General features: G+C 58.3%; 71 protein-coding genes and 3 pseudogenes (1 of these 74 running past the window's edge). 49 read left to right on the forward strand and 25 right to left on the reverse strand.

Translation table 11 applies throughout. The features are described 5' to 3' along the window. The 3 genes from J2Y56_RS15000 to J2Y56_RS15010 form a co-directional block, all read right to left on the reverse strand. Positions 1-149: the beginning of a hypothetical protein gene (locus J2Y56_RS15000; protein WP_310351005.1), read on the reverse strand. It extends 253 nt beyond the left edge of the window; only the first 149 of its 402 coding nucleotides appear in the window; it begins with the start codon at positions 147-149; its stop codon lies beyond the left edge, outside the window. 136 nt (positions 150-285) lie between these two features. Next, on the reverse strand, positions 286-978 hold the full coding sequence (locus tag J2Y56_RS15005; RefSeq protein ID WP_007944355.1) for an RES family NAD+ phosphorylase: 693 nt from the start codon (positions 976-978) through the stop codon (positions 286-288). Continuing rightward, positions 972-1376 (reverse strand): hypothetical protein, encoded by a 405-nt coding sequence (locus tag J2Y56_RS15010; protein WP_007944356.1) that lies wholly within the window; start codon positions 1374-1376, stop codon positions 972-974. The genes J2Y56_RS15005 and J2Y56_RS15010 overlap by 7 nt, the downstream gene beginning before the upstream one ends. Positions 1377-1683: 307 nt before the next feature. Between J2Y56_RS15010 and J2Y56_RS15015 the strand changes: the two genes are divergently transcribed. After that, positions 1684-2901, forward strand: coding sequence for a DUF3422 domain-containing protein (locus J2Y56_RS15015; protein WP_007944357.1), 1218 nt, complete (start codon positions 1684-1686; stop codon positions 2899-2901). A 119-nt stretch (positions 2902-3020) separates the two neighbouring features. Here J2Y56_RS15015 and J2Y56_RS15020 read toward each other — a convergent pair whose 3' ends face one another. The 4 genes from J2Y56_RS15020 to J2Y56_RS15035 all read right to left on the reverse strand — a co-directional run bounded on the left by J2Y56_RS15020 (position 3021) and on the right by J2Y56_RS15035 (position 8391). Further along, a complete protein-coding gene (locus J2Y56_RS15020) occupies positions 3021-5057 on the reverse strand; it encodes an LTA synthase family protein (protein WP_007944358.1) in 2037 nt (678 codons plus the stop codon). Positions 5058-5089: 32 nt separating this feature from the next. Beyond that, positions 5090-5704: a hypothetical protein gene (locus tag J2Y56_RS15025; protein WP_007944360.1), complete on the reverse strand. Its 615-nt coding sequence runs from the start codon at positions 5702-5704 to the stop codon at positions 5090-5092. After that, the gene (locus J2Y56_RS15030; RefSeq protein ID WP_007944361.1) at positions 5701-6999 is read right to left on the reverse strand and encodes an exo-alpha-sialidase; all 1299 of its coding nucleotides are present in this window, start codon (positions 6997-6999) and stop codon (positions 5701-5703) included. Before J2Y56_RS15030 ends, J2Y56_RS15025 begins: the two co-directional genes overlap by 4 nt. Positions 7000-7479: 480 nt before the next feature. Continuing rightward, positions 7480-8391, reverse strand: coding sequence for a LysR family transcriptional regulator (locus tag J2Y56_RS15035; protein WP_007944362.1), 912 nt, complete (start codon positions 8389-8391; stop codon positions 7480-7482). Between the two features lie 108 nt (positions 8392-8499). On the opposite strand from J2Y56_RS15035, the gene J2Y56_RS15040 reads away from it, so the two are divergent. Both J2Y56_RS15040 and J2Y56_RS15045 read left to right on the forward strand, forming a co-directional pair. After that, positions 8500-9339 carry a hypothetical protein gene (locus J2Y56_RS15040; protein ID WP_007944363.1) on the forward strand — a complete coding sequence of 280 codons (840 nt, stop codon included), beginning with the start codon at positions 8500-8502 and terminating at the stop codon, positions 9337-9339. Positions 9340-9493: 154 nt separating this feature from the next. Further along, on the forward strand, positions 9494-10462 hold the full coding sequence (locus J2Y56_RS15045; RefSeq protein ID WP_007944365.1) for an ABC transporter substrate-binding protein: 969 nt from the start codon (positions 9494-9496) through the stop codon (positions 10460-10462). A gap of 115 nt (positions 10463-10577) precedes the next feature. Here J2Y56_RS15045 and J2Y56_RS15050 read toward each other — a convergent pair whose 3' ends face one another. Beyond that, positions 10578-11936, reverse strand: a complete 1359-nt coding sequence (locus tag J2Y56_RS15050; RefSeq protein WP_310351015.1) for a DUF1329 domain-containing protein — start codon at positions 11934-11936, stop codon at positions 10578-10580. 41 nt (positions 11937-11977) lie between these two features. After that, positions 11978-13981, reverse strand: coding sequence for a DUF1302 domain-containing protein (locus J2Y56_RS15055; protein ID WP_310351018.1), 2004 nt, complete (start codon positions 13979-13981; stop codon positions 11978-11980). 402 nt (positions 13982-14383) lie between these two features. Between J2Y56_RS15055 and J2Y56_RS15060 the strand changes: the two genes are divergently transcribed. From J2Y56_RS15060 to J2Y56_RS15100, 9 genes are all read left to right on the forward strand, one after another. After that, on the forward strand, positions 14384-15160 hold the full coding sequence (locus J2Y56_RS15060) for a transporter substrate-binding domain-containing protein (protein ID WP_007948796.1): 777 nt from the start codon (positions 14384-14386) through the stop codon (positions 15158-15160). A 64-nt stretch (positions 15161-15224) separates the two neighbouring features. Next, the gene (locus J2Y56_RS15065; protein WP_007948797.1) at positions 15225-15902 is read left to right on the forward strand and encodes an amino acid ABC transporter permease; all 678 of its coding nucleotides are present in this window, start codon (positions 15225-15227) and stop codon (positions 15900-15902) included. After that, a complete protein-coding gene (locus J2Y56_RS15070) occupies positions 15899-16633 on the forward strand; it encodes an amino acid ABC transporter ATP-binding protein (RefSeq protein ID WP_007948798.1) in 735 nt (244 codons plus the stop codon). The genes J2Y56_RS15065 and J2Y56_RS15070 overlap by 4 nt, the downstream gene beginning before the upstream one ends. 21 nt (positions 16634-16654) lie before the next feature. Next, positions 16655-17890 carry a cysteine desulfurase-like protein gene (locus J2Y56_RS15075; protein ID WP_007948799.1) on the forward strand — a complete coding sequence of 412 codons (1236 nt, stop codon included), beginning with the start codon at positions 16655-16657 and terminating at the stop codon, positions 17888-17890. A gap of 37 nt (positions 17891-17927) precedes the next feature. Continuing rightward, complete coding sequence (locus J2Y56_RS15080; RefSeq protein WP_007948800.1) at positions 17928-18791, forward strand: MurR/RpiR family transcriptional regulator; 864 nt, start codon at positions 17928-17930, stop codon at positions 18789-18791. Between the two features lie 52 nt (positions 18792-18843). Further along, positions 18844-19740 (forward strand): allantoinase PuuE, encoded by an 897-nt coding sequence (locus J2Y56_RS15085; RefSeq protein WP_007948801.1) that lies wholly within the window; start codon positions 18844-18846, stop codon positions 19738-19740. A gap of 158 nt (positions 19741-19898) precedes the next feature. Further along, complete coding sequence (gene hydA / locus J2Y56_RS15090) at positions 19899-21335, forward strand: dihydropyrimidinase (RefSeq protein WP_310351026.1); 1437 nt, start codon at positions 19899-19901, stop codon at positions 21333-21335. Further along, positions 21332-22078, forward strand: coding sequence for a fumarylacetoacetate hydrolase family protein (locus J2Y56_RS15095; protein ID WP_310351029.1), 747 nt, complete (start codon positions 21332-21334; stop codon positions 22076-22078). Before hydA ends, J2Y56_RS15095 begins: the two co-directional genes overlap by 4 nt. A 169-nt stretch (positions 22079-22247) precedes the next feature. After that, positions 22248-22943, forward strand: coding sequence for a tRNA (adenine(22)-N(1))-methyltransferase TrmK (locus J2Y56_RS15100; protein ID WP_310351032.1), 696 nt, complete (start codon positions 22248-22250; stop codon positions 22941-22943). A 64-nt stretch (positions 22944-23007) separates the two neighbouring features. On the opposite strand, the gene J2Y56_RS15105 is transcribed toward J2Y56_RS15100, so the two are convergent. Then, on the reverse strand, positions 23008-23916 hold the full coding sequence (locus tag J2Y56_RS15105) for a hypothetical protein (protein ID WP_310336942.1): 909 nt from the start codon (positions 23914-23916) through the stop codon (positions 23008-23010). Positions 23917-24070: 154 nt separating this feature from the next. Between J2Y56_RS15105 and J2Y56_RS15110 the strand changes: the two genes are divergently transcribed. From J2Y56_RS15110 to J2Y56_RS15150, 9 genes are all read left to right on the forward strand, one after another. Continuing rightward, positions 24071-24811 carry an AzlC family ABC transporter permease gene (locus tag J2Y56_RS15110; RefSeq protein WP_007948807.1) on the forward strand — a complete coding sequence of 247 codons (741 nt, stop codon included), beginning with the start codon at positions 24071-24073 and terminating at the stop codon, positions 24809-24811. Then, complete coding sequence (locus J2Y56_RS15115) at positions 24808-25143, forward strand: AzlD domain-containing protein (protein WP_007948808.1); 336 nt, start codon at positions 24808-24810, stop codon at positions 25141-25143. Before J2Y56_RS15110 ends, J2Y56_RS15115 begins: the two co-directional genes overlap by 4 nt. A gap of 146 nt (positions 25144-25289) precedes the next feature. Next, on the forward strand, positions 25290-25661 hold the full coding sequence (locus J2Y56_RS15120; RefSeq protein ID WP_310336944.1) for a metalloregulator ArsR/SmtB family transcription factor: 372 nt from the start codon (positions 25290-25292) through the stop codon (positions 25659-25661). 63 nt (positions 25662-25724) lie between these two features. Continuing rightward, a complete protein-coding gene (gene arsH, locus J2Y56_RS15125) occupies positions 25725-26441 on the forward strand; it encodes an arsenical resistance protein ArsH (protein ID WP_007948810.1) in 717 nt (238 codons plus the stop codon). 48 nt (positions 26442-26489) lie between these two features. Next, positions 26490-27494 (forward strand): ArsJ-associated glyceraldehyde-3-phosphate dehydrogenase, encoded by a 1005-nt coding sequence (locus J2Y56_RS15130; protein ID WP_007948811.1) that lies wholly within the window; start codon positions 26490-26492, stop codon positions 27492-27494. A 9-nt stretch (positions 27495-27503) separates the two neighbouring features. Further along, positions 27504-28724: an organoarsenical effux MFS transporter ArsJ gene (gene arsJ / locus J2Y56_RS15135; RefSeq protein ID WP_310351036.1), complete on the forward strand. Its 1221-nt coding sequence runs from the start codon at positions 27504-27506 to the stop codon at positions 28722-28724. Between the two features lie 114 nt (positions 28725-28838). Continuing rightward, positions 28839-30197, forward strand: coding sequence for an MATE family efflux transporter (locus tag J2Y56_RS15140; protein ID WP_310351038.1), 1359 nt, complete (start codon positions 28839-28841; stop codon positions 30195-30197). Between the two features lie 93 nt (positions 30198-30290). Continuing rightward, positions 30291-30971 carry a phosphoribosyltransferase family protein gene (locus J2Y56_RS15145; RefSeq protein ID WP_310336952.1) on the forward strand — a complete coding sequence of 227 codons (681 nt, stop codon included), beginning with the start codon at positions 30291-30293 and terminating at the stop codon, positions 30969-30971. 554 nt (positions 30972-31525) lie between these two features. After that, positions 31526-32173, forward strand: a complete 648-nt coding sequence (locus tag J2Y56_RS15150) for a hypothetical protein (protein ID WP_150780721.1) — start codon at positions 31526-31528, stop codon at positions 32171-32173. Positions 32174-32284: 111 nt separating this feature from the next. Here the strand turns inward: J2Y56_RS15150 and J2Y56_RS15155 are convergent, their stop codons facing one another. Then, the gene (locus tag J2Y56_RS15155; protein ID WP_310351042.1) at positions 32285-33031 is read right to left on the reverse strand and encodes an SDR family oxidoreductase; all 747 of its coding nucleotides are present in this window, start codon (positions 33029-33031) and stop codon (positions 32285-32287) included. 209 nt (positions 33032-33240) lie between these two features. Between J2Y56_RS15155 and J2Y56_RS15160 the strand changes: the two genes are divergently transcribed. Together J2Y56_RS15160 and J2Y56_RS15165 are read left to right on the forward strand one after the other, a co-directional pair. Continuing rightward, a complete protein-coding gene (locus tag J2Y56_RS15160; protein ID WP_007948821.1) occupies positions 33241-33810 on the forward strand; it encodes a YceI family protein in 570 nt (189 codons plus the stop codon). Between the two features lie 71 nt (positions 33811-33881). Continuing rightward, complete coding sequence (locus J2Y56_RS15165) at positions 33882-35009, forward strand: diguanylate cyclase (RefSeq protein ID WP_310351047.1); 1128 nt, start codon at positions 33882-33884, stop codon at positions 35007-35009. A gap of 85 nt (positions 35010-35094) precedes the next feature. Here the strand turns inward: J2Y56_RS15165 and J2Y56_RS15170 are convergent, their stop codons facing one another. Together J2Y56_RS15170 and J2Y56_RS15175 are read right to left on the reverse strand one after the other, a co-directional pair. Then, positions 35095-36093, reverse strand: coding sequence for an acyltransferase (locus J2Y56_RS15170; protein ID WP_310336959.1), 999 nt, complete (start codon positions 36091-36093; stop codon positions 35095-35097). Between the two features lie 167 nt (positions 36094-36260). Then, positions 36261-39659, reverse strand: coding sequence for an Ig-like domain-containing protein (locus J2Y56_RS15175; protein ID WP_310351050.1), 3399 nt, complete (start codon positions 39657-39659; stop codon positions 36261-36263). A gap of 296 nt (positions 39660-39955) precedes the next feature. Here J2Y56_RS15175 and J2Y56_RS15180 point away from each other — a divergent pair, with 296 nt between their 5' ends. Next, positions 39956-40666 carry a GNAT family N-acetyltransferase gene (locus J2Y56_RS15180; protein WP_310351054.1) on the forward strand — a complete coding sequence of 237 codons (711 nt, stop codon included), beginning with the start codon at positions 39956-39958 and terminating at the stop codon, positions 40664-40666. 314 nt (positions 40667-40980) lie between these two features. Then, positions 40981-42627 (forward strand): malate dehydrogenase (quinone), encoded by a 1647-nt coding sequence (gene mqo / locus J2Y56_RS15185; protein WP_310351057.1) that lies wholly within the window; start codon positions 40981-40983, stop codon positions 42625-42627. 96 nt (positions 42628-42723) lie between these two features. Here the strand turns inward: mqo and J2Y56_RS15190 are convergent, their stop codons facing one another. Together J2Y56_RS15190 and J2Y56_RS15195 are read right to left on the reverse strand one after the other, a co-directional pair. Then, positions 42724-44583 (reverse strand): ABC transporter ATP-binding protein, encoded by a 1860-nt coding sequence (locus J2Y56_RS15190; protein WP_310351060.1) that lies wholly within the window; start codon positions 44581-44583, stop codon positions 42724-42726. 183 nt (positions 44584-44766) lie between these two features. Then, positions 44767-45162: a RidA family protein gene (locus J2Y56_RS15195; RefSeq protein ID WP_310351062.1), complete on the reverse strand. Its 396-nt coding sequence runs from the start codon at positions 45160-45162 to the stop codon at positions 44767-44769. Between the two features lie 140 nt (positions 45163-45302). Here J2Y56_RS15195 and J2Y56_RS15200 point away from each other — a divergent pair, with 140 nt between their 5' ends. Next, positions 45303-46223: a LysR family transcriptional regulator gene (locus tag J2Y56_RS15200; protein WP_310351065.1), complete on the forward strand. Its 921-nt coding sequence runs from the start codon at positions 45303-45305 to the stop codon at positions 46221-46223. A 324-nt stretch (positions 46224-46547) separates the two neighbouring features. On the opposite strand, the gene J2Y56_RS15205 is transcribed toward J2Y56_RS15200, so the two are convergent. Beyond that, positions 46548-51164: an autotransporter outer membrane beta-barrel domain-containing protein gene (locus J2Y56_RS15205; protein WP_310351068.1), complete on the reverse strand. Its 4617-nt coding sequence runs from the start codon at positions 51162-51164 to the stop codon at positions 46548-46550. 156 nt (positions 51165-51320) lie between these two features. Here J2Y56_RS15205 and J2Y56_RS15210 point away from each other — a divergent pair, with 156 nt between their 5' ends. Beyond that, positions 51321-53051, forward strand: a complete 1731-nt coding sequence (locus J2Y56_RS15210; protein ID WP_310351070.1) for a response regulator — start codon at positions 51321-51323, stop codon at positions 53049-53051. Between the two features lie 127 nt (positions 53052-53178). Here the strand turns inward: J2Y56_RS15210 and J2Y56_RS15215 are convergent, their stop codons facing one another. After that, positions 53179-54501 (reverse strand): DUF1329 domain-containing protein, encoded by a 1323-nt coding sequence (locus J2Y56_RS15215; RefSeq protein WP_310351073.1) that lies wholly within the window; start codon positions 54499-54501, stop codon positions 53179-53181. 446 nt (positions 54502-54947) lie between these two features. Here J2Y56_RS15215 and J2Y56_RS15220 point away from each other — a divergent pair, with 446 nt between their 5' ends. Beyond that, positions 54948-55646, forward strand: coding sequence for a response regulator transcription factor (locus tag J2Y56_RS15220; protein WP_310336976.1), 699 nt, complete (start codon positions 54948-54950; stop codon positions 55644-55646). Here the strand turns inward: J2Y56_RS15220 and J2Y56_RS15225 are convergent, their stop codons facing one another. Next, on the reverse strand, positions 55647-57134 hold the full coding sequence (locus J2Y56_RS15225; protein ID WP_310351076.1) for an ATP-binding protein: 1488 nt from the start codon (positions 57132-57134) through the stop codon (positions 55647-55649). A 30-nt stretch (positions 57135-57164) separates the two neighbouring features. Here J2Y56_RS15225 and J2Y56_RS15230 point away from each other — a divergent pair. From J2Y56_RS15230 to J2Y56_RS15265, 8 genes and pseudogenes are all read left to right on the forward strand, one after another. After that, positions 57165-57311: pseudogene (locus J2Y56_RS15230) on the forward strand (transposase); the annotation flags it as partial. A gap of 116 nt (positions 57312-57427) precedes the next feature. Next, entirely contained in the window at positions 57428-58072 is a 645-nt protein-coding gene (locus J2Y56_RS15235; RefSeq protein WP_310351079.1) for a tetratricopeptide repeat protein, read from the forward strand. A 206-nt stretch (positions 58073-58278) separates the two neighbouring features. After that, positions 58279-59190 (forward strand): TauD/TfdA family dioxygenase, encoded by a 912-nt coding sequence (locus tag J2Y56_RS15240; RefSeq protein WP_310336982.1) that lies wholly within the window; start codon positions 58279-58281, stop codon positions 59188-59190. A gap of 34 nt (positions 59191-59224) precedes the next feature. Beyond that, positions 59225-60334, forward strand: coding sequence for an ABC transporter substrate-binding protein (locus J2Y56_RS15245; RefSeq protein WP_310351082.1), 1110 nt, complete (start codon positions 59225-59227; stop codon positions 60332-60334). A 4-nt stretch (positions 60335-60338) separates the two neighbouring features. Next, positions 60339-61244 carry an ABC transporter permease gene (locus J2Y56_RS15250; RefSeq protein ID WP_310351084.1) on the forward strand — a complete coding sequence of 302 codons (906 nt, stop codon included), beginning with the start codon at positions 60339-60341 and terminating at the stop codon, positions 61242-61244. Then, positions 61241-62026 (forward strand): ABC transporter permease, encoded by a 786-nt coding sequence (locus J2Y56_RS15255; protein ID WP_310336985.1) that lies wholly within the window; start codon positions 61241-61243, stop codon positions 62024-62026. Before J2Y56_RS15250 ends, J2Y56_RS15255 begins: the two co-directional genes overlap by 4 nt. 25 nt (positions 62027-62051) lie before the next feature. After that, a complete protein-coding gene (locus J2Y56_RS15260; RefSeq protein WP_310351087.1) occupies positions 62052-62816 on the forward strand; it encodes an ABC transporter ATP-binding protein in 765 nt (254 codons plus the stop codon). Between the two features lie 58 nt (positions 62817-62874). Then, positions 62875-64257 (forward strand): LLM class flavin-dependent oxidoreductase, encoded by a 1383-nt coding sequence (locus tag J2Y56_RS15265; RefSeq protein WP_310351091.1) that lies wholly within the window; start codon positions 62875-62877, stop codon positions 64255-64257. An 85-nt stretch (positions 64258-64342) separates the two neighbouring features. On the opposite strand, the pseudogene J2Y56_RS15270 reads toward J2Y56_RS15265, so the two are convergent. Continuing rightward, a pseudogene (locus tag J2Y56_RS15270) lies at positions 64343-67738 on the reverse strand (Ig-like domain-containing protein). Between the two features lie 855 nt (positions 67739-68593). Between J2Y56_RS15270 and J2Y56_RS15275 the strand changes: the two are divergent. Then, a complete protein-coding gene (locus tag J2Y56_RS15275; protein ID WP_310336989.1) occupies positions 68594-70003 on the forward strand; it encodes an MFS transporter in 1410 nt (469 codons plus the stop codon). A 270-nt stretch (positions 70004-70273) separates the two neighbouring features. Here J2Y56_RS15275 and J2Y56_RS15280 read toward each other — a convergent pair whose 3' ends face one another. Continuing rightward, the gene (locus tag J2Y56_RS15280; RefSeq protein ID WP_310336990.1) at positions 70274-71293 is read right to left on the reverse strand and encodes an AbrB family transcriptional regulator; all 1020 of its coding nucleotides are present in this window, start codon (positions 71291-71293) and stop codon (positions 70274-70276) included. Between the two features lie 194 nt (positions 71294-71487). On the opposite strand from J2Y56_RS15280, the gene J2Y56_RS15285 reads away from it, so the two are divergent. Further along, positions 71488-72486: a bile acid:sodium symporter family protein gene (locus tag J2Y56_RS15285; protein WP_007948849.1), complete on the forward strand. Its 999-nt coding sequence runs from the start codon at positions 71488-71490 to the stop codon at positions 72484-72486. Between the two features lie 48 nt (positions 72487-72534). Next, positions 72535-72993, forward strand: coding sequence for a metallophosphoesterase family protein (locus J2Y56_RS15290; protein ID WP_310351096.1), 459 nt, complete (start codon positions 72535-72537; stop codon positions 72991-72993). 19 nt (positions 72994-73012) lie between these two features. On the opposite strand, the gene J2Y56_RS15295 is transcribed toward J2Y56_RS15290, so the two are convergent. Beyond that, entirely contained in the window at positions 73013-73972 is a 960-nt protein-coding gene (locus tag J2Y56_RS15295) for a LysR family transcriptional regulator (RefSeq protein ID WP_310351099.1), read from the reverse strand. Between J2Y56_RS15295 and J2Y56_RS15300 the strand changes: the two genes are divergently transcribed. Genes J2Y56_RS15300 through J2Y56_RS15320 form a run of 5 tightly spaced genes read left to right on the forward strand, consistent with a single transcriptional unit; the run spans position 73871 to position 78428 of the window. Then, positions 73871-75148 carry an asparaginase gene (locus J2Y56_RS15300; RefSeq protein ID WP_310351103.1) on the forward strand — a complete coding sequence of 426 codons (1278 nt, stop codon included), beginning with the start codon at positions 73871-73873 and terminating at the stop codon, positions 75146-75148. The two genes, J2Y56_RS15295 and J2Y56_RS15300, sit on opposite strands and share 102 nt — an antisense overlap. A 50-nt stretch (positions 75149-75198) precedes the next feature. After that, the gene (locus J2Y56_RS15305) at positions 75199-75963 is read left to right on the forward strand and encodes an amino acid ABC transporter ATP-binding protein (protein WP_007948854.1); all 765 of its coding nucleotides are present in this window, start codon (positions 75199-75201) and stop codon (positions 75961-75963) included. A 39-nt stretch (positions 75964-76002) separates the two neighbouring features. Further along, a complete protein-coding gene (locus J2Y56_RS15310) occupies positions 76003-76842 on the forward strand; it encodes a glutamate ABC transporter substrate-binding protein (RefSeq protein ID WP_007948855.1) in 840 nt (279 codons plus the stop codon). A 27-nt stretch (positions 76843-76869) separates the two neighbouring features. Next, positions 76870-77502 carry an amino acid ABC transporter permease gene (locus tag J2Y56_RS15315; protein WP_310351108.1) on the forward strand — a complete coding sequence of 211 codons (633 nt, stop codon included), beginning with the start codon at positions 76870-76872 and terminating at the stop codon, positions 77500-77502. Beyond that, positions 77499-78428 carry an amino acid ABC transporter permease gene (locus J2Y56_RS15320; RefSeq protein ID WP_310351110.1) on the forward strand — a complete coding sequence of 310 codons (930 nt, stop codon included), beginning with the start codon at positions 77499-77501 and terminating at the stop codon, positions 78426-78428. The genes J2Y56_RS15315 and J2Y56_RS15320 overlap by 4 nt, the downstream gene beginning before the upstream one ends. Positions 78429-78513: 85 nt before the next feature. Here the strand turns inward: J2Y56_RS15320 and katG are convergent, their stop codons facing one another. Continuing rightward, a complete protein-coding gene (gene katG, locus J2Y56_RS15325; protein WP_310337002.1) occupies positions 78514-80769 on the reverse strand; it encodes a catalase/peroxidase HPI in 2256 nt (751 codons plus the stop codon). A 563-nt stretch (positions 80770-81332) separates the two neighbouring features. Continuing rightward, the gene (locus J2Y56_RS15330; protein ID WP_310337004.1) at positions 81333-82193 is read right to left on the reverse strand and encodes a CAP domain-containing protein; all 861 of its coding nucleotides are present in this window, start codon (positions 82191-82193) and stop codon (positions 81333-81335) included. Between the two features lie 219 nt (positions 82194-82412). Here J2Y56_RS15330 and J2Y56_RS28480 point away from each other — a divergent pair. Next, positions 82413-83168, forward strand: a pseudogene (locus J2Y56_RS28480) (MCP four helix bundle domain-containing protein); the annotation flags it as partial. Between the two features lie 132 nt (positions 83169-83300). Further along, positions 83301-84026, forward strand: a complete 726-nt coding sequence (locus J2Y56_RS28485; RefSeq protein WP_405046861.1) for a methyl-accepting chemotaxis protein — start codon at positions 83301-83303, stop codon at positions 84024-84026. A gap of 64 nt (positions 84027-84090) precedes the next feature. On the opposite strand, the gene J2Y56_RS15340 is transcribed toward J2Y56_RS28485, so the two are convergent. Then, positions 84091-84531 carry a hypothetical protein gene (locus tag J2Y56_RS15340; RefSeq protein ID WP_310351114.1) on the reverse strand — a complete coding sequence of 147 codons (441 nt, stop codon included), beginning with the start codon at positions 84529-84531 and terminating at the stop codon, positions 84091-84093. Positions 84532-84642: 111 nt separating this feature from the next. Continuing rightward, the gene (gene ilvD / locus J2Y56_RS15345; RefSeq protein ID WP_310351117.1) at positions 84643-86325 is read right to left on the reverse strand and encodes a dihydroxy-acid dehydratase; all 1683 of its coding nucleotides are present in this window, start codon (positions 86323-86325) and stop codon (positions 84643-84645) included. 224 nt (positions 86326-86549) lie between these two features. Here ilvD and J2Y56_RS15350 point away from each other — a divergent pair, with 224 nt between their 5' ends. The 3 genes from J2Y56_RS15350 to J2Y56_RS15360 form a co-directional block, all read left to right on the forward strand. Beyond that, positions 86550-87887, forward strand: coding sequence for an aromatic acid/H+ symport family MFS transporter (locus tag J2Y56_RS15350; RefSeq protein ID WP_310337011.1), 1338 nt, complete (start codon positions 86550-86552; stop codon positions 87885-87887). A 25-nt stretch (positions 87888-87912) separates the two neighbouring features. Further along, positions 87913-89175, forward strand: a complete 1263-nt coding sequence (locus J2Y56_RS15355) for a gallate dioxygenase (protein WP_310351120.1) — start codon at positions 87913-87915, stop codon at positions 89173-89175. A gap of 122 nt (positions 89176-89297) precedes the next feature. Continuing rightward, positions 89298-89737, forward strand: a 440-nt coding sequence (locus J2Y56_RS15360) for an OprD family outer membrane porin (protein ID WP_310351122.1), incomplete at its 3' end; no start/stop codon positions are given.

Raw genomic sequence — 89737 nt, forward strand, 5'->3', positions numbered from 1 at the left:
ATCAGACGATCCGAACCCCCTTCAGCCACACGGCTTTCAATCAGACGATCCGAGCCGCCTTCCGCGACTACAGGTTGAGCAGAGGTAGCGGCAAAAGCGTTAACTGCAAAGACCGAGAAAGCGATGCTGAGGAGGGTTTGGCGTTTCATGATGGTGTGCTCCGGGGTGTTTATTGGTTGGTATGGAGCGGATGTTACGCCGAGGATTTTTTATGAGAACTTCATTGGGTTGATGGTGACTATCGATGTCGGCAATGGATGCATTCGATTGCGTTTCAGATTGCATTCAGGTTTCACTGATCTTGCTGACACTGGTGATCTGGCCATTCCAGATCATCTCGTAATGAGCCGTCTGAACAATCGATGCAACCGGTCGCGGCGTCATCAGTGCCCAGCAGTAGCTGCCCTGCACACGCACCGAGTGGTAGCGAATACCGGGGCATCCCGCTTCTTTGATCGATCTGCCCAATTGCCGGGAATGCGTGTAATCGTCAGGCGCGTAGACAGGATCAGTCATTGCAATGGGCGTAGCATCTTTCATCGCAGCGTCCGCAAACAAACAGGACAACCCACGGAAAACAAAGCGCTCATAGTTCAGGCTGCGGACATTGGACCAATACAGACTCTGGTGATGCCGCACTTCAGCCAGCGCCGTTTCCATGGAATCCGCCAGATACAACACGCCAAAGCTGCCATCGCTGAACCGCGAACCTGCCGGGTTAACGTGGGTAAAAGGTGCTATTGCGTAAGAGCAGCCAGGAATGCCGAACGGGATCTGATCCCGCGCAATCAACTCAAGACGACCCACTTCATTGTGAAGCCGTGGATTTGTCAGCGCCTGTATCTGATACAGCACCTCAAACTCACCCGCGTCCGCCACGTCATCAAACAGAGCAATCGGTGGAAATTTCGAATTAACCAGTCGGAAGGCCTGTAACTGCTCGCCGGCAAGCGCTGGCAGTTCGCTCACCCTCACCATTGCGCACCCCGCAACACATCAATGCGCCGAAAGGTTTCATACAGCGAAATCATGTCGCCCTGAGACATGATTTCGAGCGGTGAACGGCCATTGAAGAACTCGTTGTCGTTGGCCATCGACGCAAAACCGTAGACGTTTTCCGGGTTATCAAAGACCAGGCGCAGCGTGGCGTGGATGTTGAGCACAAAACTGATGCGCTGCATCTGGTCAGCGTCCAGTGCCACGGCCCAAGACGGATCAAGCTGCCGGGCACGTGTGTAGGTACTGCGGGAAATACGCAGGATGCGACAGGCCTGATCGCTGGACGCCGCCCATTTTTCGAGAATGCCGACCGCTGCACGCAAGCCCGTGACGCACTGGTTTTTGGTGAAAGTCTGTTCCTGGAGGGGGACTGCCATCTTCTAGACCTCAGTTGATCCATAGACTCAAAAATATACAACTTGAGTCTGTAGATCAATAGCGCATCGAGTATCCATTCGGATGCTCGAGACAGGGTGCCCTACGGACAGGCGCGCAGAACCATTTCCATGTTCGTCACCTGGTGGTGACTCTTAAGTTCGCCAATCAGTCCCACCAACAATAGCTATCGATAAAGTCCCGAAAAACCTGCGCCAAGCTGCCGAGCACACCTCTTTAGGGGCGGACCCTTGACTCGCGGGGCATCAATCGTAAGCGCCAAAAACAACTCCAACATGGCCACTCAACATGCACCCGTTACGACAAAGCCTGCACAACGAATTACACGCGCGCCCGTCACTGTATTTCGATGAGCCGGCCCATGTATTTCACCTGGCCTTCCTCGGCAGCGATCAGGCGTGCAATGCATTCCTGCAAAACTGCTGCCCTGGCGCCCTCGACCTGACGGCCGCCCAAGGCATCACGCAACTCGATGGCCATGCATTGAAATGGGAGCGCCATGCCGAGTTTTTCACCCTGACCCTGGTGGTCACTTCATCCAGCAATGATTTGTCCTGGACAACGCTGCCCGAGGTGCTGGCGCAAAAGGTCGAAGGGCATTTGCCGACGCTTATCAACTCGGTGCAGATCGTGGTGCGTGGTGAAGCCGATCTCGATCTCTCCCGTTACGGCTTCAAGGACCCGAGCGGTTCTTGCGTAGGGGGCGGCGATGCGGTGGTCTGGAGCGATTTTCGTATCAGCGAGGAGGGGAACAACCACCTGTTGTTCGTCAACCGGCGCCTGAATGCCTACCGTCAGGGGCGAATGATACGTCGCCTTCTGGAAATCGAGACCTACCGGATGATGGCCTCGTTATCTTTGACCATGGCCAAGTCCTTGAGCGCGCAGCTCGATGTATTTGACAAGACACTGGTCACACTCTCTGAACGTAACGCCCATGCCGACAGTAATAATGCGAAAGCGTTGCTCGCAGATATTTCCAGCCTTTCTGCCCAGGTGGTCAGCAGCACCGCGAAAACCCGCCATCGCTTCAGTGCCACTCAGGCCTATGCTCAACTGGTGTTTGAACGCTTGGGAGAGTTGCGCGAAAGTCACGTGGGCGATTGCCAACGCCTTGGTGTGTTTATCGAACGTCGCTTCAAACCCACCGTCAGGTATTGCTCTGCCACCGAACAGCGATTGGAGCACCTGGCCAAAAGCGTGGCTAACCTGGGCGACCTGTTACAGGCTCGGGTCCAGGTAGAAATGGAAGAACAGAACTCGGATATTCTCAAAAGCCTGAACGCCCGCGCCGATGCTCAGATCAAGATCCAGCGCGCAGTGGAAGGTCTGTCGATTATTGCAATCACCTACTACCTGATTAACCTGCTCAAACTGGGCTACTCGGGGTTGCACTTGCTAGGCGTTGCGGTGGCCCCGCGTGAAGCGATGCTCGCAATGACGCCGCTCGCGATCGGCATTCTAGCGTTGATTGTGCTTCGTATCCGGAAAGTCAAAGAGCATTGAGGCAACGGCCTTCAAGCTCACTTTTTTACCGAAAGCTGCCCGCTACAAAGGATAGGTTTCGGTGACTTGTAACAGGGGGGAGGCCCGCGTCTATTTGCACAATAGACGCGGGAAAGCCGTTACTTGCGCGCGTTCTGGTACAGCATCAACCGTGAGGTTTCATGCATGGCGCGGGTCAACTCTGACAGGCGTTTGAACTCTTCGGGGTGTTGCTCGGCGACGTTGTCAAGTGGTGTCGGCGAGGCCAGGTCATGGAGACTTGGCGAGCTGCCGTCGTGTTCCATCTGAACCATGTAGTGTTGAGTCACGCCGGCAATCAGCGGGAACGTGCCTTCGCGCAGTACCAATGGCACCACGCGTTCGCCTTCGGGTGCGGGCTGCTGGATATCACGGCCCATGCCACTGTTGCGGAACTCAAAGCCGGCCATACCCACTACGGTTGGCAGCAAGTCCACCAGGCCGACTGCTTCCTCGACAGTGCGCGTCCCGATCAAGCCTGGCGCGTGGATGATCATCGGCACCGCGTTGCTTTCCAGGCCCAGTTGTTCGTACGCCGGTGCCAGGAAAGGGATCTGGGCGATACGGGTGTTGTGGTCGCCATACATCACGAATATGGTGTTTTCGTACCAGCCGCCGGCCTTGGCAATTTCCATCAAGCGTCCGATGTTGAAGTCCAGCAAGCGTACGGCGTTGTACTGCTCGACACTGCGCGAGCCTGCGGCCTGGACTTCCTCCAGGGTAGGGTGCTTGACCTCGAATCCGTCATTGCTCTTTGGGATCGTGAAGGGGCGATGGTTACCGGCCGTTTGCACATAGGCGAAGAACGGTTTGTCCTTGGGCAGTGCTTGCAGGATCTGGTCGGTTTCCTTGAACAGGTCCAGATCCGAGATGCCCCAGACATCGACCACCGGGGATTTCCAGTCCCGCTCGTCGAGCAGGCGAACGCCGTCGATACTTTGCTTGATCAAGGCGTTCATGTTGGCCCAACCGGAGTTGCCGCCAATGGTGTAGATCTTCTCGTAGCCGGTGAAGGCATTGATCAGCGTGTTTTGATTGGTGATCAGTGGATTACGCGTCGCGGATTCCTGTCGAGTCACGTCAGGCACCCCAGTGATGCTGGCCCAGACAGTTTTTGCGGTTCCCGTTACTGGCACATAGAAGTGTTTGAAGAACCAGCTCTGCGTGGCCAGCCGATCGATATTGGGCGTTGGGTTGATCGGGTTGCCATAGGCCCCGACGGCGCTGGTGCCCAACGATTCAAGCATGATGAACATCACGTTCGGTGGTCGCGAGCCCGGTATCTTGTAGGGTTGCGGCGCCTGGTGGCGGACGAAGTTCAGGGTCTGCGGATCGGGTTGGTCGACGCCCAGATAGTTGGCCATGATCGCGTAATGTTGGCGCACCTGCGCTTCGTCATAGCGCAGATGGCCGACCTTGACGGTGTCGTAGAAGAAAATCACCGGGTTCAGGCCCAATGCGGCAACCTGGTTATTGCCCGAGAAAAATGCATCGCTCCAGCGCAGCGGCACCGGGTTTTCAAAGTTAAGATGTTCGACACGCCCCAAAATACCCAGCAGCACCAGCATGAACATCACCGCACTGCCCCATGTCGCGGAGAACCGGGAAATGACTTTGCGGGGACGGTCCAGCGTGACGCGCTCCAGGCGCACCAAGGCCAGTGTCACGAACGCGACGGTCGCCAGCCAAGCCAGTGAAATCCAGATAACCGGGTAGGTTTGCCAGACCATATCGCGGGATATTTGCGCGTCGTCGATGAAACGCAACACCGTGGCATTGATCCTCACGCCGAGGTACGCGTAATGGCCAAAATCGATGATGTAGACCAGCAGCAGAGCGCTGAGGATGGCAACCAGGTACAGGCGGGCGATGCCGCGAACAAGACGGCTGCTGATCAGGTTCCAGCGCGGGATCCAGGCCAGCAACGCCAACGGCAGCATGACCAGAATGGCCAGGCGCAAGTCGAAACGAAAACCGATGCCCAGGGTTGTCAGGACGGCATTTTCTTCACTCAGGGCTTTGGCGTCAAAACCGGAAAAGCCGAAAAAGAACACCACCCGCAGCAGTGCAAACAGCACAAACGCGATCGCTGTTGCGCCTAGCCAGTAATGCAAACGTCTCGATTTCAGCCAGCCCATCGATGTTTCCCTATTAAGAGTTTCGTTAAATTTCAAACGGAATGGTTTCGCAGTGGACCGCGCGGCCGGATGAGCCGGCGATACGCCCAGCGTGTCCCCAGCACCAACAGTGCCAGGCAGCAATACAGGCCCAGCAGCGGATCAATCAGGTAATCCCAATAGTTTTGGGACGGTTTGATCCCGGCGATGAAGGCCAGGGTCGCGCAGGTCAACATCACGACAGCCAGGTAATTGCGCAGGTAAAACGCGCCAAACGTAAGCATCGCGATAACAAACAGCAGGGGGCGCGGGCTGAAACCCCGCCGGTAAGGATCCAGCTCACTCAAGCCCAGGGTTGCCGGGTACAGCACCAGGGCCATCACGGCGAAGAGGAGCAATACGCAGATGTGACCACCGTGCTGTGCGGGCGGCAACACCTCCAATCGACGCAAACAGCCCCACCCCATGAACACTAATGAAGTGATCGCAAGGTCATCAATATGGCTGCGCAAGTAAGCGGCCAGCGATATCCCGCCCAGCGGTATGAAACTGGCGGCCAGCAATGCAACGAGCAGTGCGATGCGCCAGCCCCTGTTCAGGCCAAAAGACGGCAGCACCAGAAAGATGATCATCGCGAAGCTGAGATGGGCTTGCCAAAGACTAATCATTTGAGACGCTCGGACAGCCACGCATCGTTAAAGGTGACGTGTTTGATGAAGGTGTTGTTCCAGGAATAGACCAAGTGATACATCCCATCCGGACTGCGGATGAAGTAGGGGTATTCATATTCAAACTCACACCTGTCGTTTTTACAGACACGGTTGTCGAGGTTGGCGAGGAATTGCGCCTCCAGCGGTTGGCGCAACTTGCCACTGGATCCTCGGAACTCAATCCCGATGATTTCCTTGTAGGCGAGGGGTGAAAACGGGTCGCCCTCGGGATCCGGTGATTTGTCCAGATCGTGCACCAAACGCCAATCTTCCATTTTCGCATCGGTGAGATAAAGGCTCAGCTTGAAGCGCCCCTCCTGCAGATCATTGAGCGCTACCAGCATCCCGTGTTCGGGTGTCGCAACGGCCGCCAAAGAGGAATTGGGGTTTGAAGGATCGAGCGGATAAGGTTCGCTCCAGGTTTGCCCGGCATCCTCGGTGCGGCTCGCCAGGACTCGGTGATGGGTTTCGCCGGCGTAGCGCAACAACGCGATACCGCGCTGACCGTCCAGCGGAACGACTGCGGGTTGCAACGAATGATTGCCGTGGCTGATGCGGTATTTATCGATCACTTCGCCGTCTGCGCTCAAGTACAGGTACTCGGCAAACTTGCCCAGAAATTCGTGGTAGACCGGCAAACCGATGGAACCGTCGACATGAAACACCGGTGCCGACCGGACCAGGGTACTGATGTTCAGAAAGGGTGAAGTGATCAATTGGCGCGGTGCCGACCAATTCACACCAAAGTCATCTGAAACCATCACATTGACCGCGCTACCGGCCCAGCCGCCCATGGATACGGAGACGTAGAACAGCCACAGGCGGTTGTCCGGCGCCAGTGCAATGACCGGATTGCCCAGTTTGCGGATGTATTTTCGAGTACTTTGCTGGGTCGAATCGCGGGTCGCCATGACCTGTTCCTCCCCCCATTCACCGGTGCTGACGTTGAAACGGGCGGAGCGCACCTGCACATCGGCTGCGCCTTCGCGAGAGCCGGCGAACCAGACCGCCATCAGGCTACCGTCAGGCAAGGCAGTGATTGCTGAGGAATGCACGAAGTCCACCAACCCGGAGGAGGCGAAACGGCTGGTGTAAATGGGCTTGGCCGCTTCATCCTTCACAGCCGAAACCGGACTTATCAGGGCAAAGGAAGAATGCTTGGGGGCCGGGTGGGTGAGCCATGCGCCGGCAAAGAGGCAGCCAAGGGCAAGGTAAACACAGAGGGCAGGAAGGCTGGGAAACTTTTTGCGCATAATTAAGACTTTGGCATCTCATGGCCCGATAAAGCGCGCAAGCTAACACTCGCTAGTACAAAATCGGTTTTTATGAATTTTTATACTGTAACCGGTTATTTGTAGCATGTTGGCCCGACGGCCTACAAAGACTGATTGAGTCGCTGACACTCCCGTTCTATAGGGGTTTCGCTTCGGTCCGATACTCGTCAGCCAGCTTTGCCGCTGGTCGCAAAGATGGATTTGAACAGGGACGAACCAGAAAAGGAAGCTGAATAACCGGTTGAATTCACAATCGCTCCCGCCAGAGAGGCAGGGAGCGGCCTAAAGCAACCGTGGAGATACCGCCATTTGTTCAATCGAACAATGTCCTACCCCATTTGCAGGGTCATCACTTAACAGAGAGCACCGTTGTGACGGCGGGACCGCTTCTGGGCGAAACCAGACTGATGCGAAAGACTGTAATCGGCCCAAAGAAACTATTTGCGCGCTAGTTATTGATTAGCTGTGTTCAGGTTTTTCTGCACATTTGATCCAGATGTCAAGCTCTGTAATCATTTTGTTGACTTCGCTATCTTCCCTTTCCGATGGCCGAATAATTGCGTTCCAGGCGATGTCCAGCCCTTCGTTCAGGGCTGCCCACGCAAGCTCCCCACGCTCAAGGCTGGGGGTCACCAAATCGCGTTGCAATATGCTGATTCCGTATCCCGAGCGAACCAGTTCGACTATGGCTTCGATCAACTCCACCGTGATCATACGGCGCGGCAAGATGCTGGCGGGGGCGAAGAACCGATCATATTCCCAACCACTTGCGCGATCAGTTGAGTAGGTCACCAGGTTGTAGGTTTTGAAGTCTTCGGCATAAATGTTTTGCCTTCCTGCAAGGGGATGATCGGTTGCCATGATCGCAATCAAGTCGTCCCGGAAGAGTGGCAGTTTTGCTACACCACTCGGCACCATGCCGTCATCGATGATGGACACATCAAGCCGTCCTTGCATCAGGCTCGCGTAAACGTCATTACGGGGCACGGTCACCAGTGTGATTTCGATGTCTGGCCGGAGACTTGAGTAGTGCTTGATGAATTTTGGAATCCAGCGAAACGGGCCGTAGGAGGTGACACCCATGCGCACAAACGCCGTGACGCCACCGGCCATGGACCTGGCCTCAGACTCAGCTTCATTCAGTATCGCAATGATGTCTTTGGCCGCCCTTTCCAGGCGTACGCCGGCAGGGCTGAGTCTTAGTTTTCCGCCTGATCTTTCTGTCAGGCTTACACCCAGCCGTCGCTCGGCTTCGCGTAGGCGATGACTGACGGCTGAAGGTGTCAGCCATAAACGCTCGGCAACCGCTGTTACCGAATCGACTTCCGAGAGGGTTTGCAACATCACAAGGTGATCCAGCGTGAGTCTCATGGCGAGCGACCTGAAAATAATTCACAAAATTGCGTAAAATTATGAGCGTGACTTGATTTTGGTGCCGATGCAATCTGAATCCAGCAGATCCACCGGAGACCAATAAAAATGACAACCCTGCCTTTTACACCTGCGCTAACCCTGGGCGATATCATCGATCTAGAGCGCTACCCTATTACTGATCGCACCAACTTCGCTTATCTTGCATTGGTCACTCAAAGTCAGTCTTTGCTGGGGCAAGAGGGCGTTGCGATCTTCCCGGGTTTCGTTCGCAATCCATCGGTTGTCGCGATGGCTGATCAGACGCTTGCCTTGCACTCGCGCATGTTTCATTTTCGGGAAAACCACACGGTTTATTTCAAACCCCAAGATGAAAGCGTTGATCCAGAACATCCGCTACGACGGTTGATGAACACGGCAAAAGACACCGTTGCGTATGCAGATATTCCTGCCGACCATTTAATCAGGCAGATCTATGAGTCGGACGAAGTGCTTTCTTTCATCAAAGATGTTTTGGACCTGGACGCGCTCTATCGTCATGCCGATCCGTTAGCCGCCCTTAACTTGCAGGGCTTCACGGCGGGGCAGGAGTTGGGATGGCACTTTGATCGTTCCGACTTCAGCGTCACGCTGTCCCTTCAGGCGGCGAGCGCCGGGGGGGATTTTGAGTACGTGCGCATGCTGCGCAATGAAAACGACGATTGCTATGACGCGGTCAGACAATTCCTCGATGATCCGAACACACAGCAGATAGAAGTTCTGCCTCAAGTGCCCGGCACCCTGACATTGTTCCGTGGCCGCTATTCATTGCATCGGGTGACGCCGGTGGCAGGGGACCGGCTGAGGCTCAATGCAGTGTTCGCGTACGTGGACCAGCCCAACGTTGAATTCAGTGCCTATGCCCGCCAGTTGTTCTACGGGCGTACCTCGGTAGATCCATTGGTTTAAGTTTCGCCAAAAACAATAAAAGCAATTGATCCACTTCTTCGCTTCACATGTTTGCGCACGCACCTGTCCATGCTAATTCTGATGGGCTCGTTTGCTCCTGTGTCGCACACAACAGTTCGCTGCCCCCAATAATAATGATTCGGAGCGTCTGATTATGAAAAACAGGAAGAGTTTGCTGGCCTCGTTACTCACCCTTGGCTTGCTCGTCGGTAGTGCTTCAAGCCAGGCTTCAGGATGGTGTGAATCGGGCAAGCCGGTGAAATTTGCCGGTCTGAATTGGGAGAGCGGGATGCTCCTTACCGACATCATGATGATCGTGCTCAAGGAGGGCTATGGCTGTGCAACAGATCAGTTGGTGGGTAACACCATCATTCTTGAGACTGCTTTGGCCGGCAACGACATTCAAGTGTTTGGCGAAGAGTGGATGGAGCGTAGCGAAGTCTGGAAAAAAGCTGCGGCCGCCGGAAAGGTCGTCGGGGTCGGTGCTCCGATCATCGGTGCGACTCAGGGCTGGTATGTACCGCGTTATGTTGTTGAGGGGGACGCAAAGCGCAATAAGCCAGCACCCGCACCAGACCTCAAAACAGTCTCTGACCTGAGCAAATACCCGAAGATTTTTCGAGATTCGGAGGAACCGTCTAAAGGGCGCTTCTATAACTGCCCTGCTGGTTGGATTTGTGAGCAGGACAATACCGAGATGTTGAAAGAGTACGGTCTTGAAAACACCTTCACGAATTTCCGTCCGGGAACCGGTGCCGCATTGGATGCCGCGGTCCTGTCCAGCTATAAACGCGGTGAGCCAGTCCTGTTCTACTACTGGTCACCGACTCCGCTAATGGGGCAGATCGATGCGATAAGACTGGAAGAAAAGACCGGGGCCAACAAAAACGTCATTACCATGGTTGGACTCTCCACGCCTTTTCATGAACAGGCTCCCGAACTGGTCGCGGTGCTGGAGAAGGTCAATATTCCTATCGATGTGCTGAACCAGAACCTGGCGAGGATGACCAAGGAGCGCATTGAGTCACCGAAGTTGGCCAGGATCTTCCTTAAGGAGCACCCGGAAGTCTGGCGTGCCTGGGTCGATGAAGTCGCTGCAAAAAAGATCCAGGCATCACTCTGATCGGCCACTGAGGGCAAGGACGCCCGCTCTTTTTAACGCCCCTCTGAGCGGCGAACCCGCCCACTTTAAAGTGGGCGGACTTACCAAACGCCAATGCGATCGTGCCTTGGTTTGCTTAACGAATGCCGGCGCCCGCCAGGGACTCCGACGACCACTGCGCCTTGGAGAGCGGATCGATGTATTTGATGCCGCCGTACGGGCCCACTACACCGTTGATGTTGTAGGAACCGCCCACCAGGTCATAGATCATGAACGGGGTAGAGTCAGGAACCTGCTTGTCATAGCTTTGGCTGAGGAAGGCAAACGAACCACGGTAGAGCTGACCACGGGCGTCATATTGATCCGAGGCCAAAGCGGTCCAGCTGTCTTCGTCAAGGTAGAAGCGACGCTTCTGGTAGATGTGACGAGCGCCGGCCTTGAGGTTGCCCTCGACCACCCATACACGGTGTTTTTCCCAACGCACGAACTCTGGGGCCAGGTGGTTCGGAGTCGTGATCGACTTCGGATCCTGGACGTAGGTCAGCTTGTAGGTGTTGTACGGCACGATCATTTCCTGCTTGCCGACCAACTTCCAGTCGTAGCGATCCAGCGCACCGTTGAACACGAAGACGTCGTCGTAAGTGCCTGCACCCGAAGTGCCTGGGTTGGGCGTGTCGTAGGCCAGGTTCGGCGCCAGCTTGACCCGGCGCTGGCCCGGCAGGTACTGCCAGGCGCGACGTGGCTGTTGCAAGGGGTTGGCGGCGTCCTTGAGCATCATCGCTTCGCCGGCACGGCGTGAAGGACCGGTGTACGACAGCTTCATCTGGTAGTACACGTCGGCACTGCTGATCGGCTGCGCCAGGTTTTCGTAGATCGGGTAGGAAATGAACGCCTGTCCGGTGGTCGCCAGGCTTGGAACACCGGCGGAGTCAACGTTCCAGGAATCGTACTTGGAGCTGATGCTCACGCCCTGATAACGCAGCAGGAAGTTCCACATCGCTTCGTTACCCGACTGCGGGATCGGGAATGGTACGCCCGGCAGTACGTTGTCGATGGCCAGGCCACCTTCAAGGGACTTGGCGCCGGTGGCGTTTTTCACGCCGTTATCGAGGATCGCTTGAGGCAGCGAGACGGTACGGTGAGTCGGGTACACCTCGACCTTGAACGTCGGGAAACGCTTGGCCAGTTCCGCCGTGGTGGCACTGAGCAGGCCCTTGTACTGATCGACGTTTTTGCCGTCGATGACCAGCACCGGTTTTTCATTGGCAAACGGGTCCGGACGCATGCTGTCGCCGACCTTGAAACTGGCCGGTGCGGTGGTCAGGCCGCCGGCATAGGCGGGGATGGAGCCATCGGCATTACCGGCTTTTTCAGCGCCGACCAGGGTCAGGTTGGCGCCCAGTTTGGCGGCGTCTTGAGCCGATACTGCGGCGTGGGCCTGGGCGGCGACGATCATCGCCAGCGAGGCGGCCAACACGGTTTGTGCACATTTCACGTTATCGTTCTCCTGCTTACGTTGAGTAAGCGAGCGGTGAATCAGAAGGTTGTTTTCATCGTCAGGTAAACAGCGCCACGATCCTCGGTCGTTGCACCACCACCGGAGAAGGACGAGTAGCCACCGGCGTAACAGGCGTAGTTTTCGTTGCCACTAAAGGCGTTCGGCGTCGAGCCATCGCCACCGTTCGGGCCGGTGCTTACGCCACTGGTATTGCACTTGTCGGTTTGGCCGAAGGCGTCCACGTACTTCAGGTCGACAAAGTATTTGTTGTACACAATGGCACCGACGCCGATGGCGTAGTTGCCGGTGTCCTTGGCACCGCCACCGGACACCGGCGACACGCCGTCCAGGCCGACGTTGACGGACACTGGCGCGTTGAGGTCGACACCGGGGAATACCTGGTACCAGGTCGGGGTGAAGTTGACCGCCAGGCCCCAGTTGTCCCGGGTCGGCTGGTCGATGCCGCGATAGGTGCCTTTGCCTTTGTAGAGAGCTTCATTCTTGTCATCGAGGCTCAGCAGGTTGCTGTAGTACAGTTCGGCCAGCAGGGTGGCCGAATCGGACAGCGGTGTTTTCGGCAGGGTCAACAGACCGTTAAGGGTCCAGTGCAAGGTGTCGCCGGTGGCGCTCATGCTGTCGCCGCGGCTCGGGGTGTCGTAGATCACACCGGTGGAAGCGGTGCGCGCCGGCAACAGGCCGAGGCCCTGGCCCAGGCCCAGCGGGCTGGTGGTGCTGACGATGGCCGGGATACTGGCCAGCGGCATGTTGTGACGGATGTTCAGGTCCGAACCCACACTGATACCACCGACATCCTTGGACAGGCTCAGACCGGCAATCTTGATGTTGTCGGCATAGGCCAGTTGATAGGTGGCGGTGCTCAACGAGTTGAGCGTGTTGACCACTGCCGGCACTTGCCCGGCTGGGCGGGTGCCGTTCGGGTTGGCCGAGGAGATGCCTCTGGCATCCAGCCAGGCTTGCGGCAGGATTTCTGAGGTTTCGCGGTAGTAGACGCCAAGGGTCCCGTCCAGCCAGGCCGGCGACCACTTGGCCATCACGCCCCAGTCGCCGCTGTTGTGCGGTTCCAAGTCATTGCCCCGACGTACGTTGGTCAACGCGTCGCACGGTGCCAGGCCACACCCCAACGGGCTGCCCGGAACCACGGCATTGGTATTGCCCAACAGGAACGATTTGGCGCCAAAGCCCACCAGGTCGGAACCACCGTAGTAGGTGCCCGCTTCCGGCAGGCGAGCGGCGTCCCAATCCAGGAAGTACTGGGCACCCACGGTCACCTCGGGGTTGACGGTGAACGTCATCGACAACTGGTTGCGCGGAACGAACAGCTCCTTGGCTTCCGTGCCCGGCGATGCAGCCAGTTTGGCCAGGTCGAGGCCGGACTGGCCGTAGCTGATCGAGTGCACCGGGTTGAGAATGGTCTCGCCCCAGAACACGTTGTGCTGACCGGCCTTGGCGCTGAACAAAGACTCCTCGCCCACTTCGGTGCTGTAGAACACGAACGCATCGAGAATTTCGCCCGACGGACCGCTGTAATAACGCTGGGCATAGTTGCTCAGGTGCGGGCTGCCAAAACCGACGTTGTCGTTGGTGACGGGGGCCAGGCGTGGATCGTTGGCGACCAGGCCGGAGCGTGAGTCATTGCCGTTCACGAACGGGTTGGAGTTGGAGCCGGTGTTGTCATACGCCTTGTCGTACCAGCTGGCGGCACTGACGCGAAAGCCCATGGCGTTTTTGTAGACCACGTCCATTTCGGTCAGCAGGTCGACACGGTTGGTGATGTTGGTGCCGGACTTGCGGAAGTTGTAATCGCCATCGTTGTTGTTTGGCGTTCCCAACATGCGCTTGTCAGCACTTTCGGTGCGCACACCGTAGTTGTACTTGATGGTGTTATCGATACGCGCGGTCCAGTCCGGGTTGCCCGTATCCAGTTCAACCGCCTGGGCGGTCGGTATGGAAGCCGCCAGGATGGCCGAAGCCAGCAAGGTGTAACGCGAAACCGTGAAGCCTTGGTACTTATTGTTGTGCATTGCGTGTCTCCACCTGCTTGTAATTTTTACAAGCGTAGCGACACTCCCGCACTCTGCTCCCCGGACTTTCCTTGATGACACCCTTTGACGGGTTAAGGACGTTGATCGCTTTGATGGTCATGGTGTCGCTTCCTTGTTGTTGTAGAACCCGTGCGCGCGTTTGCAGGCGGCAAAAATGCACGCATCGGACAAACAACAAAAGGAATAAATAATTATCTAATTATACTCTTTGGATATATCAGTTGTTAAAGCCAAAGCCTCGCTGGTTAAACTGAGTTCGGATTCGGAGTAAAAAATTCACAGATAAGCGGTATTGAATTAAATACTTCACTGGTCTAGTCTCGATCCTGCGTTTTACGAAATCAGCTGTTAGCACCTAAAAAATAAACATCGGGAGCAAACATGAAAGCGAAATTGATGTTGGGATTGTTCATGACGGCCGCAGTTTCTCTGCCGGCCTGGGCCGCTGACTGGACCGTGGGTGCTAACGTCGGTAACGTGCCTTGGGAGTTTCAGGATTCCAAAGGTGAGTTCGTCGGCTTCGAAGTCGATGTTGTAAAAGAGGTAGCCAAACGCGCCGGAAAAAGCGTCGAGTTCGTCAACATTCCATTCAACGGCCTGTTCAGTGCCGTGCAATCCAAACGTGTCGACATCGCTATTTCATCCATCACCATCACCCCGAAACGTCTCGAGTCGGTAGCCTTTGCGCAGCCATACTTCGACAGCGACCAGTCCCTCACCGCACTGACCACGTCCAAGGTCAAGAGCCTGGCCGATATGAACGGCAAGGTTGTGGGCGTCGACACCGGCTCGACCGGTGATATGTGGATAGGCCAACACAAAGACGAGTACAAGTTCGCCGATGTTTCGCGTTACGAAGGGCTTTCTCCGGCCATGCTCGATCTGGGCTCGGGGCGAATCGATGGCTACCTCAGCGACATTCCGGCGGTGCTCTATTACATCAAGGACAAGCCGCAGTATTCCATCGTTGCGCGAATTCCCACCGGCGAACGCTATTCGCTGATGCACGCTAAAGGCTGGGACATGAGCGATCAGGTCAACAACATCATCAGCAAGATGAAAGAAGACGGCACGCTCGGAAAAATCCACAAACAGTGGTTCGGTACCGAAGCCAATAAAGATTCGAGCACCCTGCAGGTGACCGCTGTCCTCAAGTAAGCCTTGCCGATAATGCGTGAAAGTGGCGACACCAGTTCGCCACTTGTATTGACCGAGGTAACCCATGGATCTTTTACAGACTTTCTTTAACTGGAACGTGCTCGTCGAGTCGCTTCCGCTGATGATGCGCGGTCTGGGCGTGACCATTTTGCTGGGGGCGGTGAGTATTGCCCTGGGCCTGGTGGGCGGCCTTTTGCTGGCATTGCTGCGGTTGTACTCCTACGCACCGGTTCGAGCACTTGCGCGTATCTACATCGATATCATGCGCTCCATTCCGCTGCTGGTTTTGCTGGTGCTGATCTATTACGCGCTGCCTTTTGTCGGCATTCGGCTGTCATCTTTTGCGGCCGCCGCCAGCGCACTCTCGCTGGTCTCATGCGCCTACAGCGCGGAGATTTTTCGTTCGGGCATCGAAGCCATTCCCCGGGGGCAGTTCGAAGCATCGGCCTCTCAGGGCATGAGTTTTTTCAACACCATGCGCGACGTCATTTTGCCGCAGGCCATCCGCATCGTCATGCCGCCCATGACCAGCAATTGCATCAATGTCATGAAAGATACGGCGCTCGCCTCAGTGGTAGCGATGCCCGACTTGCTGAAGCAGGCCACCCAGGCGCAGGCACTGGCGGCCAATCCGACGCCGCTGGTAGGGGCCGCGTTGCTGTACCTGTTGCTGCTGTTGCCCTTGGTACAAATGGTCAGCTGGGTTGAACGTCGCAACGCCTCTGGAGGAAAAACCGCATGAGCACGTTGATCGACATTGAAAAACTCGACAAGTACTACGGCAACTTCAAGGCGTTGAGCGATATCAACCTGCAGGTTGAAGAAGGCGAAGTGGTGGTCATTCTTGGCCCGTCCGGCTCGGGAAAATCGACCTTGATCCGCTGCATCAATCTGCTTGAGAACTACCAGCAAGGGCATATCCGCGTGGCGGGTGAGCGGGTTGAAAGCGGTCCGCGACTGGCCGCCATCCGCAGTGAAGTGGGCATGGTGTTTCAGAGCTTCAATCTCTATCCGCACCTCACTGTGCTCGACAATGTATCGCTGGCGCCGATCCGTGTGCGCGGTCTGAGTCGGCGTGATGCCCATGCCAGAGCCAAGGAACTCCTGGTGAAGGTCGGCATGGGCGATCATGCGCACAAATACCCCAGCCAATTGTCCGGCGGCCAACAGCAACGTGTTGCCATTGCCCGCACCATGGCCATGGAGCCCCGCGCGATTCTGTTCGACGAACCGACTTCGGCACTGGACCCGGAAATGGTGGGCGAGGTCCTCGACGTCATGCAAAACCTCGCTCGTTCCGGCGTCACGATGGTCGTGGTCACTCACGAAATGGGTTTTGCCCGTCGGGTCGCCGACCGGGTGATCTTCATGGAAAGCGGACGCATTGTTGAGCAGAACACCCCGGAACCGTTTTTTACCGCACCGCAGGAACCCCGCACACAAGCGTTCCTGCAGGCCATCTTGCATCATTGATTCAGACTGGAGAAAAGTAGAGTGAATCCTCTCGATATTGATTACGTTCGCAAGCAATTTCCAGGTCTCGCCGGCGGTTATGCGTACATGGATAACGCCGGTGGCTCAATGGTGCTGAGCACCGTGGCCGAGCGGGTCAGCGATTACCTGCTCAACAGCAGCGTGCAACTGGGCGCTTCCTACCAGGCTTCTGTCGACGCCGGTGAGCGCGTGATGCAAGCGCGTCACGCGGTGATGCAATTGATCAACGCCGAGCATCCCGAAGAAGTGATCATGGGCGGCTCTACCACCCACTTGCTGCAAATTCTGTGTCGTGCCATCGCTCCGTCAATCGTTGCGGGCGATGAGATCATCGTCACCAATTGCGATCACGAAGCGAACATCGGCCCATGGGTCAGGCTTTGCGAAAGCCGTGGTGCGACCCTGCGTGTGTGGGAGGTCAACCCTGATAGTTGCGAGCTTGAACTGGATGACCTGCAGGTCCTGCTCAATCACAACACCCGTTATGTGGCCATGACCCACACCTCGAATATTCTCGGTTCGGTCAATCCAGTGGCCGAGGTTGCGCGGCGTGTCCATGCGGCAGGCGCCAAGCTGTGCGTGGACGCCGTCGCTTATGCGCCACACCGTCTGGTGGATGTGCAGGCCAGCGGCGCCGATTTCTACGTCTACAGCTTCTACAAAACCTTCGGTCCGCACTTCGCTGTGCTGTGGGGACGTCGGTATCTGTTGCTGGAGTTGCCGAGCCTCAACCATTTCTTTATCGGCCAGGACGTAGTGCCTTACAAATTGCAGCCCGGTAACGTCAACTATGAGTTGTCCTTCGGCTGCATCGGCATTTGCGATTACCTGCTCGACATCAGCACCCGGATTGGCGCCGAAGGCAGCGAGCGTAAACGCATGCAGGCGGCTTTCGATGCCTTCGAAGTGCAGGAAGATCTGCTCGCCGAGCGTTTGCTGGCGTTTTTACGTCAGCGCGAGGGTGTGCGAATCATCGGCAAGTCCCATACACGCCATCGGGTGCCTACGATCAGTTTCGTGGTCGAGGGCGTTCAGTCCGAAGCGGTAGTGCGCAGGGTCGATGAGCACCGGATCGGTATCCGTTTTGGTGATTTCTATGCGCGGCGACTGATCGAAGCCCTTGGGCTGGACCGGTTTGGCGGGGTAGTGCGGGTGTCGTTGGCGCATTACAACACGCTGGAAGAAGTCGACCGGCTCATCACTGCGCTGGATCAAGCCATCACGGCGTTACGTTGATCGACGCACACACTTTTAATTTTTACGAGCCTTCCCTATGGCCTTACCTGAAACCCTTGCAGAGCTGCGTGACAATATCGCCGCCCAGCACGAACAACTGACAGGTCGCCTGCGCGATGCGGCACGATTCCTGATCGACAACCCGCATGAGGTCGCACTCAGCACGGTGGCCGAACTGGGTAAGCGTTCAAACATCGCACCTTCGGCTTATATTCGGCTGGCACAGGCCCTTGGCTTTTCAGGTTTCAAGGATTTGCAGCGGTTGTTCCGCGCACCGCTGCAACAGGCTGCCGACACCCACTATAGCGAGCGAATCCGCCACTACGGCGGTGAAACCTTGCTGGAAGATCCAAGTGATGTCGGCGGGATTCTGCGGGAATTCAGCCAGGCCAATATCGTTTCTCTGGAGCACCTGGCGGAGGGCGGCGAACAGGCCAATATCGAAGCCGCTATCGCCCACTTGCAAGCCGCTCGCACCACCTTCGTCATCGGCATGCGCCGCGCGTTTCCGGTGGCTGCGTACCTCAGTTATGCGTTGAGCCGCGTTGGTCAGCGCACCGTGCACATCAGTGGCGCGGGCGGCACGTTGCCCGAACAGGTCAGTGCGATTGCCGATGATGATCTGTTGATCGCCGTCAGCTTTCCGCCGTACGCCCGTGACACCGTTGAGGCCTGTCGTCAGGCGAGGGAAGCGGGTGTGACGCTGGTTGCGATCACTGACAGCGTTCTCAGCCCTATCGGGCAGATGGCCGATACGGTCATTGAGGTCAACGACGCCGAGTTACTGGGCTTTCGTTCTCTCACGGCTTCGTTCTGCATTGCCCAAACCCTGGCCATGGGGCTGGCCTTTCGCGAGTGGGGTTCCCTGAGTCATGACCGGTTGAACGATATCGACTGTTAAACCCCAGTTTTTACCCTTGATCCAATAGCCAGAATTTCAGGAGTACATCCCGATGGTTTCACCTGCCCGCGATTTGATCGGTTACGGTAAAAAACGCCCCCAAGGCACTTGGCCCAATGGTGCGCGTCTGGCCATCAGCCTCGTCATTAACTACGAAGAAGGTTCCGAGCGCTCGCTGGCCATGGGCGACCCGGACCAGGAGTCGATGACCGAATGGGGCAGCTATTCAATACCCGACGGCACCCGCAATCTGGCGATGGAGTCGATGTATGAGTACGGTTCCCGCGTCGGGATCTGGCGAATTCTGGATATCCTCGACCAACAATCGGTTCGCGCGACGTTTCATGCCTGCGCAGTTGCGTTTGAGCAGAACCCCGATGTCGCCCATGCGGCGGTAGCCGGTGGTCATGAAATTTGCAGCCACGGCTATCGCTGGGAGGAAGTCTTTCGCCTGACCGAAGAGCAGGAGCGTGAACACATGCGCCTGGCGATCGAGTCATTCGAGCGCACCTGTGGCAAGCGTCCTGTTGGCTGGTATTGCCGGTATGGTGCCAGCGTCAACACACGTCGGCTGGTCGTGGAAGAGGGCGGCTTTCTCTACGATTCCGATGCCTACAACGACGATGTTCCCTACTTTGTCGAGGTCGAGGGTCAGCGTCACCTCGTGGTGCCTTACACCGCCGACGTGAACGATTTTCGCTACTGGAACTCGCCGGGTCTGTCCCAGGCATCGGACTTTTTCGAGTACATGAAAGAAAGCTTCGAGGTCCTTTATGAGGAGTCCGCTGAAGGCCCCCGCATGATGTCGATCGGGTTGCACCCACGCATGGTGGGCCGTCCCGGGCGGGTGAGGGCGATCAAGCAATTCATCGAATATGCCAGGCAACACGGTGGGGTCTGGTTCGCTACACGAGAAGAAATCGCGCGTGCCTGGCTTGAACGAGCTTGATTGAGTGGCACCCACGAGCAGGCGCTGGACGAGGTGCTGGTTAACCAAGCCGGTATTCGACACCGTTTCTACAGTGGTCTGGGACATGTTGAAAACCACGGGCGTAGGCACGCGCCGCCTGACCGGCTGGGGCCGGTTACTTCTGGAAGAGGCCTGATATGCAACCTTTTGATACGGTGATTCGCAACGCGCGCGTGGTAACCGCCGCGGACACGTTCACCAGCGATATCGGTATTCGTGATGGGCGCATCGTCTCCCTTGGCCTGGACCTGCCGCAAGGTCACCAGGAAATCGACGCGGCAGGCCGGCATGTCACCCCCGGTGGCATCGACAGCCACGTGCACCTCGACCAGCCGACTGGCGACGGCTCGGTGATGGCCGATGACTTCTTCAGCGGCACGGTCTCGGCGGCCTGCGGCGGCACCACCACCGTCATCCCGTTCGCCTGCCAGCAGAAGGGCGAAAGCCTGCGCTCTGCCGTCGATGACTACCACCGTCGGGCGGGTAACAAGCCGGTGATCGATTATGCCTTCCACCTGATCGTCACCGACCCCACCCCGCAGGTGCTGCGTGAAGAACTGCCGGCCTTGATTGCTGAAGGCTATACATCGTTCAAGATCTACATGACCTACGATGCGCTGAAGCTGGGCGACCGGGAGATTCTCGAGACGTTGTCGGTCGCGCGCCGTGAGGGCGCCATGGTGATGCTTCACGCCGAGAACAGCGATTGCATCGCCTGGCTTACCGAGCGACTACTGGCGGCCGGGCTGACTGCGCCGCGCTACCACAGCGCGTCGCGGCCGATGCTGGTGGAACGCGAAGCGACCCATCGTGCCATCGCCCTTGCCGAGCTGGTGGACGTGCCGATCCTGATCGTGCACGTGTCGGGTCGCGAGGCCGTGGAGCAGATTCGCTGGGCCCAGAGCCAGGGGTTGAAGGTGTACGCAGAAACCTGTCCGCAGTACCTGTTCCTGACCGCCGACTCGCTGGGGTGTGACGACAGCTTCGAAGGTGCCAAATGCATCTGCAGCCCGCCGCCGCGCGATGCCGCAAACCAGCAGGTGATCTGGGATGGGCTGGAGAACGGCTCATTCGAGATTTTCTCGTCAGACCACGCACCCTTTCGCTTCGATGGCCCGAATGGCAAGAAGGCCCACGGTGAAGAGGTGTCGTTCGACCAGATCGCCAACGGCATTCCCGGTGTCGAAACCCGCATGGCACTGCTCTGGTCCGAAGGCGTGCGCAGTGGGCGCCTTACCCCGCAAAGCTTTGTTGCGCTGACTTCCACTAATGCCGCCAAGATGTATGGGCTGTATCCGCGCAAGGGCAGCATCGCTATTGGTGCTGATGCCGACCTGGTGATCTGGAACGAAGGTGAGTCGGTGCAGCTGTGCAACGAAATGCTGCACCACAACGTCGATTACACGCCTTACGCCGGCATGACGCTGAGCGCCTGGCCGGCCATGACCCTGTCTCGCGGTGAGGTGGTCTGGGACGGCGAGCCGCGCGGTGAGGCTGGTCGCGGCCAGTTTCTGCCGTGCGAGCGCCCGGCGCCCGCGCAACGGCGCCGACGTAAGACTGAGTTGCCATTGTGAGTGCGGTCGCGCAGGTGGCCGCCATCCTGATTCGTGGTTGGCGTGAGGGGCGCCAACAACCGTTGCCAACCCTGGAACTGGCTAGCGAAGCCGAAGCCTATGCCGTGCAGCACCAGGTAGCGGATGCCCTCGGCTGGTTTGCCTCCGGGCCGCCAGCGGCCTGGAAACTGGGCGGCGCTCCGGGAGGGCTGATCAGCGCCGCCGGGGTACCGGCAATGGCGGTACACCCGTCGGGTTGGCAGGTTCCGCCGGGCGATGCCTTCGGTTTCGGGATCGAGGGAGAACTGATCGTGCGCCTGTCGCGCGACCTCGACCAGCACACTGATCTGGCCATGGCCTGTGCGGCGGTCGATGTGTGGATGCCAGGCATCGAACTGTGTGGCACGCGCTGGCTGCAGGGCGATCAGGCCGCGCCACTGCTTCGGCTGGCCGACCAGCAACTCAACCGCGCTCTGGTACTCGGTGCACCGCAAACGCTGGGGGAAATGCCGGATTGGTCAAGACAACAGGTGGCGTTGCGGGTGGCTGGGGAGCCTGAGTTCGTCGGCGTTGGCAGCCATCCATTCGGTGAGCCGCTGAGTTCGCTGCCGTGGCTGGCGCGTCACGCTGCAGCACTGGGCACCCCCTTGCGAGCCGATGACCTGGTGGCTTGTGGTAGCTGGACCGGAATCTACTGGGCGTCGGCGGGGGTTCAAGTGGAAGTTGAGTTTGCCGGGATAGGAAGGGTTTCCTTGTCGACTTGATGCGTTACGGTGGGGTCTGGTTCGCCACGCGTGAAGAAATCGCCAGTGCCTGGCTGGAGCGCAGTTAATGGCCGTGGTCGCAGGGATTTGAATTGCACGGCGTTGCCCGGCAGAATCGCCTCCCGATCTGGCTAAGGTGCCGGGCGTTTGTGGTGAAAAGGAATAGCAGTTGAACGAACAGACATTGTCCATGCGCCTGGAGCGCGTGGCAGCCCATGTGCCGGCAGGTGCGCGCCTGGCCGATATCGGTTCGGATCACGGCTACCTGCCGGTAGCGTTGATGCGCCGGGGTGTCATCGAAGCGGCGGTGGCCGGCGAAGTGGCATTGACGCCTTTTCGCTCGGCCGAGCGCACCGTGCGCGAGAACGACTTCGACCAGCAGATCACCGTGCGCCTGGCCAATGGCCTGGCGGCGATCGAGCCGGGAGACGGGATCACCGCGATTAGCATCTGTGGCATGGGCGGCGAGACGATTCGCGACATTCTCGACAACGGCAAGGCGCACCTGAGTGGCCAGGAGCGTCTGATCCTGCAGCCCAACGGAGGCGAGCAGCCGCTGCGCCAATGGCTAATGGACAATGGCTACCGCATCCTCTGCGAGGAATTGCTGCGGGAAAACTGTTTCGACTACGAAATCATCGTCGCCGAGCGCGACGGGCCGGTAATGTACACCGACGAGGAACTGTATTTCGGCCCGCTGCAGATGCAGGCCCGCAGCCCCGCGTTCCTGATCAAGTGGCAGCGCATATTGCGCGAGAAGCACAAGACCCTGAGTCACTTCGCCCGGGCGCGGCAGGCCGTGCCCGAGGAAAAGGTGCAGGACATCGCCCGGCAGGCCCGGTGGATCACCGAGTTGCTGGTTTGAAAAGGAGGCGCCAATTAGCCTGTCTCAAGCCGAGGCTAATAGAGTGTTGCACTTACATTCCTGACTAGCCCAATTTTGAAAAATCAATGTCCATTGAGCCGGCCCTGTCGCTATATTTTAGGTTAGGTATTGATTGCCCACTATTGAGGGCATCAAGATCACCATAGATGGGCGAGCTCTCGTGAATGTGCAGAATAGAATCCATATTGAAGTAAGGATTCCCCTCTGACAGCTCTTGAGTGTTGGTTCTCAGCGCATTGAACTCATACAGTTTGTCGATGTAGTTTTTTTGGGCTTTTTTCATTTCTTCCTGTGTTAATGGTGCTTTTGTCAGGTTTGTGTGCAGGTCAATGTTTTCGTATGTCGTTAATCTCAAATCCCTGAGATCGATCTCAAACTCCGTGAGTTTCGCTGCGAGTTCATCAATCGCTGATGTAGAGTGGGTGATGCATTCAAAGGCCTCGGCGATTTGTTGGGGTGGGATTAAAGCATTGCCTTTATAAATATAAGCTGGAACTTGTGGGCCCATGAGACTGTTGAAGTCGTCGTGGAGAGGCTGGGCCTTGAGCGATTGCAGGAGTAGGTCCATATTAAGGTAACTGTTTTGGTCTGTGCGTTGCTTGATGCTGGCTTCCAGTACGCCAAACTCTTTTAATAGATGATTATATTTTTGGTTGTCCTCTTTGGTTGCGTCTTTTCTTAACGGTCCTCTTTCTGTGTTAGAACGACCGTCGACGCTTTCGTAAGTAGCTTTTCTCAGTGTTTCGAGTGTGACTTTGGAGTCCTGGATTTTTACGGCGAGTTTGTCCAGTGCTGAAGTGGCCTGGCTGATTTTTTGAAAGGTAGTGGCGATGAGTATATGTGAACCGTGCGACATCGCTTTGGGATCAGGTTTGGTAGGCGCGGTGTTGGATTCTTTGGGCGTTACGCTCGCTTGAGGGATGTAGGCTGAACTGATTGGTCCGATGGGCATAATTACTGCTTCTAGAGAGTGGACGTTAAATATTCTCTAAGGTTTGGTATTGTTGAATATAAAATTCCGCTCAGGCCGCATTGCGGCAGGCGCAACGCCTCGGCGGCCCGGAATCAGAGCGGCCGGCGAGCACACAAAAAAAAGAGGAGTAGAAATGCCTTACCGAACAGGAAGGGAAGCGTTTATGCAAGGCGTCCGGGCGCTCCTTCCATTGAGTCCCGGTGTCGTTCCATTCGGCTTGCTGACGGGGGTCATGGCAATCAATTTGGGCCTGTCACCTGGCACCACCATGGGCATGACGCTGCTGTTCTATTCAGGATCCGCGCAAATGGTCGCACTGCAACTGCTCCATACGGGCGTTGTGCCGTTGGCGATTGTGGTCACGGCCCTGGTCATCAACTTGCGCTTCATCATGTACAGCGCGTCACTGGCCCCCCATCTGCATCATTTACCCCGGCGCTGGACATGGCCGCTGTCCTACATGCTTTCTGACCAGTCCTACGCACTGTCCAGTCTCAAGCTTTCCTCTGGGGAGCTGGGGCAGTTCGCACACCACTACTATGCTGGCACCGCTATTGCCATGTGGCTGACATGGCAACTGTCGGTATTGGCGGGCGTTTACCTGGGCGCAAGCATCCCCGATACCTGGTCCTTAAGCTTTGCCATACCGCTTTCTTTCCTGGCGCTTCTGGTTCCTGGCATACGTAGCGCGGCGAGTCTGGGCGCCGCCTCGGTCGGCGGGCTGCTTGCCGTGTTTGCGGTCGATATGCCCTATAACCTTGGGCTGGTAACCGCTTCCATCGGCGGTGTCATGGCGGCTCTACTGATCGAGCGTTTTCGCAAAAGCCCATTGCGCGAGGCGCAGCCCCATGACGTCGAGAGGGAGCCGCAATGAGTGATTTGGCTTTGTGGGGGCTGTTCCTGGCGGTCGGTGTGGGAACGTTCGCCATGCGACTTTCCTTTATCGAACTCTATGGTCGATTGCGAATTCCGGCGCTGCTGAGTCGAGCCTTGCTTTATGTTCCGGCGAGTGTGCTGGCAGCCCTTGTACTACCTGCCGTGGTGTACCCCAATGGGCAGAGTGAATTCGTGTTGAATAACCCTCAGATACCCGCTGCCATTATTGCTGCGTGGGTCGCTTGGCAGACTCGAAATACTGTCCTGACGCTGGCGGTCGGGATGGGAGTGCTGTGGCTTTTCAAGTTTTTGGTGGCCTCGATGGATTAATCTGGAGTCGGCTATTTACCTTATATGCGGAAAGCCATATATTCGTTTTCCCGTATATGGGCTGTGACTTCACTCTGACCAGCAAAGCCCGTGTCCTTGCGCAGGAGAGCGTTTCGATCAGTCAGATACAAACACTGAGAAACGAAATGACTGACCCTCTGACACCCACCACTGTTTTCAAATGCCTGGCTGACGACACTCGGGTGCGCACAATGCTGCTCATCACCCGTGAAGGAGAGCTGTGTGTTTGCGAGCTGACCTGCGCGTTGAATGAGAGTCAGCCAAAAGTCTCCAGACACCTCGCGCAGTTGCGCAGTTGCGGTTTGCTGTCTGACCGTCGGCAAGGCCAATGGGTTTATTACCGACTGCACCCAACTCTCCCTGATTGGGTCCATCAAGTGCTGACCACCGTGCTTGAACGCAACGCGCATTGGTTAAGCCCTGACACCAAACGCCTTGATGGAATGGGTGACCGTCCTCAACGGGCACGGGCCTGCTGTGAAAGCAAGATCGCCTGATAGCGCCTTCGACTACGAGATCGCTCGATGAACCCAAGAGCGCCATTGCGCAGGACAATGACTATGTTTGATGACCATATGCCCCAACTCGATGCCGGTCTGATTGACCTCCCGTCTGCAGACAAACTCGGTATCGAAAAGACCTCCACCCACAAGCCACGCATTTTGCTGTTGTACGGATCGACTCGTGAGCGGTCTTTCAGTCGTCTGCTGGTAGAGGAAGCCGCTCGATTGCTGGAGCACTTCGGCGCCGAGACGCGGATATTCAATCCATCCGGCTTGCCGCTTCCAGATGACGCACCAGATGATCACCCACGTGTGAAAAAGCTGCGCGACTTGGTGTTGTGGTCAGAGGGCCAGGTCTGGTGCTCTCCAGAGCGTCACGGAAATATGAGCGCAGTGTTCAAAGCGCAGATCGATTGGGTGCCACTGGCCATGGGCGCCGTACGCCCGACCCAGGGCAAAACCCTCGCCGTCATGCAGGTGTGCGGTGGCTCGCAGTCGTTCAACGTGGTTAATCAGCTGCGGGTGCTGGGACGTTGGATGCGTATGTTCACCATCCCCAACCAGTCCTCTGTGCCGAAGGCCTATATGGAATTCGACGATAACGGCCGGATGAAACCTTCTCCCTTCTACGACCGTGTCGTTGATGTGATGGAGGAGTTGGTGAAATTCACGCTGCTGCTTCGTGACCGTCAGGACTATCTGGTTGATCGTTATTCCGAGCGCAAAGAGTCGGCAGAAGAACTCATGAAACGTGTCAATCAGCGCTCCATCTGAGGACACCCGGTCGAACTCCCACTGACAGCAGATACAGAGCACAACAACATGACGATCAAAGTTGGCATCAATGGTTTTGGCCGAATCGGTCGCCTCGCTTTGCGAGCAGCCTGGCGCTGGCCGGAGTTTGAGTTCGTGCAGATCAACGATCCGGCAGGTGACGCGGCGACTCATGCGCACCTGCTGAACTTCGACTCGGTGCATGGCCGTTGGAATGACCAGGCCGATTGCGAAGGCGACAACATCGTCATCGACGGCAAACGCATCAAGGTAACGGCCAACAGGGCGATTGCCGATACCGATTGGTCGGGCTGTGATCTGGTGATTGAAGCCAGCGGCAAGATGAAAACCGTCGCCGTGCTTCAGGCTTACCTCGACCAAGGGGTGAAGCGCGTAGTGGTCAGCGCTCCCGTGAAGGAAGAGGGCGCGTTGAACATCGTCATGGGCGTCAATCATCAGCTGTTCAACGCGGCGCAACATCGCATCGTCACCGCCGCTTCGTGTACCACCAATTGCCTGGCGCCAGTGGTGAAAGTGATCCACGAAAAGCTGGGCATTCGCCACGGTTCGATTACCACCATCCACGACTTGACCAACACCCAAAGCATCCTCGATCAGCCGCACAAGGATCTGCGCCGTGCGCGTGCTTCGGGTATGAGCCTGATTCCAACCAGTACCGGCTCGGCGACGGCCATCGCTGAAATCTTCCCGGAACTGCGCGGACGCCTCAATGGTCATGCCGTGCGTGTACCGCTGGCCAATGCTTCGCTGACTGACTGTGTCTTTGAAGTCGAACGGGCCACCACTGCCGAAGAGGTCAATCAGTTCCTCAAGGACGCTTCCGAGAATGGACTCAAAGACATTCTCGGTTTTGAAGAGCGTCCATTGGTGTCCATCGACTACCGTACCGATCCGCGCTCATCGATCATTGATGCGCTGTCGACCATGGTGATCAACGGTACCCAGGTCAAACTCTATGCCTGGTACGACAACGAATGGGGCTATGCCAACCGCACCGTCGAACTGGCCAGAATGGTCGGTGGGGCGGTTTAAGGAGCGGTCATGAAAGCGTTGTCAGCCCTCGCGCCGCAAGTGCGGCAGTACTTGCTCGTCACGGGCAATTACTGGGCCTTCACCCTCACCGATGGCGCCTTGCGCATGTTGGTGGTGCTGCACTTTCACGCGTTAGGCTACAGCCCGCTTCAAATCGCGGCGTTGTTTCTGTTCTACGAACTCTTTGGCGTGATCACCAACCTGGTGGGAGGCTACCTCGGTGCCCGGCTGGGACTGAACCGGACCATGAACATCGGGCTGGGCCTCCAGGTCGCGGCGCTGTTGATGCTGACGGTTCCTGTCGCCTGGCTGACCATCCCATGGGTGATGGGCGCGCAGGCACTCTCGGGAATTGCCAAAGACCTGAACAAGATGAGCGCCAAAAGCTCGATCAAGCTGCTGGTTCCGGATGGGCAGCAGGGCAAGCTCTACACGTGGGTGGCGATCCTCACCGGCTCGAAGAATGCGCTCAAGGGTGTCGGTTTCTTTCTGGGCGGAGCCTTGCTGGCCTTGATCGGTTTCAAAGGTGCCTTGCTGGTCATGGCGGGTACCCTGGCGCTGATCTGGATCAGCAGCTTGATCCTGTTGAAGAAGGACTTGGGCAAGGCCAAAGCCAAGCCAAAATTTCGCGACATCCTGTCCAAAAGCCGGGCGATCAATATCCTCTCGGCAGCGCGCATGTTCCTGTTCGGTGCCCGTGATGTCTGGTTTGTGGTGGCCTTGCCAGTGTACCTGAGCAGCGTCTTCGGCTGGGACTTCTGGCAGGTTGGCGGCTTCCTGGCGGCCTGGGTGATTGGTTACGGCATTGTGCAATCCCTCGCGCCCAACATCACCGGAAAGACGCGTGGGCACGTACCGGATGGTCGTGCGGCGTTTTTATGGGCACTTGCATTGGCGGGGCTGCCGGCCGCCATCGCGCTCGGGTTGAACACCGGGCTGTCGCCACAGGCCGTGCTGTTGGGTGGGTTGATGATTTTTGGCGTGCTGTTCGCAGTGAATTCGTCATTGCACAGCTATCTGATCGTGTCCTACGCCAAGGAAGACGGCGTTTCGCTGGATGTGGGGTTTTATTACATGTCGAACGCCTTGGGGCGGTTGATGGGCACGGTGCTTTCCGGCTGGGTTTACCAGGTGTCCGGGCTGGGGGCGTGCCTATGGATATCGAGTGCGTTCGTGCTGCTTGCAGCGTTGATTTCAATGGCATTGCCCCGTCATGCGCTGAGTGAATAACTGCTAGCAGACATACCTTTCCATTCTCTCCAAATCCTCTGAACAAGAGCGGTCTGATAGCGCTGCCCTGGCGTAGAATCCCCAAACCGCGCCCCCATCCGAGACGGCCCCTCCATGCAAACCCCCGCACAATCCAGCCCTCTCTGGAAAACCTACCTCCTGTTCCTCGCCCCGATGGTCCTGTCGAACTTCCTTCAATCGATGTCAGGCACCGTCAACAGCATCTACATCGGCCAGATGCTCGGCACCCAAGCCCTGGCGGCCGTGTCAGGCATGTTCCCCATCGTCTTCTTCTTTATCGCCTTGGTCATCGGCCTCGGCGCGGGTGCCAGTGTGTTGATCGGTCAGGCCTGGGGCGCGCGTGAGCCTCATCTGGTCAAGGCCATTGCCGCGACCACCTTGCTGTTGGGCGCAATGATCGGGTTGTCCGCCGCGGTGCTGGGCAGTGTGTTCGCCAGGCCAGCCTTGCAGGGTTTGGGTACACCGGCCGATGTGCTGGACGACGCGGTGTCCTACGCCCACGTGATGATGTGGATCATGCCGTCGCTGCTGGTCTATGTGCTGTTTACGCAATTGCTGCGCGGGGTGAGCGACACGGTGTCGCCGCTGATTGCGTTGGTGGTGTCGACGTGTATCGGGTTGGCGCTGACGCCAGCGTTGATTCGTGGCTGGCTCGGCTTGCCGATAATGGGCATTCAGAGTGCGGCGTACGCGGGGTTGGCGGGTAATTTGTCGGCGATGGGGTGGCTGGCATGGCGGCTGATTCGCAAGGGGCATCCGTTGGCGCCAGACCGGGAGATGTTTGCGGCGATGAAGCTGGATCGGGTAATTCTCGGCAAGGTGTTGCGCATCGGCTTGCCGACCGGGTTGCAGATGGTGGTGTTGTCGGTGTCGGAACTGGTGATTCTGGCGCTGGTGAATCAGCACGGCTCGCAAGCGACGGCGGCGTATGGGGCGGTGACGCAGATCGTCAATTACGTGCAGTTTCCGGCGTTGTCGATTGCGATCACGGCGTCGATTCTCGGGGCCCAGGCGATTGGGGCAGGGCACATCGAGCGCATGGGGCCGATTTTGCGCACGGGGCTGCTGATCAACGTGTGCCTGACCGGCGGGTTGGTGCTGCTCGGTTACCTGTTGTCGCATTGGTTGCTGGGGCTGTTCCTGACCGATGACGCCACGCGAGCAATGGCCGAACACTTGTTGCACATCATGCTCTGGAGTCTGTTGGTGTTTGGCTTCCAGGCGATTGTCGGTGGCATCATGCGCGCCAGTGGCACCGTGTTGGTGCCGATGGCGGTGTCGATTTTTTGCGTGGTGCTGGTGCAGTTGCCGGTGGCGTATGTGCTGGACGGGCATTTTGGTTTGCAGGGCGTGTGGATGGCGTTTCCGGTGGCGTACCTGGGGATGCTGGCGTTGCAGACGGCGTATTACCGCTTCGTTTGGCGGCATCAGAAAATCCAGCGATTGGTGTAGCGGCGCCGCTTGATGTCGGCCACGGTCAGGCCGACAATTCTTCGGGACTGCGTGATGAAACCGACGGGCGTAATTGCCTGAGGAGGTTTTCAAATGAGTCCCCCCTCGAACATCGTTTTACAGGACCGGACAGCGGCCGGTCGGCGTCTGGTGGCGCCGTTGCTCGCGTACGCTCATCGCCCGGAAGTGATCGTTCTCGCCTTGCCCCGTGGCGGCGTGCCGGTGGCCTATGAAGTGGCCACGGCGCTGGACGTTCGCCTTGACCTGTTGCTGGTGCGCAAGCTCGGAGTGCCATCGCATGAGGAGTTCGCCATGGGCGCGATAGCCAGCGGCGGCGTGCAGATTCTCAATGAACAAGCACTGCGGGCACATCCGATTGATCCCGCCGCGTTCGATGCGGTGGTTGCGCGGGAGACGCGCGAGCTGTTGCGGCGCGAGCAGGTTTACCGGGGAGCGCGCGCGCCGGTGCAACTCAAGGATCAAGTGGTGATTCTGATCGACGATGGCCTGGCGACAGGCGCCTCGATGATGGCAGCTATACGTGCGGCGCGGGCGCATGCGCCGTCTCGCATCGTAGTCGCGGTGCCGGTAGGACCACCCGAAACAGTCGAGGCGTTGCGCAGTGAAGTGGATGAATTGATCTGCCCGATCATGCCTGAATGGTTGATGTCGATCGGGCATTGGTACATGGATTTTTCCCAGACCTCGGATGCGCAAGTCATCAGGCTGTTGCATCGGGCCTGGGCGAAAGAAGACTGCGCCGATCCACCCTGAGAGTTACCCATGTAAAAAGTATGACTGTTTTAGGTGTTGTGTCCAGAATGCGAGCCGCTCGCTATTACATACCCTTTGGTAGCGTCGGCAACTAGTGGATCCAATAACTTTATGATGAAGTCGATATAAATTCAGCAGGCCAGTGGTCATGGGCCTGTCAGGGAAGTTGATGACTTAGTGTCGGCGCGACAAGTCACAAATTCTAACTACCGTTTGTCGGTAGTGTGCTCGGAAAATGAACATTCGAGTATTCTAGGGCTCTCATTCATCAGCGGTCATTCATGACCTGCACCCCTTAGTCGTAGTAAAAGCCGCAGTAAAGAAGTGGAAAAGTGAACCTCATGTGCATCGAATGCTATGGGGATTTTTTTTACTGTATCCCGGGAGAAACACTTAAGCAGATTGTTGGTTCGCCTTGCGAGTCAATGAACTTAGCCGTGCCAGGTCTATGATTTGGCTTATCTTGAATCAGTAGATCGAACAGGTGTTTTGGAATAAGTTCATAACCTGTAGAGCATTGATCAGTACTGTCGAATAAAGGTGGAGAACGTACCGTGGCGATAAATACAATTATGAGCCTTATTGAAAATAAAGAATTCATGGAGTTTTTACGAATGGGCGTTGTTTATGTCCATTTGGTTGCCTGTTGTGTCGCCATTGGTTTGGTGTTGACCAGTGATATTGCGATGGTCAGAGATTTGTTTAAGCGAAAAACATTAACCGAGCATGATAATGCTCACATGGAAAGTCTTCAGAAGTCTGTGGTTGTTGCGTTGATAGGCTTGTGGGTAACCGGTACCGCGATCATCGGTATAGATTACCTGGAAAAAGGCATGAACTACTTCATGAATCCAAAACTTCAAGCCAAAGTCATTATTGTTGCGTTGCTGACTTATAACGGTGTCGTGTTGCATCGCCTGGTTTTGCCCGCTCTGCAAAAGGCAGGTTCATTGCTCAATCTCGAGTTCAGCGCCCGGATGCTGGCGCTGTTCTGCGGCTCGCTGTCGGCAGTGTCCTGGATGTATGCGGCCATGTTGGGCATCGGGCGACCGCTGGCCTGGAAGTATTCCCTGACTGAACTGTTGATGGCCTATCCGGTGCTGATTGCACTGGGGTTCCTGACGATGCTTGCATTGACTCAACGGGCGAAACAACCGAACTACGCCGTTGCATCTCCGCGGACTTTCGCGGGCGCTTGTTAAGTTAGTTAAACGAGTAAACCTTACAGGCCAGTTCAGAGCCTGACAGAAGCGACCTCCTTTGTGCAGGCAACTAATGCCTGTATCAAAGGAGGTCGTTTTTTTTGCAGTCGCCTAGTGAGTTTTGAGCCAGTCCTGAAACCGGGTCGCGCCGACGATGGGGTTGGCGCCCGGTGTCAGTGACTGATCATTTATCGGCGCACCAAAGTAAGGAACCGTGTCGTCCGCAATGGATTGGCGCGGGTCCTTGGTGTGTTTCAGGTAATCGCTGGCGAACTCAACGAGAGGGCGGTTATCAGGGCCAGCCACTTCAACGGTCTGATTGGCAGGCGCCTTCAGCGCGATAGCGGTCAGCGCCGCCGCGACATCGGCCGAGGCCACCGGTTGCAACGCGGCGGACGTCAGGTGAATGGTGTCACCTTCCTCACGCCCGGAGTGAGCAATGGCATGGATAAACTCAAAGAACTGCGTCGCCCGCACAATGGTGTAGGGAATGCCCGATTTTTTGATCAGCGTTTCCTGTGCCATTTTTGCCCGGAAATAACCGCTGTCGAGCATTCGTTCGGTGCCGACAACTGACAGGGCCACATGGTGTTTGACGCCGTCGAGCTTCTCCGCCGCGAACAGGTTGTGCCCGGCGGTTTCAAAAAAATGCAACGCCGCGTGGTCCTCGAAAGAGGGCGAGTTCGCCACGTCGACCACCACGTCGGCGCCCTTTAACGCCTCCGTCAGCCCTTCGCCGCTGATGACATTCACGCCGGTACTCGGTGACGCCGCGAAGGCTTCATGGCCTAGATCCTGCAGGTTTTTGCAGACTTTACTGCCGATTAGCCCGGTACCTCCGATGACGACGATCTTCATGTCCATTCTCCCGAAAGCGGCAAGTGCAACGGTAATTAAAGACCCGCGCAGGTGGCAGGACAGGGCGCTGGGCCGGGTTGGCCGACAGATGGTCGGAAGTCCGCGCAGCAGGTGGAAGAAACGTTGGTTCTTTGCTTTAGTCCTCCTATCGCTGACCTGCGTGTGCAGGCGTATCGGCTCATGACCGGACGCCTTGACCGGAGAATCCCATGACTGTTCGATTCCCGCGGCTCGCGGTACTGGCAGCTTTGTTCACCTTCGGCTTTTTGCCCTGTGCCCAAGCGGTTCAATACACGCAAGTCAATCAAGCCGCGAGCAAGATCTCATTCACGTACAACCAGTTCAGCTCGCGGGTGTATGGCACGTTTGAAAAGTTCGAGGCCTCGCTTGATTTCGATACGACGAACCCCGCAGCGGCCCATGCGTCGCTCACCATCCAGCTCGACAGCATTAATGCCGGCAGCAGTGACGCCAACGCTGAATTGCAAAAGCCGGCGTGGTTCGATTCGGCGGCTTATCCCGTGGCGACCTTTGAATCGACCGACGTGAAAGCCCTCGGTGACGACAAGTACACGATTGTCGGCAAGCTGACACTCAGAGGCGTCACCCGCGAAGTAGCGGTGCCGGTCCACCTCAAAGCGGAGAAAGCCGTCGGGATCTTCGATGGCCAGTTAACGCTCAAGCGAAGCGATTTCAAAGTCGGCGACGGTGAATATGCGGATGCCGTCGTTTCCGATGACATCAATATCCGGTTCAAGATGGTTGCGCCGCAGCAGTAATCCGTTTGTTCACCCGGGTGGCTGGGTGTCACAATCGTTTTTTGGCACAGCATCATGATCAGGAGGATCAAATGGGTCGCCCAGGATTTCGGCACGATCAGGAGGCGTTCATCACCGCGCAAGTGCGGGGTGACCGCTTGCGCCAGCTATTCCACCAATCCGTTTCTGCGGTGTTCGGCAGTTACTTTGCCGCGATCATGCTGTGTGGTCTGTGCTGGGAGCGTATAGATCACCGCCTCATGTTCGGCTGGATTGGCCTGCTGACCGCCTCGTCGTTACTGCGCGTCCTGATGTTCATTGCCTATTTCCGCTGCCCGGAAAGTGAGCGCACACCTGAACGGTGGGAGCAGACGTACTGGGTGACACTGATGTTGTCTGCCGGCATCTGGGGCGCAGGCGCTTTGGCGATCATGCCGGCAAACGACCTGCTGGCCCAGGCGCTGGTCCTGCTCTTCGCCGTCGGCATGTCCGTCAGCGCGGTGTCATGTTACTCGTCCTATCGGTACATGACGTTAGCGTCGATTGGCCTGGTGTTGTTGCCGTGTACGCTGTGGTTGTTGTTTCAGCCGACGGCCCTGCAATTGGGTATGGCGCTGGCCGTCCTGGTGTTTGCCTCGTTGGCCGTCAGCGCGACTCGCAAACTGTCCGAAGCCCTGGAAACGGCTTTTCGTCTGACTCGTGAAATGGAGCATGCGCACCGCATTTCCACGCACGCCGCACAAACCGATGAACTCACTGGATTGAAAAACCGCCGGGCTTTTTTCGAGCGCGCGCAGCAACTGTTCAATGACTGCCAATACAAGCGGTTGCCACTGTGCGTGGTGATGCTGGATATGGATCATTTCAAGCACATCAATGACACCTACGGCCATCAGGTCGGCGACCAGGTATTGCGTCAAATGGGTGTCGTCATCAGTGGCTGTTTTCGCGAAACAGATGTATTCGGCCGGTTGGGTGGCGAAGAGTTCGCCATCCTGCTGCCAGACACCTCCATAGAGGTTGCCGTTAATTTGGCCGAGCAACTGATCCAGGCTATCGGTGGTTTGATGTCCAGCCCTGTCCACCGCATATCGGCCAGTCTCGGTGTCGCCTCCATGGAGTTCCACGACAATGATCTGCAAAGTTTGATGAACAATGCGGACAAGGCGCTTTATCGGGCCAAGGCGCGCGGGCGAAACCAGGTGGCTGTTTCAGAGTAAGGGCGCAATGCGTCCGTCCTTGGCTGTGCATGCGCACTGCCTCTTCGAACGTCGCCGCGCCATCACTCGTCAGCGGGCGCACGCATCAGACGGCTGTTTCGCGGCCTTGCATTTGATCCACTCCATACCTCACGCCGGCCCGAAGCGCATGACGAAGTTTCAGGGCAGGCCGTTCGATGCAGTAGTACGAAACGCAGCTCAATCCGAACGAAAGAAAAAGAACCGCCGCAACGATAGGCGCGTCGTAGGCAACGGGCCAGAAAGCGCGCAGGAAGTAAATGACCACGAAGTGATTCAAAAACACGCCATAGCTGATGTTCCCGAGGAACTCGTCAATTTGATGAAACTTGAGTTTCGTCAACAGGTATACGATCGGGATGCCTAACGCTATACCCGCAGTCACCTCCGCATTAAACGGCCGCCGCTCAATCAGTCCCGCATTGATCGCCGCAAACATCAAGGCCGCCGCCACGGCGGTGGCGGTAGCGATCGCTAGTCCTTTCGCCTGCGGCTTGTACAGGTAACTGCCGCACAGGAACATGAACAGGACACCCGGCAACAGGCGGTAACCGTAGATGTCGGAGTTTATGAAACCAAAACAGGCGGCCATAAAAATGGCGACAGACAATGCAAACGCAACGCCCCGCACTTTGTAGATGATCAGGAACGGGATCACCAGGTAGAAACACATTTCAAGTCCCAGCGACCAGGCGGGGGGCAAGATTTGCGACCCGGCCGCCCCGAACATGTAAAAGCCAAGGGGCACCATGGGCAGGCTCGCGGCAATGTTCCTGAACGTTAGTTCGGCGGCTTGAGGTGTGCCGGGCAGCAGGAAATGGATCACGGCGCAGGAGACAAAGAAGTAGAAGAGGAACTGGGGGTAAAGCCGAAGGGCCCTGTCCATGTAGAACAGGCCGATTTTCCCCGGCGCTTTGTAGTTGCGTTCGATGAGCGAGGTCATCACGAAGCCGCTGATGATCAAAAAGGAAATCACCGCCATCACGCCGGGGTTTAGCCCCGCGAACGTCTTGCCCATATGGGAAATGGCGACCAAAACGGCCAACAGCAGACGATAAGCTCCCACTCAACCCTTCCTGGATCATTATATTTAGGGGGCGTAAATTACGTTGCTTTGCCGCCAGAGGACAGTTTTTTCGCTGTGTACGAACTTTCCTCATCCTCTTTGAACGCGATTGAAAACCGCCGCCACCCGGTCTGCCAGAGGCAGACCGGGTGACTATCGTTGCCGCTTTAACGCACGCTGATCGGCGCCGTTATCGTCTTGCCAAGCGCAGACTTGACAGTGATGGTAGGGTTTGGCGCCGGTCCGGCACCGGAGGTCGCCACCAGCACTCGCCACTTCGCACCCGTGCCGACCTGCGTGAGCGTAGCCTTGCCCAGATTAAGCGTCCCGGCTGTAGAGGTCACGGTCACCGTTATGCTATTTCCGGCAAAACGCGAGGTGGTCCCGGAAATATCCCAGGTGTAGCGATTGTCGGTACGAACGGTGACGAACGCGTTGGTGACTGCCAGCGTCTCGGTGGCTGCTGCAGCCGTGACCGACACGGACACCGTTGCAGGGTCAGACTTCGCATCCTGGGCATCACTGGCCCGATAGGTGAAGGTCGCGGTGAACGCCTCGGGGACGATCGCCGGTGGGGTGTAGACCACCCGCAAACCGTCGGTGCTGACCGAGCCTTTACCCGAATCCGGCTGGTTCAGTTCCACCACCTTGAGCGGCAGATTGCCGTCCGGGTCGGTGTCGTTGGCCAGCACGTTGATGGTCAGCGGCTGGCTGCTACTGCTGGTAGCGCTGTCAGGGTTGGCCACCGGTTTTTGGTTGTCTCCTTCGTTGTTGTCACGTTTATCGCCGGTGCGGAAGGTAGGCAGCGCCACGGAGGCGACATAAGTGACTCCGTCCCAGCCGGGCAGGGGCGTTGGCATCAGCTGGAACTGGCCGGGATTCTCGACATCCCAGCGCAACAGCATCGAGTTGTCTTCATGCTGGGTGTTGTGGCAGTGCTCCATGTAAGTGCCGGCGAACTCGCGGAAGCGCACCGCCACTTCAACGTTCTCTGAACTGTCGATCCCTTCGCCAATGCGATAGACGTCCTTGCGCGCCCATTTTTCCCAATCCGGCGGTGCCTTGCCGTCGCGCTTGAGAACTACGCCTTCCTCGAAATGCACATGCACCGGGTGGGTCCAGCCGTTGCCGCCATTCACGATTTTCCACACTTCGAGGGTGCCGTCGCCAGAGAAGCCGGCGTCCGTCGGACCGGTGGCCAATTGCGGCGCGGCATCTAACCGGCGTGGGTCCATGGAGTAGCCGAAACCGCCATCGGTCTTGACGGTCCAGGGGGCTTCGTCGGTGCCGTCGGAACGTCCGAAAATAAACTCGCGATGCCGTGCTGTGGCAAGTTTGGCCTGGTCATTGGGGTTATCGCGGTCGATGGTCAACGGGATCATGATCTTGCCGGCGGGCTTGCCGGGTTTGGCAGGCTCATAGGCGACCGGGTCCATGCTCACGTCCTGACCGGCGTAAGGCTGCACCAGAAATTGCAGAAACCTGCCCACCGCCGGATCGCCGTTTTCCCATTTCAGGCCATTACTGGTGACCTTGAGCGTCGCTTTGTATTTTTCGGCCAGCACGTCGGCCAGCGACAGTTCTATTTTCTCCGGGCCTTTACCGGTCTGGTGATCCATCAGGTTGACCAGGAAAATCTTGTCACCGGTGCTGATGCCGTATTTCGCAAAGTTGACAATGATGTCATAGCGTTCGGCGATGCCCTGGACCGGCAGAATGCCGTTGTGATCCTGAAAATCACCGTCGCCATCCATGTCCATGCTGCCGTCGAAGGGCAGGGTGTGCGCCATGATGTTGCCGTCGTTGGCGATCAGGTGGAACGGTACGCGGTTGTAGGAAATCCCGGAACCCACCGGGCCTGGAAACTCGCCGCCGCTGCCGTTGATCTGCCGTACCATCGCCAGTCTGAAGTAGCGTGATACCGAACCATTGAGGATGCGGAACCGATAGCTGCGCGCCCGCACTTTCAGCACCGGTTGGTACTGCCAGTTGACCAGGATCTGATCCCCGAGAAAGCCGTCAGTGTTGAACGGGTTGAACCACAACTGGCCGTTGGCGTCCCAGGCCTTGTCGGCGATCATCAGGTTCACATCGTAGTCACGGTTGCCCCACGGCAGCGCCGAACCGCTGGGCAGGCGCAGGTTGACGCCGTCCTGGAGGGCCTCGTTACCGCGATCCAGGGCGCTGTAGTAGTTCATCATCACCGCGTTGCCCTTGTAAACGTTTTGCGCGGTGAAATCGAGCATGTGGTCGTGGAACCAGTGCGTACTCATGGTTTCGCGCCAGTCGCCACGGATTTTGATGGTGCCGTTGTCGCAGGTTTTCAGCCCGGGACTGGTGTCGTTGACGTAAAGGGTTTCGCCGGGTGCACAGGGGAAAGCCGCGCGCGGATCCTGCGCCGTGGTGTTGATGCTGTCGTAACCGGCCAGCTGGATCGGCCAGCGATAGTCGTAGTACTGCCCCGGAAAGAAAAACGCATTGGAGTACCCGTCGCTTTCCGCCGGAGAGTGCCCGTTGTGTTCGTGGGTGCTGAGGGTGTGCAGACCGAAACCGGCATTGGCCGAAGGGTCGATCGGCAGCGCGTTGTAGTGACGCATCAGTACCGGTTGGCCATAACGCACCATCAGCAGTTTTACCGGAAAGGTGCCGTCGAAGGTCCAAAGCGACTTGTGGTTCTGAATCGGCATCTTGGGGTGAAAGCGCGTATCAATGCCCTTGGTCGTGCCTATCGCGAGCGGAGTTTCCGAGGTCTGGTTGTAGAGCCCGCCCGGCCCGAACTCACCGACGGCGTAGTTGTGCAGTTGCCTGCGGTCGCGCATGCCGCCGTTGAGTTTGGCGCCCGCTTGCACGGTTTTGAAGGCGACCTGCGGGTAGAACTCGTTCCAGCGTTGATGCGACCAACCCTTTCCTGGTGGCCGTCCTTCAGCCGGCGAACCCACCGGATGGCGGTTGAGGAAAGCTTCGATCTGCGCCTTCCACGGATTGCGGTCGAGCACGTTGGAATACTGCGTCGGAAACGGGTACAGCCCCGGCTGGCGCATGAAGGCTTCCAGTGCGGCGGCCGACGGACCGCTACGAGCGATGCTGTTCGGATCTTGCGCAGGCGCCGGGCCGGCGAGCGGCACGGGGAACGACAGCGGCGGTTGCGGCAGGGTCGGGTCGAGTTTTTCCGTACCAAATTCTTCGAACAGCAGCAGTTGCTGGGTGAACGGTAGCGCGCCAAACAGGGGGCTGGGCTTGCCGTTTGTGGGGTAGTTGAACGTCGTTTGCGCAGTGGGCGGCAGCACGTTATCGACGCGGGTGTAGTCTTTGGTGCCGTACACGCCGTTGGGCAAGGCCAGCGAGCCTTGATTCGCGGAAGGCATCGTCTTCAGCGCTTCCAGCGCTGCGGCCGGATCAGCCGGCGGGTTGTAGTAGGCAGAGGGATCGGTGGGTGGTGGTTGTCCGACATCATCGATGGGGGCAGCGTTCAGGGTGGTCACGCTGAACGTGATCATCACCACCGAAGTAATGCCCTGCGCCATGGAATAGCCGAATGACTTGTTCGCAGGGACTGAGCTCTTCATGATTGTTCTCGTTAGGGCATGCCACGGTGATGGCACTCGCCCTTTGGGCCGAAGCAAAAGCTGAGCCATGAGAAACATCAGACGAAAGTCTTAGTAAAACAAGGTCCTTTGTAAGACAAATGGGTTATCCCAGGATTGGGGGAAAGTGCGTAAAACCGGGGGAAATTCCTCATTGTCGGGGAAAGGAGCTAGCGATTCGGGTCAACCTCTGTAGCCGCTGGCAGCAGCGTGGCGATCAATCTGTGACAATACCCCGGCCGATGCCCAGTAAGCCTTATCCCGGAGTCAGACATTCAATGCCCCAACTCACCCACTTCACAACCCAGTGCCCGGAGCACATCAACAGCCAGATCCTGCAACTGGTGGTCGATAACCTGACCGACATCAGCATGGTCGGCATCGCGCCGAGCAATCCGCTGTACAACGTGTACCAATACACGGTCGGTTTCGAGGTGCACCTGTACTTGGACGCGCTCAACGGGGAGAAGGGGATTACGGTCGAGTTGATCGTCGCGACCGACGAAGACGATCCGGCGAAGGTCATCGGTTTCCTGCTGTACCTGCCGATGAAAGACGATCCCCAGGCGTGCGGCGTGGCCTACATGGCGGTCGATGCCAGCCATCGTCGTCAAGGTGTCGCGCGGGCCATGCTGCAAGAAATGACCCATCGCTACCCGCACGCCGAATTGACCTGCGCCGTCGCCAAAGTGCCGTGGTTCGAATCGATGGGCTTTCAGGTGTTGGGCGTACGCGGCACGCAAGTGCTGATGAACACCCGCGACTACAGCAGTGAAGGTTTGATGGGGCTGCTGGATGTGGCCTCGATCTACAGTTCGCTGGAAGTTCGGCAGATCCATCACTACTTGCTGCAAAAACACGGCAAGCGCGCAATGATCGATGCCGAGAAGCAGCGCGACCGGCATCTGGACCAGATGACCCGCACCGCCAAGGTGTTTGTGCTGAATCGTTTGGGCCAGAACGCGGCGAACGAGCCTCGTCTAGACTAGACCGATAGGTCCTTTCGGGAGCGCGCGGTCGCCGAGCCGTGATATTCTGCGCGCCAACTTGGTTTGACCTGTTCAGTTGGCCCGTCCCGCAGACGTGCCGACAGGATCAATGTCGCTCAAGCAACTGAAGCCAATAATGATAAAAAGTCAGTTCAGCAGGGACATATAACTGAGGTCGATGCAGTCAGTCGGCCTTGTGTGCCCACCCTCCAATCATCATGTACCAACCTCCACGACATCCTGCCTGAATGCCGTGGCAAGGGGTTTTTCATGAAGATGGAAGGGCGGATGGCGTTTTATCATAGGTGCAAAAGATGTTTAAAAAAATGAACACGGCCCTGCTGGGGCTGGCTTTGTCGATGGGGATCACGTCTGTTCAGGCGGATGAGGCAAAGAAAGTCGATGTGCTGCTGATTGGCGGCGGCATCATGAGCGCAACCCTGGGTGTCTGGCTCAATGAGCTGGAACCTGGCACGTCGATGGAAATGATCGAACGCCTCGACGGCGTCGCTCAGGAAAGCTCCAACGGCTGGAACAACGCCGGTACCGGTCACTCCGCCCTGGCCGAATTGAACTACACCCCGGAAGACGACAAGGGCAACGTTCAGATCCCCAAAGCCGTTGAAATCAACGAAGCGTTCCAGATCTCCCGTCAGTTCTGGGCCTGGCAAGTTCAGCAAGGCGTGCTGAAGAACCCGCGTTCGTTCATCAACTCCACACCGCACATGAGCTTTGTGTGGGGCGATGACAACATCAAGTTCCTGAAGAAGCGTTACGATGCCCTGCAAGCGAGCCCGCTGTTCGCCGGCATGCAGTACTCCGAAGACCCGGAGGTGATCAAGAAGTGGGTTCCGCTGATGATGGAAGGGCGCGACCCGAACCAGAAAGTCGCGGCCACCTGGTCGCCGATCGGCACCGACGTGAACTTCGGCGAGATCACCCGTCAGTTCGTGGCGCACCTGCAAACCACGCCCAAGTTCGACTTGAAGTTGTCCAGCGAAGTGCAGGACATCACCAAGAACGAAGACGGCACCTGGCGCGTCAGCTACAAAAACCTGAAAGACGGCAGCAAAGCCGAAACCGACGCCAAGTTCGTATTCATCGGCGCGGGCGGCGGTGCCCTGCACCTGCTGCAAAAGTCTGGCACTCCTGAAGCCCGGGAATACGCAGGCTTCCCGGTAGGCGGCTCGTTCCTCGTGACCGAAAACCCGACCATCGCCGAACAACACCTGGCCAAGGCCTACGGCAAAGCTTCCGTTGGTGCACCGCCGATGTCGGTTCCGCACCTGGACACCCGTGTTCTGGACGGTAAGCGCGTCATCCTGTTTGGCCCATTCGCGACCTTCAGCACCAAGTTCCTCAAAGAAGGCTCGTACCTGGATCTGCTGACCACCACCACCACGCACAACGTGTGGCCAATGACCAAGGTCGGCATCAAGGAATACCCGTTGGTCGAGTACCTTGCCGGCCAGCTGATGCTGTCTGACGAAGACCGCATGGACGCCCTGAAAGAATACTTCCCGAACGCCAAGGCCGAAGACTGGCGCCTGTGGCAAGCTGGCCAGCGCGTGCAAATCATCAAGCGTGATGAAGCCGCCGGTGGTGTGCTGAAGCTGGGTACCGAGATTGTTGCTTCGCAAGACGGCACCATTGCTGGCCTGCTGGGTGCTTCTCCGGGCGCATCGACCGCTGCACCGATCATGCTGACCGTGCTGCAGAAAGTGTTCAAAGACAAGGTTGCAACGCCTGCCTGGCAGGAAAAACTGCACCAGATCGTGCCGAGCTATGGCACTCAGCTCAATGTCAGCCCTGAAAAAGTGGCCGAAGAGTGGGCCTACACCGCCAAGGTGCTGGAACTGACTCCGCCGCCAGCGATTGGGCAAGTGGTGGCTCCGGCTGCAGCTCCGGCTGATGCCGGGAAAGCGCCAAAGGCTAATGCTGCGACTGATATGGCTCTGTAACCAGAGAGCTGATCAAAAGCCCACTGAACCGGTGACGGTCAGTGGGCTTTTTTGTGGGCCGTGGTTTTTAAAGGGAAGCTGCCGGGCCGTTCACGCTCATACCTGGTCCATAGCCTCGGTTACCGACTGATCCTCACCCAGGAACCCGCCACTCTGATGGTGCCACAGCCGCGCATAGATGCCGTTCCTGGCGAGCAATTCGGTGTGGGTGCCTTGTTCGATGATGCGTCCATCGTCTATGACAATCAGTCGATCCATCGCCGCAATCGTGGACAGCCGATGGGCGATGGCGATGACGGTTTTTCCCTCCATCATTTCATCGAGGCTTTCCTGAATGGCCACTTCGACTTCCGAATCCAGCGCGCTGGTAGCCTCGTCAAGCAGCAGGATCGGGGCGTTCTTGAGCATCACTCGGGCAATCGCGACGCGCTGGCGCTGGCCGCCCGAAAGTTTGATGCCGCGCTCGCCCACCAAGGTGTCGTAGCCGGTGTGCCCTTGCCGGTCGCTCAGTTGGCTGATGAACTCATCGGCCTGGGCATTGGCCGCGGCACTGCGGATTTGTGCGTCGCTTGCATCGGGTCGGCCGTAGGCGATGTTGTCGCGAATGGAACGGTGCAGCAGGGACGTGTCCTGGGTGACCATGCCAATGGCGCTGCGCAGGCTGTCTTGCGTCACGTGCGCAATGTCTTGCCCGTCAATACGAATCTGCCCGCTGTCGACGTCATAGAAGCGCAGCAGCAAGTTGATAAGCGTGGACTTGCCGGCGCCGGAGCGGCCCACCAGGCCGATTTTTTCGCCCGGATGAATGTTCAGGCTCAGGCCATCGAGTACCTGGCGTTCGCCGTTGTAGTTGAAGCTCACGTTGTCGAAGGTGACCGCCCCGCCGGAGGTCACCAGGACGCCCGCGTCCGGCGCATCCTGCACCTTTGGGCCGCGGGTAAGGGTTGCCATGCCATCCTGCAGGGTGCCGATGCCCTCGAACAGCGAAGTCATTTGCCACATGATCCAGTGCGACATGCCGTTGATACGCAACGCCATGGCGGTAATCGCCGCCACGGCACCTGCGCCGACTTCGCCCTGGTGCCACAGCCAAAGCGCATAACCCCCCGCAGCTATGATCAACGCCACCACTAACGCCTGGTTGACGATCTCGAATTGGCTGACCAGGCGCATCTGGCGAAAGCCGGTGTGCTTGAAATCCTCCATGGCCGCGCGCGCGAAGTGCGCTTCACGATTGGAATGGGAGAACAGTTTCACTGTCGTGATATTGGTGTAGGCGTCTGAGATACGTCCGGTCATCGAGGAGCGCGCATGGGCCTGTTCCTGTCCGACTTTCCCCAAGCGAGGGACGAAGTAGAGCATGGCCAGCCCGAACAACACGATCCAGGCAACGAAGGGCAGCATCAGTTTCAATGCGAAGCCGCCGGCCAGTGCGATGATTGCAATGAAATACACCCCGATTCCAGGTGCGATCTCGATAAGGGTGAACAGCACGTCGCGCACGGCCAGCGCAGTCTGCATCACCTTCGTGGTGACCCGGCCAGAGAACTCATCGGAAAAGAACGAAAGGCTTTGCCGGAGCATCAGGCGGTGGAAGTCCCAGCGCAGCCGCAAAGGCAGATTGATCGCCAATATCTGGTGCTGCACCATGGTACGCAACGCCACCAGCCCGATGCTGGCAACCATAACGATGCCCATGCCCCACAACACGCGACTTTCCTGCGCAGCCGCATCACCACCGGCCTGCCAGGTCGAGAGCAGATCCACGACCTGACCGAGGAAAGAAAACAGCCAGGCTTCGTAGATCGACACTGCGGCACTGAGCAGCGCAAACGCAAGAATATAGCCGCGGGCGCCCCGTGTGCATGCCCAAAGGAACCGAGCCAGGCCTTCGGGTGGCGGTGGCACCTCGTCGGGCGGGAAGGGGTCGAGTCTTTGTTCAAATACGCGAAGCATGCTGGTCTCCGAAACGATCAAGTGAAGGAGATTCTGCCATTTAAAGGTTACGTTGAGGGTTATGTGTAGTGGCGGGGGGCTCTATTGGCATGTTGCCCCCCTCGTATTCCTTCCAGAACATTCTTCGACCCACTGATACACAGGGATGAAATGGAAATGAATGGAGGAGGGGCTGAGCCGGTTCTAATGCGGTAGTTTGGCGATCACCTTGATCTCGAAGTCGAAGCCGGCCAGCCAGGTCACGCCCATAGCGGTCGCCGTCGGGTAGGGCGCTTCGCCCCAGTACTCGGCCGCGACTTCCCAGATGGTTTCGAATGTCGAGTCGGGGTCGACCATGAAGATGGTCGTGTCGACCACATCCTCGAAACTACTGCCGGCCTCGGCGAGGATCGCGTTGAGGTTGGCGAAGGCCAGGCGAACCTGTGCCGCGAGGTCCGGCTCGGCCGATCCATCCTTGCGGCTGCCGACCTGACCGGATACGAACAGAAACCCGTTGGAGCGAATCGCCGGCGAGTAGCGGTGCAGCTCGTACAGTGCATGGCGGTCAGGCGGGAAAACGACATCACGTTTGCTGGTCATTGCCTACTTCCTTCGGGGCCATCGCGGCCCGCTGTTTACGATAAAGCCACTGTAGAAAGACGGCCGACCTGGATAAACAGGCAACTCTGGTCATGACTGTTTGTAGAATCCAAACTATCCAGACCCGAGTGAGGCTTGAAATGGACCGTTTCGATGCGATGCAGGCCTTTGCCCGAGTGGTGGAAACCGGCAGCTTCACCAAGGCGGCAGCCACCCTGCACATGAGCAAGACCAGCGTGACGCAACTCGTCCAGCAACTGGAAGCGAGGTTGCGCGTGCGTTTGCTCAACCGCACCACACGCAAGGTCAATGTCACCGCCGATGGCGCGGCCTACTACGAGCGCGTCATCCGGCTGCTGGCCGATATGGACGACGCTGAGACCAGCCTGTCCAGCGCGTCGATGACACCGCGCGGGCGGCTGCGGGTGGATGTGCCCAGCCCGCTGGCGCGAATGCTGCTGATACCAGCCTTGCCCGGGTTCTTTGCACGCTACCCGGAAATCCAGTTGACCATGGGCGTGAGCGATCGCATCGTCGACATCATTGGCGAAAACGTCGACTGCGTGGTGCGTGGCGGCGAGATCACCGATCAGTCCCTGGTGGCAAGGCATGTGGGCGATCTGAAACTCGGCATCTATGCGGCGCCGGGCTACCTGCAGCGCTTCGGTACCCCGGCGCACCCACGGGAGCTGGAGGAAGGCAGGCACAGCACCGTCGGCTTTCTCTGGTTTCGTACTGGCAAAACCTTGCCCTACGCGATGCAGCGGGGCGAGGAACGCATCGTGGCCCAGGGCCGCCCACAGCTGACGGTCGACGACGGCAATGCGTACCTCGCCGCAGGTCTGGCGGGACTAGGCATACTCTGGCTACCGCAGTACATGGCCAAATCGCACCTGGTCAGCGGCGAGCTGCTGCCGCTGTTCGAGGACTGGCACATGGTGCCGATGCCGATGTATCTGGCATTCCCGCCGAATCGCCATGTCAGCGCCAAGGTGCGGGTCTTTATCGACTGGGTAATGGAATTGATGGCCGAGCATGCGCCAGTGATTGGGCGGGGTTGATGGTGGAGGGGGCTTTCGGGCCAGAAGTGGTTCCAACGTGTCGTGTTCTTTCCAGGACTTTATGTCGCCCGGTTTTCTGTTGGATAGAAAACGCCCGGTTCAATCGTAATGCTGTTCATTTAAGGAACGACACAACTTTGTAGCAGCTGGCGAAGCCTGCGTCCGGCTGCGTAGCAGTCGTAAATCCTCAACGCGCTGATTTGCTGAAACACCGCATCGTTTGATTTCACGACTGCTACGCAGCCGGACGCAGGCTTCGCCAGCTGCTACAAGGTTCGCGTTGGCTTAAGTGAACAGCATTACGATTGAACCGGGCGTTTTTGCTCAGAACTTCACCTTGATCCCGAGTATGCCTTCATAGCTTCGGCTGTCTTCGCCAAAGGCTTTCTGATAGCCAAGCGAACCCGTGACGGTGGTACGTTCATCAACCTGATAGTCGACGCCCAGATTAAGTTCGCCCCATGTGCCGCTCATGTCGGTGCCGAAGGGAACATAGCCGTCGGCGGAAGAAAACTCGGTCTTGGTGCTGCCTTTGAACTCGTGCCAGACGCTCGGGCGAATCCATCCGTTGGTGCGATGTACCTTGCCTTTATCGTCCTCGCGGAACCAGTCCTTGTCGATGCGCACACCAAGGCGGCCGGTCAGGGAGTCCATATCCTCGAAGCGCACCTGGGCGAAGTCGTCATGGCTGTCATCGATCCGGACTTTGCTGACGATCACCTGGGCCTGTGGCTCGACGTGCAGGTTCTTGTCATTTTCGGCATGGAACGGGTACCCACTTTCCAGGGAGGCGGTGACCCCGTGGGCGCGGGTCTTGAGTGCGTCCATGTCGTTGGGGGTTGCCTTGATGTCGAAGCGATTGAACTGAAGCACGCCGTCCAGGTACCAGCCTTCAGGGCCGAAGTGCGTCCAATAGCCACCGACACCGTAGGCGTGCAGCAGGTCCTCGCCTGCGTTGGCACCGTCGCTGTGCTCAATGCTGCCGGCGATGCGGCCGATGTTCAGCGACAGGCCAGCCTGGTCAGTGCTGCCATCAATGTCTTCGTTACGGTACAGATCGGCACCGACCTGGAAAGCCTGAATCCGGTAGTCGGAGCGGACATTATCGCCCAGTTCGTCGTTGCCCTGGCGGTGGATCAACCGGCCCCAGCCCAGGCTTGGGCCGTAGCTGTCGACTTCTTCCACGGGCAGGGGATCGGTGGTCATCCGACGTTCTTCGCCGACGCGTTCATGCAGGGTATCGACCATGGCATGGCTGTAGTGCAGGAGCATCGCAGGCAGCGCGCGGTACAGCGAAGTTTCCGCGCGGTAGTTGGGCACTTGCCGGCGCACTGGCGCGAGCGGTTGCTGCGGTTGCACCACCGGCACCACCGGCACCACCGGATTGGACGGAGTAATCGGGGTTACTGGAGCCTGCGGGCCAACCGGCACCACGGGTATCACCGGCTCAACAGGATTAACCGGTACTACCGGTTCAACAGGCACTACGGGCACTACCGGCACTACCGGTTCAACAGGCTCGGCGTCCCGGGTCGAACGCAAGTACCAGGCTTGGGCGTTGCTGCCATCCTGGCTGGCACGGTGCAGGCTGTACTCGTAAGGGCCGGCCTTGACCCTGCTGAGCAGGCGGAACGCATCGGGCGTGGTGGTCGCACCGTTGACTGCATCGACCACCAGGATGCCATTACCTTGGGTCACGGCACCGGGGCCCCCCGCATTCTTGATCAACAAATTGCTGCTGCCGTCGGCCTTGCCGCCGTCCACTACCAGTTTGTCGGAGGGTGAGCCATCGGTGTAAAGGTAGGTGTTCAGCGCAAAGGTGCCGTTGGCGCCATGATAGTCGTTGACCGTCAGGTTCTTGAATTGCCCGCCCAGCGGCGCGCTGAAGTCGATCAGGCTGGATTCATTGCGCAGGGTGCCGAGATTCGATTCTCCCGTCAGGTTCCACAGGCTGGTATCGCGCAAATTGACGGTGGAGTGGCTATCGCCAGCAGTACGGGCCGAGCCGTTGAGTACCGAGCCAGCCACATCGATATTGGCGTTGCCGGCGCTGGCCAGCGAGCGGCCGACGCCTTGCCACAGGCCTGTGCCCATGTCAGGCACCTGGCTGCCATCGCTGGCCACTGCGCTGTCGACATTCAACCACTGACCGCTACCACCCACGATGCTGTCGCTCAGCTTGATATCGGCCACACCGGCGACGGCAACGGTTGCGCCCTCCCGGTTGTGCAGCACGCTGTTGTCCACGTTCGCCTGACCTTTGAGGACGTCGGTGCCTTGGCTGTACAGCGCCGCAGCCTGGCCGCCATCGGCATTGATGGTGCTGTGGGTGACGTCCAGCACGCCGCCGTTTTTGGCCACCAGAGCATGGGCCAGGTCACCGCGGGTGTTAACCCCGACCTGGTCGAGTTGCACGCTGGCCTGGTTGTTGGCCAGGACGCCGAGAGCGCTGTCGCCGTGGGTGCTGACGGCGCTGTTGCTGGCGCTAAGCTGCGCCCCGGATTCGGCTTGCAGGCCATGGGACAACTGGCCTCGGGTGGTGAGTGTGGAGTCGATCAAGTCGAGGGTGGCGGTAGGGGTTTGGTACTGACGGCTGACCAGGGCGCCGGATGCCTGTTGACCCAGGGTTTCGACACTCACGTTACGGGCGGTCAGACTCACCTGGCCGGGTTTGAGTGTACCGATGCCGGCGTACAGGCCCGTCGAGTATTGTCCCGCGGTTTTCACCGTCAGCCCCTCCAGCAGCATGCTGCCGCCATCATCCACTGCAGCGCCATAGGCTTGGCTGCCGAGGGTCTGCACGCTGGTGCCATAGGCGTTGAGTTGGGCACCTTGGTTACGTGAGGCCAGGGCATGGGGGAAGGTCAGGTTCGATTGCACCGGCGAACCGTTGCCACTGGTGGTGACCGATCCACCGTACAAGGTAATGGTCGAACCGGTATCCGCCACGACCCCCATGGCATTGTCATCACCCGAGGTCCGGACGCTCAGGTTGCGGGCGATCACCGTCGAACTGCCTGCGCTAAGCCCGGCCGAGTAATTGCCTTGTGTGTCGATCAGACCGTTGTTGAGTTCCAGGTCGGCACCGTCGAGGGCGCGTACGCCATAGCTGGTTTTTTGTGAGGTACGCACTTCGCTGTCGTTCAGGCGCAGACGCGAGCCTTGGCCTTCAACCAGTGCGCCGAGACCCCAGGGGCCGACTGCACTGGCCGCAGGATCGAGACGGATGGTGCTGCTGCTCACGTCGGCGCTGGCACCACCGTTGACATAAATGCCATGGGCGCGGGCACCACCGACGTCGATGCTGCTACCGGTCAGGGTGCCCCGGGAACCGTTGCCTTCGACGCTGACGCCGTGACTGAAGGTTCCCTGGCTCGACAACGCGCTGCCTTCGATGCTCACGGCACCGCTATTCATGGCGCGGGCAGCCGAGGTGAAATCAGCGACGCTGCCAGCGCCTTTGAGCGCCACGCTGCCTTGGTTCAACGTGACCTTGCTGCCACTGCCATCGGCGCGAATACCGCCGATGTAGTTGCCGATTGCGCTGGCGTGGACGGCATCGGCCAGGATGCTGGAACCACCCACGGCGTGGAGCACAGCGGTGCTGGAGGTGCTGGTCGCGGCACCGGTACTGGTGAGCTCGCTGCGCTCAAGCTGGATGGTTGCACCTGCTTCGGCGCGGGCACCGCTGGCAGAGACGGCGTTGCTGCGCACCGTCACGTCGGCCGCATCGATCCGACTACCACTGCCGCTGGCCAACAACCCGTGGCTGATGCTCAGGGTTTTCTCATCCAGCGGTGCCGAAGCATTGCTGATGGAGGCGCCACTGGTGCTGATTTGCGTACCTTGGCCCAACTGGATACGGGCGCCGTCTCGCGCCCAGGCACCGACCGCGCCTTTACCGGCGGTCGTAACGGAACCGTTGTTGAGGGAGATCTGACTGTTGTTACCCGTCGCCAGCAGGCCATGGCCATACACTGCGCTGCCGGTATCGAGAGTGGCTGCGTCGAGGTCAATACCCGCACCGTTCTCGGCACGGGCGGCGTTGGCCTGGGTACCTTTGGTGCTGACGCTGATCTGGCTGGCGCTAATCTGGCTACCCACGCCGTCGGCCTTCAGGGCATGGCTGCCGGTGGTTGGGCTGTTGGCACCAGTGGTCGTGAGGGTGCTGCCCTGGCCGAGCGTGATTTTGCCGCCTTCCTGGGCGAGCGCCGCGATCGAGCCCTTGGATTGGGTGCTGACCGAACCACCGAGGAAGTCGATGCGGCTGCCCGTGCCCACGGCCACCAGCCCTTGGTTGTTCAGGCCGTTGACGCCACCACCGAGTGTGATGGCGCTGTCGCGCAGCGATACTTGACCACCTGCCTGCGCACTGATCCCCGTCATGTTGTTCGCGGTGATGATGGCCCCATTTGCAGCCTTCGGAACCAGATTGACGGACACCCCGGTGCCGCTCAACTGGCCGCCGTCCCGTGCCAGCAGGGCTGTTTGTTCATGGGCATTGACGGCGGTGAGTGCCGTGTTGTTGACGGTGCCGCGCTCGAAACCGACGCTGCTCGCCGCTTGCGCCAACACCCCGATGGTACGGGTTGCACTCAGGTTGACGGTGGTGTCGTCATGGGCTCCAGGGTTGGCAATGCCGATACCATTGGCGCTGGTAATCACCAGCGGGGCGGGTGCGCCCAGCAATTGTCTGGCGAAAACCTGCGGGGCCTGCTCGCTGGCACGCATGGCGATCAGAAGGTACGAAGGGGCAGCGATGGCAGCGGCTGAAGAGGGTGGGGCAAAGCCGTCGGCAGAAAGCTCAACACCATTCTCCTCGGCTTCGGCTTCTGTCACGCAGAAAGCGAATACACCGGCCAACAGCAGGCTGATGGCACGCCCCAGTCGGGTACGTTGAAAGGCAGGATGGGTGGATGATTTATCGTTGTAAGTGTTCATGGCAGCCTCGCGGGCGCTGGAAAGTAGATGCCAGCAGTCTGCTCGTCGGGGTTGGCCGGGGATGTCGGAGCCGTTTCAACGTGGTTGTAGGAGTGACTCTCTATTGTTGCCCTGGTCTATGCTTGGGCGCAGGAACCGCCTTATAGGGAGAAACGCATGGGCACTGTGCTGCTCGTGGACCATCTGCCCATCGTTCGCAATGGTCTGCGTGCGTTGCTTGAACGTGCAGGCCATACCGTGCTGGCCGAAGTCGACAATGGCCAGGATGCGCTGATGCAATGCCGCCAGTTGCACCCGGATATGGTGATCATCGAGTTGTTGGTCCCGCGATTGGGCGGTCTGGATCTGCTGCGCCGGCTACGCGCGAGCCACGAAGGCATCAAGTTGCTGGTCTATAGCGTCCAGGAGGCCAGTCTCTACGCCACACGTTCGCTACAAGCGGGGGCGGACGCCTATGTCAGCAAAACCGACGCCGTGACAGAACTGGAAAGTGCGCTTCTGGCGCTCAGCCATGGGCGCCGTTATTTTCCGCGTGAAGTCACCCGTCAGGACGCCCACAGCGTGCGCGATGAGGGTGAGAGTGAACTGGAGCAACTGTCTGGACGCGAACTCACGGTTTTGCAGATGCTCAGCCAAGGGCTCAACAACAAGGACATCGCCGAGCAATTGAGCCTCAGCTACAAAACGGTGAGTACCTACAAAGCGCGCCTGCATCAGAAACTCAAGGTCAGCAGTGATTTCCAGTTGCTGGAAGTGGCCCGCACGTTTGGCCTGGTCGCGGGTGAAGAACCCGGCGTGGGGCAGGAGTCCTCACTCGATCCGCAACTGCTGCGTGAGTATGACTTGTTGCGTGCGTTGCTCGATTCGGCGCCCTACCCAATGTTCGTGCGCGATCTGGAAGGACGGCTGCTGATGTGTAATCGCCGTTACCTGGCCTACACCGGTGAAAGCTTTGAGAACATTCGAGGCACGACGCTTGCGCAGGCAAAATGGTTGCCGGCGCAAATGCGCCAGGACTCAGAAATGCGCTTGCGCGAAGCGGTCATTCGCCAGGAGTCGTTCATGGCCGAAGCCGTTTTCGAGAATGACGGGATATCGAACGTGATGTATGTCTGGTGTACGCCATTCCGTAACGAGGCCGGTGAGCTTGTCGCCATGTTCGGTGGCATGCGCGACCTTACGGAGCGTGACAGGCTGCTCACCACATTGCGTCACGAAGGTGCCGAGGCGCGGTACGAAAGTCACCTGAAAAGCTCCATGCTGGCCGCGGTCAGCCAGGAGTTGCAGGTGAAAATAGAGGCGATGCGCAAAAGCCTCAAGGCAGTGCTGTTGCCAGACCCCGACCACCCTGAACGCATTTTTGAAAAGCTGACCCGGCACGTCGACAGCATGCGCCAGTCCTTGGCCAGGCTCGACGACTGGATAACGCTGGATGCGCACGATCAGGAGACGCTACACGAGGCTCACAATCTGGGAGCGCTGACGGAAGAACTGCTTGGGCCAATACGCCAGCAGCTCGAATCAAAGGGCTGTCAGTTGAATCTGGGGCCGGGCCTGCGCGCGTTGAAAAGCGCCTGGATCGATGTCCGACATTACCGTCAGTTGCTGGAAAGCCTGTTTGCCTACCTGTTGCAGGGAACACCGCCACCCGGAATTTCCTTGATTCTGACGACGCGCATCCTGCCTCGTGGGTTTCTACGCCTGAGTCTTGAGTTGTCGCCTTGGCATGAACCGGGCGAGGATGCCCCATCAGCCCTGTTGGCGCATGCCAGCATCCAGCGCCTGGTGCTAGCGCTGCAAGGCAAGGTGCAGACCGAGTCCAGTGTGGATGGCAGGCCGCTTGTGTGGCGACTTGAACTGGATCTGCCACAAGACGTGGGCTCCTAACAATAGGGGCGATCCACAAAGGCAGGCGAAGGCGTTGTTTCAAGGCAGTGTGCAATAAAACGCCCCGTCCCTTTTGCAGGAGGCGGGGCTTTTTGCATTTCAGTGTCCGTTCGGTATCACCTCAGGTCTAGCGAACACCGGCACCCGCCATGGACTCTGGCACCCACTGCGCCGTCGACAGCGCTTCGGTGTAGCGAATACCGCCATGAGGGCCTACCACGCCATTGATGTTGTAGGTGCGGCGCGACAGGTCGTACGTCATGAATGGGGTGGCGTCCGGGACCTGTTGGTCATAGCTCTGGCTGAGGAACGCGAAGGAGCCCCGGTACAGTTCGCCACTCATGTCGTACTGATCGGAAGCCAGAGCGGCCCAGGTGTCTTCATCCAGGTAAAAGCGGCGTTTCTTGTAGATGTGGTTGGCACCGGGCTTGAGGTTGCCCTCGACGACAAAGACCCGGTGTTTTTCCCAGCGTACGAAGTCCGGGGCAATGAAGTTGGGGGTGGTCAGCGACTTGGCCTCTCGGGCATAGGTCAGTTTGTAGGTGTTATAGGGCATGATCATTTCTTGCTTGCCCACCAGCGTCCAGTCGTACAGTTCGAGTGCGCGGGCGGTGCCGGGGTTCGGTGTGTCGTAGGCCAGGATCGAAATCTGTTTGACCCGGCGCTGGGCCGGCATGTACTGCCAGGCACGGCCAGGACGCTGCAGCGGATTGGTGGCGTTCTTGAGCATGATCGACTCGCCGGCTCGCCTCGCCGGTCCCGTATAGGACAGTTTCAACTGGTAGTAGAGGTCGGAGTTGCTGATGGGTTTCGACAGGTTCTCGTAAATCGGAAAGGAGACGAAGGCCTCGCCGGTCACCGCCAGGCTCGCCACACCCGCCGAGTCGACGCTCCAGGAGTCGTACTTGGAACGGATGTTCACGCCCTGGTAGCGCAGCAGGAAATTCCACATCGCCTCTGCACCCGATTTCGGGATCGGGAACGGCACGCCGGGCAATACATTGTCGAAAGCTATCCCGCCGTTGAGGGACGTGGCGGCAGTGGCGTTCTTGCGACTATTGTCCAGTACCGCCTGCGGCAGCGATGCGGTGCGATGGGTCGGATACACGTCGATGCGATAGTCGGGGTAGCGGCGGGCCAGCTCGACAGTGGTGGCCGTCAGCATGCCTTTGTACTGGTCAACGTTTTTGCCAGTGATCGCCAGCAGTGGTTTTTCGTGCGCATGGGGATCCGGGCGCATGCTGTCACCGATCTTGAAACCGGCCGGGGCGGTGATCAGGCCACCGCTATAAGGCGGAATGGAGCCATCGGCATTACCGGCCTTTTCAGCGCCTACCAGCGTCAGGCTGGTGCCCAGTTGCGCAGCTTCCTGACTCGATACATAGGCCTGTGCATCGATGGCCAGGGCCATGAGGAGTGGAGTAGCCAAAAAACCTTTCACGAACTTCATATTGTTATTCTCCAGCCTGGCGTACCAGGCAGTTCGAGACGCAGGCGTAGCAGTCGCGTTCGCCTTGTGGGCGTCCCGACTGGCTCAATCGCCAGATGCTTTTTTATGGCCCCATTAAAAAGCCCCCGACCAGGGGGCGCTTTTCATTTGACGACAGTCGCTTGGCTATTGATGACAGACCCATTGTGGGTCGGATCTAAGATGTATCCGGGTGTTATGGGGCGGTTTTTTTCGACCTTGTTTAGCGGCCTTTTAAAACAATGGGTTGGGGATAAATGTTTAGCGTTTCGTCATGAGGAATGCTTGTTGACGATCGAATGTATTCGACTTAAGTCTCATTTTCGAACGCCTGGAGCCTGAAACACACGATGGGTGATCGACGTGATCCCGGGTTCCCTGCTATTAATCAATGATTGTACGAGTGCTAATCATTTCGGGAGCGGGTCATGAGTCCATTCATTCGCATCGGCATTGCCGACGACCATCCAATGTTGCGTGAGGGCGTTGCCAATACGTTGAAAAAACGGGCGGATCTTCAGGTCGTGGAGCAGGGCGCCAATGCGGACGAAGCCATGGATATTGCCCAGAGGGTGCGTCCGGACGTGATGTTGATGGACGTCAATATGCCGGGCGATGTTTTCGCCGCGGTGCGGTTCATTTCCACTGAGTTGTCGGATGTGAAGGTGCTGATGCTGACGGTTTCAGAATCCGAAAATGACGCCTTTATGGCATTGGAGGCCGGCGCGCGCGGGTATGTGTTGAAAGGTGTCAGCGGACCGGAACTGGTCCAGGCGATCAGGTCGGTGGCCAAGGGTGAGTCGTATATCACCCCCGACTTTGCCAACAAACTGCTGAGTAACATCAAGAAACACGAAGCGGAAAATCAAAAGTTTGATCTGACCCCTCGGGAGGAGGAGGTCATTCGCGAGGTTTCAATGGGGCTGACCAACAGGGAGGTTGCGTCAAAGCTGTTGATCAGCGAAAAAACCGTCAAGCACCACATGGGCTGTGTGATGCAGAAACTGAACGCCCGCAATCGTGTCGAAGCGGTCACGGCCCTCCGGCACTACAGAGAGCGCGAAGCGCTCGGGCGGCTTCACATCGGCGCAGGGAAAACCCCAACGGATGCCCAGGGCGGCTCCTGACTAGAGTTTGAACTGGGCATTGACCGACGCACCCGAAGCGCTGGAGTCGATGCTGAACAACCCGCCCAGAGACTCAACGCGATAACGCATACCGGCGAGCCCCAATCGGGTTCTGCCGGATGTCTCGAGCAGCATGGCATCTGCCGCCATGCCTGGACCTCTGTCCCTGACGCTGATATTCAATACTTTACCCAGGCACTTCGCCTGGATGACCTGACCCTCACCGTTGGCATGACGGTAAGCGTTGTTGAGGGCTTCCTGCACAAAACGGTACAAACAGAGTTTGAGCGGCAGCGGCGCGGTCTTGGGTAGCTGCCCCAGGATTAATGTGACCTTGGTGCCAGTGCGTTGCTCGTGCCGTTGCGCCACCAGCTGCAACTCTTCCACCAGGCCCAGGTTGTTGATTTCCGGAAGTGCCAGGCCTCGTGATAATTCGCGGACCTCACGCAATGCGTCGGTAGCGGCGCCACGAATGGTTTCCAGCGACTCCTGATCGACCGCCGGGCAATTTTCGACGAGGTCGTCGAGCCGGATCAGAATCAAGGTCAATAACTGCGCGGGCCCATCGTGCAGGTCCGCACCAATGCGCCGCAAGGTGAGTTCGTTGACCTGGGAAAACTCCTGGGTCGCCGTCGCCATCTTGCGCTGGAGTTCGGCATTGCTGATGTGCAAACGGGTTTGCTCCTGCAGCCGTAAGTGCAGTGCCACTTGCTGGCGCTGAATAATCTTGTCACCGCGTCGCACGATGAAAAAAAGCAGCGTCAGCATTGCCAGCGTCGCGGCGCCAACAACCCCCCATACCTGCTCTCGGACACGATTGATCTCGCGCTTGAGGCTATCGGCTTTTTCATAGAATTCGCCCACCGCGATGATCTTCCCGGAGTTTGAATCCCGCAGGGGCGCGTAGATCTCATAGAGCGGCTGGTTGAGGCTGCGCTCGAATTCGTTCTCATCCTGGCTCAGTTCTTCAAGGTCGGTGACCACTTTTCCCTTGAGTGCCTCAGAGACGTGTTCCGTCGGGAATTTGTGGTGGGTGAGGGCTTTATTCGTGCTGTAGACCACCGTGCCATCCGCTCGCCAGATCTTGATCGAGACAATGTGCTGTTGGAGCGCACGACTTTGCGCGAGGTGGTCCAGGGACTGGATGCTTTCAGCCGAGAGGTCGTTGTCCCGGCTCAGCTCCTGCACATACGGCTCCAGAAACGTATCCATGTACTGCGCGGCTGCTTCTGCCGCGCTATGTACCGCGGCTCTTTCTATTCGTTGGCTCACCAGTTTGCCGACGGAGAACATGGTCAGCCCCAGGATCACCGCTGCGAAAATGACAAACTGGGTCGAGAGACTCAGCTTGCGCGCCCGGACGCCGATCCGTGTGCGCCAGATGCCATTACGAACCTCATCGGAAGCAGGGGCTGGTTCAACCATAGCCTCAGTCTCCTGCGCGATCAAAGTCTCGTTTTTTGAGTCGGCTTGCGCATTTTTTACCATCGATTGAGTCCTTGATCATCGTTTGGAAACGATTTTTGTAGCCCGGTTGGGCGTCCGTTGATTAATTCTGAATTGATGATCCGCCTGCTGATCGTAGGCTATTGCAATGGCATTCGCTCAGAGTGGCGATTGTGCAAAGAGGCCCATTTGAACCTGACGTATCGCAGGTCCTGCCGGTGGCGCGGGAACTTCAGGTCGCTAGCCGGGTCAGTACGGCGCTGTATTGGAGATGCCGAGCAGCGATGTACCTGTTTTACGACAGTGCCGTCCGAGATCCGCCGAGTCCGCCCCTGATGCCAAACAAGAGTTTTCTGCCGGGTCTCATCCTGGCGTTCTGCGCCGTCGCGTCGCTTGGCTCGGTGGCTGCCGAGCGAAGAGCGCCCTCGCAAAGTAACAGCGCCTCAACCACGCTGATCGAAACCGCCTCGCGCCAGTATGAAACCGGGCAGTTGGACCAGGCCGCTGCCACGCTGGAGCGTGCCCTGCATATCCAGCCGAACAATCCCGCGACGCTGCATTACCTCGGCGTGTTGCGTCTTCAGCAGGGGCAGTACCAGCAGGCTGAAACATTGGCGGTGCGCTCGAACATGCGGGTGGGTCGCAACGTCGAGTTACGCAACCGCAACTTCCAATTGATCCAGGCGGCGCAACAGGCCAAGGCTTCGGGTACCTCACCCAACGCCAGGGACGACGTGGTCGCCGTACAGAAAGGGCTCGAAGAGGAAATACAAAGGCGCCGCGAAGCGGAGTTGCAAGTGGCTTCGGTACAGCCGGCGCCCGTGAACGATGAGGTTGAAATTCCCCGCGGCCACTGGCCGCCGCCGGGTAAATGCCGCATCTGGTTTCCCGATCGCCCGCCGGGGCATCAGCCGGCACCTGGCAAGTGCAAGAAGCTGCGAGATCGTGTTCCCTCAGGGGCTTTCCTGGTGCGCGGGTGAATTGCTGAGTGTGGGAACTTTCGTTTGATAAGCCAGCATAAAAAGTTATGAGCTAATAACTTTGTATTTATAGCTTTTCTCCATGTTTTACATGGGCTTTGTTATATGTCCCTCCTTATATCTTTAGAATAATTTGTGATTAGTCACGGCTGCTTTTATGTCTTTATGATCTGTTCCACACAACTCGTGAGACAGGGGGTAGCTCGATGGCCATTCAAATCAAACCGGTCGCTGGTCGAATTGGTGCACAACTGGAAGGTGTGAAGTTAGGTGGGCACATCAGTGCTGAGAATTTCGAATTTATTAACCAGGCACTGCTGAAATATAAAGTGCTGTTCTTTCGCAACCAACATCTGGATGACGCCGAACACGAAGCTTTTTCCCGGCGCTTCGGTGAACAGGTACCGCATCCGACCGTACGTTCTGCTGAACAAAGCGCCGCCATTCTGCACCTGGACGCCAAGGAAACCCGCGCCAACTCCTGGCACACCGATGTCACCTTTGTTGCCAATTACCCGAAAATTTCCATCTTGCGCGGTGTGGTTATTCCACCTTATGGCGGCGATACAGTCTGGGCCAATACTGCAGCGGCCTACGCCGACTTGCCGGAACCCTTGAAATTACTGGCTGATAGTTTGCGCGCGTTGCACACCAACTTATATGACTATGCGACGCCGCGTAATACCAGTGAGGCGGGCCTCAAACGTTATCGCGAGCAATTCACTGCTGAAGTTTACGAAACCGAACATCCTTTAGTGCGGGTGCATCCGGAGTCGGGTGAAAGAAGTTTGTTGTTGGGGCACTTTGTCAAACAGATACAGGGAGTAAACCACAACGATTCGAAACAACTGATTCGCCTGTTCCACGACCGTATTACCCATGTCGACAACACCGTGCGCTGGCGCTGGGAGGAGGGCGATGTGGTGATTTGGGATAACCGCGCCACGCAGCACATCGCGATCAACGACTACGGCGATGCTCAACGCATCGTGCGCCGGACCACCATCGACGGTGATGTGCCGGTCGGGGTGGATGGTCGCTTGAGCCAGGCGCTCAAGCCAAGCCCGGATACCCGCTCGCCGAAAACCGAAGCCGACAAAAAACACCTCGCCGCCTGACAAGCGAGCCTCATGGACACAAGGAAGGTTGTATATGGAACTCAAAGGTATTGCCCTGTTTCACAAACGCAGCATCGCTGCGGCACTGGCGGCGCTTTTTGCAATACCCCTGGCCCAGGCCGATGTATTGCGCGTTGGTGTAGCGACAGCCGGCGGCGGTGATCCGGTAACGTTCAGCGGCTCGCCCCTGGCCATCGTGCGCAATCAGCAACTGCTGGAAAAGGCTTTTGCTGGCACCGGGACCGAAGTGCAGTGGTTCTTTTTCAAGGGGGCTGGTCCGGCGGTAAACGAAGCCTTGTCTAACCAGCAACTCGACTTTGCCTACCAGGGCGATCTGCCCGCCGTCGTCGGGCGCTCCAATGGACTGGACACCAGACTGCTGGCCGCACTGGGCGTACGTGCCAATCTTTACCTGGCCGTTCCCAAGGGATCAGATATCAAAAGCATCGAGGATCTGAAAGGCAAGAAGGTGGCGATCTTTCGTGGCACCAACGGCCATCTGGTGACGATCAATCTGTTGGCCGAGCATGGTCTTACCGACCGCGATATCAAGGTCATCAACCTCGATACCGGCAGCACCCAGGCTGCCTTGGTTTCCAATGGAGTAGATGCCGCATTTGGCGGTCGTGAGTTGTTCAAGCTACGCGATAAAGGCCTGATCGACATCGTTTACGACAACCCCACTCAGGATGTGCGCTACACCCGGCAGACGGCACTGGTTGTACGGGGTGCCTATGAAAAAGAACATCCGGACAACGTGCAAAAAGTCGTCGACACGCTAGTGGATGCGGCGAAATGGACGTCGGAGGACAGTAATCGTGACGCGGTTTTCACGGAATGGGCCAAGAGTAATGAACCGGCAGAATCCCTGCGCGCCGACTTTACCGGGGTCAAAATCAGGGACAGAGCCTCGCCGCTGGTCGACGACTTCCTGCTTGGCCGCTATAAGGCCGTGGCGGATCAAGCCAAGGAAGAAAAGCTCATCCGTCGCCCCGTCAGTATCGATGGCTGGTTCGAGACCCGCTATTTGCAAAAATCCCTCAAAACCAAAGGCCTTGAGAACTACTGGACGCCCTACGGTCCGGATGGCAAACAGCCGGCGGGTAATGCAGTAGCGGCCGCGACCAGCAAGCAAGGGAGCTAGACCAATGGCCAGGGCACAGACCGTCAAACTGGAGCCGTACGCAGCGCCGGGATTTCCTGGCGATAACGTCAAACGTTTGCCACCGTCACCGGCCCGGCCAGTACGCAAGATTGAAGTGCCGCGTCAGTCAGCCTGGTCCGTCAGTCTGGTGGACAAGGCCTTGCCCTGGCTGTTGCCGCTGGTTTTGCTTGGCTTATGGTATTTGGGGGTGGAACGCGGCTGGCTTTCAGAGCAGGTGCTTCCCCCGCCAGTGTACGTTTACCAGACGTTGTCGGACCTGGTCACCAGCGGTGATCTGTGGCTGAACGCGTCTGCGAGCCTGCAGCGGGTGGTCGTCGGATTTACATTGGGCGCCTTCACCGGCGTGGCACTGGGACTGGCGATGGGACTGTCCAGGACTGTCGAGGATTTTCTCTTGCCGACCTTCAACGCATTGGTGCAAATACCGGTACTCGGCTGGTTACCGTTTGCCCTGTTGCTGTTCGGTATCGGCGAGACGCTCAAGTACGTGCTGATTGCCAAGGCAGCCTTGGTGCCGATCACGCTGTGTACCTTGCAGGCTTTTCGCCAGGCACCCAAAGGGTTGTTGGAAGTCGGCCGGGCCTACGGTTTCAGTCGTCGGCAAAGCGTCACTTCCATCGTTTTGCCTGCGGCTATCCCGACGCTGTTTACCGGTTTGCGCCTGGGCTTCACCAAAGCCTGGTTATCGCTGGTCGTGGTCGAGTTGGTGGCATCGAGCGAGGGGTTGGGTTACCTGATCGTTTACGGGCGTCAGCTGTTTCAACTGGACCTGGTGATGGCGGCCGTTGTGGTGGTGGGTGCGCTTGGTCTGCTGATAGACCGTGGTTTCGATTACGCGGAGAAACGCCTCAATCGTGGTCGACCAACTGCCGGGGGGCGTCTGTCATGAGCGCGATCTTGTCAGCACGTAGCGGTAGCCACCGATATCGCGGTTGGGTCTTGCCCATTGTCGTCATTGCCGTGTGGTGGGTGGCTTCGAACCAGGGCTGGAGTCAATCGGGGTTGTTCGTTTCGCCAGAAAAAGTGGCGGCAACGGCCTGGGATCAAATCACCTCCGGCAAATTCTGGCGGGCCATTTCTGCCAGCCTGGCGCGCAACCTCAGTGGCTTTTTTATCGGGACCACCCTGGGCCTGGTGCTGGGTTGCCTGTTGGGCCTGTCGCGGCATTTCGAACGTTTAGTGGGTCCGAGTTTCAACACCTTCAAGCAAATATCCCTGTTCGCCTGGATCCCGTTGATCTCGGTGTGGTTCGGCCTGGGCGATGTGGCCAAGGTGGTGTTCCTGTCATTGGCCGCACTGGTGCCGGTGGTGGTCAATACCTGTGACGGTTTGCGCAACGTCCCGCCCAACCTGTTGGAAGTGGCGCGGGTGTACGGTTTCACCCGGTGGCAAACCATCATCGGGGTGATGCTGCCCGCCGCGTTGCCGTCGATTTTTACCGGGCTTTACCTGGCGCTGGTCTATTCCTGGCTGGCGACCATCGGCGCTGAATACCTGTTGGTATCGGGGGAGGGGATCGGCAACACGCTGATTGATGGCAGCGAACACTTCATGATGGACCTGGTGTTGTTTGGAATGGTGATTATCGGCCTGGTTGGCTGGGGCCTCAACGCAGTGGCCCGGACACTTGAGCGGCGGATGCAGCGCCTGTATGGCATCGCACCTCGTTGATTGGCACTTTCAAAAGGATCGCAACATGCTCAACAACAGCCTGACCCTGGAAAACATCAGCAAGCGTTTCGCTTCCCGACCGGGTAGCTCGACGCAGTTGCAAGTACTCGACAACATCCAGCTCGACATTGCGCCTGGCGAGTTCATCAGCATCGTCGGCGCCAGCGGCTGCGGCAAATCCACGCTGCTGCGACTGATTCTTGGCCTGGACGAAGAGTACGACGGGCGCATCCTGCTGGATGGCAACCCCATCGAAGGCACTGGCCTGGAACGCGGCATCGTGTTTCAGGATCACCGGTTGTTCCCTTGGCTCAACGTCGAGCAGAACGTCGCGGTCGGGCTCAAGAATTCACCCCTGAGCGCTGCGCAGAAACGCGAGACCGTACGCGAGCACATTGAACTGGTCGGCCTGCAAGACTTTATCGATGCCTACCCGCATCAGATATCCGGGGGCATGGCGCAACGTGTGGCGATAGCCCGCGGCTTGGTCAATCGACCGAGCGTGCTCTCGCTGGATGAACCGCTGGGTGCACTCGATGCCTTGACCCGTGCGCGCCTGCAGGGCGAGCTGCAAAACATCTGGGCCAAGGAAAAAATCACCATGATCCTCGTCACCCACGATGTGGATGAGGCGGTATTCCTGGGCGACCGCGTGGTGGTGATGCAACCGAATCCTGGCCGTATCCGGCGCATTCTCGACATCAATCTGCCGCGCCCGCGCAACCGCAGTGACAGCCGCTTCATCGCGCTGCGCGACGATGTGCTGAGCGATTTCGCCGAGCTGCACTGAGCCTTCGCGCCGCACGCAAGCTCATATTTTTATGCCTGCTTTTTTCAAGGAACGGGAAATGTCCGAACGTCAGCTCAGCCTCAACTTATTCATCTACCCGAACGGCCATCACGAAGCCGCCTGGCGTCACCCGCAATCGGTGCCGGAAGCTTCCATGGATATCGGCTATTACCAGCAACTGGCACTACGTGCTGAACGCGAGAAGCTTGATGCGATTTTCTTCGCTGATTCGCCGTCACTGGCCGAAAGCGGGCGTGAAGGTCTGCGCATTCGTTTCGAACCCATCACCTGGCTGGCGGCCATTGCCGCGGTGACCCAACGCATCGGCCTGATCGCCACGGCCAGCACGACCTACAGCGAGCCTTACAACCTGGCCCGCTCGTTCAGTGCGCTGGATCACCTCAGCAAGGGCCGCGCCGGTTGGAACATCGTCACCACGTCCATGGCGGCAGCCGCCGCCAATTTTGGCCTGGACCAACATCCTTCGGCTCATGACCGCTATGCCCAGGCCGAAGAATTCGTGCAGGTGGTCGGTGACCTGTGGGACAGCTGGGAGGACGATGCGCTGGTGCTGGACAAGACGTCCGGGGTGTTTGCCGACAATGACAAGGTGCATTCGATCAACCATGTGGGCACTTACTACAAAGTCAAAGGCCCCTTCAACTCGCCACGCTCCCCGCAGGGGCGACCGGTGCAGGTGCAGGCCGGGTCCTCCGAGGATGGCCGTGATTTCGCCTCCCGGCATGCCGAAGCGATTTTCACCGCGCACCAGACCCTGCACAGCGCGACCGAATTTGCCAACGATATCCGTGCCCGGGCAAAAGCGGTGGGGCGCGATCCTGGCCAGCTGAAAATTCTCCCGGGCATCAGCCCGTACATTGGCAGCACCGAAGCTGAAGCCCAGCGCAAATTCGACGAGCTCAACGATCTGGTGCTGCCGCATGTTTCGCTCGGTCAATTGCGCCGCATGTTGGGAGTTGATCTGTCCGGTCACGATCTGGATGCGCCGTTCCCGCGCCACCTGGTCAATTTCGACAGCAGCGAGAGCCAGTCCAGTCGCTTCAAACTGATCATCGACATCGTCGACCGCGAGAAACCGACGCTGCGTCAGCTGATCAATCGTCTGGCCGGTGCTCGCGGGCATTGGGTTCCGGTCGGTACGCCGGTGCAGATCGCCGACCTGATTGAGCAGTGGTTCCGCAGTGGCGCCGCCGATGGATTCAATGTGATGCCGCCAGCGTTCCCCGAGGGCTTTGACGTGTTCCTCGATGAAGTGCTGCCGATCCTGCGCAAGCGTGGGCTGTTCCGCCATGAATATGCGGGCAGTACGCTGCGCGAACATTATGGTTTGAGTCGCCCGGTTTCGCGTTTTGCCCAGGAACCCACCGCAACGACTTTTCCATTGCGCAGCGCAGTGCAATCGATTCCATATCCTGTTTGATCTCGTTCCGGGCTAAAGCTGTATCAGCGGGAGAGCGCCTCAAAAGACTGTTAAGGCGCTCTCCCGTTGACGTTCTGTTGAAGACTCAGTGAGAGACAATCGGTGCCGTCACCGTCTTGCCGAGCGCTGAGGTAATGGTGATGGTCGGGTTAGGCGACGGGCCACTGCCGGTGGTTGTCACCGATATCCGCCAGCGAGCGCCGGTACCGATCGGGACCAAGGTGGCCGTACCAAGGTTCAGCGGGCCCGTGGTGGTCGAGGCCGTTGCTGTAATGATGTTGCCCGTGCCTCGCGATGTGGTACCGCTCAGGTCCCAGGTGTAACGGCTGTTGCTGCGGGCGGTGACCACCGCGCTGGTGACCACCAGGTCTTCATTGACCGCCGCCGGGGCGGATACCGCCACGGACACCGTCGCCGGGTTCGACACCGCATCCTTGGCGTCGCTGGCGTTATAGGTGAAGGTCGCGGTGAACGGCTCGGGGATGGTGGCCGGAGGGGTGTAGATCACCCGCACACCGTCGGTGCTGACGATGCCTTTACCCGAATCCGGCTGGTTCAGGTCCACCACTTTGAGCGGCAGATTACCGTCCGGGTCCGTGTCGTTGGCCAGCACGTTGATGGTCACCGGCAGGCGGTTGTTGCTGATGGCGCTGTCGGGATTAGCCACAGGTTTTTGGTTTTCGCCTTCATGATCCTCATCGGTATCGCCGCTGCGGAAGGTCGGCAGCGCCGCGGAGGCCACGTAAGTGACACCGTCCCAGCCGGGCAGGGGCGTTGGCATCAACTGGAACTGGCCGGGATGTTCGATATCCCAACGCAGCAACATGGAAGTGTCTTCGTGCTGGGTGTTGTGGCAATGCTCCACAAACGTACCGGCAAATTCACGGAAGCGCAGCGCTACGTCAATTTCCACCGAACTGTCGATCTCTTCGCCCACGCGATACACGTCCTTGCGCGCCCATTTTTCCCATTCCGGGGGGGGTTGACCGTCGCGGCTGAGAACAACGCCTTCCTCGAAATGCACGTGCACCGGGTGGCTCCAGCCGTTGCCGCCGTTCTTGATTTTCCATACTTCGAGGGTGCCGTCGCCGGAGAACCCGGCGTCCGTCGGGCCGTTGGCCAATTGCGGGGCGGCGCTGATCCGGCGAGGATCCATGGCATAGCCGAAACCGCCGTCGGTCTTGACGGTCCAGGGGGCTTCGTCAGTGCCGTCGGAGCGACCGAAAATGAACTCGCGATGCCGCGCCACTTTGAGTTTGGCCTGGTCGACGGGGTTGTCTCGGTCGATGGTCAGCGGGATCATTTTCTTGCCGGCCGGTTTGCCCGGTTTGGCGGGTTCATAGTCAGCCGGGTTCATGCTCACGTCCTGGCCGGAGTAAGGTTGCACCCACAGTTGCAGGAACTTGCCCACCACTGGGTCGCCCTTGTCCCATTTCGGACCATCACTGGTTTGCTTGATTTCGGCCTTGTACTCCTCGGACAACACTTCGGCCAGGCTCACTTCCTCCTTCTCCGGGCCCTTGCCGGTCTGGTGCTCCATCAGATTGACGAAGTACAGCTTGTCGCCGGGCTGGATGCCGTGTTTCGCGAAGTTGATGATGATGTCGTAACGCTCGGCGATCGCCTGTGTCGGCAGAATCGCGTTGTGCCCCTGTTTATTGCCGTCGCCGTCCAGGTCCATGCTGCCGTCGAAAGGGATAGCATGTTCCATGATGTTGCCGTCGTTGCCGATCATGTGAAATGGCACGCGGTTGTAGGAGACGCCTGAGCCGGACGGGCCGCGGAATTCGCCGCCGGTGCCAGCGATTTCACGTACCACGGCAATCTTGAAGTAGCGCGACACCGAGCCGTTGAGAATGCGGAAGCGATAACTGCGTGCGCGCACTTTCAGGCGCGGCTCGTACTGCCAGTTCACCAGGATCTGGTCGCCGAGAAAGCCGTCAGTGTTGAACGGGTTGAACCACAGCTGACCGTTGGCGTCCCAGGCCTTGTCCGCGATCACCAGGTTGACGTCGTAGTCACGGTTGCCCCAAGGCAGCGCCGAACCGCTGGGCAGGCGCAGGTTGACCCCATCTTCCAGTGCTTCGTTGCCGCGATCCAGGGCGCTGTAGTAGTTCATCATCACCGCGTTGCCCTTGTAGACGTTCTGTGCGGTGAAATCGAGCATGTGGTCGTGGAACCAGTGGGTGCTCATGGTTTCGCGCCAGTCGCCCCGGATCTTGATGGTGCCGTTGTCGCAGGTTTTGAGGCCGGGACTGGTGTCGTTGACGTACAGCGTTTCGCCCGGGGCGCAGGGGAACGCTGCACGCGGATCTTCAGCTTTGGTGTTGATGGTGTCGTAACCGGCCAGTTGCAGCGGCCAGCGATAGTCGTAGTACTGCCCCGGAAAGAAAAACGCATTGGTGTAGCCATCGCTTTCGGCCGGGGAGTGACCGTTGTGCTCGTGGGTGCTGATGGTGTGCAGACCGAAGCCCATATTGGCCGCCGGGTCGATCGGCAAGGCATTGTAGTGACGCATCAGCACCGGTTGGCCGTAGCGCACCATCAGCAGTTTTGCCGGAAAGGTGCCGTCGAAAGTCCACAAGGCATTGTGATTTTGCAGCGGAAAATTTGGGTGGAAGCGCGTATCGATGCCTTTGGTGGTGCCCGTCGTGGTCGGGATGTCCGAGGTCTGATAGTAGAGCCCGCCCGGCCCGAATTCACCGACGGCATAGTTGTGCAATTGCCGGCGGTCGCGCATGCCGGTGTTGACACGTGCGCCCACTTGCACGGTCTTGAAATCGACCTGCGGGTAGAACTCGTTCCAGCGCTGATGCGACCAGCCTTTTCCTGGTGGACGGCCTTCGGCAGGCGAACCGACTGGGTGTCGGTTGAGGAAGGTTTCGATCTGTGCCTTCTAGGGGTTGCGGTCCAGTACGTTGGAGAACTGCGACGGGAACGGGAACAGACCAGGCTGGCGCATGAACGCATCCAGCGCGGCACCCGAGGGGGCGCTGCGCGCGACGCTGTTCGGGTCCTGCGCAGGCGCCGGGCCGACGGTGGGGACAGGGAAGGTCAGGGGTGGCGCCGGGATCGTCGGGTCGAGTTTCTCCGTGCCGAATTCCTCGAACAGCAGCAATTGTTGGGTAAAGGGTGACGCCCCGAACAACGGACTGGGCTTACCGTTGGTGGGGAAGTTGTACGAGGTTTGCACACTCGGCGGCAGCACGTTCTCTGCACGCGGCGTGTCGCGGTCGCCGTATACGCCATTGGGCAAGGCAATCGAGCCCTGGTTGGCTTCCGGCAATGCTTCCAAAGCCTCCATCGCGGCTTCGGGATCGGCAGGCGGATTGTAGAAGGCGGAAGGGTCCGTGGGCGGCGGCTGGCTGACATCATCGAGCGGTGCGGCGCCTACCTTGGTCAAGCTGACGAAAATGACAGCGGCTACGCCCCATTTCCTCAGGAAGTTGAGCGAACTGAATGCTGATGCCGCGTTTTTCATGGTGTTCCCCTCGCAACATGCCAAATGGCGAAATCCGTCGTCCCCAACGGAAACGACAGTTACTGCGTTGCAAGGGCTTTGGCAAAAGTCGGGCCAACGGCAAAAAAGAGGTAAAAATCCAGATTTATTAGGTGGTTAATTGGAAGTGTTTCTCAAATGAAACAACTGAGTGGTGGGGGATATTCCTCTAAATAGGTGGCTTTTTGCCTGATTAGGTGGGAACCACCTGTTTTGGGGGAGGGAAGTGCCGATTGAGAGCTGAAACATTTGTCATCGTACAACATGGTTGAAGGGAGCAAGACCTCACCTCCCGTCGTCAATGCGCGACAATTCCCACGGGTGAAGAGCCTAAAGCTTCCAAGTTCAGTAGGAAATCGTCATTTTCACAAGGGGTCTTTCTCTAGACAAACGGCTATGTTTGATATTGACAGCCCGACATGTAACTAGATATAAAAGGCACAGTTGTACGACGACAGACGATACGTCGGCTGTCATGCCAAAAAATAAAAAGAGTGTCGGCCCCATCATGAAATCAACTTGCGTACTCATCCCCCTCAGCGTCGCTTCCTCTGGTCTGATCTTGTCTGCTTGCGCGCCCGCACAGTCAGTTCCGTCGCAGGCGACCGTCCCGCCAACCCCCTGCTAGTACTCGCTACACGCCCGGCTCCAGCCACCAGCAATTGCACTGCGCGTGATGCAACCGGCGGCGGGGTACAGCATAAGTTGATCGCAAGACCCGGCTGGAACTGACCAGCCTTGGCGCGGACTCTTCGCGTTTTGGCGATGCTCTACGACACAATTGATCTCGCTTGAAACCGAGAGATCATCACCACAATCCAATAATAAAGTGATGCCATGAATCTAAACGAGCCCATCAATGCGAATGTGCAACGTGTCGGCCAAGCGGTTGGCAAATACCGCTGGACGATCTGTGCGTTGCTGTTTTTTGCCACGACCATCAACTACCTGGACCGCCAGGTACTCAGTCTGTTGGCGCCGCAACTGTCGACGCAGTTTGGCTGGAGTAACACCGACTACGCCAACATCGCCTCGGTTTTCCAGTTTGTGTACGCGATTTCCATGCTGTTTGCCGGCCGCTTCGTCGACAAGATCGGTACCAAAAAAGCGTATATCTGGGCGATTGGCATCTGGTCCACGGGTGCGGTCATGCACGCCTTTGCCGTGCCGATGGGTGAGGGCATTGGCGCCCTGAGCAGCGCGCTCGGCCTGGCCGTCATTCCGGTCTCGATTGCCGGTTTCATGCTGTCTCGCGCGGTGCTGGCGATTGGTGAAGCGGGTAACTTCCCGATCGCCATCAAGGCCACTGCGGAGTACTTCCCGAAGAAGGAACGTTCCTTCGCCACCGGTATCTTCAACTCCGGTGCCAACGTGGGCGCAGTCCTGGCGCCGATCTGCGTACCGCTGATTGCTGCTCTCTGGGGCTGGGAAGCGGCATTCATCGTGATCGGTATGTTGGGCTTCGTCTGGGTCGCCGTCTGGATTGCGCTCTACCAGAAGCCGGATCAGCAAAAGCGCCTGTCGGCGGAAGAGCTGGCGTACATCCGTAGCGATGAACCTGCGCAAGTAGTCATCCCGGAAGTGTCGGGTGTCGCTGCCAAAAAAGTATCGTGGTTCAAGCTTCTGACCTACCGCCAGACCTGGGCGTTTGCTTTCGGCAAGTTCATGACCGATGGCGTGTGGTGGTTCTTCCTGTTCTGGCTTCCAACCTACCTGTCGGCGCAATACGGCATGAAGGGCGCGGCCATCGTGGCACCGCTGGCCGTGTTGTACAGCTTGACCATGATCGGCAGTATTGGTGGCGGCTGGTTCCCGAGCTACTTCATGAACCGTGGCGACAAGCCGTATGACGGTCGCATGAAAGCCATGCTGGTGATCGCGCTGTTCCCGTTGGTGGTATTGCTGGCGCAGCCATTCGGTTACATCAGCTTTTGGGTACCTGTGTTGCTGATTGGCGTTGGCGCATCGGCGCACCAGGCGTGGTCGTGCAACATCTTCACGACGGTGTCCGACATGTTCCCGCAAAAAACCATCGCTTCGGTGGTCGGTATTGGCGGCATGGCCGGTGGCTTGGGCGGTGTGGTGATGACCAAGGTCGGTGGTTATGTGTTCGACTACTACAAATCAGTCAACGATATTCACACCGGCTACATGATCATGTTCGCTATCTGTTCGGTCGCCTATCTGGTGGCCTGGAGCGTGATGAAACTGTTGGTGCCACGCCACAAGGAAATCACTGATCTGTAAACAACGATCAGTGCAGTAGAAAGCCCCGTCCCACTTCAGTGGGGCGGGGCTTTTTCGTTTCAAGCATCTGATCCGTATTTTCCCGCGCTATCTGCCTCTGTTATGCACCCAGTTGCAGGCTCACAATGACCGCAAACAGTGAGCTCAAATGTAGGAGGCCCCGATGGGCAAGATGGCAATTTTCCTGGGTGGATTTCTGGTGCTGACCATTTTGATTGGCGTCCTGGCCACGTTCTCTCCCGTTTGATCCTTATGCCAGCAGAGTGCTGATCAAACCTCTTCTCGCCACCGCCGCGCCTGAACCAGCAGTGCCGGCGCAAAGTGCAGCACTACCATGCGCACCAGATGATGAGTCAGGATGAACACCACGTTCAGCCCGCCACTGAAGGCGACCATGGAGATGGTCTCGATGGCGCCCGGCATGTAGGCCAGCCATAACGACCAGGGATCGCTGCCCCAAACCCGCCCGGCCACGCAGGCAAACGCTGCGGCGATCAGCAACATCAGGCCAACGGACATCAACGCGGCCCGTCCATGTCGAGCGAGTTCAGCGACACTGATGTCCTTGAATTTCGACCCGATCAGCACACCAAGCAGGACGGCCGCGGAGTCGACACTCCATGACGGCATGTGAAAGCCCTGCAAATAGCCGGTCTTGACGTAGACGCCTGTGAGCACGATAGCGGTCAGCATGAACGGCGCCGGGACGCCGACGTTCAGCAGCAAACGACCCAGCAACAGGCTTAAGGCGATCAGCGATAACAGGGTCAACGCCAGGCTGATGCTCAACGGGCTGCTCTGGACAATCGCCACGGTGGTCTGCCCGGGAATTAAAAAACTCACGAGGAGGGTGATGGAGATCAGTCGCACCAGATGCACGACGATCACTTTGCCGGATGCGCGTTCGGATTCGAGCAAGTCGAATACCGCCGCGAGTGCGCCGGGGTAGACGGCCAGCAGGGTATCCTTGCGGTTCCATCCGGCGATTTTCAGCAGCGCCAAACCGGCCACCGCGCTTTGCACCATCAAGCACACCAGCATCACGCCCAGGCTGGGCAAGATGGCCGCGACCGTATGGCTGTCCCACGCCGAAAACATCAGGCCGGTCGCGATCCCCAGGACGATTTGCACATAGCCGAGGCTGTAACGCAGGGTAGGGGAGAAGCGCAGATTGCTGGCGATCATGGCGCTTGTGAGTATCGAGCCCAGCAACAGGCCATGAGGGACGCCGGCGTATTGCAGCGCGGCGCCGACGCCGGTGGCAATCAGTAAACACAATAGGGTTTTCATGAACCTTCCTTGAGTATGAACTCCCCGAGGTTTACATCCGGGCTGCCCCTGTTTTCCCACTGAACGGCATGAAGCGTCAAGAACGCTGATAGTTCTGTCCTTTAGGCGATATCTACTGGCTTACTAGCGATAGTCGGCAGTCTGTGGTCGGGTTAGAGTCGTGATCACGTTCCTGGCAAATCCGGATGCCCCTGATGACGCGCCCTCGTTTCTTACCCGACAACTTCACCTTGACCCTGATTGGCGTCGTACTGCTCGCCAGTGTGTTGCCCGTCAGCGGTCAGGTCGCGGTGGGCTTCGGGTGGCTGACCAACATCGCCATCGCCCTGCTGTTTTTTCTGCATGGCGCCAAGCTGTCTCGCGAGTCGATCATCGCCGGTGCCGGGCATTGGCGCCTGCATGTGCTGGTGTTCAGTCTGACCTTTGTGCTGTTTCCGCTGCTCGGTCTGGCGCTGAAGCCGGTGCTGTCGCCGCTGATCGGTGATGATCTGTACATGGGCATGCTCTACCTCTGCGCGCTGCCCGCGACGGTGCAGTCGGCCATTGCCTTTACCTCCCTGGCGCGAGGCAACATTCCGGCGGCGATTTGCAGTGCGGCGGCGTCCAGTCTGTTCGGAATCTTTATCACGCCATTGCTGGTGACGCTGCTGCTGAATGTGCACGGCGATGGCGGTTCGACCCTCGATGCGATCGTGAAAATCAGCGTGCAACTGCTGCTGCCCTTTATTGCCGGGCAGATTGCGCGACGCTGGATCGGCGCCTGGGTCGGGCGCAACAAGAGTTGGCTGAAGTTCGTGGATCAGGGGTCGATTCTGCTGGTGGTCTTCGGCGCGTTCAGCGAAGCGGTGAACGAGGGCATCTGGCACCAGATCCCGCTGTGGGAACTGGCCGGGCTGGTGGTGGCGTGCTGCGTATTGCTGGGTTTGGTATTGGTGGCTTCAACGGTGCTGGGCAAAGCCTTTGGTTTCAATCTGGAAGACCGCATTACCATCGTGTTCTGCGGCTCGAAGAAAAGTCTGGCCACCGGTGTGCCGATGGCCCAGGTGCTGTTCGCCGGCAGCACCATTGGCGTATTGATCCTGCCGCTGATGCTGTTCCATCAAATCCAGCTGATGGTCTGTGCCGTGCTGGCCCAGCGCTACGCCAAACGCCAGGAATCGGTTGCTGAGTTGATGGCGCAAGTAGATCCTTGATCGCCCTAGTGTCGAATTCCGAGCTCCGAGCCTCGTCTGGAGTGATGCATGAAGGTTGGCGTGATTTCCGATACCCACGGCTTGCTCCGCGCCGAAGCCGTCGCGGCGCTGGAAGGGTGTGAGCGGATCATTCATGCGGGGGACATCGGTAGCCGGGACATTCTCGATCAACTGGCGTCTATTGCCCCGCTGTATGTCGTGCGCGGAAACAATGATCTGGGCGAGCCCTGGGCCGCACAGCTGGACGATCTTCTGCGTTTTGACCTGAACGGATGGGGCGCGTTGCTGGTGCATGACATCGCTGATGTTCCGGCCGTACTGGATGCAGACATCACGCTGGTGATCACCGGGCATTCGCACAAGCCACGCATCGAATGGCGCGGCGAGCGGTTATTTCTCAATCCCGGCAGCGCGGGCCGGCGGCGCTTCAAACTGCCGGTGACGCTGGCGTTGCTTGAGGTGCTTGAGGACTCGATTGAGCCGCGTCTGGTTTCGCTTGTGGAATGATTTTTTTCCGCGCCGGTGTCTATTCCACCTTATGCCGGAGGAAGTCAGGAGGTAATTCGCCAATGCCTTGCAGGCGGGCTTCGAGAAACTCGCGCAACACGCGAACCTTTGTCGAAAAGCGGCGATTGGGAAGGTAAGCCATGTAAATCTGTCTTCCTGTCAGCGAATTAACGAAACGATAGTCCGGCAGGACAATCTGCAATTGACCGTTCACCAGCAGATCGCGAACCAGCCAGATCTCGAATTCCGCTATTCCCAGCCCCCCACACACCGCTTCGAGCAATAGTTCCGAGTTGTCTGATTGAAGATTGCCTTGCGGGAAAATCGAATGTTTTTCCTCTTCCCGGACGAAATACCAATGGGGGTCGCTATCCGGGTGTACGTAGACCAGACAGTTATGGGCGCTCAGATCGCCAGGCGCCTGGGGATGCCCATGCTGTGCAAGGTAGTCAGGCGTGGCGCAAAGCAACGAATCGTTGCGGGAAATCGGATAGGCGATCAAGTTCTCCAAATGGTTTTCACCCTCATGGATATCCAGGTCAAAGCCGCCGACGATCATATCGTTGTGATTGTCTGTCAGGCGCAGATCCATCTGGATGCCGGGGTACATCTTTAGAAAGGGGGCGATAAGCGGCGCGAGGAAACGCCTGCCGAACGCGACGGGCGAAGTGAGTTTCAGAGGGCCACTGGGTGCAAGGTTGAGATCGCTGACCACACGCAAGGTGTCATCCAGGTCGGCGATCATCGACAACGCCCGCGCGTGATAGATCTGCCCCGCCTCGGTCAGTGCGACGATATGGGTGGTGCGATGGAGCAGGGTGGTGTTCAGCGATTTTTCCAACGCCGAAATGGTCCGGGTCAACGTCGAGGGAGAAACGTGCATCTCTCGGGCGGCCGCGGAAAAGCTGCCCAACTCAACGACTTTCACCAAGGCCCTCATCACCCCCAGATGATCGATGCGTGCAATTTCGGAGCTCATTTCAGGTTGATTGCCTTTGCGCTGGGTGCAAAACCGAATTCCTTTACTCGATGTTCCACCGGTTTTTATCGGAATATAGACTCAAACCCATGCCGTGCGCACATCCTTGTTGCCCGTCAACGAATATTCCCCGTTGCAAGTCGGAGTTTGAAGAACCTCATGAATTTTCCTGCCCATGTTCCAATCGCCATTGCCACTCGAAACGAACATGTGGAGCGAATCCATTGGGGGTCAGTGGCCGTGGTGGATAGCGAGGGCGCGCTGCTGGCCTACGCTGGCGACCCGGCCTCCATGACATTTTCCCGTTCTACGCTCAAGCCCTTTCAGGCCGTTCCTTTTGTCCGTGACGGCGGCCCCGAGCGTTTTGGCTTTACCGATGATCAGGTCGCTTTGATGTGCGCCAGCCATTCCGGGGAAGCGTCGCACGTCGATGCCGTGAGCAACATGCTGACGAAAATCGGTCACGAAGTTCATGACCTGGGATGCGGCTGCCATTTGCCGGACTTCTACAGTGGCGACAATCTGCCGCCCCAAGGTTTCCACTTTGATCAACGCCACCACAACTGTTCCGGAAAACACACCGGATTTCTTGCCTACTGCCGCCTCCACGGATTAGAGAGTAGTTCCTACCTGGCGCCCGAACATCCCTTGCAACGCGATATCCAGCGGGTCGTCGCAGGGTTGACGCGGATGCCGCAAAATCAGCTTTGGACGGGGACTGACGGCTGTAACGCGCCAAACCTGGGAATGCCGCTCTCGCGACTTGCGCTGTTATGGGCACGTCTGGCCAGTGGTGATGCCGGGAACGACACAAGCCTCAGTCCTGTTTTGCAGCGGCTGTTCGACGCCATGCGTCGTAATCCTCAAATGGTCTCCGGTACCGGTCGATCCGATCTGGGCATCACCCTGTCCTCCAACGGCGATTGGGTCGCCAAAACGGGGGCTGATGGTGTGCAGACGGTGGGTATCCGCAGTCGCGGACTGGGCGTGGCGGTCAAGGTCAGCGATGGTGATTTTCCCAGTGTGTTTGCCGTCACCATCTCAGTGCTCAAGCAGTTGGGCGTGTTGGAAGGTGAGAATCAGTTATTGGCACCTTGGGCAGATCCCGCGTTGAACAATTGCAATGGCGCCCCGGTGGGGCAATTGAAAGCCACTGTGCAATTGAAGTTCGTCTAATGCACAGTGCCGGCAGACACGAATCAGACATCTAACGCAGAGCTCAAGCCATGCAATCGACGCGCTCACTGGATCAGAAACCCCCAGCCATTTCATTGCGGGCAGTGAACAAATTTTTCGCCAGTCAGCAGGTGCTGTTTGATGTAGACCTGCAAGTACAACCCGGTGAAGTGGTGGTGATTATCGGCCCCTCCGGTTCGGGTAAATCGACGTTGTGCCGGTGCATCAATCGTCTGGAAGCGATCGACAGCGGCGAGATTTTTCTGCACGGTGAACGCCTTCCGGAAGAGGGCGGTGCGTTGGCGAAGATGCGTGCCAAAGTGGGCATGGTCTTCCAGAACTTCAATTTGTTTGCCCACCGGACAGCGATGCAGAATGTTGCGATGGGCCCACGCAAAGTCCTCGGCATGAGTCGTCAGGATGCCGAGGCATGGGCCATGCAACTGCTTGATCAGGTCGGCTTGGGGCACAAGGGCAAGGCGTATCCCGCAGAGTTGTCGGGTGGACAGCAGCAACGCGTCGCGCTCGCTCGTTCGCTGGCGATGAAACCCAGTGTCATGTTGTTTGATGAGCCAACCTCCGCGCTTGATCCTGAAATGGTCAACGAGGTGCTGAAGGTGATGGTCGAATTGGCCCGCAGCGGTATGACCATGGTGGTGGTCACGCATGAAATGGGCTTCGCGCGCTCGGCCGCTGACCGGATCGTTTTCATGGACGCCGGTCGCATCGTCGAAAGTGCGCCCCCCGAGATTTTTTTCAGCGCTCCGCGTTCAGAGCGTGCTCGCGATTTTCTTTCCAAAGTACTCGCACACTGAATCAATTAGTCGAAACCACAATAACAAGAGAAATACACCATGCGCCCAAACCGATTTGCTGCTCTAAGCCTTTCCCTGCTGACGTCCTGCATATTCGCCGGTCTTGCGTCGGCCGATACGACAGAGAAATTCGCGGCCGATTCGACGATGGCCAAGATTCACGAGCGAGGCAAGCTGGTCGTTGGCACCTCGCTGAACACGCTGATGTTCTCCTCACGCAACCCCATGACCGGCAATGTCGAGGGCTTCGAAGCTGAACTGGCAAGGATGCTGGCCAAACGGCTGACAGGATCGGAAGACAACATCGAGTGGGTCAGCACGACGCCGGAAAACCGCATTCCGCTGGTGCAGAACAAACGTGTCGACCTGGTCATCTCAACCATGACGGTCACGGATGAGCGCAAACAGGTCATTGGTTTTGCCGGTCCGTATTACCTCGCGGGGCAAGATTCGCTGGTCCGGGCGGATGACCATTCGATCAATAAAACTGCAGACCTCGACACCAAGACCGTCTGCGTCCTGAGCGGCACCACCGTTGAACGCAACCTCAAGCCGTTGGCGCCCAATGCCAAGATAGTCACCTTTAGCGACGCCTCGGCGTGCGTGGAAGGGCTGATCGATAAACGTTTCGATGCCTATGTCGACGACGGCGCCACGCTGGTCGGCGAGTCGATGCGTCAGCCCGGCAAATTGCGCGTAGTCGGCGCCCCTTTCACCGAGGAGCCCTACGGGATTGCCGTCGCCAAGGAAGACAAGACCTGGCGTGACTGGATCAACACGCAACTGAGCACGTCGATTCGTGATGGCCAGTGGCAAAAAATGTATGACAAGGAACTCGAAGCCGGTTTGGGCGCGCCCCAAGTGCCCGTCATCCAATAAGAAAAAAATCCACAGAGGGTGACCTTGATGCCTTATATCGAACGCTTTCTTGGGGGTATCGCGATAAGCGTCGAGCTCACCCTGCTGTCCTTCGCCATAGCCATTGTCCTGGGACTGCTGCTGGCGGTCATGAGGGTCAGTCCATGGCCGACGTTTCGCTGGTTTGCCAGCGGCTACGTCGAACTCATGCGGATGATGCCGCTTCTGGCGCTATTACTGCTGTTTACCTTCGGATTGCCCAAGCTCGGTTTCATCTATTCGCTGTTCACCTCCACGGTCCTGGTGCTGGGCTTGTATAGCGCTGCCTGGATCTGTGAGGTGGTGAGGGCGGGCATCAATACTGTTTCTCTGGGGCAGATCGAAGCCGCTCGAAGCATCGGGATGCGCTTTGATCAGATACTCGGCGAAGTGGTGTTACCGCAAGCGGTGCAGTCGGTCATCGCACCGCTGGGAAATCTGTTCATCATTCAAATCAAGGCGTCTGCCATTGGCGCTGCAATTGGTGTCGCGGATATCACCTACACCGCGCAGAGGATCAACTTCGATACGGCCTTGGCCGTGCCGACTTTCCTTGGCGCCATGGCTGCCTATTTGCTGCTGACCCTTCCCGCCGGCTGGTTCTTTCGCTACCTGGAGCAAAAAATGGCGGTGATCCGATGAGCTTCGATAATGTGCTGTACGAACCACCGGGGCCCATTGCCAGAAGGCGTAACCGAATCATCTCGGCGTTCGGCGCGATACTCCTGGTTGCTGGCCTGATTGCGGTGGGGCTGAGGCTGGACGAGAGCGGTCAGTTCGACGCCAAGCGATGGGAAATTTTCCTCCACCCGGGGACGCTGCGCTTTTTGTTTGATGGGCTGATGGCGACCTTGCTGGCCGCTGTGATCAGCATGATATTGGCGTTCAGTCTCGCGGTGCCATTGGCCGTTGCGCGGTTGTCCGACAGGCTCTGGTTACGCACGCTGGCAGCCGCCTATATCGGCTGTTTTCGTGCCGTACCGTTACTCCTGCTGATTCTATTTACGGTCATTCTCTTGCCTTCCATGGGGCTCAATTGGTCGGCCTTGGGGTATCTGGTGTTCGGCATGGTGCTGCACCACAGTGCAATGACCGCGGAAATCGTGCGCACCGGGATTCTTTCCTTGGGCCGAGGGCAGCGGGAAGCTGCACTGTCTATCGGCATGCGAGAGCATCAGGCGATGCTGTGGATTGTGCTGCCGCAGGCGTTGAAACTCATGTTGCCGGCCTTGGTCAGTGCGGTTCTGGCGATTGTTCAGGATACGTCACTGGGCTATATCATTCCCTACGAGGAGCTTTTGCGCCGTTCACAGCAGATATCCAGCTTCGCGCCGCAAACACTGCTCCAGTCCGCGTTTATCGTGACGGTCATGTATGGCTTTGTCAGTGCGCTGCTGTTGGCACTACGTCGCTGGATCGAACGGCGGCAGGCCTATACCTCCCGAGCAGCGAAAGGGCGTAAAGACGTTACAGCTTCAGTGGTTTTGACAGAAACGCTTGGAAGTATTCCTGGTGCAACGCCGGCGCTGGGTAATGTTTCATCGCAAGCGTCCACTCGTGATAAATAGTTTGATGCTTTTGTACAAAGGGATCGAGCTTGCCTTTGGGCCACCCCAACCCGAATAACCGGGTCGGGGTAGCCCATTCAAGGCCTCACTTCACATCAAACCGATCCAGGTTCGTCACCTTGGTCCATGCCGCCACGAAGTCCTTAACAAACTTCTCCTTCGCGTCACTGCTCGCATAAACCTCCGCCAGCGCCCGTAACTGCGCATTCGAACCAAAGACCAGATCCACACGCGTCCCGGTCCACTTCACTGCGCCGGTTTTGCGATCACGGCCTTCGAACTCTTCAGCCGCCTCGGAGGTGGGTTTCCATTCCACGCCCATGTCGAGCAGGTTGGTGAAGAAGTCGTTGGTCAGCGCTTCCGGTTGTTGGGTAAAGACGCCGTGTCGGGTTTGTCCGACGTTGGTGTTGAGCACGCGCAGGCCACCGACCAGCGCGGTCATTTCGGGCGCGGTGAGCGTCAGTTGTTGCGCCTTATCGATCAGCAGATGCTCGGCCGGTACGCGGTAGCGGGTTTTCAGGTAGTTGCGGAAGCCATCGGCAATCGGTTCCAGGAATCCGAAGGAATCCACGTCCGTTTGCTCTTGCGACGCGTCCGCCCGCCCTGGCGTGAACGGCACTGTGACGGTTTGGCCGGCATTTTTTGCCGCCTGTTCAACGCCAGCGTTACCGGCCAGCACGATCAGGTCGGCCAGCGAGATTTTCTTGCCGCCGGCGTTGAACTCGCTCTGGATGCTTTCCAGTTTCGCCAGCACGCTCGCCAGTTGTTCAGGCTGGTTGGCTTGCCAGAATTTCTGCGGGGCCAGACGCAGGCGTCCGCCGTTGGCGCCGCCGCGTTTGTCGGAGCCGCGGAAGGTGGAAGCAGCGGCCCAGGCCGTCGATACCAGCTGCGAGACTGAGAGTCCGGAAGCGAGGATTTTGCCCTTGAGTGCAGCGACGTCGTTGTCGTCGACCAAGGCATGATCGACCGCCGGGATGGGGTCTTGCCACAGCAGTTCTTCGTTTGGCAGTTCCGGACCGAGGTAGCGGGAGAGGGGGCCCATGTCGCGGTGGATCAGCTTGAACCAGGCGCGGGCGAAGGCGTCGGCCAGTTGATCGGGATTGGCCAGGAAACGCCGGGAAATCGGCTCGTAGATCGGGTCGAAGCGCAAGGCCAGGTCCGAGGTCAGCATGGTCGGGTTACGCCGTTTGGACGGGTCGTGCGCGTCCGGAATGGTGCCGGCGCCGGCGCCGTTTTTGGCGACCCACTGATGCGCCCCGGCCGGGCTTTTACTCAACTCCCAGTCGAAGCCGAACAGGTTTTCCAGGTAGTTGTTGCTCCATTTTGTCGGTGTGGTGGTCCAGGTGACTTCCAGGCCGCTGGTAATGGTGTCCGCACCTTTGCCGGTGCCAAAGCTGTTTTTCCAGCCAAAGCCTTGCTGTTCGAGACCGGCGGCTTCGGGCTCGGCGCCGACATTGTCGGCAGGTCCGGCGCCGTGGGTTTTACCGAAGGCGTGGCCGCCAGCGATCAACGCCACGGTTTCTTCGTCGTTCATCGCCATGCGGCCGAAGGTCTCGCGAATGTCCTTGGCTGATGCGACGGGATCCGGATTGCCTTCAGGGCCTTCGGGGTTGACGTAGATGAGGCCCATTTGCACGGCGGCGAGCGGGTTTTCCAGATTGCGGCCCTGCTCGGTGCGGCTCTCTTCATTTTCCCCGGGCTCGGCAACCAGCGGGCCTTCGCCGGGCTCTTGCATCGGTTCGTTTTCTTTGCCGTAGCGAGTATCGCCACCCAGCCATTTGTTTTCGGAGCCCCAGTACACGTCTTCGTCCGGCTCCCAAACGTCCGGACGACCACCGGAGAAACCAAACGTCTTGAAGCCCATCGACTCCAGCGCCACGTTGCCGGTGAGCACGATCAGGTCAGCCCAGGAAATGTTGCGGCCATATTTTTGCTTGATCGGCCAGAGCAACCGGCGGGCCTTGTCGAGGCTGACGTTGTCCGGCCAGCTGTTGAGCGGTGCAAAGCGTTGCTGACCCGAGCCCGCGCCGCCCCGGCCGTCACCGGTGCGATAGGTGCCCGCCGCGTGCCAGGCCATGCGAATGAACAGCGGCCCATAGTGACCAAAGTCCGCTGGCCACCAGTCTTGCGAATCGGTCATCAGCGCCGTGAGGTCTCGTTTGACCGCTGCAAAGTCCAGTTTTTTGTAGGCTTCGGTGTAGTTGAAACCCTCGTCCAGGGGATCGGACAGGGACGAGTGCTGGTGCAGGATTTTCAGGTTCAGTTGGTTCGGCCACCAATCACGGTTCGTCGTGCCACCGCCAGCGGCGTGGTTAAACGGGCATTTCGATTCATTTGCCATGTGCGAGCTACCTTTGGTCGTATTCATCCGGGCTATTCGGCCCTTTGTGGGTTCTGGAATAGCGACGAGCGAAAGCAATGACACAGGCTGCTGGGCCAGCAGTTCGATTCACTGATTGTTTTGATCACACGGAAATCGGTACAGCGGAAAACGAGGTGTAATCACGGTGGCCCACGGCAGGCTTAGTCATGTTTCTGACTCATTCCTGTCTCCTTATCAGCTCAAATCCGGCTGGCTGACGCCAGCGCAGGGATAAGGTTAGACGCCTATCCGCAAGTCAGCTAATAGGTGGAGTATTCGGGGCTCATAGGCAAAAGCTTTTGCAGGAGACTCCCGGCACGACTTCGGAACCCCTGTCAACCCGGCGAATCAATGATTCACGAACTGGGTGTTCATTACTCCTGTGTCGGCCATTTATGAACGGGTGGAATGGATCGGTGGGGCGTATCTGGGCGACGACACTTCACGGGCGTTTAGACATGGCGCTGGCGGTGGTCGGCGCCTGTATCAGTCTGTCGGTGATGTTCCTGATCAAGCTAAAGAAACCGCAGGTATGAGCGCGATCATTGCGCCCCAAACACCATCGTCCAATACACCCCCTTATCACTGCGCGCATCCGCCGCGTACCCTGCGCCAACCTGAGTAAACATCGGGTTCATCAGGTTCGCACAATGCCCGGGGCTGGCCAGCCATCCTGCCATGGCCTTGCTGGGTGAACTCTGCCCGGCGGCGATGTTTTCGCCGACCTGCCTGCCACGAAAGCCTGCGGCTCTCGCTCGATCCGCTGGCATGTCGCCGTCGGGATCCTGGTGCGCGAAGTAATTGCCGTAGGCCATGGCTTTGCTGTGTCCTTGTGCGGCGACGCCGAGCGCGGGGCTCCAGCCAAGTGGTCGTGCGGCGGCGAAGCGCCGGCCACCACACATCCGTGGTTTGGACCGCGCGGCGTTGACCTGTGCCAACAACGCTTTGCTGACGGATCGCGAATCGCCGGTCTGACTATCGAGCACCGGCCGCGCCAGCACCACTTGCCATTCGGTCCTGGCGCGACTGACACCAATGTCAGCGTACTGGCCGTCCAGCAACGCCCCGCAGTAATCGTCCTGCAACATGTCAAAAGCTTCATCGGCATCCTGTGCGCCGACCACCCGAATGCTGCGTACCGTCACCGCTGAATAGCCGGACGCTTTCAGCCGATCGCGCAAACCACCGCCATAGCCAATGGGCAATGCGAGATTGGAATTCAGCGCCAGTGGTGCCAGGCGCTGGGCCGGACGTCTGTCGCAACGTTGTGGATGGGCGCGATAGTCGTTGATCGCCGCCACCAGTTGGCGTTCGCCATTGGCATGAGCGGGGGCGGCGGATAGAGCAAGCACAGACAAGAAACACAGCGAGGCGCAGCGCGAGGCGAGGACGGTCGGGTGCATGAGGCGGACAGCTCTGATAAGAGGACAGTGGCAATGGGAATTCACGGCGGGAGTAAGACTGGGGTTTGCACACTAGGTTCAGGAGAGCGAGGTGCAAAAAGTGCGGCTTTGCCTACCGCGTGTCGCAATTTGCTAAAAGTCCGGCTCCGGCCTTAAACATGTGCCGGTTGCAGTCGATAGCTTTTTTATAATGCCGACGTGGCAACAGAGGGCTTCACCGTGTCGATAAAACTCCGTTTACTCTTGTTGATTGGCACCAGTGTGCTCACCGCGCTGATCGTGAGCCTGGTCAGTTACGTGGGAAACACGCAGATGGCTGAAGCGGTGAATGAGAACGAGGTCAGCATGACCGCGCTGCGCAATCACCTCGAAGCCGACATGATGCATGACGCCCTGCGTGCCGATGTGCTGTCGGCGATGATGGTGGGCCTGGGCAAAAGCACCAGCAGCAATGCCGAGGTGCACAGTTCCATCGAGGAACATGCCAGGCATTTTCGTGAAGTGCTGGGTGAAAACTTCAAGTTGCCGGTCAACGACACCCTCAAAGCCGGGCTGAACAAGGTCAAACCGAGCCTCGACATCTACATCAGTGCCGCCGAGCGCATCGTCGGCCTGGCATTGGAAAATCCGGAAGCGGCGCAGAAAGAGCTGGGAACGTTCAATACTGCATTCAGCCAACTGGAGGACCAGATGGCGGCCCTCAGCGAGTTGATCGAAACCAACACGCAGCAGACCAGCCAAGGCACGGCGCAAGCCATCCAGAGCGCCAACTTCACCCTCGGCATCGTGCTGCTCGCCACCCTGGTGATGCTGCTGGTTCAGGGACGCTGGGTGACGCTGAGCATCATCGGACCGTTGCAGACGGCGAGCCGGATTGCCCAAAGCATTGCCCATGGCAATTTGAGCGAACCGATTGCCGAGCCGACACAAAAGGACGAAGCCAGCGCATTGATCCGCAGCCTGGCGACCATGCAGCGTGACCTGCGCGGCATGATCGAGGTGGTGCGCAGCAACGCGCACGGCGTCAGGGGCATGAGCGATCAATTGAGCAGTGGTTGCCATCAGGTCGCCGACAGCAGCCAGCAGCAAAGTGCAGCCGCCAGCACCATGGCCGCCGCTGCCAGCGAAATGACTGCCAGCATCGAGGAAATCACCCGCCACGCCGAACGCGCGCTGGACATGGCCAATCAGGCCGAGTCACTGGCCAAGGACGGTGGTCGGGTGATCCATCAGGTCGTCCAGGACATGGACAGCATTGCCCGTTCCGCGCAGCAGTCGGCTCAAGTGATCCGCACGCTGGACAAGGAGTCCGAAGGGATTTTCAACATCATTCAGGTGATCAAGGGCATCGCCGACCAGACCAACCTGCTCGCGTTGAACGCCGCCATCGAAGCCGCCCGGGCCGGTGAGCAGGGCCGTGGCTTTGCCGTGGTCGCCGATGAAGTGCGCAGCCTCGCTGGTCGCACCAGCGCCTCCACCCAGGAAATCGCCAGCATGGTCGCACGCATCCAGCAAAGCACCCGCGAGGCGGTGACCAGCATGGAAGCGGGCGTGGCGCAGGTCGACAAAGGTATGGCCGTGACCGCTGACGTCGAGCGCGCGATTCGTGAAATCCTCGGCGCGACGCTCAACACGACTCAACTGGTCAACGACATTACCCGCACCATCGGCGAGCAAAGCCTGGCCAGCAACGAAATCGCCCATCAAGTGGACATGATTGCCGGGATGTCGGAAGGCAACAGCAAGGTGATTGGGCAGACGGCGTCGACGACCGATGAGCTGTCGAGTCTGGCGGGCAAGCTGTCGCAGTCGGTGGATCGGTTTCGGCTCTGACTATTGCAAGTAAGCCAAACGCCTTCCCGCTCCCACGCTGTTGCGTGGAAGCGGGGGGAGGTTCTCAGGTAATTTGACCGCAGAAAATTTCGTGATTGCCATCGGCCGGGCTATCGCGCACCACCAGCGCGTATTGGCCGGAGCGCAGCGTGTCGTAAGGCAGAGGCACAGTCTTATCGAGGTGGATTCCCTCTGTTTCGTTGAAGTTGTCAGTAACGACTCGGTTGAGTGAGTAGGCCGGTTTGGGGTCATGCTTGGCACAGCTTCCCGAGTAGATATAGGTATACAAGTGCGCGGGAACCAAAGTGCCATCAGGTACACCACCCACGAACAATGAAAGCTCCGTCTCACTACTGTTAATGGGGGTTAAAACGGCCTGAGCGATATGCCCGGCATTGTAAGTCGTTGCGTTCAAGGGAACGGCGTCGATCTGCTTCGCGGCTGCTACAGCCACCGAGATCGATCCTGCCGCTACCATCAACGCCAGCGAAGATACGATTTTCATCGTAAACCTCCTGCCTTACAAAAGGCGCGTTGAAGTGATCCCCCTATAAATTTTAGTCGTCTATCCAAATCCAGGGTTTCTTCGGATAGTCGGTCAAATAGCGATTGGGTGTTAGAGGTATTTATCCGTCACAGCCCCCTCCGAGGCACTGGACACCGTCTTCGCATACTTCGCCAACACCCCGCGCTTGTATTTGGATTCCGGCCGCACCCAGCGGGTCTTGCGCTCGGCCAAAACCGCGTCGGTCACGTCCACCGTAATCTGCCGGGTTTCGGCGTCGATGGTGATTTTGTCGCCGTCTTCAATCAACGCAATCGGCCCGCCTTCAAAGGCTTCCGGCGTGATATGCCCCACGACAAAACCGTGCGAGCCGCCGGAAAAACGGCCGTCAGTGATCAACGCGACATCCTTGCCCAACCCCTTACCCATGACCGCCGACGTCGGCGAAAGCATTTCGCGCATGCCGGGCCCGCCCTTAGGCCCTTCGTAGCGGATCACGATGACCTCACCGGCCTTGACCTCGCCATTGAGAATCCCGGCCAACGCACCTTCTTCACCATGATAAACCCGGGCCGAGCCTTCAAAGCGCAGGCCTTCCTTGCCGGTGATCTTGGCCACGGCACCGGTGGGTGAGAGGTTGCCGTGCAGCACCACCAGGTGTGAGTCCTTTTTGATCGGCTTGTCGAAGGGCAGGATCACGTCCTGGCCTTCGGGGTAATCGGGCACATCTTTCAGGTTTTCCGCCAGGGTTTTGCCGGTGACCGTCAGCACGTCGCCATGCAGCATGCCGGCATCGAGCATGCGTTTCATCAGCGGCTGGATGCCGCCAATGGCCACCAGTTCGCTCATCATGTATTTGCCGCTCGGGCGCAGGTCGGCCACCACTGGCGAGACCTTGCCCAGCTCGACGAAGTCGTCCAGCGTCAGGTCGACATCCACGGCATTCGCCATGGCCAACAGATGCAGCACGGCGTTGGTCGAGCCGGCGAGGGCGATGACCACGCGAATCGCGTTTTCGAAAGCTTCGCGGGTCATGATGTCGCGCGGCTTGAGGTCCAGCTTGAGCAGTTCCATGACCTGCTGGCCTGCGCGGAAACTGTCTGACGCTTTATCGCTGCCAACCGCGTCCTGAGAACTGGAACCGGGCAGGCTCATGCCCAGCGCTTCGATGGCCGAGGCCATGGTGTTGGCCGTGTACATCCCGCCGCAGGAGCCGGGGCCGGGGATCGCCACTTCTTCGATCTGCTTGACCTGGATCTCGCTGATATCCCCCCGCGCATGCTGCCCCACGGCCTCGAACACGGAAATGATGTCGGTGTGGCCCGCGCCCGGCCGGATGGTGCCGCCGTACACAAAGATCGACGGCCGATTGAGCCGCGCCATGCCGATCAGGCAGCCCGGCATGTTCTTGTCACAGCCGCCCACGGTCACCAGGCCGTCAAAGCCTTCGCAACCGACCACCACCTCAATCGAATCAGCGATCACTTCGCGTGACACCAGCGAGTACTTCATGCCTTCGGTGCCGTTGGCGATGCCGTCGGAAATGGTGATGGTGTTGAAAATGACGCCTTTGGCACCGGCCGCGTTGGCACCTTTTTCGGCCTCAAGGGCGAGCTTGTCGATGTGCATGTTGCACGGCGTGACCATGGCCCAGGTGGACGCGATGCCGATCTGCGGCTTCTTGAAGTCAGCATCGGTAAAGCCCACGGCGCGCAGCATGGCGCGTGCGGGCGCCGCTTCGACGCCGTCGATGACTTGAGAGGAGTATTTGCGCAGATCGTCTTTGTCGCTCATGACGTTTCCTCACATAAAAAGGCTGATCGATGGCTTAAAGGTCCGGGGTTTTAAGTCTAGCCCCGGTTCGCAGAACTGGCCCGATAAGAAAAACCGATACCCCCTTAAGGATTTCCCAGAGGCGGGGCGGGCGCCTGCGGCTTTAGAGTCACGCCCAACAGAGTGACTGTCGCGCATCGACTCCACGCCTGCCGCAATTTATAAAAAAATAAGAAGGTGAATGCATGAGTAACGAAACAGTCGACATCAAGGCGTGGATCGACAACCGACCGGTTGCGCCTTACCAGTGGCTGATCATGGCCCTGTGTTTTTTCATTGTGCTGTTTGACGGTTTTGACGTCGCCGTCATGGGCTTTATCGCCCCTTCGCTGATTCAGGAGTGGGGCCTGTCCAAAGCCGCCTTTGGCCCGGTAATGAGCGCCGGCATGGTCGGCCTGGCCATCGGTGCGTTGACGGCCGGTCCTTACGCCGACCGCCTGGGACGCAAAAAAGTGCTGCTGTGCGCGGTGACCGGTTTCAGTGTGCTGAGCCTGGCCTGTGCGTTCGCTCGCAACCCTTATGAGCTGGCGGCACTGCGGTTGTTCATGGGTGTGGCGCTGGGCGCGGCCATGCCCAATACCACCACCTTGCTGTCTGAATACCTGCCGCAGCGCAATCGCTCGCTGTTCATCACCATCATGTTCACTGGCTTCAACATGGGCTCGGGCTTGGGTGGTTTTGTCGCCGCGTGGCTGATTCCGAGTCACGGTTGGCAATCAGTGCTGCTCTTTGGCGGGATCATGCCGCTGTTGCTGGTGCCGTTCTTGTGGTTTCTGTTACCTGAGTCGGCGCGTTTTCTGGCGGCTAAAAATGCACCTGCCAGCCAGATCTCCAATGTCTTGAACAAGTTGGGCGGGACGTTCACCAACGCCACCCGATTCATCATGACCGAGCCCCAGGCTCAGCAAAAAGCCCCGGTGCGCATGCTGTTCTCCGAGCGCTTCCGCCTCGGCACCTATGCACTCTGGCTCACCTATTTCATGGGCCTGCTGGTGATCTACCTGACCATGGGCTGGATGCCGACGCTGTTGCGTGAAGGCGGTTTGTCGATCGAACGCGCGGCGACCATTACCGGGCTGTTCCAGATTGGCGGCACCGTGGGTGCGATCCTGGTCGGTTGGGCCATGGACCGACGCAATCCGAACGCCGTTATCGCGACCTCTTATGCGCTGGGCGGTGCATTCATCCTGCTGCTGGGCGCCTTCAGCCTTGAGTCGAGCCTGCTGGCATTCGGCGTGGTCGCGGCGGGGTTCTGCATGAGCGGTGCGCAAACCGGGCTCAACGCCTTCGCGCCGGGTTACTACCCGACCGAATTCCGCGCCACCGGGGTGAGCTGGATGCTGGGCATCGGACGTTTCGGGGCTATCTTTGGTTCTCTCATCGGTGGTGCGGTACTCAGTCTCGGGTTGGGTCTGCCGTTGCTGTTCGCCCTGTTGAGCGTGCCGGCCTTTATCGCTGCACTGGCGATCCTGGCTAACGGTCATGCACGACGCCGGGTGAACCAGGCCTTGCTGACGCAATAATCTTTTTTAAACACAGGAACTCGTTATGGCACGCATCATCGGTGGCCTCGCCGTCTCACATACACCCACCATCGGCTTCGCTGTCGATCACGACAAACAGAACGAGGCGGCCTGGGCGCCGATTTTCGAAGGTTTCGAACCGATCAAGGTCTGGCTCAAAGAGCAGAAACCGGATGTGCTGTTCTATATCTTCAACGACCATGTGACCTCGTTTTTCTTCGACCACTACGGCGCGTTTTCCCTGGGCGTCGATGAGCGGTACGAGGTCGCCGACGAGGGCGGCAACCCACGCTCGCTGCCTGCGGTCGGCGGGCATGCGGCGCTATCGCGACACATCGGTCAAAGCCTGATGACCGATGAGTTCGACATGAGCTTTTTCCGCGACAAGCCACTGGATCACGGCTTCTTCTCCCCGATGTCGGCGCTGTTGCCGTGTGACCCGGCCTGGCCGGTGGAGATCGTGCCGCTGCAAGTGGGTGTGTTGCAGTTCCCGATTCCCAGTGCGTTGCGCTGCTACAAGCTGGGCCAGGCCCTGCGCCGAGCTATCGAAAGCTACCCCGAAGACTTGAAGGTGGCGATTGTGGCCACTGGCGGTGTATCCCATCAGGTGCATGGCGAACGCTGTGGTTTCAATAACCCGGAGTGGGATGCGCAGTTCATTGATCTGCTGGTCAACGACCCGGTGCGCCTGACCGAAATGACCCACGCCGAGTACGCCACGCTGGGCGGGATGGAAGGCTCGGAGGTGATCACCTGGCTGATCATGCGCGGCGCGTTGTCGGCCACGGTGAAAAACCTGCATCAGGATTATTACCTGCCGTCGATGACCGGCATCGCCACGTTGCTCCTGGAAAACCAGGATCGACCGGTGCCTGCCGACGTCAACGCCCGCCACTTGCAGCATATGCAACACCAGCTGGACGGGATCGAGAAACTGCAAGGGACGTACCCGTTCACCCTCGAACGCAGTGCCAAGGGCTATCGCCTGAACAAGTTTCTGCACCGCATGATTGAGCCCCAGTGGCGCCAGCGCTTTCTGGATGCACCCGAGGCGCTGTTTGAAGAAGGCGGCTTGAGCGAAGAGGAGTGCGATCTGTTGCGCCGTCGCGACTGGCGTGGGTTGATCCAGTACGGAGCGATCTTCTTTGTGCTGGAAAAACTCGCGGCAGTGCTGGGTATCCCCAACTTGCAGGTCTATGCGGCCATGCGTGGGCAAAGCCTGGAAGAGTTCATGAAAACCCGCAATCAGCAGGTGCTCTACTCGGTGGCGGGCAAAGCACCGCGCTGATCGCGCCGACATTCACGCGGCTCTTGCCGGGCCGCCCATTCCATTTTTCTGTTTGACCTCACTGTGCCCGGCATGACCGGGCGCAGGGACTTTTATTACCCAAAAATCGGAAAACAATAACAATGAAAATCACGGTCAACCCTCGTATCGTCTGCACGTTCGCCATGGTCTCCGCGTTTCCTCTGGCGGGCTCGGCGGCCGGTTTCGTGGACGATGCCAGCGCCAACCTGAACCTGCGTAATTTCTACATCAACCGCAATTTCACCAACCCGGCCAATGCGCAAAGCAAGGCCGAGGAATGGACCCAGAGCTTCATCCTCGATGCCAAGTCCGGTTTCACTCAGGGCCCGGTGGGTTTTGGCGTCGATGCGCTGGGCCTGTTGTCGGTCAAGCTCGATGGCGGTAAAGGCACGCGCGGCACCCAGCTGCTGCCGGTTGGCAGCGACGGCAGCCCGGTCGATGACTTTGGTCGTCTGGCGGTGGCCGGCAAGATGAAAGTGAGCAAAACCGAAGTGAAGGTCGGCGAATGGATGCCGGTACTGCCGATCCTGCGTTCAGACGA

Origin of the sequence: Pseudomonas sp. BE134 (assembly GCF_031456105.1) — a bacterium.
Classification (GTDB): domain Bacteria; phylum Pseudomonadota; class Gammaproteobacteria; order Pseudomonadales; family Pseudomonadaceae; genus Aquipseudomonas.

Excerpts from the sequence above, each read along its gene's own strand:
- J2Y56_RS15005 (WP_007944355.1), bottom strand. The coding sequence starts at position 978 with ATGGTGAGGGTGAGCGAACTGCCAGCGCTTGCCGGCGAGCAGTTACAG.
- J2Y56_RS15010 (WP_007944356.1), bottom strand. The coding sequence starts at position 1,376 with ATGGCAGTCCCCCTCCAGGAACAGACTTTCACCAAAAACCAGTGCGTC.
- J2Y56_RS15015 (WP_007944357.1), top strand. The coding sequence starts at position 1,684 with ATGCACCCGTTACGACAAAGCCTGCACAACGAATTACACGCGCGCCCG.
- J2Y56_RS15020 (WP_007944358.1), bottom strand. The coding sequence starts at position 5,057 with ATGGGCTGGCTGAAATCGAGACGTTTGCATTACTGGCTAGGCGCAACA.
- J2Y56_RS15025 (WP_007944360.1), bottom strand. The coding sequence starts at position 5,704 with ATGATTAGTCTTTGGCAAGCCCATCTCAGCTTCGCGATGATCATCTTT.
- J2Y56_RS15030 (WP_007944361.1), bottom strand. The coding sequence starts at position 6,999 with ATGCGCAAAAAGTTTCCCAGCCTTCCTGCCCTCTGTGTTTACCTTGCC.
- J2Y56_RS15035 (WP_007944362.1), bottom strand. The coding sequence starts at position 8,391 with ATGAGACTCACGCTGGATCACCTTGTGATGTTGCAAACCCTCTCGGAA.
- J2Y56_RS15040 (WP_007944363.1), top strand. The coding sequence starts at position 8,500 with ATGACAACCCTGCCTTTTACACCTGCGCTAACCCTGGGCGATATCATC.
- J2Y56_RS15045 (WP_007944365.1), top strand. The coding sequence starts at position 9,494 with ATGAAAAACAGGAAGAGTTTGCTGGCCTCGTTACTCACCCTTGGCTTG.
- J2Y56_RS15055 (WP_310351018.1), bottom strand. The coding sequence starts at position 13,981 with ATGCACAACAATAAGTACCAAGGCTTCACGGTTTCGCGTTACACCTTG.
- J2Y56_RS15060 (WP_007948796.1), top strand. The coding sequence starts at position 14,384 with ATGAAAGCGAAATTGATGTTGGGATTGTTCATGACGGCCGCAGTTTCT.
- J2Y56_RS15065 (WP_007948797.1), top strand. The coding sequence starts at position 15,225 with ATGGATCTTTTACAGACTTTCTTTAACTGGAACGTGCTCGTCGAGTCG.
- J2Y56_RS15070 (WP_007948798.1), top strand. The coding sequence starts at position 15,899 with ATGAGCACGTTGATCGACATTGAAAAACTCGACAAGTACTACGGCAAC.
- J2Y56_RS15080 (WP_007948800.1), top strand. The coding sequence starts at position 17,928 with ATGGCCTTACCTGAAACCCTTGCAGAGCTGCGTGACAATATCGCCGCC.
- J2Y56_RS15085 (WP_007948801.1), top strand. The coding sequence starts at position 18,844 with ATGGTTTCACCTGCCCGCGATTTGATCGGTTACGGTAAAAAACGCCCC.
- hydA (WP_310351026.1), top strand. The coding sequence starts at position 19,899 with ATGCAACCTTTTGATACGGTGATTCGCAACGCGCGCGTGGTAACCGCC.
- J2Y56_RS15105 (WP_310336942.1), bottom strand. The coding sequence starts at position 23,916 with ATGCCCATCGGACCAATCAGTTCAGCCTACATCCCTCAAGCGAGCGTA.
- J2Y56_RS15110 (WP_007948807.1), top strand. The coding sequence starts at position 24,071 with ATGCCTTACCGAACAGGAAGGGAAGCGTTTATGCAAGGCGTCCGGGCG.
- J2Y56_RS15115 (WP_007948808.1), top strand. The coding sequence starts at position 24,808 with ATGAGTGATTTGGCTTTGTGGGGGCTGTTCCTGGCGGTCGGTGTGGGA.
- J2Y56_RS15120 (WP_310336944.1), top strand. The coding sequence starts at position 25,290 with ATGACTGACCCTCTGACACCCACCACTGTTTTCAAATGCCTGGCTGAC.
- arsH (WP_007948810.1), top strand. The coding sequence starts at position 25,725 with ATGTTTGATGACCATATGCCCCAACTCGATGCCGGTCTGATTGACCTC.
- J2Y56_RS15130 (WP_007948811.1), top strand. The coding sequence starts at position 26,490 with ATGACGATCAAAGTTGGCATCAATGGTTTTGGCCGAATCGGTCGCCTC.
- arsJ (WP_310351036.1), top strand. The coding sequence starts at position 27,504 with ATGAAAGCGTTGTCAGCCCTCGCGCCGCAAGTGCGGCAGTACTTGCTC.
- J2Y56_RS15140 (WP_310351038.1), top strand. The coding sequence starts at position 28,839 with ATGCAAACCCCCGCACAATCCAGCCCTCTCTGGAAAACCTACCTCCTG.
- J2Y56_RS15145 (WP_310336952.1), top strand. The coding sequence starts at position 30,291 with ATGAGTCCCCCCTCGAACATCGTTTTACAGGACCGGACAGCGGCCGGT.
- J2Y56_RS15155 (WP_310351042.1), bottom strand. The coding sequence starts at position 33,031 with ATGAAGATCGTCGTCATCGGAGGTACCGGGCTAATCGGCAGTAAAGTC.
- J2Y56_RS15160 (WP_007948821.1), top strand. The coding sequence starts at position 33,241 with ATGACTGTTCGATTCCCGCGGCTCGCGGTACTGGCAGCTTTGTTCACC.
- J2Y56_RS15165 (WP_310351047.1), top strand. The coding sequence starts at position 33,882 with ATGGGTCGCCCAGGATTTCGGCACGATCAGGAGGCGTTCATCACCGCG.
- J2Y56_RS15175 (WP_310351050.1), bottom strand. The coding sequence starts at position 39,659 with ATGAAGAGCTCAGTCCCTGCGAACAAGTCATTCGGCTATTCCATGGCG.
- J2Y56_RS15180 (WP_310351054.1), top strand. The coding sequence starts at position 39,956 with ATGCCCCAACTCACCCACTTCACAACCCAGTGCCCGGAGCACATCAAC.
- mqo (WP_310351057.1), top strand. The coding sequence starts at position 40,981 with ATGTTTAAAAAAATGAACACGGCCCTGCTGGGGCTGGCTTTGTCGATG.
- J2Y56_RS15190 (WP_310351060.1), bottom strand. The coding sequence starts at position 44,583 with ATGCTTCGCGTATTTGAACAAAGACTCGACCCCTTCCCGCCCGACGAG.
- J2Y56_RS15195 (WP_310351062.1), bottom strand. The coding sequence starts at position 45,162 with ATGACCAGCAAACGTGATGTCGTTTTCCCGCCTGACCGCCATGCACTG.
- J2Y56_RS15200 (WP_310351065.1), top strand. The coding sequence starts at position 45,303 with ATGGACCGTTTCGATGCGATGCAGGCCTTTGCCCGAGTGGTGGAAACC.
- J2Y56_RS15205 (WP_310351068.1), bottom strand. The coding sequence starts at position 51,164 with ATGAACACTTACAACGATAAATCATCCACCCATCCTGCCTTTCAACGT.
- J2Y56_RS15210 (WP_310351070.1), top strand. The coding sequence starts at position 51,321 with ATGGGCACTGTGCTGCTCGTGGACCATCTGCCCATCGTTCGCAATGGT.
- J2Y56_RS15215 (WP_310351073.1), bottom strand. The coding sequence starts at position 54,501 with ATGAAGTTCGTGAAAGGTTTTTTGGCTACTCCACTCCTCATGGCCCTG.
- J2Y56_RS15220 (WP_310336976.1), top strand. The coding sequence starts at position 54,948 with ATGAGTCCATTCATTCGCATCGGCATTGCCGACGACCATCCAATGTTG.
- J2Y56_RS15225 (WP_310351076.1), bottom strand. The coding sequence starts at position 57,134 with ATGGTAAAAAATGCGCAAGCCGACTCAAAAAACGAGACTTTGATCGCG.
- J2Y56_RS15235 (WP_310351079.1), top strand. The coding sequence starts at position 57,428 with ATGCCAAACAAGAGTTTTCTGCCGGGTCTCATCCTGGCGTTCTGCGCC.
- J2Y56_RS15240 (WP_310336982.1), top strand. The coding sequence starts at position 58,279 with ATGGCCATTCAAATCAAACCGGTCGCTGGTCGAATTGGTGCACAACTG.
- J2Y56_RS15245 (WP_310351082.1), top strand. The coding sequence starts at position 59,225 with ATGGAACTCAAAGGTATTGCCCTGTTTCACAAACGCAGCATCGCTGCG.
- J2Y56_RS15250 (WP_310351084.1), top strand. The coding sequence starts at position 60,339 with ATGGCCAGGGCACAGACCGTCAAACTGGAGCCGTACGCAGCGCCGGGA.
- J2Y56_RS15255 (WP_310336985.1), top strand. The coding sequence starts at position 61,241 with ATGAGCGCGATCTTGTCAGCACGTAGCGGTAGCCACCGATATCGCGGT.
- J2Y56_RS15260 (WP_310351087.1), top strand. The coding sequence starts at position 62,052 with ATGCTCAACAACAGCCTGACCCTGGAAAACATCAGCAAGCGTTTCGCT.
- J2Y56_RS15265 (WP_310351091.1), top strand. The coding sequence starts at position 62,875 with ATGTCCGAACGTCAGCTCAGCCTCAACTTATTCATCTACCCGAACGGC.
- J2Y56_RS15275 (WP_310336989.1), top strand. The coding sequence starts at position 68,594 with ATGAATCTAAACGAGCCCATCAATGCGAATGTGCAACGTGTCGGCCAA.
- J2Y56_RS15280 (WP_310336990.1), bottom strand. The coding sequence starts at position 71,293 with ATGAAAACCCTATTGTGTTTACTGATTGCCACCGGCGTCGGCGCCGCG.
- J2Y56_RS15285 (WP_007948849.1), top strand. The coding sequence starts at position 71,488 with ATGACGCGCCCTCGTTTCTTACCCGACAACTTCACCTTGACCCTGATT.
- J2Y56_RS15290 (WP_310351096.1), top strand. The coding sequence starts at position 72,535 with ATGAAGGTTGGCGTGATTTCCGATACCCACGGCTTGCTCCGCGCCGAA.
- J2Y56_RS15295 (WP_310351099.1), bottom strand. The coding sequence starts at position 73,972 with ATGAGCTCCGAAATTGCACGCATCGATCATCTGGGGGTGATGAGGGCC.
- J2Y56_RS15305 (WP_007948854.1), top strand. The coding sequence starts at position 75,199 with ATGCAATCGACGCGCTCACTGGATCAGAAACCCCCAGCCATTTCATTG.
- J2Y56_RS15310 (WP_007948855.1), top strand. The coding sequence starts at position 76,003 with ATGCGCCCAAACCGATTTGCTGCTCTAAGCCTTTCCCTGCTGACGTCC.
- J2Y56_RS15315 (WP_310351108.1), top strand. The coding sequence starts at position 76,870 with ATGCCTTATATCGAACGCTTTCTTGGGGGTATCGCGATAAGCGTCGAG.
- J2Y56_RS15320 (WP_310351110.1), top strand. The coding sequence starts at position 77,499 with ATGAGCTTCGATAATGTGCTGTACGAACCACCGGGGCCCATTGCCAGA.
- katG (WP_310337002.1), bottom strand. The coding sequence starts at position 80,769 with ATGGCAAATGAATCGAAATGCCCGTTTAACCACGCCGCTGGCGGTGGC.
- J2Y56_RS15330 (WP_310337004.1), bottom strand. The coding sequence starts at position 82,193 with ATGCACCCGACCGTCCTCGCCTCGCGCTGCGCCTCGCTGTGTTTCTTG.
- J2Y56_RS28485 (WP_405046861.1), top strand. The coding sequence starts at position 83,301 with ATGGCCGCCGCTGCCAGCGAAATGACTGCCAGCATCGAGGAAATCACC.
- J2Y56_RS15340 (WP_310351114.1), bottom strand. The coding sequence starts at position 84,531 with ATGAAAATCGTATCTTCGCTGGCGTTGATGGTAGCGGCAGGATCGATC.
- ilvD (WP_310351117.1), bottom strand. The coding sequence starts at position 86,325 with ATGAGCGACAAAGACGATCTGCGCAAATACTCCTCTCAAGTCATCGAC.
- J2Y56_RS15350 (WP_310337011.1), top strand. The coding sequence starts at position 86,550 with ATGAGTAACGAAACAGTCGACATCAAGGCGTGGATCGACAACCGACCG.
- J2Y56_RS15355 (WP_310351120.1), top strand. The coding sequence starts at position 87,913 with ATGGCACGCATCATCGGTGGCCTCGCCGTCTCACATACACCCACCATC.